Annotated in this window: 105 protein-coding genes (1 of these 105 cut by a window edge); 54 read left to right on the top strand and 51 right to left on the bottom strand. The window is 63.4% G+C overall.

Annotated elements, in window-relative coordinates:
• Positions 1-78: 78 nt before the first annotated feature.
• The 6 genes from recC (at position 79) to APH34_RS00030 (ending at position 11711) form a co-directional block, all read left to right on the top strand.
• Positions 79-3555, top strand: coding sequence for an exodeoxyribonuclease V subunit gamma (gene recC / locus APH34_RS00005; RefSeq protein ID WP_054899123.1), 3477 nt, complete (start codon positions 79-81; stop codon positions 3553-3555).
• Positions 3552-7223, top strand: coding sequence for an exodeoxyribonuclease V subunit beta (gene recB, locus APH34_RS00010; RefSeq protein WP_054899124.1), 3672 nt, complete (start codon positions 3552-3554; stop codon positions 7221-7223). Before recC ends, recB begins: the two co-directional genes overlap by 4 nt.
• Positions 7220-9295 (top strand): exodeoxyribonuclease V subunit alpha, encoded by a 2076-nt coding sequence (gene recD, locus APH34_RS00015; protein ID WP_054899125.1) that lies wholly within the window; start codon positions 7220-7222, stop codon positions 9293-9295. Before recB ends, recD begins: the two co-directional genes overlap by 4 nt.
• An 86-nt stretch (positions 9296-9381) precedes the next feature.
• The gene (locus APH34_RS00020) at positions 9382-9948 is read left to right on the top strand and encodes a YfiR family protein (protein WP_054899126.1); all 567 of its coding nucleotides are present in this window, start codon (positions 9382-9384) and stop codon (positions 9946-9948) included.
• Positions 9945-11216 carry a diguanylate cyclase domain-containing protein gene (locus tag APH34_RS00025; protein WP_054899127.1) on the top strand — a complete coding sequence of 424 codons (1272 nt, stop codon included), beginning with the start codon at positions 9945-9947 and terminating at the stop codon, positions 11214-11216. Before APH34_RS00020 ends, APH34_RS00025 begins: the two co-directional genes overlap by 4 nt.
• A gap of 3 nt (positions 11217-11219) precedes the next feature.
• Complete coding sequence (locus APH34_RS00030) at positions 11220-11711, top strand: OmpA family protein (RefSeq protein ID WP_054899128.1); 492 nt, start codon at positions 11220-11222, stop codon at positions 11709-11711.
• Between the two features lie 41 nt (positions 11712-11752).
• On the opposite strand, the gene APH34_RS00035 is transcribed toward APH34_RS00030, so the two are convergent.
• The gene (locus APH34_RS00035; protein ID WP_054899129.1) at positions 11753-12703 is read right to left on the bottom strand and encodes a LysR family transcriptional regulator; all 951 of its coding nucleotides are present in this window, start codon (positions 12701-12703) and stop codon (positions 11753-11755) included.
• 132 nt (positions 12704-12835) lie between these two features.
• On the opposite strand from APH34_RS00035, the gene APH34_RS00040 reads away from it, so the two are divergent.
• Together APH34_RS00040 and mmsB are read left to right on the top strand one after the other, a co-directional pair.
• A complete protein-coding gene (locus tag APH34_RS00040; RefSeq protein WP_054899130.1) occupies positions 12836-14362 on the top strand; it encodes a CoA-acylating methylmalonate-semialdehyde dehydrogenase in 1527 nt (508 codons plus the stop codon).
• Between the two features lie 10 nt (positions 14363-14372).
• On the top strand, positions 14373-15260 hold the full coding sequence (gene mmsB, locus APH34_RS00045; protein ID WP_054899131.1) for a 3-hydroxyisobutyrate dehydrogenase: 888 nt from the start codon (positions 14373-14375) through the stop codon (positions 15258-15260).
• A 186-nt stretch (positions 15261-15446) separates the two neighbouring features.
• On the opposite strand, the gene APH34_RS00050 is transcribed toward mmsB, so the two are convergent.
• Entirely contained in the window at positions 15447-15791 is a 345-nt protein-coding gene (locus APH34_RS00050; protein ID WP_003258412.1) for a cupin domain-containing protein, read from the bottom strand.
• 180 nt (positions 15792-15971) lie between these two features.
• Positions 15972-16856, bottom strand: coding sequence for a LysR family transcriptional regulator (locus APH34_RS00055; protein ID WP_054899132.1), 885 nt, complete (start codon positions 16854-16856; stop codon positions 15972-15974).
• Between the two features lie 77 nt (positions 16857-16933).
• Here APH34_RS00055 and APH34_RS00060 point away from each other — a divergent pair, with 77 nt between their 5' ends.
• Entirely contained in the window at positions 16934-17698 is a 765-nt protein-coding gene (locus APH34_RS00060; RefSeq protein WP_054899133.1) for a sulfite exporter TauE/SafE family protein, read from the top strand.
• Here APH34_RS00060 and APH34_RS00065 read toward each other — a convergent pair.
• Entirely contained in the window at positions 17688-18002 is a 315-nt protein-coding gene (locus tag APH34_RS00065; protein ID WP_054899134.1) for a putative quinol monooxygenase, read from the bottom strand. The genes APH34_RS00060 and APH34_RS00065 overlap by 11 nt on opposite strands.
• A gap of 162 nt (positions 18003-18164) precedes the next feature.
• On the opposite strand from APH34_RS00065, the gene APH34_RS00070 reads away from it, so the two are divergent.
• The 3 genes from APH34_RS00070 to ggt all read left to right on the top strand — a co-directional run bounded on the left by APH34_RS00070 (position 18165) and on the right by ggt (position 21528).
• Positions 18165-18755 carry an NAD(P)H-dependent oxidoreductase gene (locus APH34_RS00070; protein WP_054899135.1) on the top strand — a complete coding sequence of 197 codons (591 nt, stop codon included), beginning with the start codon at positions 18165-18167 and terminating at the stop codon, positions 18753-18755.
• Positions 18756-18846: 91 nt separating this feature from the next.
• Positions 18847-19743, top strand: a complete 897-nt coding sequence (locus APH34_RS00075; RefSeq protein WP_054899136.1) for a LysR family transcriptional regulator — start codon at positions 18847-18849, stop codon at positions 19741-19743.
• 117 nt (positions 19744-19860) lie between these two features.
• Positions 19861-21528 (top strand): gamma-glutamyltransferase, encoded by a 1668-nt coding sequence (gene ggt / locus APH34_RS00080; RefSeq protein ID WP_054899137.1) that lies wholly within the window; start codon positions 19861-19863, stop codon positions 21526-21528.
• A gap of 236 nt (positions 21529-21764) precedes the next feature.
• On the opposite strand, the gene APH34_RS00085 is transcribed toward ggt, so the two are convergent.
• Both APH34_RS00085 and APH34_RS00090 read right to left on the bottom strand, forming a co-directional pair.
• Entirely contained in the window at positions 21765-23684 is a 1920-nt protein-coding gene (locus APH34_RS00085; RefSeq protein ID WP_054899138.1) for a methyl-accepting chemotaxis protein, read from the bottom strand.
• Between the two features lie 192 nt (positions 23685-23876).
• A complete protein-coding gene (locus tag APH34_RS00090; protein ID WP_054899139.1) occupies positions 23877-24761 on the bottom strand; it encodes a neutral zinc metallopeptidase in 885 nt (294 codons plus the stop codon).
• Positions 24762-24949: 188 nt separating this feature from the next.
• On the opposite strand from APH34_RS00090, the gene pcaH reads away from it, so the two are divergent.
• Together pcaH and pcaG are read left to right on the top strand one after the other, a co-directional pair.
• A complete protein-coding gene (gene pcaH / locus APH34_RS00095) occupies positions 24950-25669 on the top strand; it encodes a protocatechuate 3,4-dioxygenase subunit beta (protein ID WP_054899140.1) in 720 nt (239 codons plus the stop codon).
• 11 nt (positions 25670-25680) lie between these two features.
• Positions 25681-26286 (top strand): protocatechuate 3,4-dioxygenase subunit alpha, encoded by a 606-nt coding sequence (gene pcaG, locus APH34_RS00100; protein ID WP_054899141.1) that lies wholly within the window; start codon positions 25681-25683, stop codon positions 26284-26286.
• Between the two features lie 113 nt (positions 26287-26399).
• Here pcaG and trmA read toward each other — a convergent pair whose 3' ends face one another.
• The 3 genes from trmA to APH34_RS00115 all read right to left on the bottom strand — a co-directional run bounded on the left by trmA (position 26400) and on the right by APH34_RS00115 (position 30216).
• The gene (gene trmA / locus APH34_RS00105) at positions 26400-27485 is read right to left on the bottom strand and encodes a tRNA (uridine(54)-C5)-methyltransferase TrmA (RefSeq protein ID WP_054899142.1); all 1086 of its coding nucleotides are present in this window, start codon (positions 27483-27485) and stop codon (positions 26400-26402) included.
• Complete coding sequence (locus tag APH34_RS00110; protein ID WP_054899143.1) at positions 27482-28777, bottom strand: NCS2 family permease; 1296 nt, start codon at positions 28775-28777, stop codon at positions 27482-27484. Before APH34_RS00110 ends, trmA begins: the two co-directional genes overlap by 4 nt.
• Before the next feature lie 218 nt (positions 28778-28995).
• Entirely contained in the window at positions 28996-30216 is a 1221-nt protein-coding gene (locus APH34_RS00115) for an MFS transporter (protein WP_054899144.1), read from the bottom strand.
• A 343-nt stretch (positions 30217-30559) separates the two neighbouring features.
• Between APH34_RS00115 and APH34_RS00120 the strand changes: the two genes are divergently transcribed.
• Genes APH34_RS00120 through APH34_RS00130 form a run of 3 tightly spaced genes read left to right on the top strand, consistent with a single transcriptional unit; the run spans position 30560 to position 33172 of the window.
• Entirely contained in the window at positions 30560-31996 is a 1437-nt protein-coding gene (locus APH34_RS00120; protein WP_054899145.1) for a cytochrome ubiquinol oxidase subunit I, read from the top strand.
• Positions 31997-31999: 3 nt separating this feature from the next.
• The gene (gene cydB / locus APH34_RS00125; RefSeq protein ID WP_054899146.1) at positions 32000-33007 is read left to right on the top strand and encodes a cytochrome d ubiquinol oxidase subunit II; all 1008 of its coding nucleotides are present in this window, start codon (positions 32000-32002) and stop codon (positions 33005-33007) included.
• A 9-nt stretch (positions 33008-33016) separates the two neighbouring features.
• Positions 33017-33172 (top strand): DUF2474 domain-containing protein, encoded by a 156-nt coding sequence (locus APH34_RS00130; RefSeq protein ID WP_054899147.1) that lies wholly within the window; start codon positions 33017-33019, stop codon positions 33170-33172.
• A 73-nt stretch (positions 33173-33245) separates the two neighbouring features.
• On the opposite strand, the gene APH34_RS00135 is transcribed toward APH34_RS00130, so the two are convergent.
• Positions 33246-34370, bottom strand: a complete 1125-nt coding sequence (locus tag APH34_RS00135) for a methyltransferase (RefSeq protein WP_054899148.1) — start codon at positions 34368-34370, stop codon at positions 33246-33248.
• Between the two features lie 93 nt (positions 34371-34463).
• Positions 34464-35177 carry an autoinducer binding domain-containing protein gene (locus tag APH34_RS00140; protein ID WP_054899149.1) on the bottom strand — a complete coding sequence of 238 codons (714 nt, stop codon included), beginning with the start codon at positions 35175-35177 and terminating at the stop codon, positions 34464-34466.
• Positions 35178-35379: 202 nt separating this feature from the next.
• Between APH34_RS00140 and APH34_RS00145 the strand changes: the two genes are divergently transcribed.
• Positions 35380-36156 (top strand): ferredoxin--NADP reductase, encoded by a 777-nt coding sequence (locus tag APH34_RS00145; RefSeq protein ID WP_054899150.1) that lies wholly within the window; start codon positions 35380-35382, stop codon positions 36154-36156.
• 68 nt (positions 36157-36224) lie between these two features.
• On the opposite strand, the gene mscL is transcribed toward APH34_RS00145, so the two are convergent.
• Positions 36225-36644 carry a large-conductance mechanosensitive channel protein MscL gene (mscL, locus tag APH34_RS00150; RefSeq protein WP_054899151.1) on the bottom strand — a complete coding sequence of 140 codons (420 nt, stop codon included), beginning with the start codon at positions 36642-36644 and terminating at the stop codon, positions 36225-36227.
• A gap of 179 nt (positions 36645-36823) precedes the next feature.
• On the opposite strand from mscL, the gene radA reads away from it, so the two are divergent.
• Positions 36824-38191, top strand: a complete 1368-nt coding sequence (gene radA, locus APH34_RS00155) for a DNA repair protein RadA (protein WP_054899152.1) — start codon at positions 36824-36826, stop codon at positions 38189-38191.
• Positions 38192-38287: 96 nt separating this feature from the next.
• On the opposite strand, the gene APH34_RS00160 is transcribed toward radA, so the two are convergent.
• Both APH34_RS00160 and APH34_RS00165 read right to left on the bottom strand, forming a co-directional pair.
• Complete coding sequence (locus APH34_RS00160) at positions 38288-39805, bottom strand: nucleobase:cation symporter-2 family protein (RefSeq protein ID WP_054899153.1); 1518 nt, start codon at positions 39803-39805, stop codon at positions 38288-38290.
• A 263-nt stretch (positions 39806-40068) separates the two neighbouring features.
• Positions 40069-40431 (bottom strand): PilZ domain-containing protein, encoded by a 363-nt coding sequence (locus APH34_RS00165; protein WP_054899154.1) that lies wholly within the window; start codon positions 40429-40431, stop codon positions 40069-40071.
• A 162-nt stretch (positions 40432-40593) separates the two neighbouring features.
• Here APH34_RS00165 and APH34_RS00170 point away from each other — a divergent pair, with 162 nt between their 5' ends.
• From APH34_RS00170 to yjiA, 3 genes are all read left to right on the top strand, one after another.
• Positions 40594-42660 carry a carbon starvation CstA family protein gene (locus APH34_RS00170; RefSeq protein ID WP_054899155.1) on the top strand — a complete coding sequence of 689 codons (2067 nt, stop codon included), beginning with the start codon at positions 40594-40596 and terminating at the stop codon, positions 42658-42660.
• Between the two features lie 13 nt (positions 42661-42673).
• Positions 42674-42871, top strand: a complete 198-nt coding sequence (locus APH34_RS00175) for a YbdD/YjiX family protein (protein WP_008094130.1) — start codon at positions 42674-42676, stop codon at positions 42869-42871.
• A gap of 143 nt (positions 42872-43014) precedes the next feature.
• Positions 43015-43992, top strand: a complete 978-nt coding sequence (gene yjiA / locus APH34_RS00180; protein ID WP_054899156.1) for a GTPase — start codon at positions 43015-43017, stop codon at positions 43990-43992.
• On the opposite strand, the gene APH34_RS00185 is transcribed toward yjiA, so the two are convergent.
• The gene (locus APH34_RS00185) at positions 43952-45439 is read right to left on the bottom strand and encodes a methylenetetrahydrofolate reductase C-terminal domain-containing protein (protein WP_054899157.1); all 1488 of its coding nucleotides are present in this window, start codon (positions 45437-45439) and stop codon (positions 43952-43954) included. The two genes, yjiA and APH34_RS00185, sit on opposite strands and share 41 nt — an antisense overlap.
• A 169-nt stretch (positions 45440-45608) precedes the next feature.
• The gene (locus APH34_RS00190; RefSeq protein WP_054899158.1) at positions 45609-46787 is read right to left on the bottom strand and encodes an acetyl-CoA C-acetyltransferase; all 1179 of its coding nucleotides are present in this window, start codon (positions 46785-46787) and stop codon (positions 45609-45611) included.
• Positions 46788-47098: 311 nt separating this feature from the next.
• Between APH34_RS00190 and fabV the strand changes: the two genes are divergently transcribed.
• Both fabV and APH34_RS00200 read left to right on the top strand, forming a co-directional pair.
• Positions 47099-48310: an enoyl-ACP reductase FabV gene (fabV, locus tag APH34_RS00195; RefSeq protein ID WP_054899159.1), complete on the top strand. Its 1212-nt coding sequence runs from the start codon at positions 47099-47101 to the stop codon at positions 48308-48310.
• A gap of 156 nt (positions 48311-48466) precedes the next feature.
• Positions 48467-49375 (top strand): alpha/beta fold hydrolase, encoded by a 909-nt coding sequence (locus APH34_RS00200; RefSeq protein ID WP_054899160.1) that lies wholly within the window; start codon positions 48467-48469, stop codon positions 49373-49375.
• A 27-nt stretch (positions 49376-49402) separates the two neighbouring features.
• Here the strand turns inward: APH34_RS00200 and APH34_RS00205 are convergent, their stop codons facing one another.
• The 5 genes from APH34_RS00205 to APH34_RS00225 all read right to left on the bottom strand — a co-directional run bounded on the left by APH34_RS00205 (position 49403) and on the right by APH34_RS00225 (position 52103).
• Complete coding sequence (locus tag APH34_RS00205) at positions 49403-49744, bottom strand: HopJ type III effector protein (RefSeq protein WP_054899161.1); 342 nt, start codon at positions 49742-49744, stop codon at positions 49403-49405.
• Positions 49737-50033, bottom strand: coding sequence for a DUF1244 domain-containing protein (locus tag APH34_RS00210; RefSeq protein WP_054899162.1), 297 nt, complete (start codon positions 50031-50033; stop codon positions 49737-49739). The genes APH34_RS00205 and APH34_RS00210 overlap by 8 nt, the downstream gene beginning before the upstream one ends.
• Positions 50034-50043: 10 nt before the next feature.
• On the bottom strand, positions 50044-50736 hold the full coding sequence (gene folM / locus APH34_RS00215; protein ID WP_054899163.1) for a dihydromonapterin reductase: 693 nt from the start codon (positions 50734-50736) through the stop codon (positions 50044-50046).
• Positions 50737-50813: 77 nt separating this feature from the next.
• Positions 50814-51374 carry a hypothetical protein gene (locus APH34_RS00220; RefSeq protein WP_054899164.1) on the bottom strand — a complete coding sequence of 187 codons (561 nt, stop codon included), beginning with the start codon at positions 51372-51374 and terminating at the stop codon, positions 50814-50816.
• 117 nt (positions 51375-51491) lie between these two features.
• The gene (locus tag APH34_RS00225; protein WP_054899165.1) at positions 51492-52103 is read right to left on the bottom strand and encodes a PilZ domain-containing protein; all 612 of its coding nucleotides are present in this window, start codon (positions 52101-52103) and stop codon (positions 51492-51494) included.
• A gap of 213 nt (positions 52104-52316) precedes the next feature.
• Here APH34_RS00225 and APH34_RS00230 point away from each other — a divergent pair, with 213 nt between their 5' ends.
• A complete protein-coding gene (locus APH34_RS00230; RefSeq protein ID WP_054899166.1) occupies positions 52317-52772 on the top strand; it encodes a flavodoxin in 456 nt (151 codons plus the stop codon).
• Between the two features lie 63 nt (positions 52773-52835).
• On the opposite strand, the gene APH34_RS00235 is transcribed toward APH34_RS00230, so the two are convergent.
• On the bottom strand, positions 52836-53726 hold the full coding sequence (locus tag APH34_RS00235) for a LysR family transcriptional regulator (RefSeq protein ID WP_054899167.1): 891 nt from the start codon (positions 53724-53726) through the stop codon (positions 52836-52838).
• Between the two features lie 96 nt (positions 53727-53822).
• On the opposite strand from APH34_RS00235, the gene APH34_RS00240 reads away from it, so the two are divergent.
• The 4 genes from APH34_RS00240 (at position 53823) to APH34_RS00255 (ending at position 56998) form a co-directional block, all read left to right on the top strand.
• Complete coding sequence (locus APH34_RS00240) at positions 53823-54209, top strand: CidA/LrgA family protein (protein WP_054899168.1); 387 nt, start codon at positions 53823-53825, stop codon at positions 54207-54209.
• Positions 54199-54885 carry an LrgB family protein gene (locus tag APH34_RS00245; protein WP_054899169.1) on the top strand — a complete coding sequence of 229 codons (687 nt, stop codon included), beginning with the start codon at positions 54199-54201 and terminating at the stop codon, positions 54883-54885. The genes APH34_RS00240 and APH34_RS00245 overlap by 11 nt, the downstream gene beginning before the upstream one ends.
• A 176-nt stretch (positions 54886-55061) precedes the next feature.
• Positions 55062-55967, top strand: a complete 906-nt coding sequence (locus APH34_RS00250; RefSeq protein WP_054899170.1) for an alpha/beta fold hydrolase — start codon at positions 55062-55064, stop codon at positions 55965-55967.
• A 116-nt stretch (positions 55968-56083) separates the two neighbouring features.
• Positions 56084-56998: an SDR family oxidoreductase gene (locus tag APH34_RS00255; protein ID WP_054899505.1), complete on the top strand. Its 915-nt coding sequence runs from the start codon at positions 56084-56086 to the stop codon at positions 56996-56998.
• A 272-nt stretch (positions 56999-57270) separates the two neighbouring features.
• Here the strand turns inward: APH34_RS00255 and APH34_RS00260 are convergent, their stop codons facing one another.
• Complete coding sequence (locus APH34_RS00260) at positions 57271-58053, bottom strand: IclR family transcriptional regulator (protein WP_054899171.1); 783 nt, start codon at positions 58051-58053, stop codon at positions 57271-57273.
• A 113-nt stretch (positions 58054-58166) separates the two neighbouring features.
• On the opposite strand from APH34_RS00260, the gene hmgA reads away from it, so the two are divergent.
• From hmgA to maiA, 3 genes are read left to right on the top strand one after another with little or no spacing between them, the layout of a single operon-like run.
• Positions 58167-59468, top strand: a complete 1302-nt coding sequence (gene hmgA / locus APH34_RS00265; protein WP_054899172.1) for a homogentisate 1,2-dioxygenase — start codon at positions 58167-58169, stop codon at positions 59466-59468.
• Positions 59469-59471: 3 nt separating this feature from the next.
• The gene (gene fahA, locus APH34_RS00270) at positions 59472-60764 is read left to right on the top strand and encodes a fumarylacetoacetase (RefSeq protein WP_054899173.1); all 1293 of its coding nucleotides are present in this window, start codon (positions 59472-59474) and stop codon (positions 60762-60764) included.
• 12 nt (positions 60765-60776) lie between these two features.
• On the top strand, positions 60777-61409 hold the full coding sequence (gene maiA, locus APH34_RS00275; RefSeq protein WP_054899174.1) for a maleylacetoacetate isomerase: 633 nt from the start codon (positions 60777-60779) through the stop codon (positions 61407-61409).
• Here the strand turns inward: maiA and APH34_RS00280 are convergent.
• On the bottom strand, positions 61403-62209 hold the full coding sequence (locus APH34_RS00280; RefSeq protein WP_054899175.1) for a SirB1 family protein: 807 nt from the start codon (positions 62207-62209) through the stop codon (positions 61403-61405). The two genes, maiA and APH34_RS00280, sit on opposite strands and share 7 nt — an antisense overlap.
• 123 nt (positions 62210-62332) lie before the next feature.
• Here APH34_RS00280 and APH34_RS00285 point away from each other — a divergent pair, with 123 nt between their 5' ends.
• Complete coding sequence (locus APH34_RS00285) at positions 62333-63352, top strand: Glu/Leu/Phe/Val dehydrogenase dimerization domain-containing protein (RefSeq protein WP_054899176.1); 1020 nt, start codon at positions 62333-62335, stop codon at positions 63350-63352.
• Here the strand turns inward: APH34_RS00285 and APH34_RS00290 are convergent.
• A complete protein-coding gene (locus APH34_RS00290; protein WP_054899177.1) occupies positions 63341-63604 on the bottom strand; it encodes a YebG family protein in 264 nt (87 codons plus the stop codon). The two genes, APH34_RS00285 and APH34_RS00290, sit on opposite strands and share 12 nt — an antisense overlap.
• A 227-nt stretch (positions 63605-63831) precedes the next feature.
• On the opposite strand from APH34_RS00290, the gene APH34_RS00295 reads away from it, so the two are divergent.
• Positions 63832-64302 carry a phosphate-starvation-inducible protein PsiE gene (locus APH34_RS00295; protein ID WP_054899178.1) on the top strand — a complete coding sequence of 157 codons (471 nt, stop codon included), beginning with the start codon at positions 63832-63834 and terminating at the stop codon, positions 64300-64302.
• 3 nt (positions 64303-64305) lie between these two features.
• On the opposite strand, the gene APH34_RS00300 is transcribed toward APH34_RS00295, so the two are convergent.
• Positions 64306-64596, bottom strand: coding sequence for a DUF3509 domain-containing protein (locus APH34_RS00300; protein ID WP_054899179.1), 291 nt, complete (start codon positions 64594-64596; stop codon positions 64306-64308).
• A gap of 177 nt (positions 64597-64773) precedes the next feature.
• Between APH34_RS00300 and APH34_RS00305 the strand changes: the two genes are divergently transcribed.
• Positions 64774-66729, top strand: a complete 1956-nt coding sequence (locus APH34_RS00305; RefSeq protein WP_223849184.1) for a pilus assembly protein TadG-related protein — start codon at positions 64774-64776, stop codon at positions 66727-66729.
• Here APH34_RS00305 and APH34_RS00310 read toward each other — a convergent pair.
• A complete protein-coding gene (locus tag APH34_RS00310) occupies positions 66714-69317 on the bottom strand; it encodes an ATP-binding protein (RefSeq protein ID WP_371263283.1) in 2604 nt (867 codons plus the stop codon). The two genes, APH34_RS00305 and APH34_RS00310, sit on opposite strands and share 16 nt — an antisense overlap.
• A 38-nt stretch (positions 69318-69355) precedes the next feature.
• Positions 69356-69799 (bottom strand): TadE/TadG family type IV pilus assembly protein, encoded by a 444-nt coding sequence (locus APH34_RS00315; protein WP_054899181.1) that lies wholly within the window; start codon positions 69797-69799, stop codon positions 69356-69358.
• A 75-nt stretch (positions 69800-69874) separates the two neighbouring features.
• Between APH34_RS00315 and APH34_RS00320 the strand changes: the two genes are divergently transcribed.
• The gene (locus APH34_RS00320) at positions 69875-70300 is read left to right on the top strand and encodes a prepilin peptidase (protein ID WP_054899507.1); all 426 of its coding nucleotides are present in this window, start codon (positions 69875-69877) and stop codon (positions 70298-70300) included.
• Positions 70301-70307: 7 nt separating this feature from the next.
• Here APH34_RS00320 and APH34_RS00325 read toward each other — a convergent pair whose 3' ends face one another.
• The 8 genes from APH34_RS00325 to cpaB are packed head-to-tail and all read right to left on the bottom strand — an operon-like array spanning position 70308 to position 77740.
• Positions 70308-70568: a DUF3613 domain-containing protein gene (locus tag APH34_RS00325; RefSeq protein WP_054899182.1), complete on the bottom strand. Its 261-nt coding sequence runs from the start codon at positions 70566-70568 to the stop codon at positions 70308-70310.
• A gap of 15 nt (positions 70569-70583) precedes the next feature.
• Entirely contained in the window at positions 70584-71285 is a 702-nt protein-coding gene (locus tag APH34_RS00330; protein WP_054899183.1) for a tetratricopeptide repeat protein, read from the bottom strand.
• Positions 71286-71295: 10 nt separating this feature from the next.
• Positions 71296-72183, bottom strand: coding sequence for a type II secretion system F family protein (locus APH34_RS00335; RefSeq protein WP_054899184.1), 888 nt, complete (start codon positions 72181-72183; stop codon positions 71296-71298).
• A gap of 1 nt (position 72184) precedes the next feature.
• Positions 72185-73066 carry a type II secretion system F family protein gene (locus APH34_RS00340; protein WP_054899185.1) on the bottom strand — a complete coding sequence of 294 codons (882 nt, stop codon included), beginning with the start codon at positions 73064-73066 and terminating at the stop codon, positions 72185-72187.
• Complete coding sequence (locus APH34_RS00345; RefSeq protein WP_054899186.1) at positions 73063-74319, bottom strand: CpaF family protein; 1257 nt, start codon at positions 74317-74319, stop codon at positions 73063-73065. Before APH34_RS00345 ends, APH34_RS00340 begins: the two co-directional genes overlap by 4 nt.
• Positions 74316-75506 (bottom strand): pilus assembly protein, encoded by a 1191-nt coding sequence (locus tag APH34_RS00350; protein WP_054899187.1) that lies wholly within the window; start codon positions 75504-75506, stop codon positions 74316-74318. Before APH34_RS00350 ends, APH34_RS00345 begins: the two co-directional genes overlap by 4 nt.
• Positions 75503-76777: a type II and III secretion system protein family protein gene (locus tag APH34_RS00355; RefSeq protein ID WP_082422698.1), complete on the bottom strand. Its 1275-nt coding sequence runs from the start codon at positions 76775-76777 to the stop codon at positions 75503-75505. The genes APH34_RS00350 and APH34_RS00355 overlap by 4 nt, the downstream gene beginning before the upstream one ends.
• An 18-nt stretch (positions 76778-76795) precedes the next feature.
• Positions 76796-77740, bottom strand: a complete 945-nt coding sequence (gene cpaB / locus APH34_RS00360; RefSeq protein ID WP_054899188.1) for a Flp pilus assembly protein CpaB — start codon at positions 77738-77740, stop codon at positions 76796-76798.
• Between the two features lie 294 nt (positions 77741-78034).
• Between cpaB and APH34_RS00365 the strand changes: the two genes are divergently transcribed.
• Positions 78035-78211 carry a Flp family type IVb pilin gene (locus tag APH34_RS00365; RefSeq protein WP_054899189.1) on the top strand — a complete coding sequence of 59 codons (177 nt, stop codon included), beginning with the start codon at positions 78035-78037 and terminating at the stop codon, positions 78209-78211.
• Between the two features lie 54 nt (positions 78212-78265).
• Positions 78266-78673: a response regulator gene (locus APH34_RS00370; protein ID WP_054899190.1), complete on the top strand. Its 408-nt coding sequence runs from the start codon at positions 78266-78268 to the stop codon at positions 78671-78673.
• Positions 78674-78739: 66 nt separating this feature from the next.
• On the opposite strand, the gene APH34_RS00375 is transcribed toward APH34_RS00370, so the two are convergent.
• From APH34_RS00375 to APH34_RS00390, 4 genes are all read right to left on the bottom strand, one after another.
• Positions 78740-79087 (bottom strand): HPF/RaiA family ribosome-associated protein, encoded by a 348-nt coding sequence (locus tag APH34_RS00375; RefSeq protein WP_054899191.1) that lies wholly within the window; start codon positions 79085-79087, stop codon positions 78740-78742.
• Between the two features lie 178 nt (positions 79088-79265).
• Positions 79266-81593, bottom strand: a complete 2328-nt coding sequence (gene fecA / locus APH34_RS00380) for a TonB-dependent Fe(3+) dicitrate receptor FecA (protein ID WP_054899192.1) — start codon at positions 81591-81593, stop codon at positions 79266-79268.
• 107 nt (positions 81594-81700) lie between these two features.
• Positions 81701-82630 (bottom strand): FecR domain-containing protein, encoded by a 930-nt coding sequence (locus APH34_RS00385; RefSeq protein WP_054899193.1) that lies wholly within the window; start codon positions 82628-82630, stop codon positions 81701-81703.
• Positions 82627-83172: a sigma-70 family RNA polymerase sigma factor gene (locus tag APH34_RS00390; RefSeq protein WP_177337006.1), complete on the bottom strand. Its 546-nt coding sequence runs from the start codon at positions 83170-83172 to the stop codon at positions 82627-82629. The genes APH34_RS00385 and APH34_RS00390 overlap by 4 nt, the downstream gene beginning before the upstream one ends.
• A 103-nt stretch (positions 83173-83275) precedes the next feature.
• On the opposite strand from APH34_RS00390, the gene APH34_RS00395 reads away from it, so the two are divergent.
• The 6 genes from APH34_RS00395 to APH34_RS00420 all read left to right on the top strand — a co-directional run bounded on the left by APH34_RS00395 (position 83276) and on the right by APH34_RS00420 (position 89541).
• On the top strand, positions 83276-83581 hold the full coding sequence (locus tag APH34_RS00395; protein WP_054899195.1) for a DUF3649 domain-containing protein: 306 nt from the start codon (positions 83276-83278) through the stop codon (positions 83579-83581).
• Positions 83578-85152, top strand: coding sequence for a PepSY domain-containing protein (locus APH34_RS00400; protein WP_054899196.1), 1575 nt, complete (start codon positions 83578-83580; stop codon positions 85150-85152). Before APH34_RS00395 ends, APH34_RS00400 begins: the two co-directional genes overlap by 4 nt.
• Complete coding sequence (locus APH34_RS00405; protein WP_054899197.1) at positions 85152-85478, top strand: DUF3325 domain-containing protein; 327 nt, start codon at positions 85152-85154, stop codon at positions 85476-85478. Before APH34_RS00400 ends, APH34_RS00405 begins: the two co-directional genes overlap by 1 nt.
• 4 nt (positions 85479-85482) lie before the next feature.
• Positions 85483-86031: an RNA polymerase sigma factor gene (locus APH34_RS00410; protein ID WP_156358049.1), complete on the top strand. Its 549-nt coding sequence runs from the start codon at positions 85483-85485 to the stop codon at positions 86029-86031.
• On the top strand, positions 86028-87002 hold the full coding sequence (locus APH34_RS00415) for a FecR domain-containing protein (RefSeq protein ID WP_054899198.1): 975 nt from the start codon (positions 86028-86030) through the stop codon (positions 87000-87002). Before APH34_RS00410 ends, APH34_RS00415 begins: the two co-directional genes overlap by 4 nt.
• A 148-nt stretch (positions 87003-87150) precedes the next feature.
• A complete protein-coding gene (locus APH34_RS00420) occupies positions 87151-89541 on the top strand; it encodes a TonB-dependent receptor (RefSeq protein ID WP_054899199.1) in 2391 nt (796 codons plus the stop codon).
• 26 nt (positions 89542-89567) lie between these two features.
• Here the strand turns inward: APH34_RS00420 and APH34_RS00425 are convergent, their stop codons facing one another.
• Entirely contained in the window at positions 89568-90443 is an 876-nt protein-coding gene (locus tag APH34_RS00425) for a helix-turn-helix domain-containing protein (protein ID WP_054899200.1), read from the bottom strand.
• Positions 90444-90648: 205 nt separating this feature from the next.
• Here APH34_RS00425 and APH34_RS00430 point away from each other — a divergent pair, with 205 nt between their 5' ends.
• Positions 90649-91545 carry a DMT family transporter gene (locus APH34_RS00430; protein ID WP_054899201.1) on the top strand — a complete coding sequence of 299 codons (897 nt, stop codon included), beginning with the start codon at positions 90649-90651 and terminating at the stop codon, positions 91543-91545.
• 89 nt (positions 91546-91634) lie between these two features.
• Here the strand turns inward: APH34_RS00430 and APH34_RS00435 are convergent, their stop codons facing one another.
• Together APH34_RS00435 and APH34_RS00440 are read right to left on the bottom strand one after the other, a co-directional pair.
• The gene (locus tag APH34_RS00435) at positions 91635-92612 is read right to left on the bottom strand and encodes a D-glycerate dehydrogenase (protein ID WP_054899202.1); all 978 of its coding nucleotides are present in this window, start codon (positions 92610-92612) and stop codon (positions 91635-91637) included.
• Between the two features lie 100 nt (positions 92613-92712).
• Entirely contained in the window at positions 92713-93660 is a 948-nt protein-coding gene (locus APH34_RS00440; protein WP_054899203.1) for a LysR family transcriptional regulator, read from the bottom strand.
• A 191-nt stretch (positions 93661-93851) separates the two neighbouring features.
• On the opposite strand from APH34_RS00440, the gene APH34_RS00445 reads away from it, so the two are divergent.
• From APH34_RS00445 to APH34_RS00460, 4 genes are read left to right on the top strand one after another with little or no spacing between them, the layout of a single operon-like run.
• Positions 93852-95381 (top strand): efflux transporter outer membrane subunit, encoded by a 1530-nt coding sequence (locus tag APH34_RS00445; RefSeq protein WP_054899204.1) that lies wholly within the window; start codon positions 93852-93854, stop codon positions 95379-95381.
• A complete protein-coding gene (locus APH34_RS00450) occupies positions 95378-97555 on the top strand; it encodes an FUSC family protein (RefSeq protein WP_054899205.1) in 2178 nt (725 codons plus the stop codon). Before APH34_RS00445 ends, APH34_RS00450 begins: the two co-directional genes overlap by 4 nt.
• On the top strand, positions 97545-97745 hold the full coding sequence (locus tag APH34_RS00455; protein WP_008097766.1) for a DUF1656 domain-containing protein: 201 nt from the start codon (positions 97545-97547) through the stop codon (positions 97743-97745). The genes APH34_RS00450 and APH34_RS00455 overlap by 11 nt, the downstream gene beginning before the upstream one ends.
• 10 nt (positions 97746-97755) lie before the next feature.
• Positions 97756-98616, top strand: coding sequence for an HlyD family secretion protein (locus tag APH34_RS00460; RefSeq protein WP_054899206.1), 861 nt, complete (start codon positions 97756-97758; stop codon positions 98614-98616).
• Positions 98617-98657: 41 nt separating this feature from the next.
• On the opposite strand, the gene APH34_RS00465 is transcribed toward APH34_RS00460, so the two are convergent.
• Positions 98658-99107, bottom strand: a complete 450-nt coding sequence (locus APH34_RS00465) for a universal stress protein (RefSeq protein ID WP_054899207.1) — start codon at positions 99105-99107, stop codon at positions 98658-98660.
• Between the two features lie 208 nt (positions 99108-99315).
• Between APH34_RS00465 and APH34_RS00470 the strand changes: the two genes are divergently transcribed.
• From APH34_RS00470 to APH34_RS00490, 5 genes are all read left to right on the top strand, one after another.
• The gene (locus APH34_RS00470; RefSeq protein ID WP_054899208.1) at positions 99316-100221 is read left to right on the top strand and encodes a LysR family transcriptional regulator; all 906 of its coding nucleotides are present in this window, start codon (positions 99316-99318) and stop codon (positions 100219-100221) included.
• A gap of 134 nt (positions 100222-100355) precedes the next feature.
• Complete coding sequence (locus APH34_RS00475; RefSeq protein WP_054899209.1) at positions 100356-101897, top strand: MFS transporter; 1542 nt, start codon at positions 100356-100358, stop codon at positions 101895-101897.
• A 28-nt stretch (positions 101898-101925) separates the two neighbouring features.
• Positions 101926-102987: an HlyD family secretion protein gene (locus APH34_RS00480; RefSeq protein WP_054899210.1), complete on the top strand. Its 1062-nt coding sequence runs from the start codon at positions 101926-101928 to the stop codon at positions 102985-102987.
• Positions 102984-104438 (top strand): efflux transporter outer membrane subunit, encoded by a 1455-nt coding sequence (locus tag APH34_RS00485; protein WP_054899211.1) that lies wholly within the window; start codon positions 102984-102986, stop codon positions 104436-104438. Before APH34_RS00480 ends, APH34_RS00485 begins: the two co-directional genes overlap by 4 nt.
• A gap of 13 nt (positions 104439-104451) precedes the next feature.
• Complete coding sequence (locus APH34_RS00490; protein WP_054899212.1) at positions 104452-105246, top strand: SDR family NAD(P)-dependent oxidoreductase; 795 nt, start codon at positions 104452-104454, stop codon at positions 105244-105246.
• Between the two features lie 67 nt (positions 105247-105313).
• Here the strand turns inward: APH34_RS00490 and APH34_RS00495 are convergent, their stop codons facing one another.
• The 7 genes from APH34_RS00495 to APH34_RS00525 all read right to left on the bottom strand — a co-directional run.
• Entirely contained in the window at positions 105314-106138 is an 825-nt protein-coding gene (locus APH34_RS00495) for an SDR family oxidoreductase (protein ID WP_054899213.1), read from the bottom strand.
• Between the two features lie 63 nt (positions 106139-106201).
• A complete protein-coding gene (locus APH34_RS00500; protein ID WP_054899214.1) occupies positions 106202-106666 on the bottom strand; it encodes a hypothetical protein in 465 nt (154 codons plus the stop codon).
• 118 nt (positions 106667-106784) lie between these two features.
• Complete coding sequence (locus APH34_RS00505; RefSeq protein ID WP_054899215.1) at positions 106785-108239, bottom strand: mannose-1-phosphate guanylyltransferase/mannose-6-phosphate isomerase; 1455 nt, start codon at positions 108237-108239, stop codon at positions 106785-106787.
• A 37-nt stretch (positions 108240-108276) separates the two neighbouring features.
• Positions 108277-108924, bottom strand: a complete 648-nt coding sequence (locus APH34_RS00510) for an alginate O-acetyltransferase AlgF (protein WP_054899216.1) — start codon at positions 108922-108924, stop codon at positions 108277-108279.
• A gap of 20 nt (positions 108925-108944) precedes the next feature.
• Positions 108945-110102: an alginate O-acetyltransferase gene (locus APH34_RS00515; RefSeq protein ID WP_054899510.1), complete on the bottom strand. Its 1158-nt coding sequence runs from the start codon at positions 110100-110102 to the stop codon at positions 108945-108947.
• 11 nt (positions 110103-110113) lie between these two features.
• Positions 110114-111571, bottom strand: a complete 1458-nt coding sequence (locus APH34_RS00520) for an MBOAT family protein (protein WP_054899217.1) — start codon at positions 111569-111571, stop codon at positions 110114-110116.
• A gap of 117 nt (positions 111572-111688) precedes the next feature.
• Positions 111689-112633, bottom strand: the 3' portion of a protein-coding gene (locus APH34_RS00525) for a mannuronate-specific alginate lyase (RefSeq protein WP_054899218.1). 159 nt of this gene lie beyond the right edge of the window; 945 of the gene's 1104 nt are visible here — the last part of the coding sequence; its start codon lies beyond the right edge, outside the window — the gene reads right to left on this strand; the stop codon is at positions 111689-111691.

The following is a 112633-nucleotide window of genomic DNA, read 5'->3' on the forward strand; positions in this document are numbered from 1 at the left end:
CTGGCTTTGGCAAACGGCGGTCTCGGCAGCCAGCCGTGATATCGTTCCCCTCAGCTCAGCGCGTCCAGAGAACTTTCAATGGCCTACACCACCTCACTCCATCCCGGTTTCATGATCGTCCACGGCAACCGCTTGGACGACTTGCGTAGCCTGGTGGTGAGTTGGATGCGGCGCTATCCGCTGGCACCGTTGGAAAACGAAATCGCGCTGGTGCAGAGCAACGGCATTGCCCAGTGGTTGAAGTTGGCCCTGGCCGAAGACCCCCTCGAAGATGACCAAGGCGGCTGCGGTATCGCTGCCGCCATCGAGGTGCAATTGCCCGGTAGCTTCATGTGGCAGCTGTACCGGCGGGTGCTAGGCCGGGACGAAATCCCCGAGGTATCCCTGCTCGACAAGGCTCCCCTGACCTGGCGCCTCATGCGCTTGCTGCCGGCGCTGATCGAGCGTCCTCACTTTGAACCACTGCGGCGCTTCCTCACCGATGACGGTGACCTGCGCAAACGCTACCAATTGGCAGAGCGCCTGGCCGACCTGTTCGACCAGTACCAGGTCTATCGGGCCGACTGGCTCAAGGATTGGGCCGCCGGTGAACATATCCTCAATACCGCTCGTGGCGAACGCAAACCCCTGGCTCCAGGTAATCGCTGGCAAGCTGAGTTGTGGCGAGCCTTGCTCGAAGATGTCGGCGAACAAGGCATGGCCCAGAGCCGGGCAGGGGTGCACCAGCGCTTCCTCGAACGTATCAACAGCCTGGAGCAGGCGCCCCCGGGCCTGCCTGCTCGAGTGATCGTATTCGGTATATCTTCCTTGCCCGCCCAAGCGCTGGAGGCACTGGCCGGGCTTGCGCGTTTCAGCCAGGTGCTACTGTGCGTGCACAACCCTTGCCGGCATCACTGGGCCGACATCGTTGCCGACAAGGATTTGCTGCGGCACCAGTACAAACGCCAACAGCGCAAGCAAGGCATGCCTGTGCAACTGGACGACGAGTCGTTGCATCAACATGCACATCCCTTGCTGGCCGCCTGGGGCAAGCAAGGCCGCGACTACATCAACCTGCTCGACAGCTATGACGACCCCGGCAGTTACCAAGGCGTCTTCAGCGAAGGGCGGATTGACCTGTTCAGTGCCGGCCAGCCCACCACCCTGCTCAGCCAACTGCAGGACGATATCCTCGAACTCCGCCCGCTCGCCGAAACCCGTGCGCTGTGGCCCGCTATCGATGTGGCCAAGGATCGCTCCGTGCGTTTCCAGATTGCCCACAGCCCGCAACGCGAGGTAGAAATCCTCCACGATCAGTTGCTCGCCCGGTTCAGCGCCGACCCGACATTGCGTCCGCGCGACGTCATCGTGATGCTGCCGGCCATCGACACCTACGCCCCTCACATCCGTGCCGTGTTCGGCCAGTTGCAGCGCAACGATCCGCGCTACATTCCGTTCACCCTGACCGACCAAGGCCAGCGCGGGCGCGACCCGCTGCTGATTGCCCTGGAGCACCTGCTCAAACTGCCAGACAGCCGCTTTGCGGTCAGTGAGGTGCTCGATCTGCTCGACGTCCCGGCCGTCCGTGCGCGCTTTGCAATCCGCGAGAGCGATCTGCCGACGCTGCACCGCTGGATCGAAGGCGCTGGTATCCGCTGGGGCCTGAATGCCGATCAGCGCGCCACCCTCGGATTGCCCGAAGGCTTGGAGCAGAACAGCTGGCGGTTTGGCCTGCGGCGCATGCTGCTCGGTTATGCCGTGGGTGCAGGTGAGGGGTGTGATGGTATTGAGCCCTATGACGAAATTGGGGGCCTGGACGCCGCGCTGATCGGCCCACTGGTGGCGTTGCTCGATGCTCTAGAGGTGGCGAACCAGGCGTTGTCCCAGCCGGCGACCGCTGCCCAGTGGGGTGAGCGCCTGAACGCGCTGTTGCAGGTGTTCTTCCTCGCTGAGGATGAGCACGACGAGTTTCTGCTGATGCAACTGCAAGATCTTCGCGACAGCTGGCTGGAAGTGTGCGAGACCGTTGGCCTGCAAGACCTGTTGCCACTCACGGTAATTCGCGAGGCCTGGCTGTCGGGCCTTGACCAGGGCAAATTGTCCCAACGTTTTCTTGCCGGCTCGGTGAACTTCTGCACGCTCATGCCGATGCGCGCCATTCCATTCCGGGTGGTGTGTCTGCTGGGCATGAACGATGGCGATTATCCACGTGCCCAACAGCCGCTGGATTTCGACCTGATGGCAAGTGACTACCGCCCTGGCGATCGCTCGCGTCGCGAAGATGACCGTTACCTGTTGCTCGAGGCGCTGCTCTCTGCACGTGACCAGCTGTATGTCAGTTGGGTTGGCCGGAGCATTCGCGATAACAGTGAACGCCCGGCGTCCGTGCTCATTGGCCAGCTGCGCGATCACCTGGCCGCCGGTTGGCGTCTGGCCGGTGCAGATGAAGATCAGCAACCGGGTGAGCAGTTACTGCATGCGTTGACGCAAGAGCACCCGCTGCAGCCCTTCAGCCCACGTTATTTCCAGAAGGGGAGCGCGCTGTTCAGCTATGCCCACGAATGGCAGTTACTGCACCAGCATGACCATGAGGGCGTGCAGCCGGAAGCAGGCTTGCCTCCCTATAGCAGCGACGAGGCCCTGACCCTGACGCAGCTGCAGGATTTTTTGCGTCACCCCGTGCGGCACTTCTTTAGCCAGCGCTTGAAAGTATTTTTCGAGGCACTGGAAGCGCCAACGCCAGATGAGGAACCCTTCGTCCTTGATGCGTTGCAACGCTACAGTGCTAGCGAAAGCCTGCTGGGCGCCGCCTTGGCCGACCCGGAAAACGCCGAGCGTGCGTTGCACGCCCAGGCGCGCCGGCTGCAGGCCTGTGGCATGTTGCCCCTGGCTGGCTTCGGTGAGCTTCTGCAAGCCGAGCTGATCCAGCCACTGCCCGACTTGCTGCAGCGCCATCGGCAGTTGTTGCAGCGCTGGCCCACGGTAGTCGACGGTGCCCTGCCAATCCATTTCGAGCACGGCAGCCAGCGTCTGGAAGGCTGGCTCGGCCGCGTTTATCAGGCGGAGGATCAAAGCCTGCTGAGTATCACCACGGTGCCAAACACCATCAGTGCCGGGCGCAACAACCTCAAGTGGCACCGTCTGATCACCAGCTGGGTCATGCACCTTGCCGCCTGCGCCGCGGGTTATCCGCTGCACAGCGCACTGTTGGCCAGCGACATCACCCTGTTGCTTGGGCCACTGCCCCAGGGCCAGGCCGCCGAGCAGCTCGGCCACCTGTTGGTGGCGCGCCAGGCAGCGATGAACGCGCCACTGCCTGTTGCGGCCAAGACAGCCTTTGCCTGGCTGGGCCAGGATGACCCCGACAAGGCACTGGCCGCCGCCATTCGCGCCTATGAAGGTGATGGCCGCAGCCATTTCGGCGAACGCAGCGAGAGCCTGGCCCTGGCCCGTCAGTTCCGTGACTTCGCGGCCCTCAGCGCCGACGAAACCTTTGAAGGCTGGTGCGAAACCCTGTACCGGCCGTTATACAGCGCAGCCTGGCAGACCCTGGGCAATCCGGAGAGTGGCGCATGACCCAGGTCCGTCCCCTGGCACTGAGTTTTCCGTTGCATGGCAGCCAACTGATCGAAGCCAGTGCAGGCACCGGCAAGACCTTCACCATCTCCGCACTCTACTTGCGCCTGATCCTGGGCCACGGTGCTGAGCGGGGCTTCGGTCGCGAATTGCTGCCACCGCAGATTCTCGTGGTGACTTTCACCGATGCCGCCACCAAGGAACTGCGCGAACGTATTCGCGCCCGCCTGGCCGAGGCCGCGCGTTTCTTTCGCGGCGAACTGCAGCAAGCGGACCCGTTGCTGCACCAGCTACGCGACGATTATCCGCAAACGCAGTGGCCACGCTGCGCCAACCGCCTGGAAGTCGCCGTGCAGTGGATGGACGAAGCGGCCGTGTCGACCATCCACGGCTGGTGCCAGCGCATGCTCCGCGAGCACGCTTTCGACAGCGGCAGCCTGTTCACCCAAAGCCTGGAAACCGACCACAGCGACCTGCTTGCCCAGGTCATGCGCGACTACTGGCGGCGCTTCTGTTATGGCATGCGCGGCGATGCCCTGGCCTGGGTGCGTACCCATTGGGGCAGCCCCGACGCGCTGTTGCCGCGGCTTCGGCCACTGTTTGGCCGCGTACGCCCCCAGCAGGAGGAACAGACGCCGCAAGCGCTGATCGATGCCGCCCTGCAACAGCGCGTCGAACAGTTGTGCCAGCTGAAAGCGCCTTGGCTGCAGTGGGCTGACGAGTTACAGCAACTCTGCCGTGATGCAGTGGCCGCCAAGCAGGCCGATGGGCGCAAGCTGCAGGCACGCTTCTTCGAACCTTGGTTCGACAAGCTACGGGCCTGGGCAAGCGATGAGCAGGTGGTGGAGCTCGACTTGGGCACGGGCTTCACGCGCCTGACCCCAGCTGGCATGGCCGAAGCTTGGAAGGTTGGCGAGCCACCTGCACACCCGGCCCTTCAGGCCATGCAGGAGCTGCCACAACAGCTGCAAGCCCTGGCCAGCCCGGATGCATCTGTGCTCGAGCACGCTGCTGCCTGGGTTGCTGCACGATTCGAGGTGGAAAAGCGACGACGTGCCGAGATGGGCTTCGACGATATGCTGCTACGCCTGCAGCATGCCCTGGGCAGCGAAGCAGGCGAGCGCCTGGCCAGCCTGATTCGCGAACAGTTCCCGGTCGCGCTGATCGACGAGTTTCAAGACACCGATCCCGTCCAGTACGGCATTTTCGAGCGGATCTACCGCATCAGCGAAAACTCCCCGGAAACCGGCCTGTTCATGATCGGCGACCCCAAACAGGCGATCTACGCCTTCCGGGGCGCTGACATCTACACCTACCTGTCGGCCCGACGTGCCACCGCTGGCCGCCTGCACAGCCTCGACACCAACTACCGGTCCAGCCAGGCGATGGTGGCCGCAGTCAACCGCGTGTTCCTGCAGGCCGAGACACGGGAGCAAGGACGGGGGGCATTTCTGTTCCGTGAAGCGGACGACAACCCCTTGCCGTTTATCGAGGTCCGCGCCAAGGGCCGCAGTGAACGGCTGCTGATCGACGGCCAGGCCACTGCAGCCCTGCAATGCTGGCAACTGGAAAGCGACGAACCCATCTCCAGCACCCTGTACCGGCAGCACCTGGCAGCCAGTTGCGCCAGCCACATCGTCGCACTGCTCAATGGCGGCCAACGAGGCGTCAGCGGGTTCTGCGATGAGCAAGGCAAGCTGCGGCCCTGCCTGCCCTCGGACATTGCCATCCTGGTACGGGACGGCCACGAGGCGCAGCTGGTACGCGCCGAACTGGCGGCCCGCGACGTGCGCAGCGTTTATCTGTCCGACAAGGACTCGGTGTTCGCGGCCCAGGAGGCCCATGACCTGCTGGCCTGGCTCAAGGCCTGCGCCGAACCTGACTCTGAACGACTGCTCAAGGCCGCCCTGGCCAGCCTTACACTGAACCTGTCGCTGGCCGAACTGAACCAGCTGAACCAGGACGAGCGGGTGTGGGAAGGCTGGGTGATGCGTTTTCGCGGTTACCGTGACACCTGGCAGCGCCAAGGTGTGTTGCCGATGTTGCGGCACCTGCTGCACGACTTCCAGCTGCCGCGCAGCCTTATCGCGCGCAGCGATGGCGAACGGGTACTGACCAACCTGCTGCACCTGGCCGAACTGCTGCAGCAGGCGGCGGGGGAGCTGGACGGCGAACAGGCGTTGATCCGTCACCTGGCCGAGCACCTGGCCAGCTCGGCCCAGGCCGGCGAAGAGCAGATCCTGCGCCTGGAAAGCGATGAGCAATTGGTCAAGGTGGTGACCATCCACAAGTCCAAGGGCCTTGAGTATCCGTTGGTCTACCTGCCGTTCATCTGCACCAGCAAACCGGTGGACGGCAGCCGACTGCCGCTGGCCTGGCACGACAGCCAAGGCCATGTGCAACTTACCCTGACCCCCGACCAGGCGCAGATAGCCCTGGCGGACGACGAGCGCCTGGCCGAAGACCTGCGCCTGCTCTATGTCGCACTCACGCGTGCCCAGTACGCCTGTTGGCTGGGTGTTGCCGATCTCAAGCGCGGCAACCAGAAAAACTCGCAGTTGCACCGTTCGTCCCTTGGATACCTGCTGGGGGGCGGCGCGCCACTGCAACGTACTGTGCAGCTCGGGCAGTGGTTGCAAAGCCTGCTGGCCGGCTGCCCGCACATTGCTTGCTCCGGCTTGCCGGAGGCCGACGAGCAGCGCTACGCGCCGCCCCATGCCACGCGTGAACTGCTACCGGCACGCAAGCCTCGGCGTGCAGCGGCCGAACACTGGTGGATCGCGTCCTACAGTGCTTTGCGGGTCGGTGAGCTGACCCTGAGCGCTGACAGCTCCCAAGCTCAACAACTGCTCGACGACGAAGTTGTCGAAGCCCAGCTGGTGCGTGAAGCACCTGCCGACGGTGGCGATATCCATCGCTTCCCGCGGGGGCCGAACCCCGGCACGTTCCTCCACGGTCTGCTCGAATGGGCCGGTCGCGAAGGCTTCGCCGAAGTGGCCGGCAACCCCATCCTGATCGAACGCACTGTGGGCCAGCGCTGCAACCGCCGGGATTGGACTGGCTGGATTCCGACCCTCAGTCAATGGCTGCACCAGTTGCTCAATGAGCCCTTGGTGGCCAACGACACCAGCGTGACCCTGGCGCACTTGCAGCACTACCAGATCGAAATGGAGTTCTGGTTCGCCAGCCATCAGGTAGACGCCGAGCAACTCGATCGACTGGTGGCGCGCCATACCCATACCGGTGCCGCCCGCCCAGCCGCCCAGCCGACCCTGCTCAACGGCATGTTCAAAGGTTTCATTGACCTGGCATTCGAACTGGACGGCCGGTACTACGTGGCCGACTACAAGTCCAATTGGCTTGGCCCGGATACCCAGGCCTATGACGCACTGGCCATGGAAAAGGCGATCCTCGAGCACCGCTACGACTTGCAGTACGTGCTGTACCTGCTGGCCTTGCATCGCCAGTTGCGCGCCCGCCTGCCGGATTACGATTACGACCGCGATGTCGGCGGTGCGCTGTTCATCTTCCTGCGCGGCGCCAGTAGCCGTGGCCATGGGGTGTACTTTGCCAAGCCCCCGCGTGCCCTGATCGAGGCACTCGACGCGCTGTTCCGAGGGGTTCACGAGCCCGAACAGCAGGACCTGTTTGCCGGAGTTGCGCCATGAGCCGAACCCTTGACGACCTCTTGCCCACCCCGCTGCACGCCGAGCATCTGCTCACGCTTGCCCCCCAGCGCAGCAGCGGTGACCTGCTGCAGTTGCTCGACCGCTGGGTCGAGCGAGGCTGGTTGCGCGCCCTGGACCGAGCGTTCGTGTCCTTTCTCGAAGAGCGCGCGCCTGGCAGCGACCCGTTGTTGCTGCTGGCTGCAGCCTTGGCCAGCCATCAACTTGGCCATGGGCATGTCTGCCTGGACCTGCAGCAGACCCTCGCCGAGCCGGACTTTGCCCTGTCGTTGCCCCCCGAAGGCGATGCGCTCACCGGCCCCTTGCTGTTGCCCTCGCAACTGCTCGCCGACCTCGACCTGCGCACCTGGCACCAACGCATTGCTGCCAGCCCGCTGGTAGCTGCTGGCAATACGCCTGGCCAGCAGTCGCGCCCCTTGGTCATCAGCGGCGAGCGTCTGTACCTGCGCCGCTACTGGAGTTACGAGCGGCAGATTGACGAAACCCTGCGCCAACGGCTCAGCCAGCACGACGCTTCGCCGCCGGACCTGCCGGCACGCCTGGCGCAGTTGTTCGACGACGGGGTGCTGGCGGGCCAGGTCGATTGGCAGAAGCTTGCCTGCGCCCTGGCTACCCGTGCGGGCTTTAGCATCATCACGGGCGGCCCTGGTACCGGCAAGACCACGACTGTGGTGCGCTTGCTGGCCTTGTTGCAGGCGCCCGCGGTGGAGCAGGGCAGGCCCTTGCGCATTCGCCTGGCCGCACCCACCGGCAAGGCTGCCGCGCGCCTCACTGAATCCATCGGCCAACAGGTCGAACGCTTGCAGGTCAGCGACCCAGTGCGTGGGCAGATCCCCACCGATGTCAGCACTGTGCACCGGCTGCTCGGTAGCCGACCTGGCTCGCGGCATTTTCGTCACCACGCCGGCAACCCGTTGCCACTGGACGTGCTGGTGGTCGACGAGGCCTCGATGATCGACCTCGAGATGATGGCCAACCTGCTTGATGCCCTGCCGCCGAAGGCCCGCCTGATTCTGCTCGGCGACAAGGACCAGCTGGCCTCGGTCGAGGCCGGCGCGGTGCTGGGCGACCTGTGCCGGGATGCCGAAGAAGGGTGCTATACGCCTGCGACCCAGGCCTGGCTCGAGCACATCGGCGGCCAGTCGTTGGCGGGCAGTGGCCTCAAGGCAGGCGATGCGCTGCGCAACCCGCTGGCTCAGCAAGTCGTGATGTTGCGCTTCTCGCGGCGGTTTGGCGAAGGCAGCGGCATTGGCCAGCTCGCTCGGCTGGTCAACCGCCAGCAGGTTCAGGCGGCACGTGACCTGTTGAGCATGCCGCCGGCCGACGTATTCGGCCTGGCCCTGCGCAACGAGCATGACCGGGCGTTCGACCGCCTGATCCTCGACGGCCTGAACCTTGGCAGCGAAGGCCCGCAGGGCTACCGCAGTTACCTGCGCGCCATCGGCCGCCACCGCCCGTCCCGCGACACGGCCTTTGACGACCCCCGTTGGGAACAATGGGCTGGCAAGGTGCTGCACAGTTTCGAGGATTTCCAGCTGCTGTGCGCGGTGCGCAAGGGGGCTTGGGGTGTCGAGGGCCTGAATGAGCGCGTGGCGCGGGTGTTGCACAATGCCGGGCTGATCGATACCCAGCAGCCCTGGTACGAAGGGCGCCCGGTGTTGGTGACACGTAACGACTACGGTCTCGGGCTGATGAACGGTGACATCGGCATCGCCCTACGCCTGCCGGATGAGCAGGGTGAGCCGCTGCTGCGTGTGGCCTTCCCGCGCAATGACGGGAGCGGCGGGGTACGTTTCGTGCTGCCCAGCCGCCTCAACGAAGTGGAAACAGTGTTCGCGATGACCGTGCACAAGTCCCAGGGCTCGGAATTCAGCCACACCGCCCTGGTATTGCCAGACGCACTCAACCCGGTGTTGACCAAGGAACTGGTGTACACCGGCATTACCCGGGCTAAGCACTGCTTCAGCCTGATCGAACCACGCCAAGGGATTTTCGAGGAGGCCGTGGCACGCAAGGTGCGGCGGATTTCCGGGTTGATGCTCGAGCAGGTCTGACGCTGGCGCACCCACCGGCATCGTTGCAGAGGCGGCCTTGTGCTATCGTTGCGGCCAGTTCAAGCAGGATTTGAGAGACAGTTCACATGACAGGGGCCGGGGGGCGGTTGACAGGATGTGCGCTTTCGCTGTTGCTGGCTGCCCTGCTGCTATTGGCCGGCCCCGCCCGTGCGGAGGGGTCGGCGACCTCGATGCAGGCCCCGCAGCGGGCCAAGGCGGTGACTCAGGTGGTGCTTGGGATCCTGAGTTATGCGCGCTGGCCGGACCAGCCCGTGCCGTTGCGCCTGTGCCTGGTCGGCCCTACCGAATACGCCGACGACCTGATCAAAGGCAACGTGCAGAACTCCGGCCAGCCGCTGCAGGTGCGGCGCCTGCTTGCTGATGATCCGCAGCTCGCCCAGGCGTGTGATGCCGTGTACATCGGCAAGCTCGACCCTGGCCAGCGCGATCGCCTGTTCCAGGCCGTCAGCGGTCTGCCGGTGTTGAGCATCAGTGAAGCTGACGACCCGTGTACGGTAGGCAGCCTGTTCTGCCTGCGGGTCAGCGACCAACAGGTGGCATTCGAGGTCAACCTCGACTCCGTGGCGCGCTCCGGTGTGCGCATCCACCCCAGCGTGCTGCAATTGTCGCGGCGCCGGGCGGTGCAGCCATGAGCGCTGTCAACAAGCATGGCATTCGCCCGACCCTGCGCTCGGTGCTGGGGCGCGGTCACCTCAGCGTAGCCCTGCTGGCCGTCGGCCTGGTCGGTATCTCGCTGACCGTGCTGGGGGTAGTGGCATTACGCGCCTACGCCAACCACAACCTGCACCTGATCGCCCGGTCGATCAACTACACCGTCGAAGCAGCCGTTGTGTTCGGTGACAGCGCCGCGGCCAATGAGTCTTTGCAATTGATTGCCAGTACCGAAGAAGTCGCCGACGCCAAGGTCTTCAACAATGACGGCGAGCAGCTTGCACATTGGCAACGTAGCGATGACGGCATGCTTGGGCACCTGGAAGCGCGTGTGGCAACGGCGTTGCTGGATGAGCCGATCAACTTGCCGGTCATGCACCAGCAACAGAAAGTCGGGCACATCGAGCTGATCGGCCAAGGCCGCAGCCTGTTGCTGTTCCTGCTCAGTGGCCTGGGGGGCATCCTGTTCTGCACGGTCCTCAGCGCCATTGTCGCCCTCTACTTTTCAAGGCGGCTGTTGGGCAATATTGTCCGTCCCCTGCGCAGCCTGGCCAGCGTCGACCACGCCGCGCGCCGGGAGCGCAGCTTCGATCGACGTGTACCGCAAGCGCCAATTGCCGAGTTGAACGAGCTGGGTAATGACTTCAATGCCTTGCTCGATGAGCTGGAGGTCTGGCACAGCCACCTGCAGAACGAGAATGCCGCCCTGGCGCACCAGGCCAGCCACGACAGCCTCACCGGCCTGCCCAACCGTGCGTTCTTCGAAGGCCGCTTGAACCGCAGCCTGCGCAACGCCGCCCGGCAGCAGGAGCACCTGGCGCTGCTGTTTCTCGACAGCGACCATTTCAAGCAGATCAATGACAGCCTTGGCCATGCCATCGGTGACGAGGTGCTGATCAACGTTGCCGCCCGCGTGCGGGCGCAACTGCGTGAGCACGACCTCGTTGCGCGCCTGGGCGGTGACGAGTTTGCCGTGCTGCTGACACCGCTTCAGTCGCGCGACGATGCTGTACGCATCGCCGAAAAAATCGTTACCAGCATGAAATTGCCCATGCAGCTCGACAGCGGTGGCAGCGTCACCACATCGCTGAGCGTGGGTATTGCCTATTACCCCGATGACGGCGGCGACCCCGCCAGTCTTCTCAATGCCGCTGACGCGGCGATGTACCAGGCCAAGCGCAAGCACCGTGGCCGATGGCAAGCGGCGCAGACGGAACGGTCCGCCGCTGAAATCAAGAACAGGAGTTGAACCGTGATACAGCGTTTGCGTTTTCCCTTGGTAGCCGTGCTGCTGGCATTACTGGTGCTGAGCGGATGCCAGTCCACACCCCCCAAGGGGCTGACAGCCGAACAGATTGCCGTGCTCAAGCGTGAAGGCTTTGCCCCCACCGAGGACGGTTGGGCGTTCGACTTGTCGGGCAAAGTATTGTTCGGCAGTGACTTGGACAGCCTCAACGGCCAGAGCCAGGCGATTGTCGAGCGTATCGGCAGGGCATTGCTGAGTGTCGGTATCCAAGGTGTACGTGTCGATGGGCATGCTGACGCGTCGGGCAAGGCAGCGTACAACCAGCAACTGTCCGAGCGCCGGGCGCAGAGCGTGGCCAGGTCACTGGTCGGTATCGGCATGCCGGCACAGAACATCCACACCCGCGGGTTGGGCAGCACTCAGCCGGTGGCAGACAACCGCACCCCTGCTGGAAGAACCGAGAATCGACGCGTGTCGATCGTGGTGGCTTCTTACTGATAACCCCCGGCCTACCGGCGATGGGCTGCAAAGCAGCCCCGTCACGTCTGGGCAAAGTGCATCTCGCGGGTTTCCCCCATCAACAACGGCGCATTCGCCTCGGTCACCCCGCGGATGTAATCCCACAACAAGGTAATCCGCTTCAGCTTGCGCAGGTCTTCCCGGCAGTACATCCAGAACTGCCGCGTCACCTCGATCTCCTCTGGCAGCACCGTCACCAACCTTGGGTCCTGCGCTGCCAGAAAACACGGCAAGATCGCCAACCCACGCCCTTGCAAGGCAGCGGTGTACTGGGCAATCACACTGGTGCTGCGCAGGTGCGCGCTGGCATTGGGAATCAGGTTGGCCAGGTACAGCAGCTCGGAACTGAACGCCAGGTCATCCACGTAACTGATGAACGGGTGGCCTACCAGGTCGCTCACTTGGCGAATCGGTGCGTGGCATTGCAGGTAATCCTGGGTCGCGTATAAGCGCAAGCGGTAGTCACACAGCTTGCAACACACATAAGGCCCATGCTCTGGTCGTTCCAGGGCGATGACGATATCGGCCTCACGCTTGGACAGGCTGATGAAGTGCGGCAGCGGCAGGATGTCCACCGAGATCGCCGGATACGCATCGACGAAATGGCTCAGCTGCGGGGTGACGAAGAAGCTGCCAAACCCCTCGGTGCAGCCCATGCGCACATGCCCCGACAGCGCCACCCCTGAGCCGGACACCTGCTCGCAGGCCATGTGCAGAGTGCTTTCGATCGACTCCGCGTAACCCAGCAAGCGCTGCCCCTCGGCGGTCAGCACAAAGCCATTGGTGCGCGATTTCTCGAACAGCAAGGTGCCCAACGCACCTTCCAGCGAACTGATGCGCCGCGACACCGTCGTGTAATCGACGCTCAGGCGTTTCGCCGCGCTGCTGGCCTTGCGGGTGCGCGCCACTTCCAGGAAGAACTTCAGGTCGTCCCAGTTCAGCGAGCTGAGGGAGGTCAGGTCTTTTTGCATGTTGATCCGGTTTTTTTGTGCGTTCTTGTTGGATGTTTGCACATCTATACTCGAAAAAAGCCCCACGACGCCACCTCGCGTTTGCACGGCGCTGGCGATCTCGTCCTGACAATAATTCCAAGGAGAACGCAGATGAACGCACCACAATCCCCCGACCAGACCAAGGTCGAGCAGGTCAAACTGCTGATCGATGGCCAGTGGGTCGAGTCGAAAACCACGCAATGGCGCGACATCGTCAACCCTGCTACTCAGCAGGTGCTGGCGCGTGTGCCGTTCGCCACTGTCGAAGAAGTGAATGACGCCGTGGACGCTGCCCAGCGCGCCTTCAAGACCTGGCGCGACACCCCGATCGGCGCCCGCATGCGCATCATGCTCAAGCTGCAGGCGTTGATCCGCGAACACACCAAGCGCATCGCCCAGACCCTCAGTGCCGAGCAGGGCAAAACCATCGCCGATGCCGAAGGCGACATCTTCCGCGGCCTGGAAGTGGTCGAACATGCGGCCTCCATCGGCACCCTGCAGATGGGCGAGTTTGCCGAGAACGTGGCCGGTGGTGTCGACACCTACACCCTGCGCCAACCTATCGGCGTATGCGCCGGAATCACCCCGTTCAACTTCCCGGCGATGATCCCGCTGTGGATGTTCCCGATGGCCATCGTCTGCGGCAATACCTTCGTCCTCAAGCCGTCCGAACAGGACCCGCTGTCGACCATGATGCTGGTTGAGCTGGCGCTGGAAGCTGGGGTGCCGGCTGGGGTACTCAACGTGGTGCATGGCGGCAAGCAAGTGGTGGACACGATCTGCACCCACCCGGACATCAAGGCGATTTCCTTCGTCGGCTCCACCGAAGTCGGCACCCACGTTTACAACCTGGGCAGCCAGCACGGCAAACGCGTGCAGTCGATGATGGGCGCGAAAAACCACGCAGTGGTACTGCCCGACGCCAACCGCACGCAAACTATCAATGCCCTGGTCGGGGCCGCATTCGGCGCTGCGGGGCAGCGTTGCATGGCGACCTCCGTGGCCGTGCTGGTGGGCAAGGCGCGTGAATGGCTGCCAGATATCAAGGCAGCGGCGAGCAAGCTCAAGGTCAACGCCGGCAGTGAGCCTGGCACCGATGTCGGCCCGGTGGTTTCCAAGCGTGCCAAGGAGCGCGTGCTGGGTTTGATCGAAAGCGGTATCAAAGAAGGCGCCACGCTTGAACTCGACGGCCGCGACGTGAAGGTGCCTGGCTACGAGCACGGCAACTTTGTCGGCCCGACCTTGTTCTCCGGTGTGAAGACCGACATGCAGATCTACACCCAGGAAATCTTCGGGCCGGTCCTGGTGACCCTGGAAGTCGATACCCTCGACGAGGCCATCGCCCTGGTCAACGCCAACCCGTTCGGCAACGGTACCGGCCTGTTCACCCAGAGCGGCGCAGCAGCACGCAAGTTCCAGAGCGAGATCGACATCGGCCAGGTCGGTATCAACATTCCGATCCCGGTACCGGTGCCGTTCTTCAGCTTCACCGGCTCCCGTGGCTCCAAGCTCGGCGACCTTGGCCCGTACGGCAAGCAAGTGGTGCAGTTCTACACTCAGACCAAGACCGTCACCGCCCGCTGGTTCGATGACGACAGCGTCAATGACGGTGTGAACACCACCATCAGCCTGCGCTAAGGAGACTGCCATGCAAATTGCATTCATCGGCCTGGGCAACATGGGCGCACCCATGGCCCGTAACCTGATCAAGGCCGGGCACCAGTTGAACCTGTTCGACCTGAACAAGACCGTGTTGGCCGAACTTGCCGAGCTGGGTGGGCAGATCAGCGCCTCGCCCAAGGAGGCGGCGGCCAGCAGCGAGCTGGTGATCACCATGCTGCCGGCGGCCGCCCATGTGCGCAGCGTGTACCTGAACGAGGACGGTGTGCTGGCGGGCGTGCGCCCGGGCACACCGACCGTGGACTGCAGCACCATCGACCCGCAGACCGCCCGCGAGGTGTCCAAGGCTGCAGCGGCCAAGGGCGTTGATCTCGGTGACGCGCCGGTGTCTGGTGGCACCGGCGGAGCGGCGGCGGGCACCCTGACCTTCATGGTGGGGGCCAGCGCCGAGTTGTTTGCCACCCTCAAGCCGGTACTGGAGCAGATGGGCCGCAATATCGTGCACTGCGGTGAGGTCGGCACTGGCCAGATCGCCAAGATCTGCAACAACCTGCTCTTGGGTATTTCGATGATCGGCGTGTCCGAAGCCATGGCGCTGGGCAATGCACTGGGCATCGACACCAAAGTGCTGGCCGGCATCATCAACAGCTCGACCGGGCGTTGCTGGAGCTCCGATACCTACAACCCGTGGCCGGGCATCATTGAAACCGCGCCGTCTTCGCGCGGATACACCGGTGGCTTTGGTGCAGAGCTGATGCTCAAGGACCTGGGGCTGGCCACCGAGGCTGCGCGCCAGGCGCATCAGCCGGTGATCATGGGGGCCGTGGCCCAGCAGCTGTACCAGGCCATGAGCCTGCGGGGCGAGGGTGGCAAGGACTTCTCGGCAATCGTCGAGGGTTACCGCAAGAAAGATTGACGAGCAAGGTGGGCTTCATCGCGGGCCGGGCGGCCTTCCCTCTGTAACTGCGCACCAGAGGGACGGGCGCTTGCCTCGCGATTTTTTTTGCCTCTACCGATGCTGCACATCCTTCAGGCACTGCAATGTACCTGCGGGAGCCGGCTTGCCGGCGAGGGTGCCAGCAAGGCCAACGAACCTGCTGGATCAGGCAAACACAAAGTATTTACGCACCGTCTCGACCACTTCCCAGGTCCCTTTCATCCCCGGTTCGATCACGAACACATCACCCGCCTTCAGGTGCTTCGGCTCTTCACCTTCCGGGGTAATGATGCAGTAGCCGTCGAGGAAGTGGCAGAACTCCCACTTCTCGTAATTGACCTCGAACTTGCCCGGCGTGCAGATCCAGGTGCCCATGATCTTGCTGCCGTCGGCCGACAGGTAAGCGTTGAGGTTGACGGTGTGCGGGTCGCCGCCAATGCGCTTCCACTTGGTGGCGTCCACGACCGGCGTCGGGCAGGTTTCGCGCAGGACGGTGATGAAATCGGACATGGCACAACTCCTGATGACTGGCTGAGTGACTCGCCACCATAGGGGGATTGGCTGAGCCGCAGTTGCCTGGGGTCGACGTTCAGGTGCCTGGTCGCGCTATGCGGTGAAGAAATGACGCGGCGACGGGTAGAGGCCTCAAACGTGTGCCGCTTGTGCGGGCCTCTTCGCGGGCTTACCCATTCAGGCGTTTACCAATCGCTCGACCAACCCGGCCGCATACCCAGGCAGCACCGTGAAATCCCGCGCGCATAACAGCAACCGGCGATTGGCCCACTCCTCGCGCAGCGCGACCCAATGCATCGGCAGCAGGTCTTCCCAGCGCTTCACCGCTGCCAGCGGCACTACGCCCACCCCGGCGCCCCCGGCGACCATACGGATCACCCCGTCAAAGCCCTCCGCGCGGACCCGCACGCGCATGCGCCGGCCCTCGTGCAGGGCCTGCTCCTCCAGATACAGCGCCAGGGCGCTGTTCGCCCCCAACCCCACATGGCCATGGGCAAGGCTGTCGACAAAACTGGGCGCTGACGCCGAGCTGAGAGGGTGGTCCAGCGGCATGACCAACACCAGCGGGTCGTCGCGAAACGGCAGCGTCTGCAGGTGCGTGCTGGGGGCTGCAGTGGAGATGATGCCCAGGTCGGCCATGCCCTGGGTGATCGAATGCACGATCCGCAGGCTCGGCAGTTCCTGGACATCGACACTGACGCCGGGGTTGTCGGCGAGGTACCCGGCCAGCAGCTCCGGCAAGTATTCGGCCAGCGCCGCCGTATTGCACAACAGGCGCACCTGGCCCTGTTGGCCCTGGGCATATTGGGCGAGATCGAACTGCAGGCGTTCGACCTGCTGGCCGATCAGCCTGGCATGCTGGAGCAATGCCTGCCCGGCAGGTGTCGGTTGCACGCCACGGCGATTGCGCTCCAGCAAAGGCGTGCCCAAGGAGGCCTCCATGGCGCGGATTCGCGCACTGGCAGCCGGTAGCGACAGGTGGCTGTGGCGGGCGCCGGCGGTGATATTGCCGCACTCCAGGGTGTGCTGGAAAAGCGTAAGGTCTATCAGGTCGAAATGCATCAGCCTCTGTCCTGGCGATAGTCTGGGTAAGGAGATGGCAGATTTTCAGCCGGTCGCTGGCGCGCCATCATACCGGCATGGATACCTTACTTGCTTTCTATCAGAATATTGGCCCAGCGCTTTCGCTGCTGGTGGTTGTCACCTTCATCCTGGCCGGCACGGTCAAAGGTGTGATTGGCCTTGGCCTGCCTACCGTCGCCATGGGGTTGCTTGGCCTGGCTATGCCTCCGGCGCAGGCTGCAGCCTTGCTTATCGTGCCGTCAACCCTCACCAACCTCTGGCAACTGGCCGCTGGCGGGCATCTGCTGGCGCTCTTGCGGCGTCTTGGGCCGACGCTGGCAGCAATCTTCGTTGGCACATTGGTTGGCAGTGCCTGGCTTGGAATCAACAGCGGCCTATGGGCGGCGCATGCATTGGGTGCGGCGTTGCTGGTGTATGCGGCCTATGGGCTGCTCGGACCGGGGTTGCGGCTGGCGCCAGGGCGGGAAGGGTGGCTGGGGCCGCTGTGCGGGCTGCTGACCGGGCTGGTCACAGCCGTCACGGGCGTGTTCGTGATGCCCGCAGTGCCTTACCTGCAGAGCCTGGGCCTGAGCCGCGATGAACTGATCCAGGCGCTGGGCCTGTCGTTCACCGTCTCGACCGTGGCGTTGGCCCTGGGCCTGGCCGGGCAGGATGCCCTAGGGAGCCAGGCACTGGGGGCTTCATTGCTGATGCTGGTGCCAGCGCTGCTGGGCATGCTGGCGGGCCAGTGGTTGCGCCAGCGCATCAGTGCTGCCCTGTTCAAGCGCTGCTTCTTCATCGGTATGGCCGTACTCGGCGGCCATCTGCTGATCAACGGCTAGCAGAGGATGCGCTGAGCATCTCGATAGCCTGGATATCGAAGTCACGCTCCAGGTAGTCCATGCGCTTTTCGAAGAACTCGACCATGTGTGGCAAGGCCGAATGCACGTCCAGGGCTGCCTTGCTGGCCCACACCTCGAAGAACACGAACAGGCTGGGGTCTGCCTTGTCGCGCAGCATGTGGTATTCGATACAGCCTGGTTCCTGGCGACTCGGTTCGACGTAGGCACGGAACAGGGTTTCGAAAGCCTCCGCCATTTCCGGACGGGTCTTGGCCTTGAGGATAAAAGCGTGCTGCTCGCTCATGGGTCGCTACTCGGTGATGGATGATGAAACGATTCTAAGGCAATAATTACCTGAGCATTCGTGACTATGGATCAATTGTATTTTGACCCATGGCTGCTGTTTCCCGTGCCAGCGGGCCTCTAATCTGCCGGTCATTCCATTTGACTCGACCCCGAGGTCAGCATGAAAAAGATTCTTCTGCTCAATGGCGGTAAACAGTTCGCCCACTCCGATGGCCGCCTCAATCAGACCCTGCACGACGCCGCCCTTGCGCATTTGGATCGCGCCGGTTTCGATGTGCAGCAAACCTTCATCGACGGTGGCTATGACGTCCAGGCCGAGGTCGAGAAATACCTCTGGGCCGATGTGGTGATCTACCAGATGCCAGGCTGGTGGATGGGCGCGCCCTGGACCGTCAAAAAGTACATCGACGAAGTCTTCACCGCCGGCCACGGCAGCCTCTACGCCAACGACGGCCGTACCCGTTCGGATGCCTCGCAGAAATACGGCAGCGGTGGCCTGGTGCAGGGCAAGCAGTACATGCTGTCGCTGACCTGGAATGCCCCACAACAGGCCTTCGACGACCCGAGCGATTTCTTCGAGGGCAAAGGCGTGGATGCGGTCTACTTCCCGTTCCACAAGGCCAACCAGTTCCTCGGCATGGCCGGCCTGCCGACCTTCCTTGCGGTGGATGTGATGAAACGCCCGGATGTGCCGGCGGCGCTGGCGGCGTATGAAGCGCATTTGAATCAGGTCTTCGGCAAGGCTCAGTAAGCGCCGTTGCCAGGGGCTGGATGGCGGCCCCCTTGCGCGGGCTTCGCGCAACAGCTATCAATCTGGGCATCTTCCCTCCAAGGCCTTCTGTGTGAAAACCCGATCCGAAGAACTGCAGGTATTCGTTGCCGTGATCGATTGCGGCTCGATCTCTGCTGCCGCCGAGCAGATGGGCCAGACGCCGTCGGCGGTCAGCCGCACCTTGTCACGCCTGGAGGCCAAGCTCGGCACCACCTTGGTCAACCGCACCACTCGGCGCATGGACTTGACCGAAGAAGGCCGCTTCTTCCTCGAACGCTCACGCCGGGTGTTGGAGCAGATGGACGACATGGAAGAGCGCCTGTCGATGAACCGCCAGACCCCATCCGGGCGCCTGCGCATCAATGCCGCGGCGCCTTTCATGCTGCATGCCATCCTGCCCTGGATCGGTGAGTTCCGCCGGCAGTACCCCGGCATCGAGTTGGAGCTCAACACCGATGACCTGATCATCGACCTGCTGGAGCAAAGCACCGATGTGGCGATCCGTATCGGTGAACTGGCTGACTCCAGCCTGCATGCCCGTTCACTCGGCTGCAGCCCGGTCCAGGTCCTGGCCAGCCCCGCCTATCTGGAGCGCCATGGCACGCCGCAGCAGGTTGAAGACCTGAACAACCATTGCCTGCTCGGTTTCAGCCAGCCTGAGTCACTCAACCAGTGGCCACTGCGCCACGCCCAGGGTGACCGTTGGCCGATCCGCCCGGCGCTGATTGCCTCTAGCGGCGAAACCCTGCGCCAACTGGCATTGGCCGGGGAGGGCATCGTCAGCCTCTCGCACTTCATGACCCACGAAGACATCCGCGCCGGCCGCCTGAACGTGCTGTTGAGCGATGCCAACAACGGTTACCGCCAGCCGATCCACGCTGTTTATTACCGCAACACGCAATTGGCCCTGCGTATCCAGTGTTTCCTCGATTTCATCCAGCGCAAGCTGGCGATGTACGCCTGCTGAGTTGCCTGAACGCGACAAATCCTGCCCACGGGCGGCGAAACTTCCTCCGTGTGATTGCACAGTCGACGCGCTTCGGCCTTACTGAGTGATCAACAAAAACAACACCAAGGAAGTGTCATGCGTATTGTCCTGTTTCAGCCCTTGGCGCTCGGGGCCGTAATCCTGAGCTGTTCTTCGGCTTATGCGGTAACGCTGGAAGGTGGTGCGGTGGCCGCGCCCGATCAATATGGCGCACAGGTAGCCGCTGACATTCTGAAGAAAGGCGGCAACGCCGTGGACGCGGCAGTGGCAACCGCCTTTACGCTGGCGGTGACCTACCCGGAAGCCGGCAACATTGGTGGCGGCGGTTTCATGACCCTGTTCGTCGACGGCAAACCCTACTTCCTCGACTACCGTGAAGTCGCGCCCAAAGCGGCAACCCGTACCATGTACCTGGATGACAAGGGCGAGGTCATCGAGAACCTCAGCCTGGTGGGTGTTCGCGCCGCAGGCGTGCCCGGCACCGTGATGGGGCTGTGGGAAGCGCACCAGAAGTTTGGCAAGTTGCCCTGGAGCGAGTTGCTGACCCCGGCCATCGGCTATGCGAAAAACGGTTTCAAAGTGGCCGAGAAGCAGTACCAGTACCGCAACGATGCCCAAGGCATGTTCAAGACCGCGACCAACTTCAACGACTATTTCGGCAACATGAAAGTGGGCGAGGCATTCAAGCAGCCAGAACTGGCGCAGACCCTTGAGCGCATTGCCGATAAAGGGGTGAGCGAGTTCTACCAGGGCAAGACCGCTGAGCTGCTGGTAGCCCAGATGCAGGCTGACAAGGGCCTGATCACCCAGCAAGACCTTCGGGACTACAAGGCCGTATGGCGTGAACCGATGGCCCTGAGCTGGCGCGGCAATGTGGTGTACACCGCGCCACCGCCAAGCTCCGGTGGCGTGGCCCTGGCCCAGCTACTGGGCATCAAGGAAGAGCGTGCGGCGGACTTCAAGGGGGTGGCGCACAACTCGGCGCAATACATCCACCTGCTGGCTGAAATCGAGAAGCGTGTGTTCGCCGACCGCGCCGACTACCTCGGTGACCCTGCCTTTACCAAGGTGCCGGTTGACCAACTGATTGCCAAGGACTACCTGGCCAAGCGGGCAAGCCAGGTCAACCCGAACGCCATCTCTGACACCGACAAGGTCAAGCCGGGGCTGGAGCCGCACCAGACCACTCACTTCTCGATCGTCGACAAGCAAGGCAATGCGGTGAGCAACACTTACACCCTCAACCTCGACTACGGCAGCGGGGTGGTGGTCAAGGGCGCCGGCTTCCTGCTCAACGACGAGATGGACGACTTCAGTGCCAAGCCTGGCGCCGCCAACGCCTTTGGCGTGGTCGGCGGTGACGCCAATGCCATCGAGCCAGGCAAGCGCATGCTGTCGTCCATGAGCCCGAGCCTGATGACCCGCGATGGCAAGGTGGTGCTGGTGATCGGTACCCCGGGCGGGTCGCGGATCTTCACCTCGATCTTCCAGGTGATGAACAACCTGTACGACTACGGTATGCCGCTGGATAAGGCCGTGGCGGCGCAGCGTGTGCATCATCAGTTGCTGCCCAAGGACACCGTCTATTTCGACAGCTATGCACCGCTCACCGGGGCGGTGGCGGATGACCTGAAGAAGATGGGCTATGTGCTGGAGGATCAGGGTTGGGAGATGGGCGATATCCAGGCCATCCGGGTGGACGGGGCGAAGCTGGAAACGGCTTCTGATCCGCGCGGGCGCGGAGTGGGGGTGGTCGTTAAGTAGCCTGTTTTCAGCTTTTTGGCTTTGTCGCCGGCATGCCGGCTCCCAGAAGTACCCCGCACGCCCAGGGGGCAGTGGGGTACCTTTGGGAGCAACTTGCTCAACCGTCTATACGTTGACGCACTTGCTGTGGAATCGGTGTGCCGGGGCCGACCACCGCGTTGCCTGCTTCGCGGGGCAAGCCCGCTCCCACATCGAGCTTGTGTGGCGCGAGATCGGGCGCTAACAGCATGTGGAATTCACACCCGGAACTGGCTGACCAACGTCTGCAAGTGCCCGCCCAGGCGCGCCAGTTCGACACTCGAAGCTGCCGTTTCATCACTGGCCGTCGCCGTCTGCTCGGACACATCTCGCACATTCAGAATGCTGCGGCTGATCTCTTCAGCCACCGCACTCTGCTGTTCGGCCGCTGCGGCAATCTGCTGGTTCATCGACTGGATACTCGACACCGTGCCAGTGATGTTCTCCAGCGAAGCCCCGGCCTTGCGTGCCAGTTCCACACTGCTGTCGGTCAGCGTGCGGCTACCCTGCATGGCGTTGGCCACCTGCTGAGTACCGTGCTGAAGGCTGGCAACCAGCTCTTCGATTTCCTCGGTGGACTTTTGCGTACGCTGGGCCAGGCCACGGACTTCGTCGGCGACCACGGCAAATCCACGGCCCGCCTCACCGGCACGGGCCGCCTCGATCGCGGCGTTGAGCGCCAGCAGGTTGGTCTGATCGGCCACCGACTTGATCACATCCATCACGCTGCCGATCTTCTGGCTCTCCTGCTGTAACAGGCTCATGGCTTCGGTTGAGCGGTGCACTTCTTCTGCCAGGCGCTCTATCTGGCTGATTGCTTCGCCAACCACGCGATCACCTGCGCGCGCCTCTTCGTCGGCACCGGTCGCCGCATGCGAAGCCTGTTCGGCGTTACGCGCCACTTCCTGAACGGTCGCGGCCATTTCGTGCATGGCCGTGGCGACCTGGTCGGTTTCGACCTTCTGGCTGTTGGCACCGGCACTGGTTTGCTCGGTTACCGCCGACAGCTCTTCGGCAGCGCTGGCGATTTGAGTGACGCCGTCGCGGATGCCGCTGATCAGCTCGCGCAGGGTCGTGCCCATACGGGCGATGCCTTGCTGCAGCACGCCGATTTCATCGCGGCGGGTCACGCGCATGTCGTGGGTGAGGTCACCACTGGCGATCTGCTCCACCGCGTGCAGGGTCTCGCGCAGTGGCCGGGTGATTTGCCGGGTGATGATGACCGCCGCCAGTACCCCGGCCAGCAGCGCCAGCAGCGTGGCGATGATCTGCAGATTACGGGCCTGGCTGCTTTCGGCGTTGCGACGCTCCAGCTGGATGTCGTACAGCGCATCGCTGCGCTTGACGATGTCGCTGCCCTGCACGGTCATTTCCGCACGGGCGACGGTGATATCGGCGATTGCATCGCGGAACTGACGCACGGCCTGGAGGTAGGCCTGTACCGACTGCTCAAATTGCTCCACGCGTGTGGTTTCGGCCGGCAACTGGCGCTTGAGGTTGTCGATTTCGACCAACGCCGCTTCGAGCTGGCGCAATGCCGCTTGTTCGTTGGCGGCCGAGTTGTCGGCGATGTAGCCACGCACGTCGATGCGCACCAACAGCAGCTGTTGGCGCACTTTACTGATCAGCTGGTATTGCGCCAGGCGCACGCTGTCCGGCTCGGGGCGGCCCATGACATCCTGGCTGAGGCTTTCCATGGCCTCGTCAGCCTTGCCTGCCGACGCACTCATCACGCCAAGGGCGGCCCGTGAGCTCTGATAGCCGGCACGCATCTTGTTAAGCGAAACCCGGTAGTCGCTGAGGGTTTGTCCCAGCGCGTTCAGCAGCTTGACGTTCTCTGGGCTCTTGAAGGTGCCGGCCAGGTACTCCTGCTGTTTGCTGAAAATGTCGAGCTTGGCCTGCGTGTTGGCGGCTGCGGCATCGTCGCCGTCGGCGATCATGTACTGCAGGCGCGCCACACGCAGGTCGGTCAGGTCTTTGTTGAGCTGACCGATGTCGCCCATCCAGTTGCTGCGGGCGATAAGGCTGCCCAGGCTAGTCCAGCCGGTCAGGGCCAGCAGGGCGGTAAGGATCAGCACCAGGCCGAAGCCCAGGCCGAGTTTGAGGTTTACGCTGATATTGGCGAACCAGCTGTTCATGCACGCTCTCCAGAAATGATTTCGCTTACTTGATCTTCGATCGCGAAGCGTTGTTATTCTGGATGCCCGCTGAATCGTGCAGGGGTTATCGGCAAGCAGGGGTGAAGCTGAAACGCTTTTTCAGCAATTTTTCGCCCTGTAAAAACGTTTGCTTTTTGCGGGTTCCGCCGCTTGCCGAACTTGCAGGTACCCTTACAAGCTGCGTGCACTGAAGGTGTCGCAACTGTTCACTTCACCTTTGGCGAACCCTGCCTTGAACCAACGTACCCGCTGCGCCGAGGTGCCATGGGTGAAGGAGTCAGGCACCACGCGCCCCTGGCCCTGCTGCTGCAGGCGGTCATCACCAATGGCATTGGCCGCATTCAACGCTTCCTCGACATCCCCCGGCTCAAGCCAGTTGAGGCGTTGCTGCGCCTGATAGGCCCACACACCGGCCAGGCAGTCGGCTTGCAGTTCCTGGCGCACCAACAGGCCATTGTCACCCTCCAGGCGTTGGCCGTTGCGGCGGGCCGCGTCGACCTTGGCCGAGACGCCGAGCAACGTCTGCACGTGGTGGCCGATTTCGTGGGCGATCACGTAGGCCTGGGCGAAATCACCGGCGGCGGCGAAACGGGTTTCCATTTCACGGAAGAACGACATGTCCAGGTAAACCCGCTGGTCCGCCGGGCAGTAGAACGGGCCGACCGCCGCCGAAGCGAAGCCGCAAGCGGAATTGACCTGGCCACTGAACAGCACCAGCTTGGGGTCGCGGTACTGCTTGCCAGCCTGGGAGAACAAGGCCTTCCACGTGTCTTCGGTATCGCCCAGGATCGAGGCGACGAACTGCGCCTGCTCGTCGTTGGCTGCGGGTGCCTTGTTGCCTGCACCACTGGGGGCCTGTTGCTGTTGCTCCATCTGGCCGGCGAGCTGGCCAAGTATCTGCAGCGGATCCTGGCCGGTGAGCCAGCCGATGCCGACGATGAGCAAAATGGCGCCGAGCCCGAGCCCTTTACCGCCACCAAAGCGCATACCGCCGCCGCCACCTTCGCCACGGGCATCGACTACGTTGTCGCTGCGCCGGCCTTTTCGCCATTCCATGAAATGCTCTCCAGGGCGTGAAACATGAAGACAAAGATTAGATCACCACGGGCAAACGTACTAATACATAACCATTTGGTTATGTATAGAGCGGCTGATTTCAATATTCATCCCCCGCGACCTATCTGAAACTGCAAGTCCGCCTGCCACGCACAGGCGTTCTGATAATTCCAAGAGAGGAAAACGGCATGCCCGCCCAGGACAACAGCCGCTTCGTGATCCGTGATCGCAATTGGCACCCCAAGGCGCTGACCCCCGACTACAAGACGTCCATTGCCCGCTCGCCGCGCCAGGCACTGGTCAGCATCCCGCAGTCGATCAGCGAAACCACCGGCCCCGACTTTTCCCACCTGGGCTTCGGTGCCCATGACCATGACCTGCTGCTTAATTTCAACAACGGTGGCCTGCCGATCGGTGAACGCATCATCGTTGCCGGTCGTGTGGTCGATCAATACGGTAAACCGGTGCCCAACACCCTGGTTGAAATGTGGCAGGCCAATGCCGGTGGCCGCTACCGGCACAAGAACGACCGCTACCTGGCACCGCTTGACCCGAATTTTGGCGGTGTCGGCCGCTGCCTGACCGACCGCGACGGCTACTACAGCTTCCGTACCATCAAGCCCGGCCCGTACCCTTGGCGCAATGGCCCCAACGACTGGCGCCCGGCACATATCCACTTCGCCATCAGCGGCCCGTCGATCGCCACCAAGCTGATTACCCAGCTGTATTTCGAGGGTGATCCGCTGATCCCGATGTGCCCGATCGTTAAGTCGATCGCCAACCCTGAAGCGGTGCAGCAGCTGATCGCCAAGCTCGACATGGGCAGCGCCAACCCCATGGACTGCTTGGCTTATCGCTTCGACATCGTGCTGCGCGGCCAGCGCAAGACACACTTCGAGAACTGCTGAGGACCCTCGCCATGCCAATCGAACTGCTGCCCGAAACGCCTTCGCAGACTGCTGGCCCCTACGTGCACATCGGCCTGGCCTTGGAAGCGGCCGGCAACCCGACCCGAGATCAGGAAATCTGGAACCGCCTGGCCAAGCCGGACGCACCAGGCGAGCACATTGTGTTGATCGGCCACGTGTATGACGGCAACGGCCACCTGGTGCGCGATTCATTCCTTGAGATCTGGCAGGCCGACGCGGATGGCCACTACCAGGACGCCTACAACCTGGAAAACGCCTTCAACAGCTTCGGCCGCACCGCCACCACCTTCGATGCCGGTGAATGGACCGTGCATACGGTCAAACCCGGCGTGGTGAAGAACGCTGCCGGTGTGCCCATGGCGCCGCACATCAACCTCAGCTTGTTTGCACGCGGCATCAACATCCACCTGCACACGCGTCTGTATTTCGATGACGAGGCACAGGCCAACGCCCAGTGCCCAGTGCTCAACCTGATCGAGCAGCCGCAGCGCCGTGAGACCTTGATTGCCAAGCGATGTGAAGTGGATGGGAAGACGGCGTATCGCTTCGATATCCGCATCCAGGGGGAAGGGGAGACGGTGTTCTTCGACTTCTGAGTCAATTGAGGCCGCTTCCACAGGTCACCAGCGTTCTCAACAACGCTGGCGCATCCTGTGGGAGGGCCTTTCCCGGCGAATGGGCTGCACGGCAGCCCCCCGCAACCCGAAGATCAGCGCCGAACCAGCAATACCCCACTCTCCATGTGGTGGGTATAGGGGAACTGGTCGAATAACGCGCAACGCTCGATTCGATGGGTATCCTGCAATTGCTCGATATTCGCCGCCAGTGTTTCCGGGTTGCACGAGATATACAGAATCCGCTCAAAGCGCCGTGTCAGCTCGCAGGTGTCAGGGTCCATGCCTGCACGCGGCGGGTCGACGAATACGGTACCGAACGCGTAGCTTTTCAGGTCGATGCCTTCCAGCCGGCGGAACGGGCGCACGTCGTTCAGCGCCTGGGTCAGCTCTTCGGCCGACAGGCGCACCAACCGCACGTTATCCACAGCGTTTTCGTCAAGGTTGCTCAGCGCGGCATTGACCGACGTCTTGCTGATTTCCGTGGCCAGCACCTGGCGTACGCGGGTAGCCAGTGGCAAGGTGAAGTTGCCGTTACCGCAGTACAGCTCCAGCAGGTCGTCATCACGCTCACCGATGGCGTCGAACGCCCAGCTGAGCATCTTCTGGTTGACCGCGCCATTGGGTTGGGTGAAGGCGCCTTCCGGCTGGCGGTAGCTGAATACGCGGCCAGCCACGTCGAGTTTTTCCACCGCGTAATCGCGCCCGATCACCAGGCGCTTGCCTTTGGATCGGCCGATCAGGCTTACCCCCAATTCCTCGGCCAGCTGCCGCGCTACCACTTCCCATGCCTCGTCCAGCGGGCGGTGGTAGCACATCGTGACCATCGCGTCGCCGGCCAGGGTGGTGAGAAACTCTACCTGGAACAGACGATTGCTCAGCGCCTCGCTGGCTTGCCAGGCCGCCTTCAGGCGGGGCATCAGTGCATTGATGCGCTCGCTGGCGATGGGAAAGTCCTCGATCAGGATGGCCTTATGCTTCTCACCCGGGGCGAACATCGCATAGTGGCGCTGGCCGTCTTCACGCCACAGGCGGAACTCGGCACGCAGGCGGTAGTGCTCGCGCGGCGAGTCGAAAACGGCCGGCTCCGGCGCACCAAAGGGGGCCAGCAGCTCGCGCAGGCGGGCAACCTTGGCCTGCAGTTGCGCGTCATAGGTGGAGGGGTCGAAAACAGCACTCATGCGTTGAACCAGCCCAGCTTGATGACGAACAGGATGGAAAGGATCACCAAGGCCGGGTTCAGGTCGCGGTGGCGGCCGGAGATCAGCTTGACGGCAGTCCAGGCAATGAAGCCGAACGCAATGCCGTTGGCAATCGAATAGGTCAGCGGCATGGCCAGGGCGGTCACCACCACGGGTGCGGCCTCAGTTACATCATCCCAGTTTATTTCCGCCAGGCCCGAGGCCATCAGTACCGCGACGAACAGCAGCGCCGGGGCGGTGGCGAAGGCTGGCACGCTACCGGCCAGCGGGGCGAAGAACAACGCCAGCAGGAACAACACGGCGACCACGATGGCCGTCAAGCCGGTACGGCCACCGGCACTCACGCCTGCGGCAGACTCGATGTAGCTGGTTGTGGTCGAGGTGCCCAGCAGCGAGCCGGCCATGGCGGCGGTGCTGTCGGCGATCAGGGCGCGGCCCATCTTTGGCATGTGGCCGTCCTTGCCCATCAGCCCGGCGCGTTTGGCCACGCCGATCAGGGTGCCCGAGTTGTCGAACAGGTCGACGAACAGGAAGGCGAAGATCACGCTCACCAGGCCCACATCGAGGGCACCGGCGATGTCCAGCTGGAGGAAAGTCGGTGCCAGCGACGGCGGCATGGAGACGATGCCGCCGAATGGCGTCACGCCCATCACGATCGAGGCGACCGTGACCGCCAGAATGCCGATCAGCACCGCACCGCGCACCTTCAGCGATTCGAGCCCGACGATCAGGAAGAAGCCCAGCGTGGCCAGGATCGGTGCGGGCTGCTTGAGGTCGCCCAAGCCCACCAGGGTGGCCGGGTTATCGACGACGATGCCGGCGTTGTGCAGGGCGATGAACGCCAGGAACAAGCCGATGCCCGCCGCGATGGCCGAGCGAAGCGGCAGCGGGATGCTGTTCACAATCCATTCGCGGATGCGGAAAATCGACAGCAGGAAGAACATCACGGCCGAGAGGAACACCGCACCCAGTGCGACCTGCCAGGTGTGGCCCATGTGCAGGACCACCGTGTAGGTGAAGAACGCGTTCAGGCCCATGCCCGGCGCCAGGGCAATCGGGTAGTTGGCGATCAGGCCCATGGTCGCTGAGCCGATGGCCGCAGCCAGGCAGGTGGCGACGAAGATCGCCCCTTTGTCCATGCCGGTCTCGCCGAGGATGCTCGGGTTGACGAACAGGATGTAGGCCATGGCCAGGAAGGTAGTGACGCCCGCGAGTATCTCGGTGCGCACGTTGGTGTTGTGTGCTCTTAGTTGAAACAGCCTTTCCAGCATGCCCGCTCCCCAAGGCGCCCCCGGCGCCGTGAATGTATCGACCCCATCAGCAAAGCACAGACCGTACCGGTTGCCGTGGTTTTGTGTGGGGAGGAAAAAAGCCGCGCATCATACCAGCATGGCTGGCGGGGGCCTATGGCCGTTGGGGAATGGACGTTGAGTGCGTCCATCCGGCCCCATCCGCGGCTTTTCGGCGACAGGGCCCTCGAGTCGGCACGTTACCCGTTGTGCAAGCGGTCCCGCTTGGCCAGCGTAGGGAACAGTTTTATCCACACCCCCGTCACCACCAATGTGCCCACACCGCCGAGCACCACGGCTGGCACTGTGCCAAACCAGTGCGCTGTGACCCCGGATTCGAACTCGCCGAGCTGATTCGAGGCACCGATGAACAGGCCGTTCACCGCGCTCACCCGGCCACGCATCTCGTCCGGCGTTTCCAGTTGCACGAAGGCGCCGCGGATCACCATGCTGATCATGTCCGCCGCGCCCAGCACCACCAGCACCGCCAGCGAGAACCAGAACGAAGTTGACAGGCCGAAGGCGATGGTCGCTACGCCGAAGACGCCGACCGCGGTGAACATGGTACGGCCGACTTTGCGCTGTACCGGGAAGCGTGCCAGCCACACCGACATCAGCAATGCCCCCACTGCCGGTGCCGAACGCAGCAGGCCCAGGCCCCAGGGGCCGGTGAGCAGGATGTCCTTGGCGAACACCGGCAGCAGCGCAGTGGCACCGCCCAACAGCACGGCGAACAGATCGAGCGAAATTGCTCCGAGGATATCGGGTCGGCTGCGGATGAAACGGATTCCGGCCAGCAGCGACTCCAGGTTGGCGCGCCCGCGCTGGGGAACCTGCTGGCGCGAATCCAGGCTCAGCATCAGCAGGCAGGCAATGGCGTACAGAGCCACCGTAGGGCCATACACCCAGATACTGCCGAAAGCATACAGAAAGCCGCCCACGGCGGGCGCGACGATGGTCGCTGCCTGGGTAGCCGAGGCCGAGGCCGCCACTGCCCGTGGAAACAGCCCGGCGGGGACCACGTTGGGCAACAGCGCCTGGGTGGCGGGCATCTCGAACGAGCGGGTAGCGCCCAACAGGAAAGCCAGGGCGAAGATCAGCTCGCGGCTGACGTTGTCGGTGGCGCTGCCCAGCGCCAGCACCAGGGCGATCAGGCCCTGCAGCGTCTGGCACAGGGCCGCGACCTTGCGCCGGTCATAGCGGTCGGCTACATGCCCGGTGTGCAGCATGAACAGTACCCGTGGCGCAAACTCGACCAGGCCGACCAGGCCCAGGTCAAGCACGTTGCCGGTGAGTTGGTAGAGGTGCCAGCCAATGGCCACGGTCAGCATCTGAAAGCCGCTGGCGGTGAAAACACGGGCCAGCCAGAAGGCCATGAAAGGGCGGTGGTGACGCAACAACTGCGGTGTGGAATCGGACATCGGAAGCTGTGGCCTCGGCGCAGTAGAGGGGCCGGAAGATTATCATCTGTTTGTAACAAGCAGTTACTGTTTGCCCTGTTCGGCACTTTTTCGCGCGTTATTGAAGAGGGTGAGACAACGGGTCACGCGGCATTCAACCACACGGCCCGGCAGGCCATTCACGACTATGCTTCCTAGCATTCGTTGATCTGGATCAATCGTTCCAGACGCAACGAATAGGCCTTTGGGCCCAATTCCCTGCGATTGCACAGAACAATTCCAACGCAGCGCACTCGATTAACGTGGGGGCAGCAGGCGTGACGGCCATGGGCCCAAACGCCGGATTATCTGAAGAGGAAGCACTATGTTCGGTTTAGAGGCCCTAGATCTCGCCCGAATCCAGTTTGCGTTTACCGTGTCCTTTCACATTTTGTTCCCGGCCATCACCATTGGCCTGGCGAGCTACCTGGCCGTCCTCGAAGGCCTTTGGCTGAGGAGCCACAACCAGGTCTACCGTGACCTTTACCACTTCTGGTCGAAGATCTTCGCCGTCAACTTCGGCATGGGTGTGGTTTCCGGCCTGGTCATGGCCTATCAGTTCGGCACCAACTGGAGCCGTTTTTCCGACTTCGCCGGTGCGGTCACAGGCCCCTTGCTCACCTACGAGGTGCTGACCGCCTTCTTCCTCGAGGCGGGGTTCCTGGGGGTCATGCTGTTTGGCTGGAACCGCGTGGGCCGTGGCCTGCACTTCTTCGCCACGGTAATGGTGGCCATTGGCACCTTGGTGTCGACCTTCTGGATCCTGGCGTCCAACAGCTGGATGCAAACCCCGCAAGGCCACGAAATCATCGACGGCCGCGTGGTGCCGGTGGATTGGCTGGCAGTGATCTTCAACCCGTCGTTCCCCTACCGGTTGATGCACATGGCCACCGCCGCGTTCGTCGCCACGGCGTTCTTCGTCGGGGCCTCGGCGGCATGGCACCTGCTGCGTGGGCGTGACAACCCGGCAGTGCGCAAGATGCTCTCGATGGCCATGTGGATGGCTTTGGTGGTTGCCCCGATCCAGGCTGTAATCGGCGACTTCCACGGCCTCAATACGCTCAAGCACCAGCCGGTGAAAATCGCCGCTATCGAAGGCCATTGGGAAAACGTCCCTGGCGAACCTACCCCGTTGATCCTGTTCGGCCTCCCCGACATGAAGGCCGAGACCACCCGCTTCAAGGTTGAGATCCCGGCGCTCGGCAGCCTGATTCTCACCCACAGCCTGGACAAGCAGGTGCCGGCAATGAAGGAGTTCCCGCCCGAGGACCGGCCCAACTCGACCATTGTCTTCTGGTCGTTCCGGGTCATGGTCGGGCTTGGGTTCCTGATGATCTTCGTCGGCCTGTGGAGCCTGTGGCTGCGCAAGCGCGGCACGCTCTACAGCTCACGGCCGTTCCTGTACCTGACCCTGTGGATGGGGCCGTCCGGCCTGATTGCCATCCTGGCAGGCTGGTTCACCACCGAGATCGGCCGCCAGCCGTGGGTGGTCTATGGCCTGATGCGCACTTCGGAGGGGGTTTCCAACCATAGCTACACCCAGCTCGGCTTCACCTTGGTGGCGTTCGTGGTGGTGTACTTCGCCCTGTTTGGCACCGGCCTGGGCTACATGATGCGCCTGGTGCGCAAAGGGCCGAAGACGGGTGAGGGCGATGAGCATACACCGGGTGGCCCCGGCCAGAAACGCACACCGGCACGTCCGCTGTCTGCCGCCGATGATGGCCGTGAGGCCACCACTGCCAGCCTGAGCAAGGAGAACTGAGTCATGGGCATCGACCTTCCGCTGATCTGGGCCGTGATCATTATCTTCGGCGTCATGATGTACGTGGTGATGGATGGTTTCGACCTGGGAATCGGCATGCTCTTCCCCTTCGTCAAGGGCGAGCAGGACCGTGATGTGATGATGAACACCGTCGCCCCCGTATGGGACGGTAACGAAACCTGGCTGATCCTCGGCGGTGCCGGCCTGTTCGGGGCCTTCCCGTTGGCCTATTCGGTGGTACTCGAGGCGCTGTACCTGCCGTTGATTCTGATGCTGATCGGCTTGATCTTTCGCGGCGTGGCCTTCGAGTTCCGCTTCAAGGCCAAGGCCGACAAGCGCCATATCTGGGACAAGGCATTCATCTGGGGGTCGCTGGTCGCGACGTTTTTCCAGGGCGTTGCACTGGGCGCGTTCATCGAAGGCTTCAAGGTGGTCGACCGCCACTTCGTTGGTGGCACGCTCGACTGGCTGACCCCGTTCAGCCTGTTCAGTGGCCTGGGGTTGATCGTTGCCTATACCCTGCTGGGTTGTACTTGGTTGATCATGAAGACCGAGGGGCCGCTGCAACAGCAGATGCATGACCTGGCCAAGCCGCTGGCGCTAGTACTGCTGGTGGTGATCGGCATAGTCAGCCTGTGGACGCCGATCGCCTATCCGCAGATCGCCGACCGCTGGTTCAGCATGCCCAACCTGATCTGGTTCATGCCAGTGCCGCTGCTGGTGCTGGTGACCTTCTACGGGTTGCTCAAGGCCGTGGCCCGCAATGCCCATTACACCCCGTTCCTGCTCACCTTGGTGTTGATCTTCCTCGGCTATAGCGGCCTGGGCATCAGCCTGTGGCCAAACATCATCCCGCCGTCGATCTCGATCTGGGAGGCGGCCGCACCGCCGCAGAGCCAAGGCTTCATGCTGGTGGGCACATTGTTCATCCTGCCGTTCATCCTTGGGTATACCTTCTGGAGTTACTACGTATTCCGCGGCAAGGTGACCCACGAAGACGGCTATCACTAGGAGGGGCGCATGATGACTGGCAAACATGGCCTTGAAGAGAAAAAGCCATTCTGGCAGCGGTTGGGCTGGCTGCTGCTGATCTGGGCGATGAGCGTGGCGGCACTGGGTGTGGCTGCCTGGGTGATGCGCCTGTTCATGGGCGCGGCCGGGCTCACTACCCATTGACCGAGGCGCTGCAAGGCCGCCGCTGAAGGTAGGCGGCCTTGTGGGGTGAAGGGCCGCAGCGCGGCCCCGACCTCTACTTGCGGGCTTTGAGAATGACGAACTTTGGCGTCGCCGCCACCTGTTCGACGCCCCGGAACAGCCTTGCCAGCTTGCTGTGGTAACCCAGGTGACGGTTGCCGACGATGTACAGCGCGCCGCCCACCACCAGCGCCTCACGCGCTTGCTGGAACATGCGCCAGGCGAGGAAGTCGCCGACCACTTGCTGTTGGTGGAACGGCGGGTTGCACAGCACTACATCCAGCGACTGCTTTTCTACCCCCGCCAGGCCATCACCCGCCAAAACGCTTACCGCACGGTCGCCCAATGCGGCCTGCCAGTTTTCCTGCGCCGACTGCACCGCCATGTACGATTCGTCCACCAGCATGTAATGAGCATCGGGGTTGGCCAGCGCACTGGCGATGGCCAGCACGCCATTGCCACACCCCAGGTCGGCAACACGTGCGTTGCCCAGGTTTCGGGGCAGGTGCGGGAGAAACGCGCGGGTGCCGATGTCCAGGCCTTCGCGGCAGAACACGTTGGCATGGTTGAGCAGTTCCAGTGGCGGTGAGTCCAGCAGGTAGCGGGTGGGGTAGGGCGAACGTGCGGCAGGGCGCTGTTCGACGGTGGCTGTCAGCAGCCGCGCCTTTTTTTGCGCCAGCGACGCCTGCACCGGGCCGATGTATTTCTCCAGCAGATCACCGGCGGCCCGCGGCAGGTGCTTGATCATTGCTGCAGCGATGACCTGAGCGCCAGGGGCCAGGTGGCATTGCAGGCGGATCAGTTGTTCTTCAAGCAGTGCCAAGGTCTTGGGAACCCGCACCAGGACCCGATCGAAGGTGCCTTGCCACTGCTCGCTGGCGGGCACGAAAGGTACGCTGTCGAAGGCCATGCCGTTGCGCGCGAGGTTTTTTTCGAGGGCCAGGTGAGCCAGGTAAGAGTCACCACTGCTGCATACCGAAAGGTGGCCGACCAGGCTGGCGGCCAAGGCACCAAAGCTGTCGTTGAGCACCAGAACTCGGCTTGCTTTGGCCAACTGCTGCGCATGCAACTGTTCGAGCAGGTACTCATCGGCGGCATCGAAGGCTTGCAGCGGGTCGTTGGCCTGGTCCGGTTGGCGGATCAGGTCGAGTTCGGCGTAAGGGGTGGTCAACAGGGGCATGGCGTCTGGCTCGGGTACGGATCTGCCCACAGCGGATCGCCATGAGCTTTGGTACGCGATTCTACAGCGCTTTGCCGAAGGTCGCAGGCATGGCTATTGATCGATCAGGCCACGCATCATGGCAATGGCGATGGCGCCCGCTTTGTTGGAGGCGTTGGTCTTGGTGATGACACTGCGGATGTGGAAGTTCACGGTGCTTTGCGAGAGGGACAAGATGCAGGCCACATCGGCGGCTGTCTTGCCGGCGGCTGACCATCGAAGGACCTCGAGTTCCCGCTCGCTCATCTTCGGGTGGGGCAGGCTGAGTTTGGCCAGGTGGTACTGACAAACGATGTCGTGCAGCGTGTGGCACAACCACTGTACCCGACCGGCCTTTTCGTAGAGCTCGGCGATGCTTACCTCGCCTGCGGGCCTTGCGACACTGACCTGGCTTTCGTTGTGCTGAAGATCGTGCAGCGACTGTGTCCAGCCGTGGCGCAAGCCATGCAGGCACGCTTGTTCGCGATATTGCGGGGCTTCGCGGTACAGCTCGTCGGTCCACAGCACCGGCGTGGTCGAGCTGTGGCTTCTGGTTGCGGCGAGGTCCTGTTTGTAGAACTCATCGCGCTGATAGCGTTCGATCCAGGCTTTCGAATAATTACTGTAGAGGTAGAGCTTGGGGGCTTGAGCGGCGAGCTGGATACGAATCTTCAGTCCCAGGAATTCCATACCTAGATCCTGCACCAAGTGTACTGCGAGGTCGAAGGCTCTCTGGGGTGTTCGCTCGCTGGTCAAGCTGTGCAGGTATTCGTGATTCCAATGAGGCATATATCACCTTCCCTCGGGCCCGGATCCAATCTGTACGGGATGAGTTTAGAAAAGACTGAGTGCAGAGTTGGGTCTTTTCGTTATAGATGCCATGATTTTTTATGATATATGCGCGATCATGTTGCGTTATCCCCACACACCAGCGGTTTTTATCCACGCCACTTTGCGCGACACTGGGCGCATGCAATTTATGGAGCCCGTCATGACCGCCAGTGCCGAAAAATTTACCCGCCAGACCCTGCTCGACGTCCAGCCACTCACGCCGAACCTGTTCAGCCTGCGGGTTACCCGTGACGCCGGGTTTCGCTTTCGGGCCGGCCAGTTCGCCCGGCTTGGTGTGACCAAGGCCGATGGCAGTGTGGTGTGGCGTGCCTATTCGATGGTCAGTGCGCCACATGACGAGTTTCTCGACTTCTTTTCCATCGTGGTACCGGGCGGGGAGTTCACCAGCGAGCTGAGCCGTCTGGGCGAGGGCGATACCCTGCTGATCGACCGCCAGGCATTTGGGTTCCTGACCCTCGATCGTTTCGTCGGTGGGCGCGACCTCTGGCTGTTGGCGACCGGTACTGGCATAGCCCCTTTCATGTCGATCCTGCAGGACTTCGAGGCCTGGGAGCGTTTTGACAGCATCAAGCTGGTGTACTCGGTCCGCGAGGCGAAGGAGCTGGCGTATCTGGATGATATCGCCGGGCTGGAGCAGCGTGACTACCTGGCCGAGTTCGCAGGCAAGTTGCAGTTCATACCGGTGGTCACGCGTGAGCAGCACCCAGGTGCCCTGAATGCACGCATTACCACGTTGATCGAAAATGGCGAACTGGAGAAGGCCGCAGGGTTGGAACTGTCGCCTGAGCATTCTCGAATCATGCTCTGTGGCAACCCTGAGATGATCGATGAGACCCGCAAGGTGCTCAAGGCCCGTGACCTGCAACTGAGCCTGAGCAAGCGGCCCGGGCAGGTGGCGGTGGAAAACTACTGGTAGCCGCACGCTGCAAGCTGTAAGCAGGCGCCGTGTTCGGCTTTGCTTGCAGCTTGCAGCGGCGCATGCCGTCAGGGCAGGCGATTCTGGTGTTGCGTCTTGAGCAGGTCGCGAATCTCGGTAAGCAGGGTTTCTTCAGGGGTGGGTACGGGTGGAGCGCTAGGTGCCACCGCCTCCTCACGCTTCAGGCGGTTGATCGCCTTCACGCCCATGAAGATGGCGAAGGCCACGATCAGGAAGTCGATCACGGTCTGGATGAACTTGCCGTAGGCCAGTACCACGGCCGGGACGTCCCCTTCGGCCGCTTTCAACGTGATGGCCAGGTCGCTGAAATCCACACCACCGATCAGCAGCCCCAATGGCGGCATGACCACGTCACCGACGAAAGAAGAGACGATCTTGCCGAATGCGGCGCCGATAATGATACCGACTGCCATGTCGACGACATTTCCCTTGACCGCGAAGGCCTTGAACTCACTGATCATTCCCATGTTTCGATTCCTTTGTAACAAATGGTGAGGTTAACGCAGTGTAAGCCACTAAAACGCTTCATGCGTTGTGTTCAGGGCTACTGACTGCGGTTAGAACGAATAGTTTTGTCGCATCCCGAGGCGTTCGAGACACGTCTGGCTCGGCTATCATGGCAGTTTTTTTCCAGGAGACCCTGCCCATGGCCAAGGCCAAGCGCTTGTATGGCTGCACCGAGTGTGGCGCGACCTTCCCCAAATGGGCTGGCCAGTGTGGTGAATGCGGGGCCTGGAACACCCTGGTCGAAACCATGATCGAAAGCGGTGGCGCAGCGGCGCCCAGCGGGCGTGCCGGCTGGACCGGGCAACAGGCGCAGATCAAGACCCTTGCTGAAGTCAGTGTCGAAGAGATTCCACGGTTCACCACCAGCAGCACCGAACTCGATCGTGTTCTGGGCGGCGGCCTGGTCGACGGCTCGGTCGTGCTGATTGGTGGCGACCCCGGCATCGGCAAGTCGACCATCCTGCTGCAGACCTTGTGCAACATTGCGGTGGGCATGCCGGCGTTGTACGTCACGGGGGAGGAGTCACAGCAGCAGGTGGCCATGCGCTCCCGGCGCCTGGGCTTGCCCCAGGACCAGCTTAAGGTGATGACAGAAACCTGTATCGAAACCATCATCGCCACGGCGCGGCAGGAAAAACCGCGGGTCATGGTCATCGACTCGATCCAGACCATCTTTACCGAGCAGTTGCAGTCCGCGCCCGGCGGTGTAGCCCAGGTGCGCGAAAGCACGGCGTTGCTGGTGCGTTATGCCAAGCAGAGCGGCACAGCGATCTTCCTCGTCGGCCACGTCACCAAGGAGGGGTCGCTGGCCGGGCCACGTGTGCTGGAGCACATGGTCGACACCGTGTTGTATTTCGAGGGCGAGTCCGATGGCCGTCTGCGCCTGCTGCGTGCGGTAAAAAACCGCTTTGGTGCGGTCAACGAGCTGGGTGTGTTCGGGATGACCGACCGTGGCCTGAAAGAGGTGTCCAACCCATCGGCGATCTTCCTCAACCGCACCCAGGAAGAAGTGCCCGGCAGTGTGGTCATGGCCACCTGGGAAGGCACTCGGCCGATGCTGGTGGAGGTACAGGCGCTGGTCGATGACAGCCACCTGGCCAACCCGCGGCGGGTCACCCTGGGCCTGGATCAGAATCGCCTGGCCATGCTTTTGGCGGTGCTGCACCGCCATGGTGGGATTCCCACCCACGACCAGGACGTGTTCCTCAACGTGGTCGGTGGCGTGAAAGTGCTCGAGACCGCCTCGGACCTGGCCTTGCTGGCGGCAGTGATGTCCAGTTTGCGTAACCGGCCGCTGGCCCACGGGCTGTTGGTGTTTGGTGAGATTGGCCTGTCCGGGGAGGTGCGGCCAGTGCCCAGTGGCCAGGAGCGCCTCAAGGAGGCGGCCAAGCATGGCTTCAAGCGGGCCATCGTGCCCAAGGGCAATGCGCCGAAGGAGCCGCCGGTGGGGTTGCAGGTGATCGCGGTGACCCGGCTGGAGCAGGCCCTGGATGCTCTGTTCGAGTAAGGGTTGCCTCTACCGGCCCTCTCGCCGGTGCAGGTAAACAAAAAAGGGAGCCGACGATGCGCATCGGCTCCCTCCACGTCACGCCTCAGTCAGCAGTCAATGCTCGGCAACCGGCGTACGCCTGGGCGCCGCATTACCCTGTTCGTCCAGTTCCAGCACGGGCACCTCAACGCCATCGGCATCGAACAGCTTGCCATCCTTGAAGTAGTCCCCATCCCTCAGTGCTGAGATGTCCGAATACTGGATCGTGCGCTCGTAGGCTGCGGCGAACACCGACTGCTGATCCGAGTTGCCAGCAGTGAAGTGGTTGAAGATCAGGTTCAGCAGGATGGCCATGATCGCCGAGGAGCTGATGCCTGAGTGAAAGATGGTTTCGAACCAGTTCGGGAAGTGGTGGTAGAAGTTCGGTGCGGCAATCGGGATCATGCCAAAGCCCAGCGAGGCGGCAACGATGATCAGGTTGACGTTGTTCTTGTAGTTGACCTTTGACAGCGTGCGGATACCGCTGGCGGCCACGGTGCCGAACAGGACGATGCCCGCCCCACCCAGCACCGGCGTAGGCACTGCGGCAATCACTCGACCCATGACCGGCAACAGGCCGAGCACCACCAGGATCACGCCACCGGTGGCCACCACATAGCGGCTCTTGACGCCGGTCACGGCCACCAGGCCGACGTTCTGGGCGAAGGCGCTTTGGGTGAAGGAGCCGAAGATCGGCGCCAGGATGCTCGATGCCATGTCGGCGCGCAGGCCGTTGCCCAGGCGCTTGGAGTCGACCTTGGTTTCGATGATTTCACCCACGGCAAGAATGTCGGCGGACGTTTCTACCAGGGTCACCATGATCACGATGCACATCGACAGAATGGCCGCGATGTGGAAGGTCGGCATACCGAAGTGGAACGGCGTGGGGAAGGCCAGCATCGGGCCTTCGGCAACCTTGCTGAAGTCGGTCATGGCCAGCGCCCAGGCGATCAGCGTACCGAACACCATGGCCAGCAGAATCGACAGCCGTGAAATGGTCGCGCTGCCCAGTTTGCTCAGCAGCAGCACGATGGCGAAGGTCAGCGCCGCCAGGCCGATGTTGGCCACGCTGCCGAATTCTGGCGAAGCACTGTTGCCGCCCATCACCCAGCGTGCGGCCACCGGCATCAAGGTCAGGCCAATGGTGGTGATGACGATGCCGGTTACCAACGGTGGGAAGAACCTGGTGATGCGCGAGAACACCGGCGTGATCAAAAAACCAGTCAGCGAGGCCGCCATCACCGCACCCAGCACACCTGGCAAGCCACCGCCGCCTTCACTGCTGAGGATCGCCCCCATGGTCGCCACGCCTGCGAACGACACGCCTTGTACCAGCGGCAACTGACAACCGAAGAAAGGCAGGCCGAGGGTTTGCAGCAGCGTTGCCAGGCCACCGGCAAACAGCGACGCGGCGATCAGCATACCGATTTCGGCACCGTTCAGGCCCGCGGCCTGCCCCAGAATCAGGGGTACCGCGACGATCCCTCCATACATGGTCAGCACATGCTGCAGACCATAAGCCAGGTTGGCGCCAAGGCCGAGATTTTCGTCCTCGGGGCGCTTGGCGGGAGACGTGCTAGGGGACGTAGTCATTGAGCAGGCTCTCTGTTTATTGTTGTGCCGCTACTGTAGACACTTCCGACAAATGATTGCCACAACAATTGTATACAATATTTTGATCGGAGCGCGAACAAGCAGGCTTGTGGCGTGTGCAAGAACACAATGCAGATCGCGTACCAAGTCGACAGAGGCTGTGTTAGAGGGGTGTGTACAAAGTCTGGCTACCCAGCCACAAAGCTGTCTGGGTAGACAGGAAACGAAAGGTGGGAAAACTATTAGCTAGCTAAGAGATCCCATTATTCGATGAGTTCGCGCAACTCGCGCATCATTTCGGTGCTGTCGGCCACGTTCAATTCCACAAGACGGTGCAAATGGCTCATCGATTCGATATCGATGTAGAGGCAGACGAACCCCAACCGCGTGGGTTCTTCATGGCGCAGTTCGACCTGCATCTGCACCCGCACAGCGTGATCCAGGTGAATGATGGCGTCGAAATCCTGGGTCAGGTCTGCACCCCAGGGCTCCGGACGCTCGATCAACAGGCCTTTGAGCGACAGGTCGAGCAGGTTGACCGGCCAGCGGCGGTCGCCCTGGCGCAGTTCGGTGGGGGCGTCGAAGGCTATGCGTTGGAAACGTCGGCGTTCGTCATGATCGCTCATGGGCGGATCCTCGAGTGACATCCTGACTATAGTTAGGGTGTGTGCATCAGGTACCGCGATCTAGCCGCAGAGGCTCTAGACCAAAGCAAGTGTGGCAATGCGCCTTGACTGGCCCTAGACTCGATGGGCGGTCTTTTCCAATCCACCAGCTGGAAGTAAACCATGAACAACAATAATAGCCTGCTACGCCACATTCCGTGGCTGGCGCTGGCAGTCATAGGAGCCTGCGCGCTGGGTGTGGTTGCCCTGCGTCGCGGCGAGGCGATCAATGCCTTGTGGATCGTGGTCGCGTCGGTCGCCATCTACCTGGTCGCCTATCGCTACTACAGCCTGTTCATCGCCACCAAGGTGATGCAACTCGACCCCCGCCGAGCCACCCCCGCGGTGCTCAACAACGACGGTCTGGACTACGTCCCGACCAACAAGCACATTCTTTTCGGTCACCACTTCGCCGCCATCGCGGGCGCCGGCCCATTGGTCGGGCCTGTGCTCGCTGCGCAAATGGGCTACCTGCCCGGCACGCTCTGGCTGATCGCCGGTGTGGTGCTGGCGGGTGCGGTACAGGACTTCATGGTCCTGTTCCTGTCCACACGCCGTAACGGTCGCTCGCTGGGCGACATGGTGCGCGAGGAAATGGGCCGTATTCCTGGCACCATCGCCTTGTTCGGCTGCTTCCTGATCATGATCATCATCCTGGCGGTGCTGGCGCTGATCGTGGTCAAGGCCCTGGCCGAAAGCCCATGGGGTATGTTCACCGTGATGGCGACCATCCCGATCGCGATGTTCATGGGCATCTACATGCGCTATATCCGCCCGGGCCGCATCGGCGAGATCTCGATCGTGGGTGTGGTGCTGTTGCTGGGGTCTATCTGGCTGGGGGGCCAGATAGCCGCTGATCCGGTCTGGGGCCCGGCGTTCACCTTCACCGGCGTGCAGATCACCTGGATGCTCGTGGGTTATGGCTTTGTCGCTGCGGTGCTGCCGGTCTGGCTGGTCCTTGCGCCGCGTGACTACCTGTCGACCTTCCTCAAGATCGGCACCATCGTCGGCCTGGCCATCGGCATCCTGATCATCGCGCCAGAGCTGAAAATGCCCGCGCTGACCCAGTTCACCGATGGCACCGGGCCGGTCTGGAAGGGCACCCTGTTCCCGTTCCTGTTCATCACCATCGCCTGTGGCGCGGTGTCCGGCTTCCACGCGCTGATCTCCTCGGGGACCACGCCGAAGCTGCTGGACAACGAAACCAACGCCCGTTACATCGGCTACGGCGGCATGCTGATGGAATCGTTCGTCGCCATCATGGCCATGGTCGCTGCCTCGGTGATCGAACCGGGCGTGTACTTCGCCATGAACAGCCCGGCCGCAGTGGTGGGCGCCGACGTCGCGTCGGTGGCGCAAACGGTCAGCAGTTGGGGCTTCTTGATCACGCCCGAGCAGCTTGAAGCCGTGGCTCGCGATATCGGTGAGCACACCATTCTGGCGCGTGCCGGTGGTGCGCCGACCTTGGCGGTCGGTATTGCCCAGATCTTGCACCAGGTGCTGCCGGGTGAGAACACCATGGCGTTCTGGTACCACTTCGCGATCCTGTTCGAGGCGCTGTTCATCCTCACCGCAGTGGATGCCGGTACCCGTGCCGGCCGCTTCATGCTCCAGGATCTGCTGGGCAGCTTCGTACCGGCGCTCAAACGTACCGAGTCGTGGACGGCCAACCTGATTGGCACCGCAGGCTGCGTAGCGCTGTGGGGTTACCTGCTGTACCAGGGCGTGATCGACCCGCTGGGTGGCATCAACACCCTGTGGCCGCTGTTCGGCATCTCCAACCAGATGTTGGCCGGTATCGCCCTGATGCTGGGCACCGTGGTGCTGATCAAGATGAAGCGTCAACGCTACGTCTGGGTCACCCTGCTGCCGGCTGTGTGGCTGTTGATCTGCACCACCACCGCAGGCCTGATCAAACTGTTCGACCCGAACCCGGCGGTTGGCTTCCTGGCCCTGGCCAAGAAATACAGCACCGCGTTGGACGCCGGACAGGTACTGGCCCCGGCCAAGGACATCGGGCAGATGCAGCACGTGATCTTCAACGCCTACACCAACGCCGGCCTGACCGTGCTGTTCCTGGTGGTGGTGTTCAGTGTGCTGTTCTTCGCCGTCAAGGTCGGCTATGCCGCCCTCGGCCGCAAGGAACGCACCGACAAGGAAACCCCGTTCCAGGCCCTGCCTGACGCTTGAGAGGAATGCTGCGATGTTCAACGACCTGGGTCGACTGGGTAAGTACCTGGGGCAGGCAGCCCGCCTGATGGTCGGCATGCCCGACTACGACAACTATGTCGAGCACATGCAGACCAAGCACCCGGACAAGCCGGTGATGAGCTACGAGGCGTTCTTCCGCGAGCGCCAGGAAGCCCGTTACGGTGGCAAGTCCGGGCCTAAGTGCTGTTGAACCCTTAGCTTCAGGTTGTCCCGGCCTCATCGCCGGCACGCCGGCTGCCACCGATGCTCCCCAGGCCTTGAGGCCAGGGGGGCCTGTGGCAGCCGGCGTGTCGGCGATGAGGCCACCGTTTTTCCGCCCAGGAGAATTTCTGCGTGCACACCCCTATCCCTGTAACCGTCCTGACCGGCTTTCTCGGTGCCGGCAAGACGACCCTGCTCAAGTACATGCTCAAGGCCGAGCACGGCCTGAAAATTGCCGTGATCGAGAACGAGTTCAGTGAGGCGGGTATCGACAGCCAACTGCTGGGCGACGAGCCGGTGCAGGTCATGACCCTGGCCAACGGTTGTGTCTGCTGCAGTATCCATGGCGACCTGACCCGCGCCCTTTACCTGCTGCTCGAGCGCCTGGACGCTGGCGAGATCGCGTTCGACCGCCTGGTGATCGAATGCACCGGCCTGGCCGACCCCGCGCCGGTGGCGCAGACCTTCTTCATTGAAGAAGACCTGCGTGACCGCTACATCCTCGATGGCATCATCACCCTGGTCGATGCGGCTCACGCCGAGCTGCACCTGACCCAGACTATCGCCCAGGCCCAGGTAGGCTTTGCCGATCGCCTGCTGCTGAGCAAGACCGACCTGGTCGAGCCAGCCGCCGTGGCAGCGCTGCGCGAGCGCCTGGGGCGCATCAATGGCCGTGCAGCCATCGGCGTGGTCGAGCAGGGCCGTATCGACCTGGCCGAGCTGCTCGATGTGCGTGGTTTCAATCTCAACCCCGACCTGGGCGCCAACCTTAGGCCGGGCCTGCGCCCAGTGCTCAAGCCCGCCACGCCGGATCGTATTTCCACCTTGGTATTGCGCACCGAGGCCCCGCTGGACATCGACCGCCTCAGCGACTTCATGAATGCGCTGCTGGAAACCCACGGCAAGCAACTCTTGCGCTACAAGGGGGTGCTGAACATTGCCGGTGAAGACCGCCGTCTGGTGTTCCAGGGCGTGCTCAAGCTCTACGGCTTTGACTGGGATGCCGAATGGGCCGAGGGCGAAACGCGCGAAAGCGTGATGGTATTCATCGCCGATGATCTGCCCGAAGCTAAGATTCGGGCTGGGTTCGAGGCGCTGGCTGCGGGCTGAGCCGGTTCGGCGCCTGAGCCTCGAACCATTGCGGCCATGAACTGCGGTGGCGGCTTTGCTCCTCGATGCAAGGGATCAGCCGCTCGCTGAGCACCGTGGTTTGCTGCACGGCCTTGGCGGTGCGGTACTTGACGCTGTGGATGCATTCGCGGTCGCCGAACTCGCAGCGGTTGAGCTCGGTGCCGCCACAGGGGCCATTGGCCAGGCCTTTCGGGCAGGTTTCCGGGCAGATGTAGAGCGTGTCTTCCAGGCGGCAGCGGCCGCAGGTATCACAGCCCAGCAGCGGGCGTTTTACGCTGCGTTCCAGGCCATGTAGCAGGCGGGCGCCCCGCGCCGTGGCCCACAATGGTCGGCGCACGGCCCAGCCGAACGCCTGGCTCAGCCAGTTGCCGCGGCTGAACAGCAGGCCATGAAACCCGTGCAGCAGGTGATAGCGCAGTTTCTCCCTGCTGCTTGCACGGACGGTGGACTCACCCTGGCGCCAGGCCGCCTGCGGTGGATGAAAGCTTACCGCAGGCAGGCCCGGCATCTGCCAGCTTTCAGCCCAGGCGGGTGCCCACTGCTGCATTGAATGGATACGTGCCTGCCAATACTCAAGGCGCGCTTCCAGGTCCAGCAGTTGGTTGAGCGCGTGAACCCCCGACAGGTGCACCCCGGCATACCCCATCAACCGCACACCCATGATCTGCAGAGCCAGGCGGTCGACGCTGCGTGCCTGGGCGTAGGCCTTCGATACCGCCGTTTCGGCTTCGAGCATATCCCGCATCGACGGTGTCACGGTGACGCCGGCGACGTGATCAAGCATTGCCGCACGGCCATGGGTCAGGCTCATCAGGCATGCCAGCATCGGTTTCGGCGTGGCCTGGCGGCTCATCCAGTGCATGGCTTCCTGGTGCTTGTTGGCATCGAAACCCAATTGCAGGGTCAGGAAGTCAGCGCCTGCGGCGAGTTTTTTCTCGGCCTTGAAGTATTGCGCGCCGCCTTCTTCCTCACGGTATTTGAAAGGGTTGAGTGCGGCCCCGAGCAACCAGTGCGGGCACGCCTGGCGGGCGATTTGCAGGGCAGCGACCGACTCCAGGTAGCGTACCGGGCGTTGGCCGGGTTGGTGGCCGGGTAGACGGTCGCCGGTCAATAGCAAGAGCTGATCGAGGCCGGCGGCATCCATGCGTTGCAGCTGGGCAAGTAGGTGGTGGCGTTCGCGGTCCTTGCCAGAGAAGTGCGGCAGGGCAGGGAAGGGGCTGCTGAAACTGGAGAGCGCGTCCAACGGCGAAAGGTCCAGCGGGCTGCTGACGCGGTCCCCGACGGCCAGGGACATCGGCCAGCCGCACAGGTGCCCGCGGGCCATGATTGCTTCCATGGCGGCGAAGCGTTGCGCCGAGGGCTTGGGTACGAATTCCATGACGCAGACGAAGGTTTTGTCGCGTAGCGCCGATTTCAGCAGGCTCATGGCTGTGGGTTACCTGGGTTGTTCAGGGTGCCATTGTGCGGCAGGCCGTGGGTGGGGTCATGTCCGAGGGCGCAGCTTGCTGCTCTGAATGAGACACCTCGCAGGTTCTGCCCCGGCCCTGTCGCGGCTTGCCGACGACAGGGCCGATACTGGCCAGGTCAGGCCTGAATCAGCGCTCGATCGCCAATGCCACGCCCTGACCGCCGCCAATGCACAGCGTGGCCAGGCCTTTCTTGGCATCGCGCTTGATCATCTCGTGCAGCAGGGTCACCAGCACCCGGCACCCCGAAGCGCCAATGGGGTGGCCCAGGGCAATCGCCCCGCCGTTGACGTTGACCCGCTCAGCATCCCATTCCAGCGCCTTGCCAACCGCCAGGGCCTGTGCGGCGAACGCCTCGTTGGCCTCGATCAGGTCCAGGTCGGCCAGTTGCCAGCCGGCCTTGGCCAGGCAACGTTCGGTGGCCGATACGGGGCCAATGCCCATGATCGCCGGGTCGACGCCCGCGCTGGCATACGCTGCAATTTTCGCCAGCACCGGCAGCCCCAGGGCCTGGGCTTTGTTTGCGCTCATCAACAGCACGGCCGCCGCACCATCGCCCAGGCTGGAGGCGTTGCCTGCGGTGACGCTGCCATCTTTCTTGAACGCAGGACGCAGTTTGGCCAGGGAGTCGGCGGTGGTGTCCGGGCGTGGCTGCTCATCACGGTCGAAGACCTTGGGGTCACCTTTCTTTTGCGCCAGTACGATTGGCGTGATTTCGTCCTTGAAGCGTCCGGCTTCGATTGCGGCAACGGCCTTGCGTTGCGATTCGGCGGCAAAAGCATCCTGCTGCTCGCGGGTGAGCGCATACTTCTCCACCAGGTTTTCTGCCGTGATACCCATGTGGTAGTCATTGAAAGCATCCCACAGGCCGTCGGTGATCATGCTGTCGATCAGTTGCCCGTGGCCCATGCGTTGGCCGGTGCGTGCCGAAGGCATCACGTATGGGGCCAGGCTCATGTTCTCCTGGCCGCCGGCGATCACCACGTCGGCGTCGCCGCAGCGGATCGCCTGGGCTGCCAGGTGCAGGGCCTTCAGGCCCGAACCGCACACTTTGTTCAAGGTCAGCGCAGGCACGGTGTAGGGCAGGCCGGCCTTGATCGCGGCCTGGCGGGCGGGGTTCTGTCCGGCGCCTGCGGTAAGGACTTGGCCGAGAATCACCTCATCGACCTGGGACGGGTCCAGTCCGGTCTGCTCCAGCAACTGCTTGATCACCGCAGCGCCGAGGTCAACGGCGGGCACGGTGGCCAGGGCGCCTTGAAAGCTGCCAATCGCGGTGCGGGTTGCGGCGACGATGACCACATCGTTCATCTTGTTGTTCTCCGTGCAGGGTGGGCGCCGGATGGGCGCAGTGTTACCAGCATCGGCGGCTTCGGCTCATTTGTTAAGTTTGTTTTTCTTAGGGATTGATGTGGAAAGCAAATGAATAGGGGGCCGTCCCGGCGGGATCGGTGCGTCGACCGGCCCCGGCGGCAAACAGCGAAACCGGCCATGGCCGTTTTGCATCCCTCCAATCACCCCGTAATATGTGTCGGATAACCTGTGGGGGTAGTCTCACCCTCTGATCAATTGGAATCGCCCAAGGCGGCGCTTCCCGGCATAAACCTGACGAGGTACAGACATTGGCCATCATTCATCCTAAGGTTCGCGGTTTCATCTGCACCACGACTCACCCGAAGGGCTGCGAGCTCAACGTCCGTGACCAGATCGAAGCCACCCGCAAGCTGGGCGTGCGCGAGGATGGCCCCAAGAAGGTCCTGGTCATTGGCGCATCCAGCGGCTACGGCCTGGCTGCACGCATCACTGCGGCGTTCGGCTTCAAGGCCGACACCCTGGGTGTTTTCTTCGAAAAACCAGGCACTGAAACCAAGGCCGGTACTGCCGGCTGGTACAACGCTGCAGCGTTCGACAAGTTCGCCAAGGCCGAAGGCCTGTACAGCAAATCGATCAATGGTGACGCCTTCTCCGACGAAGCCCGCGCCAAGGTCATCGAGCTGATCAAGAACGAAATGGGCGGCAAGGTCGACCTGGTCATCTATTCGCTGGCCTCGCCCGTGCGCAAGCTGCCGCAGACCGGTGAGCTGATCCGCTCTGCGCTCAAGCCGATCGGCGAGCCGTACAAGTCGACCGCCATCGACACCAACAAGGACACCATCATCGAGGCCAGCATCGAGCCGGCCACCGAGCAGGAAATCGCCGACACCGTCACCGTCATGGGGGGCCAGGACTGGCAGCTGTGGATCGACGCCCTGGCTGGCGCCGATGTGCTGGCCGAAGGCGCGCGCACCGTGGCATTCAGCTACATCGGTAGCGACATCACCTGGCCGATCTACTGGCACGGTGCCCTGGGCCGGGCCAAGCAGGACCTGGACGAAACCGCGTTGCGCCTGAACCAGAAACTGGCCAGTGACGTGAAAGGCGGCGCCAACGTGGCGGTGCTCAAGTCGGTGGTGACCCAGGCCAGTTCGGCCATCCCGGTCATGCCGCTGTACCTGTCCATGGTCTTCAAGATCATGCAGGAGAAGGGCGTTCACGAAGGCACCCAGGACCAGCTCGACCGCATGTTCCGTGAGCGTATGTTCCGTGCCGATGGCCAGCCTGCCGAGGTCGACGAGAAAGGCCGCCTGCGCCTGGACGACTGGGAGCTGCGTGACGACGTGCAAGGCGCCTGCAAGGCCCTGTGGCCAGCCGTGACCACCGAGAACCTGTTCGAGCTGACCGACTACGCCGGTTACAAGAAGCAGTTCCTCAACCTGTTCGGCTTCGAGCGCGCTGATGTCAACTACGACGAAGACGTAGCGACCGATGTGAAGTTCGACTGCATCGAGCTGTAAGGTGCACCTGGGCTTGCCCCTTCGCGGGGCAAGCCCACGCCCATACAGGAAGTAGGCGCTGCCAAAACCTGTCGAAGCGGACCTGCCCCGCGAAGCGGCCGGTACAGACCAAAGTTTTTTTGCTAGCGTTGGCGCACAACAACAGGAAAGCGCGCCATGAGCAGCCTCACCCAGCCCGCCACACCTCTGCGCCACACCACAGTCGACGGCTACAGCCTCGGCGGCTTCTACTGGCGTCATGCCCAGGCCAACCCCCAACGCCCGCTGGTGATCATCAACGCCGCCACGTCCGTGCGCTGCCGTTATTACTCGCGCTTTGCCGACTACCTGTTCGCCCAGGGCTGCGACGTACTGACCTATGACTACCGTGGCATCGGCGAATCGCGGCCGCCTGAACTGCGCGGTTTCCAGGCCTCCTGGAGCGACTGGGGCCAGCTGGATTTCGAAGCCATGCTGGCCTACGCCGTCCAGGCGTTTCCTGGGCAGCCCGTGGATGTCGTTGGCCACAGCTTCGGCGGTTGCGCCGTGGGGCTGGCGCCTTCTGCTGGGCAGGTCAGACGGGTGGTGATGGTCGGTGCGCAGTTTGCCTACTGGCGCGACTACGCCGCCGATCAGCGTTGGCGGCTGTTCGGTAAATGGCACGTGGTGATGCCGTTGCTGACCCGGGTATTCGGTTACTTCCCGGGCAAGCGCCTGGGCTGGATGGAAGACACCCCTGCCGGTGTCGTGCATGACTGGACTACCCGTACCCCGCGCTATGAGCATCGACCCAGCGGGCGCAGGTTGCAGAGGGTGCCCTTTGCACAGGTGCGGGCAGCGACGCTGGCAATCAGCCTCACCGATGACCCGTTTGGCACCGTAGCGGCGACAGAGCGATTGCTAGGGTATCTGCAAGGTGCCGAGCGGCTGCATCTGCGGATTGCGCCTGTGGATATCTCGGTCGATGACATTGGCCATTTCGCGTTTTTCCATGACCGGTTCCGCGACAGCCTGTGGCCGATTGCACTGCAGTGGTTGCAGCGAGGCGAGGTGCCAAAGCCGTGGGAAACACGGCTCATCAGGTGAGTGGGCCGCTCAGCGGCCCACTGGCGTTCAGGCCAGGCGTTGCAGCGGCTGGCCGGCGAACTGGACCCCGGCCAGGCCGTGCTGGATCAACGCACGGATATTGCCGTGGTCCGTGCCCTCAGGCGTGGCCACCACATCGCGGTAGTGCTCACCGAAGGCCAGCAAGGCCTCCTGGTCGCTCAGGCCTTCCAGCAGAGCCAGGCCCAGGGTCTTGCACGAGCCTTCGTTCTGCCCGGCGGCGTTTTCCACGCCTCCGTTGCGAAAGGCCTGGGGCTGGTAGCTGTAGTGGGCAGTGATGAACGCCAGGGTGTCGGCAAACGCGTGTTCGCCGCTGGCCAGGCTGGCGCGCAGGGTGTTCAGATCAGTCACGAGGTTTTCCTTTTTCAAACGCCGCTTGCTGGTCGGCGCTGGCTTCTTTCTGGTATTGGGCTTTCCACTCGGCGTAGGGCATGCCGTACACCGCCTCGCGGGCGTCATCCAGGCTGATGTCGACCTGGCGCTCGTCGGCGGCAGCCTTGTACCACTTGGACAGGCAGTTGCGGCAGAAGCCGGAGAGGTTCATCAGGTCGATGTTCTGCACATCGGTGCGCTGTTGCAGGTGATCGACCAGGCGCCGGAAGGCGGCGGCTTCGAGTTCGAGCTGTTGTTGCTCAGTCATGGGCGTTCTCTCAGGTCATGCGGTTCTTCAGGTGGCGGCCACCGTTGATGACCACCTGGCTACCGGTACTGTACTGGCTGGCGAGCAGGTACTTCACGGTCTCGATCAGTGGCGCGGCGCCGGGTTCGAATTCCAGCAGGGCCTTTTTGAGGGTCTGCTGACGGTACGCTTCGTCACCCCCTTCCTTGAGGATCAACAAGCCAGGCAGGATACCGTTGACGTGTACCTTGGGCGCATATTTCTCGGCGAACGACAGCACCATGTTCTGCAGGGCGGCCTTGGTCGCGGCATAGCCGATATGGCTCTTGCTGCCCCGCGAGGAGGTTTCATCGCAGATATGGATGATGTCGGCCTTGCCGACCTTGGCCAGCAGGTCGCCCAGGGCCAGGTTGAGGTGGTAAGGCGCCTCCACGTGCAGGCGGAACATGGTGTCGAGGTTATCGAGGCCGTCGTCGAGCCACAGCGAGGCGTTGTGGATGATTGCGCGCAGCCCGTCGTAGTGCTGCTGGAGGTAGTCGATCAAGGCCTGGCGGTCGGCTGCCAGGCACAAGTCGGCCTGAAACTGCACGATATTGGGGTGAGCAGGCTGCGGCTGAAGGCTGCGGCTGGCACTGACCACGGTATGGCCGGCCTGTGCCAGTTCAAGGGCCAGGGCCAGGCCGACGCGCTGGCTGGCTCCGGTAACGAGAATTGGGCTATTCATGTGCGGGCGGTCAACTTGTCTGTCCTGTCGTTGCCGCCCAGCATACCCGAACTGTTTCGCAGTTGTATGGCCTGGCCTCAGCGGCTGCGCAGGGCGGCGCCGGTACGCGGCGAGGGGTGCAGCCAGTTGGCCAGCAGGCGGGTGGAGAGGGGGATGAACAGGTAGACCATGACCGGCGTCAGGGCCAGGGTGCTGAGCATTACGCGCGGTATCAGTTCCAGCGGCGCCAACCAGTGGCCGAACACGGCATTGAACAGCAGCGACACAGGGAAAAAAGCTAGCCAGATGGCCACGGCTTGCTTCCAGCGCGGCGGTTTTTGCACTCTATTGGTGCCAAACCAGTCGTCAATGCCGCTGACGCGCCTCTCTTTGGGGCGTTCGAACAGGCCGTTGCCGCGCTGCAGCCAGGCGCGCCGCGAGGCGGAATGCTCCCATGCGTGCAGGGTGGGTTCGTCGCTGAAACGGAAGATGATCTGGAATTCATCGCCATCGTGGGGTGGCGCGAGGATGCCCGAGCCCAGGTAGCCGGGGAAGTCGGTGGCCAGCTGCTCGCCTTCGTGAAGCCAGGCCAGCAAGTCCTGGAAGCGGCCATGGGCGGCGCGCCGCGACACCATCAAGGTGACGGGTGGGGTAGACATCGTGTATCTCCTGACGGCGGGGCTGGCGGGTAGCTGGCCCCTGGTTTGCGTGGCCCGGGGTGGTGGGCGACGCAAGTGCACATGCAAGAATCGGGCGCGTTTGGCCCAGCGCTGGGTCTACGGCTGCGCGTGCAGCTCTGGATGGGCCTGGCGATGGGCCCGTAGGATGTATTGGCGCAAGCGCTCGATTTCATCGGCCGGGCTGCGGCTGAGGTCGTAGGCGGCCAGGTCTGGGCCGATGCGTCGGCGAAGCCTGCCGTGCAGTTCGATCGGCGCAATGCCGCCCGGCGCAAAGCGCAGGTCAAAACGCGCAGGGGCCTCCGACGGGCCGCGTATTTCCACCAACGCGCCTTTGAAGGAAATATCGCGGACCAACAGGCCACTGGCGTGACCTTGTGCGTTCAGCAGTGCGCTTGGCTGGTCCATCGACAGGCGCCAGGCGCGCTGCGCGGGGCCGTCTTCGTAGATTTCCGGTGAGCCGATCTGCAGGTGTACGGCGTGGAATTCGTCCTCTACCAACTGCAGCGGGAAGCTGATCTGCTGGTTGTTGAACTGTGCCTGCAAGGTGACCTGCTTGCTGGCCACCAGGCGGGTAAGCAGGGACTGAATATCGGGGTCGCCATTGACCAGCAGGCTGGACGTGGGATCAGCCAGGTTCAGTTGCGGGGAATGCTGCATGTTCTGGATGAATTCCAGCTCATCCTGGGTCAGGAGCGCATCGGCTTGCATGATCGAACTCGGAGGTAGCGATTTCTTCAACGGGATGGACCGTGCCTGGGGCGCTTGGTTCAGGTGCGCTTGTTGGAATTCCGACGAGCGTGCAGTTGCGCGTTGATCATGTTCGGTCGTGGAGCGAAAAGCGGACGTTGGTATAGGCGGCCTTTTGCCAGCGCCGAATGCTAGTATCCTACGTTTTCAGTCAGTTTCGGAATCCTCTTCCTGATGAAAGTCGCCATTATTTCCGGCTCGGTGTACGGCACCGCCGAAGAAGTCGCCCGCCATGCCGAAGCGCTGCTCAAGGCCGCAGGCTTGCAAGCCTGGCACGCTGCCCGTGCCACCCAGCAGGACCTCGAAGGTTTCGCCCCTGATGCCTTGCTCGCGGTGACGTCGACCACTGGCATGGGCGAGCTGCCGGACAACCTCATGCCGCTGTACAGCGCCCTGCGTGACACGCTGCCCGCTGCCTGGCGTGGCCTGCCAGGTGCGGTGATTGCCTTGGGCGACTCCAGCTATGGCGATACCTACTGTGGCGGTGGCGAGCAGATGCGCGAGCTGTTTGCCGAACTGGGTGTGCGTGAGGTGCAACCGATGCTGCAGCTCGATGCCAGCGAAACCGTGACCCCAGAGGCCGACGCCGAGCCGTGGTTGGCAGCGTTTGCCCAGGCCCTCAAGGCCTGAGGCATCCTGAACCCTGCGCCTTGTGCAAGCGGGTTCACCCGCGAAGAGGCCGGCATGAGCGGCTCATTGCTGGCCGGCCGGCCCCGTCCGCACCAATTCCAGCCAGGCTTGGGCGGCGCGTGATAAATAGGCCCCGCGCCGCCAGATGAAGGCAATGTCCCACCGCAGGTAATCTGGCGCGCTCAAGGGCAGACGCACCACCCCGGGGCGTTCCAGTGCCCTGGCTACCACCTGTGGCAATAGCACCACGCCCTGGCCTGCCGCCACCAAGGCGACCAGAAAGTCCGCTTGGCCACTGCGGCCACCTTCCTTCGGGGTGAAACCCTGCTGCTGGCACGCCTTGAGCAACCGGTCATTGAGCACGAAGCTGCGTTGGTAAAGCAGAAAGGGGGTGGCGGCCAACTCGCCCAGAGCCACCTGCTGCTTGCCTGCCAGCTCATGCCCGGTGGGCAACATGGCGTCCAGAGGCTCATTGCAGAACGGCTGGTATTCGAACGCCGGGTCACTGGGCGTGAGGCTGCCGCCCAGCTCCAGTTCGCCGCTGTGCACAGCCTGCTCGACGCTGCGGCTGCCCCCCTCGAGCAACTGGATGGAAATGTTCGGGTGTCGCCGACGGTACTCGGCGAACAAACCGGCGAACAGGGCATCGCTACCCAGCATCGGCAAGCCCAGGCGCAGTTCACCACGCGCCATATGGCTGAGGTCGTCCAGTTCGCTGAGCAACGCTTGGCGCTGGCGCAGCAATGCTTCGCCCCGTTCCAGCACGATACGCCCCGCTGCGGTCAGGTGCAGGTGCGAAGCCTGGCGCTCGAGCAAGAGCTGGCCCACATCTTGCTCAAGCTGGGCGACCTGTTTGCTCACGGCAGACTGGCTGATGTGCAAGGTCTGCGCGGCCTGGGTGAAGCCCCCGCGGTGGACCACTTCGATGAAGCTGCGCAGCTGTTTGAATTCCATGTTCACAATTCCATTATGGAATGGAGGCAAGTCTAACAATTCGCTTCTGGCCTAGGCAGCCCGCTCTTAAAATGAAGGCCTGTTGAGGACACCCCCATGAAACCCGCGTTATTGAAAAAGCCCTTGCGCCTGCTCGTGGAGCTGGCGGTCTTGCTTGCATTGTTCTTGTTCGGCGGCCAGTTGGCCGACTGGCTCGGCTGGCCGATCCCCGGCGGCGTCATGGGCCTGGCGCTGCTGTTGCTGCTGTTCGCCTGCGGGGTGATCAAACCGGCTACGTTGCAATTGGGCGCCGGCTGGCTCATGGCCGAGATGCTGCTGTTCTTCATCCCGGCCCTGATGAGTCTGCTCGATTACGGCAGCCTGGTGCGCGACGAAGGCTGGCGCATCCTGTTGGTGATTGCCGTGAGCACACTGATGGTCATGGTGGTGACCGCCCTGACCGTGGAGCTGGTGTGCCGCTGGAGGCTGCGCCATGAGCCTTGAACCCATGCCCCTGTTCTGGCTGGCGCTGACGCTGTTGGCGTACCTGGGCAGCCGCTGGCTGTACCGGCGTACCGGGCGTTACCTGATGTCGCCGTTGATCCTGGTTCCCGCACTGTTGTTGGCAGTGGCAGTACCGTTGCACACCGCCTATGCCGAATACGCCCGCAACACACATTGGCTGATGAGCGTGCTGGGCCCGGTCACCGTGGCGTTCGCGGTACCGATCTGGCAACAGCGCGCAATGCTGGCCCGGCACTGGCCGGCACTGTTGGTCGGGATGGTGGCCGGCAGTGCGGCCTCCATCGCCAGCTCCTGGGGGCTGGCTCATCTGCTGGCGCTGGATAACGCGATCAGCCTGTCGCTGGTGCCTCGTTCGATCACCACGCCGTTCGCCATGCCGCTGGCCCATGACTTGGGCGGGGTACCGGAGCTGACGGCAGTGTTCGTGATGTTCACCGGTGTGCTGGGCGCCATGTTCGGGGGTGTGCTGCTGCGCTGGTTACCGTTGCGTACACCGCTGGCGCGCGGCGCGCTGTTCGGCGTTGGCGCGCATGGCGCGGGGGTCAGCCGTGCCCAGGAAGTGGGGCGCGAAGAAGGCTCGGTTGCCGGTCTGGTCATGGTCCTCACCGGCCTGCTCAACCTGTTCGCCGCCCCCCTGCTGACGCTGGTACTGTGACCGTTCGTGCCACTGACTCGCTCGGTCATCAAGCTGGCTGGCAACGCAAGTTTCACCGGTTTGGGTGCTGACTAGACTCAGCCTCGACATAGAGAGCACATGTAAGTGCCGAGGTGACATGCAATGACCGCAGCCTTGCCCTATACCCTCAACCGTTATTCACCGGGACGATTCTGATGCCTTTGGCCGAGATACCATTGTGCGTCTGGCGTACCCGGGCTCAGAGTTTTTCATTCCGGGGCCAGAGCATCCGCTACTGGACCGCAGGGCAAGGAGAGCCCCTGCTGCTGTTGCATGGATTCCCCACTGCCAGTTGGGATTGGCACTACCTGTGGGCGCCGCTGGCCCAGCGTTTCCGGGTCATCGCCTGCGACATGCTGGGCTTTGGTGATTCGGCCAAGCCGCTCAACCACGCTTACAACCTGATGGAGCAAGCCGACCTGCAACAGGCGTTGCTTGCCCACCTCAAGGTCGACCAGCCCGTGCACCTGCTGTCGCACGACTACGGCGGCAGCGTGGCGCAGGAGTTGCTGTGCCGGCACCACGAAGACCGTGCATCGCTCGCCAGTTGTGTGTTCCTCAACAGTGGCTTGTTCCCCGAAAGTTGCCATGTGTTGCTAATCCAGAAACTGCTGCTCAGCCGCCTGGGGTGGCTGGTGGCGCGCTCGTTCGGGCGCGACGACCTGGTGCGCAATGTCACCCACGTCTACGGGCCCTGCACCCATCCCAGTGAAAGCGCGCTGGATGACTGCTGGAGCCTGATCGCTGCCAATGGCGGCACCCGCATCCTGCACAAGCTGGTCGGTTTCGTGACTGAGCGCAGGATGCACCGCGAGCGTTGGGTAGGCGCCCTGCAACGCGAAGGCGTGCCCCTGCGCTTCATCAATGGGACCGTCGACCCGCTGTCTGGTGCGCGCATGGTAGAGCGCTATCGGCAGTTGGTGCCCAACCCGGATACCGTGCAACTGCAAGGCATTGGCCATTACCCGCATACCGAAGCGCCGGTACAGGTACTGCGTCATTACCTGGCCTTTCGCGAACACTTGCTGAGTTACCTGCCGCAGAAAGTCGCCTGGTCCTGACCTGGCTGGCATCTTCCTGGTTTATTGCCTGGCATTCAGCCTGGGCGAGCTTGATTGTCCGCTGGCAGGGGCTGGCGGACACTCGAGCGTGTCCAACCTGAGCGGGAGCCATGAGCATGAGCGAGCCGGTACGTCTGCAAGACCGTGTGGTGATTGTCACAGGGGCCGGTGGCGGCCTGGGGCGCGCCCATGCGCTGCTGTTTGCCGCCCGGGGCGCCAAGGTGGTGGTCAATGACCTCGGAGGGTCGACCCACGGCGAAGGTGCCAGCGCTTCGGCAGCCGATCGGGTGGTGGCCCAGATTCGTGCCGCTGGGGGGGCGGCAGTGGCCAGCCATGATTCGGTCAGCGACGGCGCGCGCATCGTCGAACAGGCCATGGACAGTTTTGGCCGGGTCGATGTGTTGGTGAACAACGCCGGCATCCTGCGCGACAAGACATTCCACAAGATGGACGACAGCGACTGGGACCAGGTGTATCAGGTCCACGTCGAAGGTGCGTACAAGGTGACCCGTGCAGCCTGGCCGCATTTGCGCGAGCAGAACTGGGGCAGGGTGATCTTCACGGCCTCGACATCGGGCATCTATGGCAACTTCGGCCAGGCCAACTACGGCATGGCCAAGCTGGGGTTGTACGGTTTGACCCGTACCTTGGCCATCGAAGGGCGCAGGCATGGTGTGCTGGTCAATGCCATTGCGCCAACGGGTGGTACGCGCATGACCGAGGGGCTGATTCCGCCACAGGTGTTCGAGCGTCTCAAGCCTGAACTGGTCAGCCCCTTGGTGGTGTACCTGGGCAGCGAGCAGTGCCAGGACAGCGGTCAATTGTTCGAGGTGGGTGGGGGCTGGATAGGCAAGGTGCGTTGGGAGCGCAGCCTCGGGGTGGGCTTCGACCCCCGTGAAGGGGTTACCCCGGAGCAGGTGGCCGACAGCTGGGCGCAGATCGGTGATTTTGCCGAGGCAGTGCATCCGCAAGACAGCTTGCAGGCGCTGCAGCAAATGATGGCGAACTTGCAGAGGTACCCGCTGGGGTGATTTTTCGTGGTCTGTGTTGGCCGGCTTGCGGGCCATACCGATACCAGAATGGTTCACCCATAAAAAAAGCCGCTGCAAACGCAGCGGCCAATCGAGACGTTAGATCAAGGAGCTTCAAAATCTACGTCGGTGAACCTCGCGGGCCTGAAAGGCGGGGGGTAGAGCCCTTCATGCCGGCCAGTGAGTTAAGAATAAGGGCTTGATCCGGTAGGAAAAATAGCCCCAACTGACATTCACCTTTACGTTTCAGGCAACAGTGCCGGGTTCACTCATCAGGCTGTCGGCGAATAGCCCATGCGCCAGCTGGTGTCCTTCGCTGCTGCCAGCAAGCGCCGCGCCGCAGGGCCATGCTCATCGGCGTGGAAGATCGACGTCGGCCCTACAACGGTCATCACTGCCGCGATCTGCCCCATGGCATTGAACACCGGCGCTGATAGCGCATCCACGCCCGGCATCAGCAGCCCGTGCACATGGTGCAGCCCACGCTCGCGGATCCCGGCAAGCAATACCTCGTAGTCGCTGGCGCTGTGCTGCAGCGCGGCCAGTTCACGGTCGCGCAGGTCCACGGTCTCGCGCTCAGGCAAGTAGGCGGCGAATACCAGCCCGGTGGAGGAACTGAGCAGCGGCAGCACCGAGCCGATCTGCGTCACTACCGTGACGGCACGGACCGCAGGCTCGATGCTCACCACGGTTGCGCCCTGGTTACCCCACACGGCGATAAAGCAGCTTTCATTGAGTTCATCGCGCAGCTGCGACAGCGGCAGCGCTGCCACTTTCAGCACGTCGATGCTACCCAGCGCTGCCAGCCCCACCCGCAATGCTTCACGGCCAAGCCCGTAATGGTTGGTGGCGGCATCCTGCTCGGCAAAGCCACTGGCGATCAGCGCCTGCAGGTAACGGTGCACCTTGCTTGCCGGCATCTGCACGTGTTCTGCCAGGCGCGACAGCGGGGTGGACGGGGACAGCTCGGCAAGGGCCTTGAGAATGTCGGTGCCGACTTCCGCCGAGCGGACCTTCTGTTTGCCGTTGTCGGTGGGGGAGCTGGCTTTGGCCATGGTTGGGCAACTTCCGAATGTGCAGGTCGCGCCTTTATAGCTTGACGCCTTGCAGGGAGCAAATTACGTTATTCGTAATCAGATTACGATAAAAACAAAATCCGGAGGCTTCGATGAACCGCGACCCGTCCCCCGACCTTCACTACCTGAGCGGTTTCGGCAACGAATTCGCCAGTGAAGCATTGCCCGGCGCGCTGCCTGTCGGGCAGAACTCACCGCAGAAGGCCCCTTACGGGCTGTACGCCGAGCTACTGTCGGGTACGGCGTTCACCATGGCCCGCAGCGAACTGCGCCGTACCTGGTTGTATCGCATCCGCCCCTCGGCCTTGCACCCGCGATTCGAGCGCCTGGCCCGTCAGCCGCTGACGGGGCCGCTGGGTGAGATCACCCCTAATCGCCTGCGCTGGAGCCCCCAACCGATCCCCAGCGAGCCAACCGATTTCATCGAGGGTTGGCGGCCGATGGTGGCTAACTCGGCGGCGCAAAAGCCAGCGGGGGTCAGCATCTACATCTACTGCGCCAATCGCTCCATGGACCGGGTGTTTTTCAATGCCGACGGCGAGTTGCTGCTGGTGCCGGAGCAGGGCCGCCTGCGCATCGCCAGCGAACTGGGCGTGATGGAGGTCGAGCCGCTGGAGATTGCCGTGATACCCCGTGGCATGAAGTTTCGCGTCGAACTGCCCGAGGGCCACGCTCGCGGCTATATCGCCGAAAACCACGGCGCGCCACTGCGCCTGCCCGACCTGGGGCCGATCGGCAGCAACGGCCTGGCCAACCCGCGTGACTTCCTCACGCCCGTTGCGCACTACGAAGAGGCTGAAGGGCCGGTGCAACTGGTGCAGAAGTTCCTCGGCGAGCACTGGGCCTGCGAGCTGCAGCATTCGCCGTTGGACGTGGTTGCCTGGCACGGCAGCAACGTGCCCTACAAATACGACCTGCGCCGCTTCAATACCCTTGGTACGGTCAGCTTCGATCACCCCGACCCGTCGATTTTCACCGTGCTGACCTCGCCAACGAGCGTGCACGGCCTGGCCAACATGGACTTCGTGATTTTCCCACCGCGCTGGATGGTGGCCGAGAATACCTTCCGTCCGCCATGGTTCCACCGCAACCTGATGAACGAGTTCATGGGCCTGATCAGCGGTGCCTACGACGCCAAGGCCGAAGGTTTCCTGCCTGGCGGCGCGTCGTTGCACGGTGTGATGAGCGCCCACGGGCCTGATGCCGAGACGTGCGAAAAGGCCATCGCCGCCGAGTTGGCGCCGCACAAGATCGACAACACCATGGCGTTCATGTTCGAGACCAGCCAGGTGCTGCGCCCGAGCAGCGAAGCCCTCGAAAGCCCGCAATTGCAGGCCGATTACGACAGTTGCTGGGCCACGCTGCCGAGCACCTTCAACCCGAACCGGAGATAACCCATGAACCAGACCGCCATTACCCGTAGTTGGGTAGAGCATGCCAATGGGCACCGCGACTTCCCGCTGCAGAACCTGCCGCTGGGCATCTTCAGCCGTCCGGGTGAAGCGCTGCGTTGTGGTGTGGCCATCGGTGATGCCATTCTCGACCTGGAGGCCGTGTTGGCTGCAGGCCTGTTCGATGGCCAGGCCAAGGCCGCCGTGGAGGCCACCCGTGGCGGGGCGCTGAACGCCTTCTTCGCGCTGGGTCGCAAGGCCCGCGTGGCCCTGCGCGAGCGGTTACTGGCGCTGCTGGGTGAGCACAGCGAACACCAGGCCACGCTGGAGGCTGCGCTGTATCCGGCCAGTGACTGCCAGCTACACCTGCCCGCCAAGGTCGGTGATTACACCGACTTCTACGTGGGCATCGAACACGCCACCAACGTCGGCAAGCTGTTCCGCCCCGACAACCCCCTGCTCCCCAACTACAAGTATGTGCCGATCGGTTATCACGGCCGTGCTTCGACCTTACGTCCTTCAGGTACCGATGTTCGCCGTCCCAAGGGCCAGACGCTGCCTGCAGGTCACAGCGAACCCAGCTTCGGCCCGTGTGCGCGGCTGGACTACGAGCTTGAGTTGGGCATCTGGATCGGCCAGGGCAACGAGATGGGGCAGGCCATTGCCATTGGCGAAGCCGAGCAGCACCTGGCAGGCCTGTGTTTGCTCAACGACTGGTCGGCGCGGGACATCCAGGCCTGGGAGTACCAGCCATTGGGCCCGTTCCTGTCGAAGAGTTTCATCACCACGCTTTCGCCTTGGGTGGTGACCGCCGAGGCACTGGAGCCATTCCGCTGCGCGCAACCCGCGCGGCCGGCAGGTGACCCGCAGCCGTTGCCGTACCTGCTGGACGCGCGTGACCAGGCCACTGGCGCGTTCGATATCGAGCTGGAAGTGTTGCTGCTCACCGAACGCATGCGTGAGCAAGGCCTGCCGCCCCACCGCCTGGCCCTGAGCAATACCTTGAACATGTACTGGACCGTGGCGCAGTTGATCGCCCACCACAGCGTCAACGGCTGCCAGTTGCAGCCAGGCGACCTGTTCGGTAGTGGCACGCTGTCCGGCCCCACGCCTGACGCCTATGGCAGCCTGCTGGAAACCACTGTGGGCGGCAAACAGCCCGTGGAACTGGCCAGCGGCGAGGTGCGCACGTTCCTCGAGGACGGCGATGAGGTCATCCTGCGTGCCCGTTGCCAGCGAGAGGGGGTGGCGAGCATCGGCTTTGGTGAATGCCGCGGCAAGGTCGTCGCGGCCAACTGAGGGAGCAGCGCCATGGACCTGTACACCTACTACCGTTCCACCTCCTCATACCGGGTGCGTATCGCCTTGGCGCTCAAGGGCCTGGAATACCAGGCCCTGCCGGTCAACCTGCTCCAAGGGGAGCAGCGCGGCAGCGCTTACGTCGCGGTGAATCCGCAAGGCCGCGTGCCGGCCTTGCGCACCGATGGCGGTCAGCTACTGGTGCAGTCCCCGGCGATCATCGAATACCTGGAAGAGGTTTATCCACAGCCTGCGCTGTTGCCAGCGGGTGCCGAGGCGCGGGCCCAGGTCCGTGGCGTGGCGGCGATCATCGGTTGCGATGTTCATCCGCTGCACAACGTCAGTGTGCTCAACCAACTGCGTCAGCTGGGCCATGACGAGGGGCAGGTCAACCAGTGGATTGCCCATTGGGTCGGCCAGGGCCTGGCGGCCGTGGAACAATTGATCGGTGAACGCGGCTACTGCTTTGGCGACGCGCCTGGGCTGGCGGATGTCTACCTGATACCGCAGCTGTATGCCGCCGAGCGTTTCAACCTCGACCTGGGCGGTTACCCGCGTATTCGTCGGGTTGCGGCGCTTGCCGCCGAGCACCCGGCCTTTGCCAAGGCGCATCCGTCGTGCCAGGTGGATACGCCGGCTCAGTGAATCGAACGGTTGGCTGCCGGTAGCTTGCCGATGCGCTCGGAAAGCTTCAGGCGTTGCACCGGGTCGTCGCTCAACAGCAGGGCATGCTCCAGGTCGAAACGCTCGGCCTGCGGGCAATCGAGCTGTTGATACAGCGAGGCGCGCGTCATGTAGTCGCTGACCTGCACCGGGCCAAGTTGCATGACCCGTTCAGCGTCGATCAGGGCGGCGAGGTGGTTGTCATTGCTCATGTGCAACTGGCGCAGGTTACGGGACAGGCGTTGCAGCATCTGCGCAGGGCTTGCCGTACGCAGGTGCTCGGCGGTGAGCGGGACCTGGGGGCCGAACTGGCGGGCAAGCAGCTCGCGGCAGTCGTTGGGGTACAGACGCCGGCCGCCGCAAGGGTCGAGCAGGTGGTCGGCGCCGGGTACGCGCAACAGGAAGTGGCCAGGGAATGCCACCCCTTCCAACGGGATCGACAGGCGCTGGGCGAGTTCCAGGGTGAGGATGGCCAGCGCGAGCGGCTGGCCACGGCGGCGCTGCAGGACCTTGTCCAGCAGTGCCGCCTGTGGGCGCAAGGGGTGATATTCGTCCTGCTGAAACCCCAACGCATTCAACTGGCGCAGCAGCGGCTGGGCCAGTTCGCTCAAAGGCAGCATCGGCAGGCTGGCACTGATTTCAGCTTGCAGGTTGTGCAGTGTGGCAAAACTCGCTGCGGGCTCGACCTTTCGATCATGCTCGGCGGCTATCCACAGGGCGGCTTCCAGCAGGGCGACAGGCTCGCGTTCCAGGCAGGCCAGGCAGGCTTGGCGTGGGTTCATGGGGCTTCTCCACTTCGCTTGAGTATTAGCCCTGGCCCGGTGATTCGTCCAGTGGTCCGGTGATAGCTTGGTGCGTGAGGGGCTGCCTATACTGGTAGGAGCACCTCGTTGGGGAGCCCGTCGATGTTCGCGCTGATGCAAAGCACCCGTACCCAGTCGTTGCACCTGTTTGTCGACCCGCCAACTGGCCTGAAGGCGGTGGTGGCGATTCACAGCCAAACCCTGGGCCCGGCAATGGGGGGGTGCCGCTACCTGCCTTATGCCGATGACGAAAGTGCCATGGCGGACGCCATCCGCCTGGCTCAAGGCATGAGCTACAAGGCAGCACTGGCTGGGTTGCCGTTGGGTGGCGGCAAGGCCGTGATCATGCGTAACCCCCATGTGGAAAACCGCGCGGCCTTGTTCGAAGCGTTCGGCCGGTTCATCGATACCCTGCATGGGCGCTTCATCATCGCCGTGGACAGCGGAACCTCCACGCTGGACATGGACTGCATCGCACAAAGCACGCCCCACGTGACCAGTACCACTGCCTCGGGCGACCCATCGCCGCATGCGGCCATGGGCGTGTTCGCGGGCATCCGAGCCACGTCGCGGGCGCGCTTGGGCAGCGGCAATCTCGAAGGTTTGCGGGTGGCGGTGCAAGGGCTGGGGAATGTCGGCTACGCCTTGGCCGAGCAGTTGCACGCAGCTGGGGCTGAGTTGCTGGTGAGCGACCTGGACCCGGGGCGCGTGCGCCTGGCCGTAGAGCAGTTCAATGCCCACCCGGTTACCAACGACGCGCTGCTCAGTACACCCTGCGATATTTTTGCGCCTTGTGGCGTGGGCCCTGTGCTCAACGGGCAGACCGTGATGCAGCTGCGTTGCGCGGCGGTCGCTGGCGCTGCGAACAACCAGCTGACCACCTTGCAGGTGGCAGACCAGCTGGAGTCGCGCGGCATTCTTTACGCACCGGACTATGTGATCAATGCGGGCGGGTTGATCTACGTGGCGATGAAGCACCGGGGTGAAGAACTGGGGACCATCACTGCGCACCTGGCGCGCATACCGACCCGGCTGACCGAAGTGTTCGCCCATGCCCAGGCCGAGAAACGCTCGCCGGCACGTGTGGCGCAGATGCTGGCGGAGCGGTTGTTATACGGCTGAGGCGCCTTCGAGCAGTTCGGCCAATGCATCTGGCTGGCTTTTGAACGCGCGGGCAAACACATCGCGGTTCTTTGCCATGTAAATGCCAGCCTCTTCGACCTGCTGTTCGGTCAGCGAAGGTACCGCCTTGTGCAGCACCTCGGCCAGGCGCTCGGCCAGTTCGAGCATCTTGTCGTGACGATCTGCTTCGGCCTTATCCATGAACAAGCGCTCCGGGTCGCGGCTGCTGCGGTACACCACTTCGACGGCCATTCATCACCTCTGTGCCTTTTTTGCGGTTAAGTGAACAATTACTGTATCCATATACAGTAATGGCAATGACACCCCAGGCGCAACCCTTGCCGTAAAAAAGCCTGCCCACAGGTGCCTTGCGGCAATCGGCCGCCTTCCAACGCAGGGGCCTGGCCCTTTAACTGCATGGCACAAGTGTCACAGGCGTGACGCATCATCCTTCAGGGCGTATCGGGGAGTGGGACATCGTGAACATCAAATGGGCGGAAAAGCTGCGCAAAGGCCTGCATGGCTCAGCCGATTCGCTGGGCAATCTGTGCGTCGAAGCGTTTCATTACCTGGCGCTGTTCGGCATCGGCGCAATTACCGCCTATGCGGCGGTGATGACGTTCCTGGACATGCTTGGCAAGGGTGGGGTCAGCGTCGATGACATTCTGTTGCTGTTCATCTACCTGGAGCTGGGGGCGATGGTCGGGATCTACTTCAAGACCAACCATATGCCAATCCGCTTTCTGCTGTACGTGGCGATCACCGCGCTGACGCGCCTGCTGATCGGCGATGTCTCGCACCACAAGGCGCCGGACGAGGGGCTGTTGTACCTGTGCGGCGGCATCCTGTTGCTGGCGTTCTCCATCCTGGTGGTGCGCTACGCGTCGTATCGCTACCCTTCGACCAAGGTGCTGGACGCCAACGGCAAGGAAGTGGAGGAGGGCAAGTAGCCCTCAGTTGGCAATGAAGTGTCGCGGCTGATGGCGCGGGTCGCGGGTCAGGGCGGCAAGTACCTGCAAGGGGTTCTGCCCCCGTTCGATGGCCAGGCCCAGGCGGATGCTGTCGATCACCCGCTGCAGCCGCGCCGGGTCGTTGCGCTGGGCCTGGCTGATCAGCCGCTTGGCCACCACGCCCGCGTCGTCGGACAGGGTCAGCATGATGCTGCCGTCCAGGCGTTCGATGCTCAGGTTGATCCGGTATTCGGGGGCGAAGGCGGCGCTGATCTGCTCGAAGGGGTTGTGCATGGTCGGTATCTGCAGTGAAGGATTGCAGGGGTTGACTCAACCCCAGGCCGATTGGTTCAGGGCCGCTGATCGGCAGCAATGAAAATGATCACGCCTCAAGGCAAATGGCCATCACTGTAGCTACACTCCTGTCATCGCAGCGGCGATGCTTGGCCAAAGGCCTGCAAAGGAGTGCCCGTGGTTCGTTCTTCTGCTGCCCGGCAACGGGGCGCGATCGGCCTGATGGCCGTGACCACCTTGGCCATGGCCTTGCTGTTTCTGCTGGTGGCGGTCGACAGCGGCCGTCTTTACCTTGAGCAACGCAAGTTGCAACGCATCGCCGACATGGCTGCACTGGAAGCGGCAGGCCGGTATGCAGTGTGTACTGGCAATGGGCCGCAGGCCACGGCCATCGCCCGCAATGCCGCCACCCGTAATGGCCACGCGCCAGGCAACCCGCTGGTGGCCAGTTGCGGTTACCTGCAGACCGGGGCCCAGAGCCTACGCAGCTTTACCAACGACAATAGCCGCAGCGAAGCGATCAGGGTCGATGTCAGCAACACGGTCACCACCAGTTTCGCCGCCGGCATCTACACCTTGGCGCAAGGGGGCGGGGTGCCGCTGACCACCACCTTGCATGCCCACGCCGTGGCGTCCAAACCCTTGCCGCCACAGGCCATGCTGAGCATCCGCACGACCCTGGCCACCGTCGATTCGCGCCAGTCGGTGCTGCTCAATGCCTTGCTCAGTGCGCTGGGCGGCAGCGTGCAGCTCGACCTGGCGGGCTGGAAAGGCATCGCCGCCACCGACCTCAAGTTGCTCAGCTACCTCGACCAACTCGCCGTCGACCTGAAGCTGAAGGTCGGTGATTACCAGCAACTGCTCAAGGCCGATGCCACTGCCACGCAACTGTTGCAGGCGGCGGTCAAGGTGCTGCAGCAAAGCGGTGCCGCAGCCGATGTGGTGACCAACCTGGGCAAGATCGCATTGGGGGCTGGCAACAGCACATTGCTGCACCTGGGTGAGATTCTCGACATCCAGAACGGTACCGCCCAGGCTGGCCTGGATGCCAGCATCCAGTTGCTGCAACTGGTGCAGGGGGTAATACAGCTGGCGGCCAGCGAAAGCGCCGCCAATGTCGACCTGCCCATCAGCGTGCTCGGGCTGGTCAACGGCCGGGTCCGCCTGAAGGTGATCGAGCCGCAGCAGATCTCGTCGGTGGGGGACCCGCGGACCGATGAACTGCGGGTCCACACCGCCCAGGTGCGGGCGATGATTTCACTCGATCTACCATTGCTCAGCGGTATTTTCGGGCTGGTCAACGCGGTGCTCGACCTGGCCTCGCCACTGACCAATGTGCTTAATAACCTGCTCAGCCTCAACCTCGCTTCCACACTGGAGTCTGTTTTCTGCTTGCTAGGCGTGCCCTGCACCGTCAGCGATATCGTGCTGGTTCCCGACAAGCTACAACTGGATATCGGCCTGGAGGTCGCCGAAGCCACTACGCGTCTCAACCCGCAGGCGCCCGACACGTTCAGTTGTTCGCCCAAACGCCTTACGACCCGCGCGCAGAGCTCTGCAGCCAAGCTTGCGGTGGGGCGTTTCGACTCCCCCGATGCGTTCTTCACCAGCGGGACTACCGCAGTCAAGGCGCTGCCGTTGATTGATATCGGTACCAAACGCTGTACCAAGCTGTTGATCCTCGGGACGTGCGATCCGCGTGTGCCCTTTGCCGGTGGTGGCCTGGGTGTGCGAGTCGACAGCAAGCTGCTCGGCAGTGGTCCGGTGGAGCAGCCGCTGGTCTTCCAGGCCCCCGGGAGCATGCCACCCAACATCGGCCAGCCGTCGGCCTACATGAACATGCGCACAATCAACGACAACGTGGTCGGCAGCCTCAGTGACACATTGCTTGGCATCCAGCTACAGGCCTACAAACCCACCGGCAATAGCGGCCTCGGTCAGCTGCTGGTCCTGGCCGACAGTGTGCTCGGTACGGTCAGGGGCATTATCGACCCGTTGATCAAAGGGTTGCTCAGCCCGCTGATCGACCCGCTGCTGAACGTATTGTTGAAAGTGCTCGGCATCGACCTGGTCAATGCCGAGGTGGGCGCCAACCTCAGTTGTTCCGGTGGCCGCGCTCAGCTGATGCTGTAGACCGGCAGGACGACCTGGAAGCAGGCGCCATCACTGTTGTTCATCGCTTCCAGGCGGCCGCCCATGGCTTGGACGATACCGTGGCTAACCGAGAGCCCGAGCCCGGTGCCAACGCCTGCGGGCTTGGTGGTGAAGAAGGGTTCGAAGATGCGATCGAGCAGGCGCGGGTCGATCCCTCCGGCGTTGTCTTGCACCCGCAAGCACAGCCGCCCGTCTTCGATTCGCTGGGATACCTGGATCAGGGGGCGGTTAACCTGCCGTTCGAGCAGGGCGTCGCGGGCGTTGACCATCAGGTTGATCAGTACCTGCTCCAGCTGGTCCTCATGGCCAAGCACTTCCGGACAATCGTCGGGCTCCTCGATCTGCAACGCGACGCCCTTGCCGCGCAGGCCTTCAGCCAGCAGCGCCACCGCGCCGTCCACCGCAACCCAGGCGGCGAACGCCTGGCGTTCGACCTCGGAGCGCCGCCCGTAGGCGCGCATATGCTCGACCAGCCGGGCGGCGCGCTCAACCTGGGCGTCGATGCGCTGCAGCTTGCTGGTCAGGTACTCGATATCGGCCATGCCGCTTTCCAGGCGCTTCAGGGTATTGGCCACGGCCAAACGCATCACGTTCAGCGGCTGATTGATCTCATGCACCAGCCCAGTCGCCAACTCACCGAGCGTGGCCATCTTGGCCCCTTGCAGCAGTTGCTGCTGGCTGTGCCGTACCTGGGTGTTGTCGCGGCCCACCGCTTGCACTTCCAGCAGCTTGCCCTGGTCATCGAACAGCCCGCGGTCGGCCCACACCCACCAGGCATGCTGGCGCCCCGGGAGTTGCAGGCAGATCTCCGCGCTGCTCAACGGCTGGTCCGGGGTCAGCGCCGCAAGGCGCTGCAGGAACGCCAGGCGCTGGCTCTCAGACATCCATTGGCCCAGGTTCATCTCGGTCAGTTGCTGCGGCGTACACTCCAACTGTTCGGCAAGCGGCTGGTTGCCGAACAGCAGGGTCAGGTCCGGGCGGTAGCGGCAGATCATCGCCGGCGAGTCTTCCACCAGTACTCGATAGCGCTCTTCGCTCTGGCGCACGCGCTCGGCGGCTTCGGTCGCCTCGCTCACATCCAGCCACAAGCCGACGACTTCGACCGGCTGACCGAGGTCGTTGCGCAGCAGGCGAGCCTCATCCAGCACCCAGTGGTAGCCCCCCAGGTGATCACGCAGACGGTATCGGCTGCGTACATGGCCATCGCGCAGCAGGCTGCGTGTCCTTTCCAACCAGAGCGCGCGGTCCTCTGGATGGACCGCCTGGCCCGGCTGACGCGCCAGGTCACTGTCTTTTGGCCAGCCGAGCATCGGCGTCAGACTGGCGCTGAAAAACTCAGTGTGCAACGCGCCTTCGGCGTAGCGCTGGATATAGATCACGGCCGGGGAACTGGCGATCAGGTTCTCCAGGCGGGCACGGGCAGCGCCGGCTTGCAGCTCCTGGGCTTTCAGGGCGCTGATGTCGAGCAGAAAACCCTGTGCCTGGCTGCCCTGCAGTTGCCCGACCCAGTGCAGCCAGCGTGGGCCGGCCACGTTGTCAGGCGCCAGCAGGCGCAAGTTCAGGTTGAGTGCAACGCCATCGCACAGTTGCTCCAGCGCCATGTGCGCGGCCTCGCGGTCGGCTGGGTGCAGGCGGGCCAGCCACTGCTCGATGCTGGCCTCAGCGTCCAGGCCAAGGCTTGCAGCCAAGGCTGGGTCGAACCGCAGTGGCCCCTGCAAGGGCCACTCCCAGCGGCCGGCGCCCAGCTGCTGCTGCAAGGCGTCGAGGTCTTGGGTGCGCCGCTGCAACTGGTGTTGTCGAAGGCGTGTCAGCAAGGGCTCGGCCAAGGCTAGCAGCAGTGCCGTGGCCGGCTCAGGGGCAGGCACCGCAGGCGCACCGGCGCAGAGCAGCCAAGCCTGAACCTCATGCCCGTGGCTATAGGGCAGGACGAACATCGACAGGCCGGCGCCCTGCGCCTGCAACTGCATTGACTCAGCTGCCACCTGCTGGAAACTGGCGGGGAGCGCCTGCAACCAGGGGTGCAAGCGTTCGTCATTGGCCCAGGGCCAGGTGCTGTTGCTGCAGGCATGCGTGCGCCAGCCCGACCCGCTCGCCAGCATCAGCCGTACCGAGCCCGCCTGCCAGTGCGTAGCCAGGCGTTGTAGTTGTTCGCTGGTGGTCTGCGCCAGCCGCTCTGCGCTGCAGTCGCGCAGCGCCTGGCCTATGCCGGCGGCCAGCTGCCGCTGAGCCTGGCAGTGGTCCTGAGTGTCGCCAGCGCGCAGCAAGTCGCCGATGTCGAACAGCTGCAGCATCCAGCCGTCCGCCTGCCGTTGCAGCCAGCCTCGGGTATGCAGGGGGTGACCGAGCACGGTGCGAAAATCCAGGTCCAGCGGCTGCCCTTGCCAGTCGGCAGGCGTGCCTTCCAGCACCACCCAGCTGTGCCGCAGCAGGTAGTCGTGCACTTGGGTGGGGGGTTGGCCAGGCACGGCCAGCAGTGTCCGTAAAGGCCCGGACAGGCGCAGCACCTGCCCGTGGTCATTGAGCCATACCTGCAGACCGACGGGCTGAGGCATCTGGGGTATCGGCATGGCGGCATGGCTGCCCAGCCAGCGGTCGAACAGGCCGCTCACAGTTGCAGGCTCGCTTCGGCGCGTAACTCTGCGGGTAGGCGTGGCACTTCGCCAATTACGGGTATTACCAGCAGCGGCAGCACATTGGTGAGTTTTGCCCTTGGGTACGTGATGGTCACTTTCAGCAACCGGTTCGCGTCCAGGCTCACCTGCGCGTCACTGGCAGGCAGAAAGTTTAATGCCGCGGGCATCCAGGCCAACTGCTGGCGCAGCGCCTCACGTGCCACGGTCTGGACATCGGCAGCATAACTGGCACTGTTCGGGTCCAGGGCGACGCAGCGGCGCACTGCTTCGCTGCTGGCCTGGTTGAACGATTGCAGCATCAGCATCGGTAGGGTGTAGCTCACCAGGCCGTAAAACACCGCGAAAAAGATCATGAAGACGGCCACGAACTCGATCGCTGCCGCCCCTTTTTGCCGTCCTGCCGGGTTTGCTTGCATGATTGCGTCTACCCTGACCGAGAGTCCTGAGTTACAGCATAGAAGCGTTCGACGAACAGGGATGGCCAATTGCCAATATCCAGTGTTGCCTTGCTGCTTTGGCTTGCCGCATGTAGCGGACAAGATATCCGCGAACGGCAGATCTCCAACCTTCTGACCTTGGGTGTCGGCGCCTGTGCGTTGCTGTGGCTGGCCGCCACCGGGCGCAGCTGGATCGGTGCCCAGCCCGGTGATACCGGCTGGGCGTTGGCCATCGTCCTGCTGCTGACTCTCCCAGGTTACGTGCTCGGCCGCTTCGGCGCCGGCGATGTGAAGCTCCTCGGCGCGCTGGCCCTGGCCACCAGTCAGGATTACGTGCTTGGCACGTTCATCGGTGCCGCCGCCGCGCTGCTGCTGTGGATCGGGCTGCGGCGGCGCAGGGCAGGGCAGACGGCTGACAAGCAGCCGTTCGCGCCTTACGTGCTGGTGGGCTTTCTGTTGACCAGTGCGTGCCTGCAGTAAGCGCCGGTCAATTGTTCGACGACACCTTGGTCCAGCGGAAGAAATCCGGGATGGCGTATTTGTAGCTTTCCAACCAGCGCTGCATCGACAGGTCGCGCTCCCGTGCCGTCTGCACCTGCAACCGGTTCGAGGCCTGCTCGCCGCTGGCCTGCACCTGCAACAGCGCTTCGGTCGCTGTCTGCGTCGCCTGCTGCTCGCGGATGGGCGCTTCTGCTTGTGCCATAGCGGCGCTGGCGCAGCAGGCCAGCACTATCAGGTATTTGATCATGACTACCTCCATTCCTCAGTTGAGCACCACGTCTGCACCACTGGCCGAGGCAATCGGGCCACGGCCTGTGGCCTTGATCTGGCTCGCACGGGCCTGTGCTTCGGCAAACTGGCCAGGCTTGAGCCGCAGACGACCCACCAAGTCGGTCGCTTGTTGCCAGTTGCCCTGTAGCAGCGACAGGGTCACCAGGTTGACGGCCGGGAGCGGGTTGTCGTCTTTCAGTTCGATCGCGGTCAGGAACTCGAACCGCGCCTGATCAAAACGCCCCAGGCTCATCAACACCACACCCAGGTCGTTGCGCATACGCTCGTCGGTGGAGGCAAGGTGCACCGCGCGCTGCAGGTACTGCAACGCCTGTACGTCGTCGCCCCGGGCCGAGGCGAGCTGGCCCAGGCCGTGTTCACCCTCAGCCGCCAGGCAGCCACCGAGCAGGCTGCGGTACAACGGTTCTGCCTCGCTGCGCCCCAGCAGGCGCGAGACCCTGGCCTTGCGCAGGCGTACCTGGGCGAGGGTGTCCGGCAACTGTTCCAGGTGGGCGAGGCTGGCGTGCGGACGGCCTTCGTTGAACATCTCGTCCGCCAGGTTCAGCGCCAGTTGCTGGTCGGCATCAGGCTTGGTGCAGGTCGATGTGCCGAACAATTGGCCGAAGCCTTCTGTCGATTGGCCAGCGCAACCGCCAAGCAGCATCAGGCTGGTGAACAACAGGATTGCTTTCATCCTTCTCTCCTCAGGTGCCCAAGGCGCGCGCCAATGCGGAAAATCCAGGCCCGGCGAGCACGATGAGCAACGCCGGAAACAGAAACACCATCATCACCGCCGACATCTTTGCCGACATCTTCGATACCCGTTCCTGCATGTGCGTCAGGCGCCGGTCATCGAGCAGCTCCTTCAGGCCCTGCAGCGACTTCATCGCGCCGCTGCCCTGAATCAGTAACTGCTGGAGAATGACGCAGGTATCGATGAATTCGTCCACAGCCAGCATGCGCGCGGTCTTTTCCAGCTCCGGGCCGAGCGCCAAACCCGAGTCCACACGCTGCAGCACCTGGCGCAGTTCCTCACTGATCTGCGGTACCAGCGGGCGGCCCTCCTGGCTCAGCACGCGCAACGCCTGCTCCACGGCCAGGCCTGTTTCGAAGAGGATGCGCAGCAGTGGAATCATCAGGCTCACTTCCAACGCAATACGCTGCTGGCGGCGTTTGGCGACGGCTGCCAGCAGGCGCTTGGGCAACAGGTAACCGATGCCCAGGGCGCACAACGGCCACATCAGCCAGTGCACAACGCCACCGCCCAACACCCCCTGTTGAAACAGCAAGGTCAGCGCCACTGCCAGCAGTGGCAGCCCCAGTTGCACAGCAGCGAACAGCGCACGCTGGCGGCTGCGGCGCCAGCCGACACGGTCGAGCAGGGCCTGGGTTTCGCCGTCGAGCTGTTGCAGACGTTGCCCCAAGGGGCTGCTGCCCAGCCAGTGCAGCCAGTTCCCCAGCCGTTCCTCCTGATCCAACCGCCCCTGTAGCCGTCGCGCCACCAGGTGGCGGGCACGCAATTGGCGAACGGCCTGCAGGCCAAGCAACACGCCCGCAGCAAAAAGGCACAACGCACAGAGCAGTAACGCCATGTCAGAGGCTCCTCATCATTCGCCAGAGCACCAGGCAGCCGAGCACCTGCAGGGCAAACGCCAACAGCAGCATCATCTGGCCGCTGCTGTCTTGCCACATGGCCAGCAGGTAATGCGGGTTGGCCATCAGGAAATAGGCGACCATGCACAGCGGCAAGGCTCCGAGGATCACCGCAGTGATACGGGTTTCACCGGTCATGGCCTTGAGCTGGCGGGCGCCTTGCTCGCGCTCGCGGATCAGCTTGATCAGGTTTTCCATCAGTTCGCTGGTGTTGCCGCCGTAGCGCTGGTTGATACGCAAACCCATGGCGAACAGCCGCAGCTCATCGCGGTCGTACAGCTCGGCCAGTTCATTGACTGCTTCATCCAGCGGCACGCCTAACTGCACGTTGCGCCGCACCCGCGCCATGGTCGACTGCAGCGGTTCGCGGGCGCTGTTGATGCCCCCGAGCACAGCGTCATTGAGGGTGCGCCCGGCCTTGAGGCTGCGCACGCTGTAGTCCAGCAGCGCGGGCAACTGTTCGACCAGTTGGCGTACGCGCTGGCGGCACAACCAACCGAGTATGCAGTACCCCACCAGCGGCAGGCCCAGCAGCAGCATCAGGCCGGCGACCCAACCTGCACTGAGCAACGCCAACAGCACCAGGCTCAACCAGGCCAGCACCCAGCGCTGCGGGTGCCAGTCGCTTGCACCCAGGCCGGCACGTTGCAGTAGGGGGGCGAGCCAGTCACGCCGGGGAGTGCCACTGCGTACTAGCTCAAACGCGCGTCCCAGGCGCTGGAGAATGCGCTGTTCGCTGCGCTTGTACAGGCCACGGCGGAACAACAGCAACGCCATGCCCAGCAACAGCGGCGCCAATGCCAGCAACAGCGGGCCGATCACTGCACACCTTCATGGCGCAACTTGCTCCCCGCTGGGTTCGGTGCTTCCCGCAAGAACGCGTCGCCGCTGCGCCGGTCGAGGCGGAACAAGGTGTTGGTCACGTACACGTCGTCGCGCACACCCACCACTTCCAGCACTTCACTGACGCAACGCCGGCCGTCGGCCAGGCGGGTCAACTGGATCACCACGTCAAGTGCTGCGCAGATCATCTGCCGCAAGGTTTTTTCGGCAATCTGGCGCCCGCTCAGGCCAACCAGTGTTTCCAGGCGCAGCAACGCATCCTGAGCGGTGTTGGCGTGTACGGTGCTCATCGAGCCGTCGTGGCCGGTGTTCATTGCGGTCAGCACATCGAGCACTTCGGTCCCACGGATCTCGCCCAGAATGATGCGATCAGGGCGCATGCGCAGGGCGTTGCGGATCAGCTCGCTGGCCTTGATCTCGCCGTGCCCCTCGGCATTGGGTGGTCGGGTTTCCAGGCGCACCACGTGGGGGTGGTGCAATTGCAGTTCGGCAACGTCTTCAATGGTCACCAGGCGCTCGCGCGGGGCGATCATCTGGCTGAGGATATTGAGCAGGGTGGTCTTGCCGGTGCCCGTGCCACCGCTGACCAGAATGTTGCAGCGCCGACCCACGGCACGCTCGAGGAAGTCGAAGATGTGCTGGTCGATAGCACGGGTGGCGAGCAGGTCGGCACTCTTGAGCATGTCCTGGCGGAACTTACGGATCGACAGGCAGGGGCCATCCAGCGCCACAGGCGGGATGATGGCATTGACCCGGCTGCCATCGGGCAGGCGGGCATCGACCATTGGCGAGGATTCGTCCAGGCGTCGCCCGAGCGGGGCGAGGATGCGCTGCATCACCCGCTCGACGTGGTGGGCGTCGATAAAGCGCAGGTCGGTCTGTTGCAGCTGCCCGGCCCGCTCGACGAAGACCCGGTGCGGCCCGTTGACCAGGATTTCGGTGACGCTGGGGTCACGCAGCAGCACCTCCAGGGGGCCGAACCCGGTGAGCTCATCGACCAGTTCCTCGGCCAGACGCTCCATCTCGTAACGTGACAGCGCCAGGCGCAGGCGGGCAACGTAATCGCCTACCTGCTCCAGAACGAACTGGGTGAGGGCCGGACGGGTGCCTTCCAGCAGGTTGCGGCCGCTGTCTTCGATGGCATCGATGGCAAAACGGTGCAGGGCACGCTTGAGTGCATGGGGATCGGCCGAGGCATGGTGCTGGCCGCCAAAGGGTTGGTCGCTGTTCATTTGCTCCCCCACAGCCGACGCAGCCAGGGGAAGGCCGGTGGCGAAAGGCTTTCCGAGCGCTGTGCCAGGCGTTCACCCAGACCCCGCAGGGCCTGGGTCAGGTTTTCGCGCGGGGCCAGTTCGAACAGGCTCAGGCCCTGGTTCTTCACGTTCATCCGAACTTCGGGGCTGTACGGCATGATCTTCAGCAACGGCAAGCCATAACGCTTGGCCAGGCTGTCGGCATCCGGTGCGACCGTGGCCAGGTAGCGGTCCACCAGCAGGCTGGCGTGCTCCAGCTTGATGCCATGGTCACGCCACAGCTCCAGTACTTCGAGGTTGCGCCGGCAGGCAAGGATGTTCTGGTCGGTGTAGACGATGAGCTTGTCGCAGTGGCTGACGATGGTACGCAGGGCTTCGCTGTCGGCATGCCCGGTGAGGTTCACGACGATGTGCTGGAAGTGTTGGCGCAGTGCGCTCAGCAACATGTACAGCTCGGCCGCGCTGGTCTGCTGCAGCGGCTCGTCGTTCTCGGCATACGACAGCAGGCGCAGGCCTTTCTTGTCGCGGGTGAAGGCGCTGTCGATCAAGGTGGTGTCGAGGCGGCGCAGGTGCCGCAGGGCATCGCCGAAGTAGAACGACGCCTCTAGCCCGAGCAAGGCCAGGCTGTCACCCCGGGGCAAACCCAGGTCGAGCAGCAGGGTCCGTTGGCCGCTTTCCTGCACCACCCGCGCCAGGTGTGTGGTCAACAACGCCCCGTCGGCGCTGCTCTGCACGCCGTAGAGTACGGTCAGGCCGCCCAGGCTGGGGTTGCTGGTCACGGTGGGCATGCGTTTGCCCAAACGCCGCACCAGCCCGGCCACCTCGCTGGCGCGTGAGCCGTAGGCGACGAAATCACGGGCGCCGGCGCGCATGGCATGCAGCACCAACTGGTTGTCCATGCCATCGCCCAGGGCGACGATCGCCAGCATCGGCTTGGCCTCCAGTACGCCCTCGATTAGCGCGCACTGGCTGACCAACTGCTCGCGGTCCAGACCGATGAATACCAGGTTGCTGAAGGTCGCGTTGACCAGCGCCAGCAACTCATCGAGGCTGCCGCCACTGGCGCCGATCACCTGCCCCTGAGGGGCCAGCGCCGCCTGCAGCCATTGCATGTCTTCTTCGTTGCGAGTGATGGCCAGAAAGGTCTGGTTGAGGCTCTCGTTCATCGTGATAACCCGCTTTGGCCGTCGAAGTTGCCGTTTTCCATGAAGAACAGCTGCCCCCAGCTGGGGTCGTAGGTACGCAGGTGCTCGCCGGGGAGCTGCGGCAGGCGGGCATTGGCGGCTAGTGGCTGGACCAGGTGCGGGGTGACGATCATCAGCAACTCGGTTTCTTCACGCACCAGGGCCGACTGCCGGAAAAACGCCCCGAGGACCGGCAGGTTGCCAAGCCCGGGAAGTTTGTCCACGGATGAACGGGTGTTGTTGCTGACCAGGCCGCTGATGATGAAACTCTCGCCATCGGCCAGGGAGATACTGGTGTCGGTGCGCCTGACGCTCAGCCCCGGCACCCGAGTGCCGGCAATGTTCACCGCGTTGGTGTAGTCGAGCTCGCTCACTTCGGGCGCCACCTTGAGCGTGATGCGGTCACGGCTGATCACTGTGGGGGTCAGGGCCAGGCGCACACCGAACTCCTTGTACTCGATCGAGACGTTGTCACTGCCGGCGCTGGGCACTGGAATCGGGATTTCCCCACCGGCCAGGAAACTGGCCGTCAAGCCGCTGAGCACGGTAAGGCTGGGGCGCGCCAGGGTGTAAGCGAAGCCGCTGTTTTCAAGGGCGTTGATGGCCGCAATGAAGCGACTGCTGCCGCCGCCCCAGACGATGTTGAACACATTGTCGTCGAGGGGGATGGCGGGGCGTGTGATTGGCACCGCACCGGGTGTTATCGATGTCCCGGGCACGGTACCCGGGGAGCCGATCAGGCTGTTGTTGGAGCCGCTGAAGAACAGGCGCGCGCCGGCCTCCTTGTACTTGTTGCGGCGCACTTCGACGAAGCGGATATCGGCTTGCACCTGGCTGGGCAACTGCGCATCCAGCGACGGCGGCAGGCCACCTTCGGCCACGTCGACGCTGGCTCTGCCCTTGATGAACAGCATGGCCCGGTGCGGCGCCGGTGCACAGGCAGTCCACAACATGAGGGTGGTATTGCCCTGACCTACAGCAGTGATCAGCACCGCACGGTCGCCGCTGGCTTGCACGTCGGCGACCTTGGGGTCGCCGATGGCCGCGCGGCTGATCGACAAGGGCAGCCGCAGTTCCTGCTGCAGGCCCTGATCCATCTCGATCACCGTGGGCAACTGGGCAAGTGCGTCGCACCCTTTGCCTGCGGCACTGGCCTGGGCCAGTGCCGCCGCCAGGAACAGGCCAACGCACACCTGGGCGAACGGTCGCCAGGAATCACAACGCTTGGGGCCAAAACGCCTGGAACTACGCATCTCTGCATCCTTGCCTTGTCAGGGAGTCTTGTCGGCATCGGCGGCCTGCGCGCCGCGGATGATCTGCATGCCTGCTGCGACCTTGCCGGGTACCGCACTGGCCACCGGGGTCTGGGAAAGTTGGCTGAAGCGATAGAGTTCGCGGTTGCTGTTTTCCACTTGCACCCTGGCATTGGGCTCGGACCAGTAGCGGGCCAGGCGCTGTTCGTCGGCGCTGCGCACGGCCAGGCGCAAGGTGCCGACCTGTGCCGCCAGCATCAAGCGGCTGGCCAGGGCTTGCGGTACCGCCAGGACTACGGTGCGGGTGGCTGAAAAGTTGCCGGAGGGCGCCTGCTCGCGTCGGGCCTTCTGCTCTTCGGCGGTCTGTGCCGGGCGGCCATCATTGGCCAGGCCCATCTGCTCGCCGACACTGAGCACCCGCAGGGCCGGCAACACCACCTGGGCGGAAGACTGCGGGTTGCTGGCTTCCTCGCGCAGGTACACCAGCACGTCGACATAGTCACCGGGGTACAGTTGCCCAGCCGCGCCGACCACCTCGTCCACGCCCACCGCCACCGCGCGTTCGTGGGCGCGGATCATCCGTGCCAGCGGCCCGCCAGCCTGGAAGCTCGCTTCCTCCAGCCAGCTACCAGCGGCCAGGGGCCTGGCGCTGCTACGGCCGATTACCTGCTCGACCTGCTGCAAGGCCCCGGGTGGCACCACCTGCAGGCGCTCGACCAGCACATCGTCCTCGGTCACTGGCGTATTGGCTGGCAGCGCCTTGCGCAACACTACAACAGGCGAGCGCTGCGGCTCTGGTGGCTGGGGGGCGGTAGGGGGGCTCACCGCAACCGGCTGTTCGATGAGCGGCGCGGCCGGCTCAGGTTGTACAGCCGGGCGGCTCAGCGCAAACCCCCAATACCCTGCCAGCAGTGCAGCCAGCAGAAACAGGGCAGCCAACAGCAGGGTCAAGCGACTGCTCATTGCGGGCCTCCATGCACTGATCCAGTAGTGGCAAAAGGTCACTATTCGCTATTGCACGGTAGCGCAGTCATCGCCGTTCGCCATGAGGGCCGCGATTTTTTTTGAGGCCGAGGTGAAAAACCAATTAAAACAGTAGGTTAATAAAAACTGAGCTAATTAATACTTTCTAGTTATCACTTGTTAATTAATGCCTTTTTATATTTGCAGACGCCCGTAGCTTGGCAATTCTTTGATGGCAGATGGGTGTCACTTTGACACTATTCACGTCGGCGTCATCGCCGCAAGGAGCTGGTCATGTTGCTGAAACAGGTCATCCTTCACTGCAAGAACTTCGTGCGCCGCAAGGACGGTGCTTCCGGTATCGAATATGCCGTCATCGCCGCGATGGTGGCGGTGGTGCTGGCGGGCTTCGTGACCGGCATCTCCGGCAAGATCAGCGCGATGTTCACGACCATCCAGGGGATTTTGTGACCAACCCACTGTACGTTGAACAGCGCCATCGAACCCGGCGCACAGGAGTCAGGCATGCAGCACTCTTCCTCGCGTCAGCAAATACTGTTGGTGGACGACGAGGAAGAGGTCCTGCTGGAGCTGGCCGAACTGCTGGAAAACGCGGGGTTCTGGTGCCATACCGCCGTTTCGGTGAAGGCGGCCCTGCAGCAGCTCACCCGCTATCCGGACGTGGCGCTGGTCATCACTGACCTGTGCATGCCCGAAGAAAGCGGTATCGGCCTGGTCAAGCGCCTGCGTGATCATACGGCCCGCCAGCATCTGCCGGTGATCGTCATGTCGGGGCATGCAGGGATGGATGATGTCAGCGACCTGCTGCGTCTGCAGGTGCTGGATTTCTTCCGTAAACCCATCTACTACGCACGGTTGCTGGAGACGCTGGACAACCTGTTTCCTCAGCCACGGTTGCAGGTGGTCAAGTAGTGACCTGCCAGAACGGATACGAAAACGCCCGGCTCATGGCCGGGCGTTCTCGTTCATATGTGCAGATCAGGCGTCAGGGTCATTCAGTTCCAGTACCCCACGCTTGCTGCGCAGCTTGCCGTAGAAATGCTCCAGGGCGTTGTTCAGCTTGCTGGCAGCACCGTCGACCGCCTGGTCCAGCGAAGTGGCAGTGTGGGTCACGGAAATGGGTTGGTGACCTTTCGGGCGAGCCTCCATCTGGCAGCGTTTGTCATGCGGGCCGGGCTTGGCGCCGTTCTCGTCGCGCAGGTGCACCTCGATGCGGGTGAGGTCCTCCTCGTAACGTTCGAGTGTGGCTTGCAGTGTACTGCGCACCCACTCGTTGAGACGGATGTTGCCTTCGATATGGTTGCTGCTGTTGACCTGGATTTGCATGATTCAATCCTTATTCAGCTTGCTCGCATGGAGGCGTGCCTAGGCCATTGAGGCCCCTGGAATTTTTTCGCCTCTTGACTCTAAGGTCAGGCAACCGAGGCGTGAATTCAACCCCTTTGTGAAAATAAATGTTCTGTTGCAAATTCAGCCGGGGAACCTTAAAACGGCCCCCTCTGGATCAGAACGCGACCGATGTCTGCACATACAAGGTGCGTGGCTCACCCACATACTTACCTTTGTTGTTGTCATCGAACGAGCGCGTGTAGTACTCACGGTTGAAGAGGTTCTTGACCCCCACTGCCACCTTCAGGTTCGACAGTTGTGGCCCGAAGTCGTAGCCAGCTCGGGTGCTGATCAGCATGTAGCCAGGGATGCGGCCGGTACTGCCGTCTGCGCTCTCGGCGCGGGTATTGGCGTTGTCGGCATACTGGCTGCTCTGAAAGCTGCCATCCAGGTTCCATTGCCATGGCCCCTCGGTGTAACCCACGCCCAGGTCGCCTTTGTGACGCGACGAGAATGGCACCTGATTGCCTTTGTTCAGCCCGTCCTCGCGGATGGTCGCATCCACGAAGGCATAGCTGGCATGTACATCGAAGCCTGCCAGCGCCGGGTTGATGCTGTCCAAGGCGTAGCGAATGCTGGTCTCGATGCCTTGATGGCGGGTCTCGCCGCGGGCTATCACCGAGTCGTTGGTCTGGTTGCTCTCATACTGGTTGTCGAAGTTGATCAGAAACGCACCGATCTCGGCTTGCAGGTCGCCGTTGTCGTAGCGGGTGCCGACTTCCCAGGTACGTGCCTTCTCCGGTTTGACCTCGCCGCGGGTGACGCGGTTGGGCATCTGGCTGTATTGGACGCTGCCAAACGAGCCTTCGGTATTGGCATACAGGTTCCAGCGGTCGGTCAGGTGGTACATCACGTTCAACGCCGGCAGGGCAGTGTTGTAGCTGCCCTGGTAGCGCTGGCCGTTGAGTGAGTTGCTCTGAGCAGAGTCGATCATCTCGTAGCGCACACCCGGTGTGATGGTCCAACGGCCGATGTCGATGCGGTCATCCAGGTAGATGGCATGGGCCTCGGTGCTGCCACGGGTGTCGCGGTCGTTGCGGCTGGCGGTGGTAGGCAGGTTGCCATTGACCGGTTCGCGAAAGCGCAGTTCGTGGCCGGCTTCGTTGATGTAGCGGTAGCCGATACCCAGTTCATGCCAGCTCTGGCCCAGGGCGAGCCCTTGCGAAAAACGCGTTTCGATGCCGCGCACCCAGTATTCGCGTGGCGACAGGGAAATGAAGCTGCCCTGGTCCAGGTAGCCGCTGCGCAGGGTTTTGGTGAAGAAGCTGTTGACGCTGAACTGGCGGTCGTCCTGCTTGTAGTCGTAGCCGAAGTTGAACAGTGTACGGCGGCCCCAGAACTTGTCTTTCAGGCGCGTGGACTGGTACGGGTCGGCGTCGAAGTCCGCCTTGCTCAGGCCACCTGGCATGTCGGCTTCGCCCTCGTAGTACTGGGCCATGGCATGCAGGCTGTTGGCGGGGTCCAATTGCAGCTTGCCCTTGAGGATCAGGTCATCGATCTGGGTGTCGCTGTGCTCACGCCAGTCGCCGCCGCGCACCCCCGAGTACAACAGGGCACCGCCCAGGCCGTTGTCGTTGGTGCCACCGACCAACAGGTTGGCACTGTTCTTGAAGCCGTCATGGCTGGAGGAGGGGCTGATCTGATTTTGCATGGCAGCCTTGAACGTCGCCTCTTCAGGGATGGCGCGGGTGACGAAGTTGACGATGCCGCCGACGTTCTGCGGGCCATACCGCACTGCGCCGCCACCGCGGACCACGTCAACGGCATCCATGTTGCCCATGCTGATGGGGGCCAGCGACAACTGCGGTTGGCCATAGGGGGCAAAGGGTACCGGAATGCCGTCCATCAGCACGGTCGAGCGGGAAGCCAGGCGTGGGTTGAGGCCGCGAATGCCGAAGTTCAGTGCCAGGTCGTGGCTGCCGGTGCCGTTGTTGTCCGGGGCGTTTACGCCGGGCATGCGGTTGAGCACTTCACGCGCGGTGGTGGCGCCGCTGCGTTCGAACGCTTCGCGGCGCACCACGTCGCGAGCGCCTGGGTGCTCGAAGACATTGTCCTGCTGCGCCTCGCCCAGCCAGTCGCCTACCACGGTCGAAGCGCCGAGCTCGACCGCTGCTCCGGAACTGGCGGGCGCAACCGGTTGCAGGCTGAAGGCGTTGTCGGCCTCTTGCCGGGCCTGCAGGCCGCTGCCACGCAGCAGTGCATCCAGGCCGTTGGCGACGTCGTAATTGCCCTGCAGGCCTTGGCTGTCCAGGCCCTGGGTCAGTTGCGAGCCAAACGAGATCAATGCACCGCTTTCGCGGCCGAACTGGTTCAGGGCCTCTTCCAGGGAGCCGGCGGCGATGTGATAGGTGCGTGCTTGGGCAGCGAACAGGACGGGTGTGGCAACACCCAGGCTGGTGGCGAGCAGTACGGTCTGGACGAGTCGGGTGGGGCGCAGGGGCATCGGGAAAGGTCCTTTGAGAAGGGGGTCTGCCTTCTCTGTCACGCGAGGTTGGAAAAAGGGCTCAGCCGATTGAAAAAAATCTGGAGTGCCAACCGCCGCTGTAGCCCTCAACCCGTTCGCGATTCGACCGTGACCCAGTACCGGGTAAAGCGCCGCACGCGTACGGGCAAGGCCACCTCAAGCATCTGCAGAATCCGCTCACTGTCATCCAGCGGGTAGGAACCGGAAACCCGCAGGTCGGCCACCCGTTCGCTGCAGCCCAGTTGCCCCAGGCGATAACGCCCCAGCTCGGCCAGGAAGTCCGTCAGGCGCATCTGCGAAGCCACCAGCATGCCATCGACCCAGGCGCCGCTATTGCGGTCCAGCGGCGCAATGGCCCGCCAGCCCTGTGCGGTAAACCGCGCCCGCTGCCCAGCCAGCAGCGCCTGGCCGGCGAAACTGGCCGTGCCGCTGAACACCGAGACCAGGCTGAAACCGTCGAACGCCCGTACGTTGAATCGGCCACTGTCGAGCCGCAGCGCACCTTCGGCAGTGCTCAGCAACAAAGGGCGCGTATCGCGTGCCACATCCAGCGCCAGTTCCCCCTCCAGCAGGCGCACCAGGCGCTGGCGCCCATCGAAGTGCACGTCGGCGGCGCTGCGCGTATTGAGTTGCAACACGCTGCCGTCGTCCAGCGGCACCCGCCGACGTTGGCCGACCGGGCTGCGGTAGTCGGCCATCAGCTCAGGCAAGGGGTTGAACCCAGGCAGGGTCATCCCGGCGGCACTGGCCACCCCCACCATAAGCAGTGCCTTGAGGGCACGGCGCCGGGCAGGCGAGGAGGGCGCCTGCAGCGTTGCATGCACCACCGGCGAAGCGACGCCCCGCAAGCGTTGATTGACCTGCTGGATATGCGCCCAGGCCCGTTGATGTTCCTGGTCGGCCAGCAACCACTGCTGCAACGCCTGTTGCTGGGCCTGATCGAAATCCTCGCCCTGGGACTCGATCAGCCAGTGCACGGCCTGTTCGGCCACTTGGGAAGAAAACGAGGTGTTCACAGTGCGAAATAGCAGCGCAACGCTGCCTTGTTCAGGTAGCGCTTGACCGTGGCCAGGGAAATGCCCAGCTCGCGGGCGATTTCGGCCTGGCCGAGGCCGTCGACCTGGGCCAGCAGGAAGGTGCGCTTGACCAGCGGGGGCAGGTCATCGAGCAGACGGTCGAGCGCCAGGAGGGTTTCAAAGATGATTGCCTTCTGTTCTTCGCTCGGTGCCACGTTTTCAGGCACCTGAGCCAACGCTTCGAGGTAAGCGCGCTCTAGTTCCTGGCGGCGGAAATGATTGCACAGCACACGTTTGGCCACGGTGGCGAGAAACGCGCGTGGCTCCACCAACTGCGGTGCCTCGCGCGCCTGGAGCATGCGCACATAGGTGTCCTGGGCCAGGTCGGCGGCACTTTGCGGGCAGCCCAGGCGCCGTCGCAACCAGCTGGTCAGCCAGGCGTGATGGGCGTGGTAAAGGCCTTCGACCGTGGAAGAAAGGGCGCTGGGCACCGTGATACTCCGGCGCCCTGCAGCGCAACTGGTAGTAAGAATTGTTCGCATTGTAGTGATATAGCCAGGCGCTCGGCAACCGACCTTTTCAGTCTTTGCTTATGAGAATTTAAATCATTATTATTGATACCTCGAATTTTCCCGGACCCTCGCCATGAAGCGCACCGCCGCCGGAATTCCCGTCAGCTACCGTCTGGCCGTGGCTTCGCGCTGCCTGGCGGCGTTGTTGGGCGGCTATCTGCTGGCGTCCATGGCCAGCATCTGCATTGCGCTGCTGGTGCCGCTGTCGCAGGTCGACGCCACCCTGACCGGCCTGCTGTCATCTTTCGTTTTCTACCTGTTGGCCTTCATCTGGTGCTTCGCCTGCCGTAGCGCCTGGCGCGCCTGGTTGGGCGTCATCCTGCCAAGCCTGTTGCTGGGCATGGTCAACGGGCTCGCCTACTGGATGAGAAACCCATGAAGGAAGGCTTCCGCCAGGCCATGGCCTGGCTGCACACCTGGACTGGCCTGATTTTCGGCTGGTTACTGTTCGCCATCTTCCTCAGCGGTACGTTGTCGTACTTCAAGGATGAGATCAGTCACTGGGCACAGCCTGAAGTGCGCCGCCATGCGCTCGATCCACTTGCCAGCCTGGGCTTGGCCCAGCGCTACCTACAGGCAAACGCCGGGCACTCTCCAAGCTGGATGATCCGCCTGCCCAGTGAGCGTGAAGCGGCATTGAATGTGGGCTGGCGCGACCCCGAAGGCGGGCGCCGGGGCTTTGTCAGAAAGAGCCTGGACGCCCAGAGCGGCCAGCCGGTAGAGGCACGTGACAGCCGCGGCGGCGAGTTTTTCTACCGCTTCCACTTCGAGCTGCAGATGCCGTATCCGTGGGGGCGTTGGCTGTCGACGCTCTGCGCCTTCATCATGTTGCTCGGGCTGATCACGGGGATCATCACCCACAAAAAGATCTTCAAGGAGTTCTTCACCTTCCGCCCGGGCAAGGGCCAGCGTTCATGGCTGGATGGCCACAATGCCATTGGCGTGCTGGTGCTGCCGTTTCACCTGATGATCAGCTACAGCAGCCTGGTGCTGTTCATGTACCTGGTCATGCCGGCCGGTATCCTGGCGAGTTACGGCGGCAACAGCGATGGCTATTTCAACGACCTGTTCGGCCGCGACGAGGTGCCCCAGGTGGCCAATGTCGCCACCCCCCTGGTGCCGCTGGCAGGCCTGTATGCCAAGGTTCAGGCGCAGGTCCCCGGTGCCCGCATGGGCTTCATCCAGGTGCAGAACCCTGGCGATCGCAATGCCCGCGTCACCTTCACCCAATCGTCGGCCGATAACGTGGCCTACAAGCGCAGCGCCAGCTGGACATTCGACGGGGCAACCGGCGTGTTGCTGAGCCAGGGCGCACCGGAGAGCCCGGCCATGATGACCGCCTTCAGCCTTGCGGGCCTGCACATGGGCAACTACGCAGGTCCAGCGCTGCGCTGGCTGTACTTTGTGTTCGGTTTGGCCGCAACGGCGGTGATCGGCACGGGCCTGGTAATGTGGCTGGGCAAACGCCAGCTCAAACATGCCAAGAGCGAGCGCATCCCTGGCGAATTGCGGCTGGTAGAAGTGCTGAACATTGCCAGCATGAGCGGCCTGCTGCTTGCCGTGGCAGCATTCTTCTGGGCCAATCGCCTGCTGCCGGTGGGGCTGGCGGGCCGTGCCGATTGGGAAATCAACAGCTTCTTCGTGCTCTGGGCGCTGTCGCTGGTGCACGCGCTGCTGCGCCCGGGGCGCCGCGCCTGGGCTGAGCAATTGGGGCTGGGCGCGCTGGCGTTTACCCTGCTGCCGTTGCTCAACGCGCTGTCCACCGGGCAAGGGTTGGACCACTCCCTGGCGGTTGGCGACTGGGCCATGGCGGGCTTCGACCTCACGGCGCTGGCCACCGGCGTGTTCCTGGCCTGGGCCGCAGCGAAAATGCTGCGTGCCCCCAAGCCGGTTGCCAAACGCGCGCCCCGCACGGCCAAGGCAACGGCTCAAGCGGCGCAGGTGCATTGATGCTGAGCATTGCCCTGATCGGCTTCGCCGGGTTCGCCGGCTTGTGCCTGGCGATGGACAAGCACTTCAACGAGCTGCTTGGGCGCAAGCCCGGCCCCGGCCAGTTGCGTAGCCTGCGCAGTGCCGGTTGGCTGTTGTTGCTGGTGTCGTTGGTGCTCTCGGTACACCAGCGTGGCTGGGCCCATGGTCTGGTGGAATGGATCGCCGTGTTGATGGCCGGGGTGACCCTGTGGGTGTTTGTCTTGCCTTATCAGCCGCGGCTGCTGCTGGGGTTGGCTGCCATCAGCGTGGTGCTGGGCCCGCTGCTGGCCGTCGTGGCCGGGTGACGCTGTGATCGAGCCCGACAGCGAAAGCCCCCGCGCACGCTTCGTTGAGGTCTTTCTGGCCCAGCGTGCACGCATGGAGGCGTTGGTCAGCCGCCGGGTCGGCTGCCGGGCCACCGCATCGGACCTGGTCCAGGAGCTGTTCCTGCGTTTCTGGCGCCGCCCTGAGGTCAAGGTTGAAGCGCTGGATACTTACCTGTTGCGTTGTGCGGGCAACCTGGCCATCGACCACCTGCGCAGCGAAGGCAGCCGCGAACGTGTCGCTGAAGCATCGCTGCCGCTGGATGAGGCGTGTTCGGCCCAGGCGCCCGAGCAGGCCTTGGAGGTCGATCATGACCTGCAGTGCATCGAGGCAGCGCTGCGGGCCTTGCCCGAGCGTACCCGGCAGATCTTTCTGCTCAACCGCATTCATGGCTGCAAGTACGGCGAGATCGCCCAGGCCATGCAACTGTCCCAGAGCACGGTAGAAAAGCATATGATGCGCGCCCTTGAAGCGTGCAAGGCGAGTATTGCCGAGCCCGCGTCCATGCGCCGGCCTGGGAGCTACCGTCGATGAGCCATTCAGACATGACTACCGCCGACCCCTCGCAAGCGGCGTTGCACTGGCTGATCCGTATCAACGAGCAGCCCGAGGCGCAGCACAGCGCGGCGTTCAAGCGCTGGCTGCTGGCCGACCCGAAGCATCGCCAAGCCTATGCCCACGCCCAGGCGCTGTGGCAGACAAGTGCGGTGCCCGCAGCGCGCCTGGCCGAGCAAGAGCAGGCAGGCCTGCAGCGCTACCTCGATGCCATGGCCAAGGCGCCTGCCCCAAGGCGCTGGCGTCGCGCCCTGGCGCTGGCGGCGTGCCTGGCACTGGCGGTGAGCGTGGCGGGGGGCTGGCATCCGGGTTACTGGTTACAGGACCTGCGCGCCGATTTCAGCAGCACTGAAACAATTCGCCAGGTGACGCTGGCAGACCATTCGCAGGTGACCCTCGATGCGGGCAGTGCCATTGCGGTCGATTTTGAGCAGGGTGAACGCCGTGTGCGGCTGTTGCATGGTGCTGCGTTCTTCCAGGTCACACACACAGGTGAGCCGTTCGTGGTGGCAGCAGCGGGGGGGCAGGTGCGTGTGCTCGGTACCGAATTCGAAGTGCGTGACCACGCTGACGGCGCACAGGTCACTGTGCGCAGTGGGCGTGTGGCCGTCACCCCGGCCCAGGGGCAGGCTGCCCGTGAGCTGACGGCCAACCAGCAAGTGGCATATGGCGGTGGCCGCGTGGGTGAGACCCTGACCGTGGACAGTGACAGCCGCCTGGCCTGGCGCCAGGGCTGGGTCGATTACTACCAGGTGCCGTTGACCCAGGTGATCGAGGACTTGCGGCGGTATTACCCCGGGCGGATCGTGCTGCTTGACCGTGAGCTGGGGCAGCGCAAGGTCAGCGGCAGTTTCCCGGTTCAGGAGCCGTTGGTGGCGCTGGATTCCTTGGGCAAGGTGATGGGGTTTTCCAGGCAGACGTTGCTCGGGCGGCTGACCGTTGTCAGGTAGTTTGTGTGAGCAGGCCTTATCGCCGGCAACAGGGTCAGCCCTGGAAAAATTATTTTCAAAAGCGGGTGAGGTAATAGGGCATGGCATCCGTGTAATGAGTGGAAGTGCGATTCATTCGCAGTAATAACCCTCTCATAGGTCAGCGTCCATGAAGTTCACCCCGCGTTGCGTCCCTCTCTGGCTTGGCTTCTCCGCGCTTGCAGCCGTCACCGTTGCCCCTGGCGCGCTGGCCGCCGAACAGGTTCAACTGCACACCTTCGCCCAGCCCAGCCAGCCCCTGGCCCAGGCACTCAACGCCTTCAGCCGTGCCGCTGGGCAAAGCGTGGTGTACACCCTCGAACTGCCCGCTGTGCAGGCACCGGCCCTCAACGGCCGGTTCAGCGCTGAACAGGCCCTGCAGCAGTTGCTGGGCAACGCCGGCCTGACCTGGCGCCGCGTCGATGCCCGGACCCTGACGCTCGAGCCTGTGGATACTTCTGGCGCACTCAACCTGCAGGCCACCACGGTGAACTCGCAGATGGACACCTACAGCTACCAGCCCCCGGCCAATGCCTCGATCATGCGCGGCCAAGGCCCGACCCAGGACATCCCCCAGGCCATCAACGTGGTGCCAGCCCAGGTCCTCCGCGACCAGGCGCCGCGCAACCTCGATGACGCCCTGGCCAACGTCAGCGGCATCACCCAGGGCAACAACTTCGGCGGCACCTCCGACACCGTGATGAAACGGGGCTTTGGCGACAACCGCGACGGCTCGATCATGCGTGATGGCATGCCGGTCGTGCAGGGCCGCAGCCTCAACGCCAGCACCGAGCGGGTCGAGGTGCTCAAGGGGCCGGCCTCGCTGCTGTATGGCATCCAGGACCCGGGCGGGGTGATCAACGTGGTCAGCAAACGCCCGCAACTGCAGCAGTACAATGCCCTGACCGTACGGGGTTCTACCTATGGCAGTGGCAAGAACGGCAGTGGCGGGGGGTTTGACAGCACGGGTGCACTGGGCGACAGCAACTTCGCCTACCGCCTGATCGTCGACCACGAAGATGAGGACTACTGGCGCAATTTTGGCGTGCACCGTGAGTCACTAGTGGCGCCGTCGCTGGCCTGGCTGGGCGAAGATACCCAGGTAGTGCTGGCCTACGAGCACCGCGAGTTTCTCTCCCCCTTCGACCGCGGTACGGCCTTTGGCAGCAATGGCCACCCTTTGGACATTCCGGCCACGCGGCGCCTGGACGAGCCCTTCAATGACATGGAAGGGCGCTCCGACCTTTACCGGCTGGAGGTCGATCACCACTTGGCCGACGACTGGAAACTGCACTTCGGTTACAGCTTCAACCGCGAGACCTACGACGCCAGCCAGGTCCGCGTGACCGGCGTCAACGAAGCCAAGGGTACGTTGACGCGCAGCATCGATGGCACCCACAACGCGATGAGTCGCGACCAGTTCGCCACCCTGAGCCTGAGCGGCAACGTCGAACTGGCCGGGATGCAGCACGATCTGTTGTTCGGCCTGGATCACGAAGACCGCAAGATCTTCCGCGCCGACCTGATACGCCAGACCGCGAAGTCCACGTTCAGCTACCTGAACCCGGTCTACGGCCAGGAAGTGGAAGGCAGCACCGTGCGCGCCAGCGACAGCGACCAGACCGACAAGCTGCGCACCGACGCTGTGTTCCTGCAGGATGCGTTGCACCTGGACGACCACTGGATCCTGGTGGCCGGTGCGCGCTTCCAGCAGTACGACCAGTACGCAGGCCGCGGTCGCCCGTTCAAGGCCAACACCGACACCGGTGGCCAGGCCTGGGTGCCGCATGCCGGGCTGGTCTACAAGGTCGATGAGCAGTTGTCGTTCTATGGCAGTTACAGCGAGTCGTTCAAGCCCAACTCGAGCATTGCGCCGTTGACCGGTGGCTTGGTGCTGGACTCATCGATTGCACCTGAGGAAGGCAAGTCCTGGGAGCTCGGCGCCAAGCTCGACATGCCGGGCAGGCTCACCGGTACCTTGGCACTGTTCGACATCACCAAGCGCAATGTGCTGGTGGCCAACTTCGACAGCAGCAGTGGCGAGACCTTGTACAGCAACGCCGGTGAGGTCAATTCGCGCGGTGTCGAGCTCGACCTGACCGGCCAGCTCAGCGAGCGCTGGAGCCTGATCGGCAGTTATGCCTTCACCGATGCCAAGGTGACCAAGGACCCGGACCTGGAGGGCAACCGCCTGCAGAACGTGGCCAGGCACAGCGGCTCGCTGTCGGCCGTGTACGACTTCGGTAGCCTGTTCGGTGGTGATCGCCTGCGCGTGGGGGCCGGGGCCCGCTATGTAGGCGAGCGTTCGGGCAACGCGACCAATACCTTCGACCTGCCGAGCTATACCGTCGCCGACGCCTTTGCCACCTACGAGACCCAGTTCGAGGACCACAACGTGCGCCTGCAGTTGAACGTGAAGAACCTGTTCGACAAGGTCTACTACAGCTCGGCGGTGAACCAGTACTTCGTTGCCATCGGGGATGCGCGGCAGGTGAGCCTGTCGAGCACGTTCGAGTTCTGATGTGTCGGGGCCACAAAGTGGCCCGCTTAGCGGGTGAAGGCCGCCCGGTACTCGCCAGGGGTTGCGCCGAGCACCTGGCGAAAGCGGTTGCTGAAATGGCTGGCGCTGGCAAACCCGCACAGCAACGCAACCTCTCCCAACGCAAGCTGGCCCAGGCGCAGCAGTTGGCAAGCCCGGTGCACCCGTCGTGCCAGCAGGTACTGGTGTGGCGGCAAACCAAAGCTGCTGCGGAACATGCGCGCGAAGTGATATTCGGAGAGGTTGCAGCGCATGGCCAGCTCACCGAGGGTAATGGGCTGGTCGAGGTGCGCTTCGATGTATTCGACCAACTGTCGACGCAGGGCCGGCGCCAACCCCCCTTTGAGGCGCAAGCCCTGGCGCAGGCCAACTTGGCTGAGTACCGCGTGATCGACGATTTCGTGCGCCAGGCTGCTGGCCAGCAAGCGCTCGCCAGGCTCATCCCACGCCAGGCGGATCAGTTGGCGAAAACGCGCCGACTGCTGCGGGTCGTCAAGAAAGGTCGCCTCCTGCAACTGCAACTCCCGCGGTTCGCGGTCCAGTAGGCGCACGCAACCGAGGGCGAACTGCGCCTCGCTGATGTACAGGTGGGCCAGGCGGATCTCGCCGTTGACCACCCAGTTCGACTCATGACCGGCGGGCATGATGCACAGTTTGTCCGGTGCGCCCTTGGCGGCCGGGCGCTGCCGGCGGAAGGTACCGGTGCCGTCGGCGATGTAACACGACAGGGTGTGATGGCTCGGTGCCTGGTAGTCGCGGGCATCGTTGCGGTTGCTCCACAGCGCCGCAGCCAGGCCGTCGCCCAGGTGCGCGCTGAGCTCCAGCCGCGCATGGGGGGAGGCGTGCATGGCGTTGAACACGTGCAACTGGCTGAGTGGGGTCATGGGCGATTCCTCTGACGGCCATCGTACTGCGCTTGCCCAGTGGTGACAGCTACCTGGAAGGGAAAAGCGCAAGTTTGTGCAAGCGTGGTCCCGGGGCTTTGGCAAACACTGATGGCCCTGGCGAAGCACTGCGACGTCGATCGCTGGCAAGCCAGCTTCCACAGGTGCTGGGCACCAACGTTGAAAGACCCAAGGATCCCTCCCCATGAACCTGTCCCTGTACGTGCTTACCGTCCTGATCTGGGGCACCACCTGGATCGCCCTGAAACTGCAGCTGGGCGTGGTCGCCATCCCGGTGTCGATCGTCTACCGCTTCGCCCTGGCTGGCCTGATCCTGTTCGCCATCCTGCTGCTGACCCGCCGGCTGCAGCCGATGAACCGGCGTGGCCACCTGATCTGCCTGGCCCAGGGCCTGTGCCTGTTCTGCGTCAACTTCATGTGCTTCCTCACCGCCAGCCAATGGATCGCCAGCGGTCTGATCGCCGTGGTGTTTTCCACCGCCACGCTGTGGAATGCACTGAATGCACGGGTTTTCTTCGGCCAACGGATCGCCAGCAATGTGCTTGGCGGTGGTGCGCTAGGGTTGCTGGGCCTGGGCCTGCTGTTCTGGCCGGAGCTCTCGCACCATGCGGCCAGCCGCGAAACCCTCTACGGTCTGGGCCTGGCCCTGCTCGGCACGCTGTGCTTCTCGGCCGGTAACATGCTCTCCAGCATGCAACAGAAGGCCGGGCTCAAGCCGATGACTACCAACGCCTGGGGCATGGTGTATGGGGCGGTGATGCTGGCGGTGTATTGCCTGGTCAGCGGCATTCCCTTCGCCATGGAGTGGAGCACCCGCTACGTCGGATCATTGCTGTACCTGGTCGTACCGGGCTCGGTGATCGGCTTCACCGCCTACCTGACGCTGGTCGGGCGCATGGGCCCGGAGCGGGCCGCCTACTGCACGGTGCTGTTCCCGCTGGTGGCACTGAACGTCTCGGCGTTTGCCGAAGGCTACGAGTGGACGGCCCCGGCGTTGCTGGGCCTGGTGGCGGTGATGGCAGGGAACGTGCTGGTGTTTCGCAAGCCCAAGGTCAGGCCCGACATTGCACTGGCCCGCTGAAAGCGGCATGGATGAAAAAAGCTGGAGAGGCTGGGCGGTGCAGGCAAGCGTGGTAAGGGTTGCCTGCACCGGCCTCTCACCGTCAATGGCTATCGGCCCTTCCACACCTGCGGGTTGACCAGGTCGCGCGGCCGCTTACCCAGCAGCGCCGCACGCAGGTTGTCCATTGCCCGGTTGGCCATGGCCGCGCGGGTTTCGGCGGTGGCCGAGCCAATGTGCGGCAGGGTCAATGCATTGGGCAACTGGAACAGTGGCGACTCGCTCAGTGGCTCCTTTTCGTACACGTCCAGGCCGGCGCCACGGATCGTGCCGTTTTGCAGCGCGTCGATCAGCGCCGCCTCGTCGACCACCGGGCCACGGGCGATGTTGATCAGGAATGCGCTGGGCTTCATCAGCTTCAGTTCGCGTGCACCGATCAGCTTGCGGGTGGCGTCGGACAGCGGTACCACGATGCAGACGAAATCCGACTCGGCCAGCAGTTGCTCAAGGCTGCGATACTGCGCGCCCAGTTCCTGTTCCAGCGCCGTCTTGCGGCTGTTGCCGGCATACAGGATGGACATGTTGAAACCGAACCGGCCACGACGCGCGACGGCTGCGCCGATGTTGCCCAGGCCGACGATACCCAAGGTCTTGCCATGCACATCGCTGCCGAAGTGCGCCGGCCCGACGGTGGCTTGCCACTGCCCAGCCTTGGTCCACGCGTCCAGTTCAGCGGTACGGCGGGCGCAGCCCATGATCAGCGCGAAGCCCAGGTCGGCAGTGCTCTCGGTGAGTACGTCGGGGGTGTTGGTCAGGGCGATGCCGCGTTCGTTGAAGTAATCGACGTCGTAGTTGTCGTAGCCGACCGAGACGCTCGACACCACTTCCAGCCTCGCCGCGCCTTCAAGCTGGGCGCGGCCAAGCTTGCGGCCGACGCCGATCAGCCCATGGGCCTCGGGCAGCGCTTCGTTGAACTGGGCATTGATGTCGCCAAGCTTGGGGTTTGGCAGGATCACGTTGAAGTCTTGCTGCAGGCGTTCGGCCATGGCCGGGGTGATGCGGCTGAACGCCAGGACGGTCTTTTTCATCGGGCTACTTCCAACGGAAAAGCTACAAACTACAAGCTTCACGCCCCAAGAAAAAGCAGCGCATGCACCCATCTGCTGTTTCTTGACGCGTGAAGTGCGTTCAGTTGGCGATCAGCAACTCGTGGGTTTTCAGGTCCGCTTCATGGGCGGCGAGAATTTCCGGCAGCGAATTGCGCAGGTACTCGACCCAGGTCTTGATCTTGGCGTCCAGGTACTGGCGTGACGGGTAGATGGCATACAGGTTCAGCTCCTGCAGCCGGTATTCGGGCATCACCCGCACCAGGCTGCCGTCACGCAGGCCATCGATGGCCGAATAGATCGGCAGCACACCCATGCCCATGCTACTGCGAATGGCCGTTTTCATCGCATCGGCGGAGTTCACCTGGAAGGGCGAGCTGGTGATATTGACCAACTCCTGGCCCTCCGGGCCGTCGAACAGCCACTTCTCCAAGGGGATCACCGGGCTGACCATGCGCAGGCATGCGTGCTGCAACAGGTCGATGGGCTTGTGCGCGAAACCATGCTTGGCCACGTATTCCGGCGATGCACAGACAATGCTGTAGGTAATACCCAGGCGCTGCGAGACGAAGCCTGAGTCCGGCAGTTCGGTGGCCAGCACGATGGACACGTCGTAACCCTCGTCCAGCAGGTCAGGCACGCGGTTGGCCATGGTCAGGTCGAACGTCACGTCAGGGTGCGATTCGCGGTAGCGGGCAATGGCATCGACCACGAAATGCTGGCCTACGCCGGTCATCGAGTGCACTTTCAACTGCCCGGCTGGCCGTGCATGGGCGTCGCTGGCCTCGGCTTCGGCCTCCTCCACATAGGTGAGGATCTGTTCACAGCGCATCAGGTAACGCTTGCCCGCCTCGGTCAGGGCGATACGCCGGGTGGTACGGTTGAGCAGCCGGGTTTGCAGATGGGCTTCCAGGTTGGAGACCGCCCGCGACACGTTCGCGGTGGTCGTGTCCAGTTGCGCCGCAGCGGCAGTGAAACTGCCAAGTTGGGCTACGCAACTGAAAGCACGCATGTTTTGCAGGGTGTCCATGGGTCACTCTCGATGTAGAGGACAAAATTGTGTCATGAAGTAACGGTGTAAAGATGAAAATGTGCCTTCGACCAAAGGCTGATTATCGCTGTTTTGGTAACAAAGATTCGCAGGAATCCACGCTTATCGCCAGTGCGGCGGCCACCTAGAATTGCTCGGCCCCTCCACCTCTTCCTCGGGAAATCGCAGCTGTGCCGCGTCGCATCATCAGAACGCTCCAGGCGTTCAGTGCCTGTGCCCTTAGTCTCACCTTGAGCGGCTGTATCGGAACCTGGGGTATTGCCCCGCAAAGCAAGACACTGCAAGCCAATACCTTGACCACGGATGCGGCCATTCGCGACGCCGCCACCGACGCCCACTGGCCCGACCAGCAGTGGTGGCATGCCTATGGCGACCCGCAACTGGACCGCTGGATCACCTTGGCCGTGGCCGGTAGCCCGAGCCTGGCCATGGCGGCAGCCCGGGTACGCGAGGCCAAGGCCATGGCCGGTGTGGTCGAATCGGCGGAAAAGCTCCAGGCCAATGGCCAGGCGACGCTCAAACGCCATAACTGGCCCGAGGACCCGTTCTATGGCCCTGGCGCGCTGTCGGGTGCCAACACCTGGGACAACAACGCCGCCATCGGCTTCAGCTATGCCCTTGACCTCTGGGGGCGCGAACGCAACGCCAGCGAACAGGCCGTGGACCAGGCGCACATGAGCGTGGCCGAGGCACGCCAGGCGCAGCTTGAGTTGCAGAACAACGTAGTGCGCGCCTACATCCAGCTGAGCCTGCATTTTGCCCAGCGCGACATCGTCAAGGCCGAGCTTGAACAGCAGGAGCAGATCCTGGCCCTGGCCAAGCGCCGCCTCGACGCCGGCATCGGTACCCATTTCGAGGTGAGCCAGGCCCAAGCGCCGCTGCCCGAAACCCATCGCCAGCTCGACAGTCTCAACGAGGAGATTGCCCTGACCCGCAACCAGCTGGCGGCGCTGGCGGGCAAGGGGCCGGGGGAGGGCGCGCAGATCCAGCGCCCGACCTTGACCCTCGGTGCGCCCCTCAAGCTGCCGTCGGCGCTGCCGGCCGAGCTGGTCGGTCAGCGCCCCGACGTGGTCGCCAGCCGCTGGCAGGTGGCAGCCCAGGCCCGTGGTATCGATGTCGCCCATGCCGGGTTCTTCCCCAACGTCGACCTGGTCGGCAGCCTGGGCTTCATGGCTACCGGTGGCGGGCCACTGGAGTTCCTGACCGGGCGCAAGTTCAACTACAACGTAGGCCCGGCCATCAGCCTGCCGATTTTCGACGGTGGCCGCTTGCGCTCGCAGTTGGGCGTGGCCTCGGCGGGCTATGACGTGGCCGTGGCCCGTTACAACCAGACGGTGATTGGCGCGTTGAAGAACATTTCCGATCAGTTGATCCGCCGCGAATCGATGAAAGAACAGTCGCACTTCGCCGCCGAATCCGTGGCGGCGGCGCAGAAAACCTACGACATCGCCATGGTCGCCTTCCAGCGTGGCCTGACCGACTACCTCAACGTGCTCAATGCCCAGACCTTGCTGTTCCGCCAGCAGCAGGTGCAGCAGCAGGTGCAGGCTGCACGCCTGGTGGCCCATGCCGAGCTGGTGACTGCGTTGGGTGGGGGCCTGCAGGCTGGCAAGGACGTGCCTGAGGATGGGCGCCAGGATGCGCCGACAACGCCGGCGACCCTGGCCATTTTCGACCGCAAGGCGGACCACCCCGAATGAGTACATCGAGCCTGCCCCTGCGCTGGCTGCACAGCCTGGAATGGCGCCGGGGCTTCTTTGCCTGGGCGCGCACTGACGGGGTGACCTGGGTTTACATCTTCAAGGTGCTGGCCGCCGCGTTCATCACCTTGTGGCTGGCCATGCGCCTGGAACTGCCGCAGCCGCGCACGGCGATGATCACCGTGTTCATCGTCATGCAGCCGCAGAGCGGCCATGTGTTTGCCAAGAGTTTCTACCGGGTACTGGGTACTTTGGCCGGTTCGGCGATGATGGTCGCGCTGATTGCGATTTTTCCGCAGAACACCGAACTGTTCCTGCCCAGCCTGGCCTTGTGGGTGGGCTTGTGCTCGGCGGGTGCCATGCGCTACCGCACCTTCCGGGCCTACGGTTTCGTGCTGGCAGGCTACACCGCAGCGATGATCGGCCTGCCGGTGCTGGAGCACCCCGACCAGGCGTTCATGGCTGCCGTTTGGCGCGTACTGGAAATTGCCCTGGGCATTCTCGTCTCGACCTTCGTCAGCGCCGCGATCCTGCCGCAATCGGCCAGCGCGGCCATGCGCAACGCCCTGTACCAGCGCTTTGGCGTATTCGCCGGGGTGGTGGTCGAGGCGCTGCGCGGCGACAGCCAGCGCGACCGCTTCGAGACCAGCAACGTGCGCTTTGTCGCTGAGGCGGTGGGGCTGGAAAGCCTGCGCAACGTCACCGCGTTCGAAGACCCTCACATGCGCAGGCGCTCTGGCCGCCTGGTGCGCATGAACAGCGAGTTCATGGCCATCACCACGCGGTTCAACGCGCTGCACCGGTTGCTGGAGCGGCTGCGTGCCCGTGGCCCGCTGCAGATCGTCGGTGCCATCGAGCCTGGCCTGAACACCTTGGTCGAGCTGCTCCAGCCTTATGTAGGGCGGGCGCTGACCGACGCCGATGCGCTGCGCCTGACGCTGGAATTGGCGGCCTACAAAGAGGGCCTGCAAGCCCAGGTGCGCGGCCTGCGTGCCGAGTACCTGCAAACCAACCCCAGCGAGTCGGACCTGCTCGATTTCCACACCGCGTTCGAGCTGCTCTACCGCTTCGTCGACGAGATGTTCAGCTACGCCGAAACCCATGCCTCGTTGGCCGCACACCGGCACCAGCGCGAGCAATGGGATGAGCCCTATGTGGCGCAGACCAGCTGGCTGGTGTCACTGGCCGCTGGTGTGCGGGCCTCGGCGGTGCTGTTGCTGCTGGGCAGCTACTGGCTGCTCAGTGACTGGCCCAGCGGTGCCATGATGACCCTGATCGCAACGGTCACGGTGGGCCTTTCGGCGGCGTCACCGAACCCCAAGCGCATGTCGTTCCAGATGGCCTGCGGCACAGCCATCGGCGCGTTTGTCGGGTTTTTCGAAACCTTCTTCGTATTCCCCTGGATCGACGGTTTCCCGCTGCTGTGCATGGTGCTGGCGCCCGTGTTCGTGCTGGGCGCGTTTCTCTCGTCGCGCCCGGCCTATGCCGGTTACGGCATCGGCCTGCTGGTGTTCTTCGCGATTGGCTCGGTGCCGAACAACCTCACCGTGTATGACCCGTACACCTTCATCAACGACTACATCGGCATGGTCATCGGCATGTTCGTCTGCGCCGCAGCCGGGGCCATCATCCTGCCGCCCAATAGCCGCTGGTTGTGGAGCCGCCTTGAGCAGGAACTGCGCGAGCAGGTGCTGTTCGCCATCAGCGGGCGCCTGCGTGGCATCGGCACGGCCTTCGAAAGCCGCACCCGCGACCTGCTGCACCAAGCCTATGGCCTGGCGGCCGGCAAGCCGCAGGTGCAGAGCGAGCTGATGGGCTGGATGTTCACCGTGCTGGAGATCGGCCACGCGATCATCGAACTGCGCAAGGAACAGGCGCGCGCGCCGGTTCACCCGGCCTATGCCGAGTCGCAGCCGTGGCGTCAGGCCATCCGTGTCATGGGCCGGGCACTGGCGCGGCTGTTCCTGCAGCCCAACGCCAGCAACCACGAGCGCGCCCTGGTGGCGGTGGACCATGCCATCAGCCGCGTGCAGGCCACCGATGAGCCTTTCGCCCGCCATTTCGACACGTCGGTGCTGCGCCGTGCGCAGAGCTACCTGCACTTCATCCGTTCCTCCCTGCTCGACCCACAGTCGCCACTGGCACCGGCGAAAGGATTGCACCATGCCCCGTGAGATCGCCTTCCATGGCGTGTACATGCCCACCATGACCTTGATGTTCCTGTTCGCCCTGGGCCTGGCCTGGGGCCTGGACCGCTTCATCGCCAGCCATGATGGCTACCGCTTCTTCTGGCACCCGGCGCTGTTGCGCCTGTCCCTGTTCGTCTGCCTGTTCGGCGCCCTGGCGCTGTCGCTCTACTGGTGAGAATCCTTCGATGAAAAAGTTCTTCAGCCTGATCGCTACCCTGCTGGTGCTGACCGCTGCCGTGGTGATCGGTCGCCAGTTGTGGCTGCACTACATGACCACGCCGTGGACCCGCGATGGGCGCGTGCGCGCTGACATCATCAACGTTGCCGCCGATGTGCCCGGCTACGTGGTGGATGTGCCGGTCAAGGACAACCAGCGGGTGAAGAAAGGCGACCTGCTGATCCAGATCGACCCTGAGCATTATCAACTGGCGGTCGAGCAGGCCAAGGCGCTGGTCGCCTCGCGCAAAGCCACCTGGGAGATGCGCAAGGTCAACGCCAAGCGCCGCGCTGACATGGACAACCTGGTGATCTCCAAAGAAAACCGTGACGACGCCAGCAATATCGCCAACTCCGCCCTGGCCGATTATCAACAGGCCCAGGCCGAACTGGCAGCGGCCGAGCTGAACCTCAAGCGCACGCACATCGTCGCCACGGTCGATGGCTACGTGACCAACCTGAATATCCACAAGGGCGACTATGCGCGCACCGGCGAGGCCATCATGGCGGTGGTCGACGAGCATTCGTTCTGGGTGTACGGGTTCTTCGAAGAAACCAAATTGCCCCACGTGAAGGTTGGCGACCAGGCCGAGTTGCAAATGATGAGCGGCGAGCGCATCAAGGGCCATGTGGAGAGCATCGCCCGTGGCATCTACGACCGCGACAACCCGCAGAGCCGTGAACTGATCGCGGACGTGAACCCGACCTTCAACTGGGTGCGCCTCGCGCAGCGGGTGCCGGTACGGATTCACATCGACGAAGTGCCCGAAGGGTTTTTGCTGGCCGCGGGGACGACGTGTACGGTGGTGGTGAAACCGAGCGAGGAGTGATCTGCGCTACCCGCTACAACGGGGGGCATGGCGTGGGCCTTTCAAGCGGCTGGGCCCACCAACACCGGCACCTGCACGCGATCGATCACTTTCGCGCTGATCGAAGGGTCCAGCAACCGCCCCAGCCTCGACAGGTGCCGGTGGCCCATGATGATCAGTTCGCAGCGCAGCTCCAGCGCCTTGCCGACGATGGCTTCGACCGGCTGGTCGGCCACCATGCAGCCCTGGCTGGCGAAGCCGGCTTCGCGCAGTGTGCGTACTGCGTTGGCCACGGCGCCTTCGGCCAGTTGCTGTTCATCGCAGGCGGCGGGGTGTTCCTCCTGTTCCTCTTCGGTGTAGGCCGTCGGGTGATCGTGTACGGCGAAGGTCGCGTCGATGGCCAGCAGTACATGCAACTCGTGTTCGCCCGGCAGGCAGTAGCGGCGCGCCAGGGTGAGTAGGGCCGTTGAGGCAGGGGAGGCGTCGATGGCGATCAGGACAGGGCTGGGCATGCGGGATCCTTGGCAGAGGCTGGCTGAGGTGTCTGCAGGGTCGGCCTCTTCACGGGCTTACCCGCGAGAGGCCAGACCTGCCAATGCTTCATTTAAAGCCGAACACGGCCAATGAATAAATGCCCCGACACGCACGAGCGCATTGCGTCTGGTGCAATCATCCGACCTGTTAATATCGCCGTTCCCAACCTCGTTACGGAAAACGGCCATGCAACTCCCGGACATGAACCTGCTCGTCGCCCTCGACGTCCTGCTCGACGAGGGCAGCGTGGTCGGCGCAGCGCAGCGCATGAACCTGAGCCCGGCGGCAATGAGCCGTACCTTGGGCCGCATCCGCGAGGCACTGGGCGACCCCATCCTGGTCCGCGCCGGCCGCGGCCTGGTGCCGACGCCGCGGGCGCTGGCGCTGCGCGAGCAGGTGCACGGGCTGGTGGAGCAGGCCGGGCAGGTATTTCGCAGCCGTGACGACGTCGATCTGGTCAACCTCGATCGTGCTTTCAACATCCGCACCAACGACCTGTTCATCGCCCTGTACGGGGCCCAACTGCTGCGCATGATGCTGGCCCAGGCACCACACACGGTATTGCGCTTTGTACCAGAGGGCAGCGGCGACGATGATGCGGTGCTGCGCAATGGGCAAATCGACTTGATCATCAGTTCAGCCATTGAACTGGGCCCGGAAATCAAGGTTCAGAGCCTGTTCAATACCTACTTCGTGGGCCTGGCGCGTGACGGCCACCCCATCTTCGATGGCGAAATTACCCCTGAGCGCTTCGCCGCCTACCCGCAAATAAGCGTGTCACGCCGGGGCCGCGCCAATGGGCCTATCGATGTGGCGCTGGCCAATCACAAGGTGGAGCGGCGAGTGGCGCTGATCACGACCAGCTTTCATTCAGCGATGTTTTCGCTGCCGGACTCGGACCTGATCCTGCCGATACCCGCCAATATCCTCAATAGCGTGAACCGGCTGAAACTGCCCTTGCGGTCCTTCGAGATCCCTGTGCCATTGGAAAAGGTCAATGTCATGCAGGCGTGGCACCCGCGCTTCGATAACGACCCGGCCCATCGCTGGCTGCGGCAGACGCTGAAGGCTTGCGGCAGCATGGACCCTTGACACGCCTGGCGTTATCGCAACATCGGCCGATTGCGCCTGGCGCAATATAAAGCTGCCAACAAGTCAGTTTTCGTAAGCATTCGACCTTCTTAGACTTGCTCCAGTCGCAATTTTGTTGCTGGAGATGTCTGCCCATGAGTTCCCTGTCCGCCCCGTCTGTTGCAATGGCCGCCGCCCCGGCGCCGGCCGCGCCTGCGCAGACTGCGTTCGGCCTGCAGGTAGTAGTTGGGTTGTTCGGTGTTTTGCTGGCCGTGCTCTGTGCGGGCCTCAACGAGTCGGTGACCAAGATCTCCCTGGCCGATATCCGCGGGGCCATGGGCATCGGCGCCGACGAAGGTGCCTGGCTGCTGGCGGTGTACAGCGCCGCTTCGGTCTCGGCCATGGCCTTTGCGCCATGGCTGGCCACGACCTTCTCGCTGCGGCGCTTCACCATGAGCGCTGTTGGCCTGTTTGCCGTGCTCGGCCTGCTGCAACCGTTCGCTCCCAACCTGCACAGCTTGATGTTGCTGCGCATACTGCAGGGTTTCGCCTCTGGTGCCCTGCCGCCGATGCTCATGAGCGTGGCCCTGCGCTTCCTGCCGCCAGGTATCAAAGTCTATGGCCTGGCCTGCTACGCCCTGACCGCCACCTTCGGTCCCAACCTCGGCACGCCATTGGCGGGGCTGTGGACCGAATACGTTGGCTGGCAATGGGCGTTCTGGCAGATCATCCTGCCGTCGGCCCTGGCCATTGTCTGTGTCGGTTGGGGGTTGCCGCAGGACCCGCTGCGTTTGGAGCGTTTCAAGCAGTTCGACTGGCGTGGCGTGCTACTTGGCCTGCCCGCCATCAGTTGCATCGTGCTGGGCCTGTCGCTGGGCGACCGTTGGGGCTGGCTCGACTCGCCGCTGATCTGCTGGCTGCTCGGCGGTGGCCTGCTGTTGCTGGTGCTGTTCATGTACAACGAATGGTCCGAGCCGCTGCCGTTCTTCCAGTTGCGCATGCTGTCGCGGCGCAACCTGAGTTTTGCCCTGGTGACACTGGCCGGTGTACTGATCGTGCTCTCGGGCGTGGGCAGCATCCCGTCGGCCTACCTTGCGCAGATTCAGGGCTACCGCCCGGCGCAGACCAGCCCGTTGATGATGCTGGTGGCGATGCCGCAACTGATCGCCCTGCCGCTGACGGCGGCACTGTGCAACATCCGCGCGGTGGACTGCCGCTGGGTGCTGGGCATTGGCCTGGCGATGCTGGCGGTGTCCTGTGTCGGCAGCAGCCTGCTGACCAGTGAATGGATCCGCGGCGACTTCTACCCGTTCTACCTGCTGCAGGTGTTCGGCCAGCCCATGGCGGTGCTGCCGTTGCTGATGCTGTCCACCAATGGCATGACCCCGCAGGAAGGCCCCTTCGCCTCCAGTTGGTTCAACACGGTCAAGGGCCTGGCCGCAGTGATCGCCGGTGGCCTGCTGGACGCCCTTGGCACCGTACGCCGACATTTCCATTCCAACCACCTGGTGGACAGCCTGGGCAACGCCCCGCTGGTCGACGGCAACGCCGCTGGCCTGGCCAGGCGTATTCACGACCAGGCGCTGGTACTGACCTCGGCCGACCTGTATCTGGTCATGGCCTGCATCGCCGTGGCCCTGATCTGCCTGATTCCTTTCGTGCCTACCCGGGTCTATCCGCCGCGTGCGGTGGCCTGAACCCTGGATGAATTCGAGAACTACTGAAATGACCAACAATCGCAAAACCCTGTTCATTGGCTCGGTGATGGCCGTGGCCGTGTTGGCCGGAGTCATCGCGCCCTGGATATTTGGCAGCGACCACCGCCAGCGTACCAATGACGCTTATGTGATCGCCGACTACACCGTGGTCGCACCCAAAGTCGCCGGCTTCATCAAGGAGGTGCTGGTGGAAGACAACCAGCAGGTCACGGCTGGCCAGTTGCTGGCGACCATCGATGCCCGTGACTATCAGGCCGCGCTGGATGCCGCGCAGGCGCAGTTGCTGGTAGCCCAGGCGCAAAGCGCCGATGCCCGCGCCACGCTTGAACGCCAGGCCGCGCTGATTGCCCAGGCCGAAGCCGCAGTGAAAGCGGCCCAGGCCGAAGCGGCATTCGCCGACCATGAAGTCAACCGTTACAGCCGCCTGGCCGAGCAGGGGGCTGGCACCGTGCAGAACGCCCAGCAGGCGCGCAGCGGCGTCGATCAGGCCCGCGCACGCCTGGCCAATGCTCAGGCAGCGCTGCTGGCGGCGCGCAAGCAGGTGGACATTCTCACGGCCCAGGTGGCCAGCGCCGATGGCCAGCTCAAGCGTGCCGAAGCCGGCCTGGAAAAGGCCCAGCTCGACCTGTCTTACACCCGTATCACTGCGCCGGGGGACGGCATGGTGGGCGAACGCGCCCTGCGCGTCGGCGCCTACGTCACCCCCGGCGCCCGTCTGCTGTCGGTGGTGCCATTGCAACAGGCCTATGTGGTGGGCAATTTCCAGGAAACCCAGCTGACACACGTGCAACCAGGCCAGCCGGTGAGCATCAGCGTCGACACCTTTTCCGGCGAGAAACTGCAAGGCCATGTGGAAAGCATCGCCCCGGCCACCGGCGTGACCTTCGCCGCAGTCAAGCCAGACAACGCCACCGGCAACTTCACCAAGGTGGTGCAACGTATCCCTGTGAAGATCGTTTTCGATGACGGCCAGCCACTGCTCGCCCGCCTGCGGGTTGGCATGTCGGTGGAAGCAACCATCGACACCCGTGGCGACACGCTCGACGGCAAAGAGGTAAGCGCACGATGAAACCGGCATTACGCTTGAGCCCGTTGCTGCTGGCCATGTTGCTGACCGGCTGCACCATGGGCCCGGACTTCCTGCGCCCCGACAGCCAGGCACCGCGACAGTGGGCGCCGCTGCAAGGCGAGGCGGCGGCCAGCCAGCCCCAGGCCGAACCGCTGGAACTGCGCTGGTGGGAGTCCTTTCACGATGCCCAGCTCAGCGCTTTGATCCAGCGTGTTGTCGAACGCAATCTCGACTTGCAGATGGCCAGCGCGCGGCTGCTGCAAAGCCGTGCCTTGCGCAGCACTGTGGTTGCCGACGAAGTACCGTCGGTGGACGCAACCGCGGGTTACAGCCGTGCTCGTAACAGTGCCGAAGGCCTGAGCGACCCGTCCGGCAAGGCGGGTAAGGAGGCTTTCAACCTTTGGCAGGGCGATCTGGTGGCAGGTTGGGAGCTGGATCTGTGGGGCCGCGTGCGGCGCCAGGTCGAGGCTGCCGATGCCAGCGTCGAAGTGGCCGAGAACGACCGCCGTGGCGTGTTGCTGGCCTTGCTGTCGGAAACCGCCGGCAACTACATCCAGCTGCGTGCCGTGCAGCGCACCCTCGATGTGACCCAGGACAACCTCAGGGTCGCCCAGCACAGCCTGAAGCTGTCCCAGGATCGCCAGGCCGAAGGTGTTGCCACGCGCCTGGATGTGGCCCAGGCCAGCGCCCAGGTCGCTTCGATCGAGTCGCGCCTGCCAAGCCTGCAAGCGCGACGTGATGACCTGATCAACGCCCTCAGCCTGCTCGCCGCCGAACCGCCGCGTAGCCTGCAGGCTGAATTGCTCAAGGGCGGCGAGTTGCCCGCGCCGCAACAGACGTTTGCCATTGGTTTGCCGTCCGAACTGGCCGAGCGCCGCCCGGATATTCGCCAGGCCGAGGCCCGCCTGCATGCCGCCACCGCCAGCATTGGCGTGGCCCAGGCGGATTTCTACCCGAGCATCCGGCTGTCGGGCAGTGTCGGTTTCCAGGCCATGCAGCTGTCAGACTTCGGTGGCTGGGATTCGCGGCGGTTTGCCTTCGGGCCGCAGATGTCGCTGCCGATCTTCGAGGGCGGCCGGCTCAAAGGCACCCTGCAACTGCGCGAGGCGCAGCAGCAGGAAGCCGCGCTGAACTACCGCAAGGTGGTGCTGGGCGCCTGGCATGAAATTGACGATGTGCTACGCCTGTACAACGCCAGTCAGTTGCGCCGTGATTCCCTGGCCGAGGCAGTGCGGCAGAACCGCATCGCCCTGGAAACCGCCCAGCGTCAATATGTGGAAGGGGCGGTGGACTTTCTCAACGTGCTGACGGTGCAAGGGGCGCTGCTGGCCAGCGAGGAGCAGTGGATCGACAGCTCGGCCGCGGTGTCGCAGGCGCTGGTGGGGCTGTACAAGGCGCTGGGTGGTGGCTGGCAGGCGTTCGATGAGCAGCCGACGAATTCTCACAGTTAGAGAGGAAGCACAGATGCATATTTCCTTGAACGGCAAGCGCGCCATTGTCAGCGGTTCCACCGCCGGCATTGGCCTGGCCATCGCCATCGGCCTGGCCGAGGCGGGCGCCGAAGTGGTCCTCAATGGCCGCACTCAGGCACGTGTCGACGAAGCCTTCAAGGCCGTGCGCGAACGCTTGCCACAAGCACGCATCATCGGTATCGCTGCCGATCTCGGTAGCAAGGACGGTGCGCAAAAGCTGTTCGATCAGGTGCCGCATACCGACATCCTGGTGAACAACCTCGGCATCTTCGAACCCAAACCGTTCTTCGAGATCGAGGATGAAGACTGGCAGCGCTTCTTCGACGTCAACGTACTCAGTGCGGTGCGCCTTTCGCGCCACTATGCCCGGGGCATGGCCGAGCGCAAATGGGGGCGGGTGGTGTTCCTGTCCAGCGAGTCGGCGCTGCAGATTCCAACTGAAATGATCCATTACGGCATGACCAAAACTGCGCTGCTGGCGGTATCGCGCGGGTTGGCCGAAACCTTGGCTGGCACCGGGGTCACGGTGAACGCGGTATTGCCGGGGCCTACCCGTTCTGAAGGGGTGGGTGACTTCTTTGCCAGACTTGCGCAGGAGCAGGGTGTATCGACCGAAACGCTGGAAGCCAACTTCCTGGCCGAGCATCGGCCGACGTCGCTGATCAAGCGGCTGGCGACGGTGGAGGAGGTGGCCAACATGGTGGTGTACTTGGCGTCGGTGCAGGCCAGTGCAACTACGGGGGCTGCTTTGCGGGTTGATGGCGGGGTATTGCGTTCCATTGCGTGATTGCCGGATCCGGTATCGACCCCTTCGCGGCGTTGCCGCGAAGGGGTCGATACCGGCAGTCGAAAACTCAGAGGGGACGCAGTAGGCCAAAGCGCTTGCGCAACGCCCAATCCAGCAACCGCCGCGGCAGCAACCGGGCCATCAACGGCAAGGCTGTGCTGCCATTCCCCAACCGCAGCACCGCTGGCACTGACGGCTTGCTGACCGCCGCCAGCACCCCTTGGGCAAATACCGCCGCCGACGTCGGCTTGTCCTGTGAAGCCCGCGCCCGCGCCTGCACCTGCTCACGCAACGGCCACCATGGCGAGTCCGCCGCCAGCACCTGCTCGGCCTGGCGCTGGGCATTGCTGGCAAACTGCGAAGCAATCGCCCCCGGCTGAACTTGCATCACCTGCACACCGAAGGGCGCCAGTTCCAGGCGCAAGGCGTCGCTCAGGGCATGTACTGCGGCCTTCGAGGCGCAGTAGGCACCGGCGAATGGCGTGACCAGTACGCCGGAGACGCTGCCGATATTCACCACCAGGCCGCGTGAGCGGCGTAGCAGCGGGAACAGTGCGCGGGTAACGCCGACCACGGCGAAGACATTGGTTTCGAACTGTGGGCGCAGGGCGTCCACGCCGCCATCGAGCAACGGGCCCATGGCGCCGTAGCCTGCGTTGTTGATGAGGATGTCAAGGCGGCCCTGGTGCGTTTGCAGCTCCTCGGCCAGGCGTACCAGGGCCGCGCCGTCATTGACATCCAGCTGGCGGGCGATGAACCCGGCAGTGGCCAGGCGCTCGACGTCTTCGGCTTTGCGGGCAGTGGCCCAGACATCGTGGCCGGCATCGCGGAAGGCGTCGGCCAAAGCGCGGCCGATGCCGCTGGAACAACCGGTGATCAGGACGGTGGGCATGGGGGAGGGCCTTGGGTCTGAGTTAAAGGTGGTGTCTGTGCTGCCTCTTCACGGGGCACCGGATCAATTGGCGAAGGTGCCTTGCAGATGCTCGGCACGAAACTCCAGTGTCTGCGGCCGATACCCGGACCTCAGTGGCGGCAATGGCAGGCAATCCTGCCATTCAGCGCCAGGCTGCAGCTCACCGGGCCCACGATAGCGCGGTGCGCTGTAGGTGTTTTCGGCAAGGTTGACGGTATCGCCCGGCGCATAGGCGCCCACCCGCCAACGCAGTTCGGTCAGCGGCGCTTTGTTGCCATTTTTCATGCGCACGCGCAGGGCGCGGTCGGCCGGGCATTGCTCGGGGGCATAGGTCAGACGCAGGTCCAGACGCGCCAGTTGAGAGGCTTCGCGGCTGTCCTGCCAGATCACAAGCAGGGCTACCAGGGCCAGGCCACAGGCGGCCGCCAGGGAGATCGGCAGGGCTTTGGCCGGGTACCGTAGCAGCAGCACCAGCCAGGTGAGGATGAGCAGGGCTCCGATGATCATGGGGCGTGCAGACCTAGATTGGGCGGTCCGACCATCGTAGCAGGGAGGGCTGGCGCCCTCCAATTGCCGGCAAGCTGGCTTGCCGGCAATGGGCCGCAACGCGGCCCCAGGGCGCTGCTTACTGCGCGATGGTCTTCACCGAAACCCCTCGCTCCACCGGTGTGGAGGTGCGTCCATACACATCCTCGAAACGCTCGATATCATCTTCGCCCAGATAGCTGCCCGACTGCACCTCGATGATCTCCAGCGGGATCTTGCCTGGGTTGCGCAGGCGGTGGATCGAGGCGATCGGGATGTAGGTCGACTGGTTTTCGGTAAGCAGGAACACATTCTCGTCACAGGTCACCTCGGCCGTGCCCGACACCACGATCCAGTGCTCGGCGCGGTGATGGTGCATCTGCAGCGACAGGCTGGCGCCCGGCTTGACAGTGATGTGCTTGACCTGGAATCGGCCACCCATGTCCACCGAGTCGTACGAGCCCCACGGACGATACACTTCCAAGTGGTTCTGGGTTTCGCTGCGGCCTTGCGCGTCCAACGTCTTGACCATCTGCTTGACGCCCTGGACCTTGTCCTTGTGGGCAATCATCATCGCGTCCTTGGTTTCGACCACGACGATGTTCTCCAGGCCGATCACCGACACCAGCTTGCCATTGCCGTGGATCATGCAGTTGCGGCTGTCCTGTACCACCACATCGCCCTTGGTGACGTTGCCGTCGGCGTCCTTCTCGTGCACCTCCCACAGCGAAGACCAGCACCCCACGTCGCTCCAGCCAGCGGTCATCGGCACCACACAGGCGCGCTGGGTCTTCTCCATCACCGCATAGTCGATGGAATTGTCCGGGCAGCAGGCGAAGGTGGCTTCATCGATGCTCAGCACATCGCCGTCTTGCTGGCTGCGCTCCAAGGCCAGGACGCAGGTGTCGTAGATGTCGGTGTCGTGCTTTTTCAGCTCTTCGAGGAAGCGGCTTGCGCGGAACAGGAACATGCCGCTGTTCCAGAAGTAGCCACCGGCCCGGACGAACTCGGCGGCACGTTTTTCGTCAGGCTTCTCGACAAACTGCGCGACCCGGGCCACGCCTTCGGGCAGCAGGGCGTCCTGGCTGGAGCGAATGTAGCCATAGCCGGTTTCAGGCTTGGTTGCCGGTACGCCAAACAGCACCATCTCGCCTCGCTCGGCGGCAACGGTGGCCAAGGCCAAGGCGCGTTGCAGCGCCTTCTGGTCATCGATGACGTGGTCGGCCGGCAGCACCAGCATCAAATCGTCGCGGCCTTCGTTGACCAGCTTCATGGCGGTCATCGCCACGGCGGGGGCGGTGTTGCGGCCAAATGGCTCCATCAGGATGGCCTGGGTTTCGAGCTGCAGGGCCGCGAGCTGTTCCTGAACGATGAACTTGTGGTCTTTGTTGCAGACCACGATGGGCGCGTCCATGCCTTCGAACGCCAGGCGCTCGAGGGTTTGCTGGAACAGCGTGTGCTCGCCGGTCAGCGCCAGAAACTGCTTGGGGAACTGCTTGCGCGACAGCGGCCATAGACGCGAACCGCTACCACCAGAAAGAATTACCGGGATCATGTTGTTTCTCCAATAAGGTCGTTAACGAGGCAGGGGATCAGTGAGTGGACACAGGGCGGGTGACCCAGACCGGTGACAGGCTGTTGCCGCTGCCGGTGACGTACAGCACGGCGGCTTCGCCACGCTCCAGGGCGACAGGTTTGACGTCGCTGACCTTCTTGTCGCCTGCGTACAGGGCCAGGTTGACCTTGACCGGGTTGATCTCCCGTTCGCCACGGCCTTTGGCGGCTACCGGCGTGACCACTTCGGTCTTGCCGTCAGCGGTCTTCAGGGTCAGCGACTGATCGCTCAGGTTCTGCACGCGGACCAGGGCTTTCTGCTTGTTCTTGAACGGCGGCTCTTCGATCAACTGCGGGTTGCCGCTGCTGCTGTTGACCAGGGTGTAGTACTTGTCCGAGGCCAGCTTGACCGGCACGCTCTTGCCACCCACTTGGGCGGTGTAGTCACCACCTGGCAGGAAGCTGAAGTCGCTGCTGGCCTGGGCGCCGACCTGTTTGATCTGCGTGTTGCCGACGCTGGCAGCCGCCGGGCTGCCAGCTGCGTTGTACAGGCGCACGAAAGTCGAGCCTTTCGGTGCGGTCGGGCCGTACAGCGCGGCGTCGGCCCCGGCGAAGGCCTGCATCGAAGCCAGAGAAAGGCCGGCCGCGAGGGTGAGGGCTTTGGCAATGGAAGTCTTGGTAGTCATGTGCGTGTTCCTCTCTACGTTCAGTGGTCCGTCCGATTGGACGACAGGGCCAGGTTTTCTTCGGGTTTTCGGGAGTTTTTCAGTTGCGCGATCCAGTGCGGATCGAAGCTGCTGAGGTCGTTTTTCATTGGCAGATAACGCTCGGGGAATTCCCACACCACCACCTGGGGTGCGGCGTTCTTGAAAGCATCGCTTTGCAGGTACTTGAGCATCGGCAGCAACGGGCCGTGGCCGTCTTCGGCGTAGTTGGCGACATCGCTGCGCAGCGCCTGCTGCAAAGCACCGAGGAAGTTCCAGTGCGGGTTGGCGCTGTAGCTGGTGCCGACCAGGGCGACTGGGATCTGGCTGTCGGCGAACAGCGCGTCGCCGGCATCGCCGTTGGCCTCGGCTGGGTGTGTGGTGCGCTGTTGCAGATTGTCCGGAGTCGGCAACAGGTTGCTGAACAGCGGGTCGAGTGGCAGGAAGTTGGTCAGGTCGCCTTTGTACGGCGCTGTGTTGCCCGCTTCAGTGATGAAGGTCTGCGGGTCGCCATTAAGCAGGCTTTGGCGGCTGACCGCCTCGGCCAACGCTTGCGCGGCGACTTCAGCACCCATCGGCGTCCAGTGGGTGTCGGTGCGCAGGAATACCTGGCCACGTGCCTTGGCCTGTTCCAGCGATGCCATCAGGTCAGGGGCGAACACGTTGGCCTGACGCGCCTGGGCGTGGAACTGGTTGTACAGGTCATCGTGCAAACTGGCGGGCCGTTCCTTGCCGATGTACTCGGCGTAGACCCGCGCCTTGGCCGGGATGATCGCCAGTACCAGCTGACTACCGTGCTTTTGCAGGGTGTCGCGCACGCCACGGATCAGCGCCAGGTTCTCCTGCATCAGTTGGTCGGCGCCGGCAGCAGGTTTGAATTCTTCATCACTGAACAGCCACTGGTCGCGGCCAAGCACCACGCCCGGACGGCCTTCGTTGAACAGCTTGAAGTCCAGGGCAGCCCAGAGGTTGGTGCCCAGGCGTTTGATCGGGAACTGGTCGTCGTAATGGGTTTCGGCGGCCTTGGCCAGCTTGCCGTTGAGCAGGGTCATCTGCTCGGTACGCTGGAAGCTTTGCAGACCGCCAGTGGACCAGACGCCCATGCCTACCAGCAGGCCGAGAAACGACAGGGAGTAAGTGATGCGTAATGTCCGGGTCATGGTCATCAACCTCAGAACTGGAAGTAGAGGAACGGCGAGTAGCTCTGCGCCGAAAGCTTGAGAATCGAAGCCACGAACAGCAGCAGGATCAGGGCGCGGGTCATGACCCGAGCCCAGTCCAGGCCTATCGAGCCGTCGCTGTTGACCTGCACCGGGGTGGCTGTGGGCGTGGGTTTGGCGTTGCGGTAGAAGTCACGCAGGCCAAAAAACGCCAGGGTGAGGTAGGCGATGACCAGGGTGGCGACCTGCAGCCCGGTCAGCTGGGCGCGGTTGAGTTCGGAAAGTTGCCACTGGCCAAAGCTGAACATGGCGCCATACATGCGGCCGGCCACGGTCAGGTTCTCGGCGCGGAAGATTACCCAGCCAACCACCACCAGCAGGAAGGTGAAGGCCCATTTGACCGGGTTGAAGCGTTGCGGGTTGGTGTCGATGCCTAGCGCCCGCTCGATGGCCAGCCACACGCCGTGCCAGGCGCCCCAGAGAATGTAGGTGAAGTTGGCGCCGTGCCACAGCCCGCCCAGCAGCATGGTCAGGAACAGGTTGCGGTAGGTGTTGAAGGTACCTTTGCGGTTGCCGCCCAGGGTGATGTACAGGTAGTCGCGCAGCCAGGTCGACAGGCTGATGTGCCAGCGGCGCCAGAACTCGGTGATCGACTGGCTGATATAGGGCTGCTTGAAGTTCTCCATGAAGCGAAAGCCCATCATCAGGCCCAGGCCGATGGCCATGTCGCTGTAGCCGGAGAAGTCGAAGTACAGCTGTGCGGTGTAGGCCAGGGCGCCTAGCCACGCGTCACCGGTGGTGGGGTGTTGCAGGGCGAAGCAATGGTCGGCGACCACCGCCAGGGTGTCGGCGATGAACACTTTCTTGATGAAGCCCTGCATGAACCGGGTGCAGCCTTCGGAGAACTTGTCCAGGGTGTGGGTACGGTTGTTGAACTGGTCGACCAGGTCCTTGAAGCGCAGCACGGGGCCGGCGATCAGGTGCGGGAAAATCGCCACGAACGCTGCAAAGTCGATCAGGTTGCGCGTTGCTGGGGTATCGCCGCGGTACACGTCGATGATGTAGCTGATCGATTCGAAGATGTAGAACGAGATACCGATCGGCAGCAACACGTGGGTGAGGATGAACGGCTCCAGGCCAAACGAGGTGATGATCGCGTTGAGGCTGTCGATGCCGAAGTTGGCGTACTTGAAATAACCAAGGATCGCCAGGTCCACGCCTACGCCCAGCAGCAGCCAGCGCTGGGCTGGCTTGGTACGAACCCCGGCGGCACCGACTTTGAGGCCGATCCAGTAGTTCCACAGGGTGACGCCGGCGAACAGGGCGAGAAAGTCCACGCGCCACCAGGCGTAGAAAATGTAGCTGGCGATCAGCAGCAGCAGGTTGCGATAGCGTTGCCCGCTCAGGTAGTACAGGCCGAGAAAGATCGGCAAGAACAGGAACAGGAACACGTTGGACGAGAAGACCATCCCGGTTCTCCTAAATGGTTCACAGCATCCAGGGCAAAACGCCCCCCAGACCCCCCAGTCCAAGAACCGGAAGGCACCTCGTATTCCTGTGGGAGCCGGCTCCCACAGGGTTTGGCGTTATTTCTTCGAAGCCGCGCTCGGGTCATAGACCCGGGTCAGGTTGCCGCCCAGCCGGAAGCTGTCGAATGGCTGCATCCCATGCTTGCGCTCGAGCGTGTCGCCGACGCACTGGTACAGCGCGCACCACGGCTCGAGCCAGGCGTACTTGCTGTCGACCTTGAGGTCCTTCATGTCTTGTTTTTCACCCGCGCGGGCAGCGAACAGGCGGGGGTCGCGGGCGCCGGCCAGCACGCCTTCACCCAGGCGCTGCAGGGCGAAGTTGTTTTCGCTGCGCAGGTCCACACCATTGGCCTTGGCGAAGCTGGCGATCATCGCCAACGGCGGCAGGGCATAGTTGTGGTAGGCCAGGGCGCGTTGCTTGCGTTTGACTTCGTTGGGCAAAAAACCTTGGTCATCGACCTGATTGGCGCCGACCTTGTATTCCTTCACCGCCCAGTCGAACAGGTCGCGGCGGTCGGTGGCCACGGCGGTGGCCATCACCGACCAGGCTGCCCAATAGCTGTGGTTGTTGATCTTCGCCAACGGTAGGTTGCTCCAGTCGCGCACGGTCTGTTCGGCGAGGTGGGCGAACCATTTTTCGATCAACTGCGCTTCATCCCGGTGCGCAGCCAGCGGCTGCGAGTTGGAGAACTTCAGGCGTAGCCAGGAGCCGCTCATGCTACCCAGGGCCCATTTGCGCATGGATTTGCCGGTGTGGTTGTAGTTGGTAGACATCAAGGCATCGGCCCGCGCCCAGGTTCCGAGCCAGGTCAGGGTACAGTCGAGCTGGGCCGGGCGGCCGTCGCGCATGTACTGGTTGACCATCTTGGCCACGCCACGCTCAAGGGTCGTGATGTCTTTGGTGGAGTCGCGGAAGGCCTGTTCCGAGTCGAGGTTCAGGGTTGCCCGTGCCTTGTCCGAGCCTTCGTACTTGCTGCGAAATTGCAGTGCTCCGGTGTAGGG

The organism is Pseudomonas sp. NBRC 111131 (assembly GCF_001320525.1).
Classification (GTDB): Bacteria; Pseudomonadota; Gammaproteobacteria; order Pseudomonadales; family Pseudomonadaceae; genus Aquipseudomonas; species Aquipseudomonas ceruminis.

Excerpts from the sequence above, each read along its gene's own strand:
- recC (WP_054899123.1), top strand. The coding sequence starts at position 79 with ATGGCCTACACCACCTCACTCCATCCCGGTTTCATGATCGTCCACGGC.
- recB (WP_054899124.1), top strand. The coding sequence starts at position 3,552 with ATGACCCAGGTCCGTCCCCTGGCACTGAGTTTTCCGTTGCATGGCAGC.
- recD (WP_054899125.1), top strand. The coding sequence starts at position 7,220 with ATGAGCCGAACCCTTGACGACCTCTTGCCCACCCCGCTGCACGCCGAG.
- APH34_RS00020 (WP_054899126.1), top strand. The coding sequence starts at position 9,382 with ATGACAGGGGCCGGGGGGCGGTTGACAGGATGTGCGCTTTCGCTGTTG.
- APH34_RS00025 (WP_054899127.1), top strand. The coding sequence starts at position 9,945 with ATGAGCGCTGTCAACAAGCATGGCATTCGCCCGACCCTGCGCTCGGTG.
- APH34_RS00035 (WP_054899129.1), bottom strand. The coding sequence starts at position 12,703 with ATGCAAAAAGACCTGACCTCCCTCAGCTCGCTGAACTGGGACGACCTG.
- APH34_RS00040 (WP_054899130.1), top strand. The coding sequence starts at position 12,836 with ATGAACGCACCACAATCCCCCGACCAGACCAAGGTCGAGCAGGTCAAA.
- mmsB (WP_054899131.1), top strand. The coding sequence starts at position 14,373 with ATGCAAATTGCATTCATCGGCCTGGGCAACATGGGCGCACCCATGGCC.
- APH34_RS00050 (WP_003258412.1), bottom strand. The coding sequence starts at position 15,791 with ATGTCCGATTTCATCACCGTCCTGCGCGAAACCTGCCCGACGCCGGTC.
- APH34_RS00055 (WP_054899132.1), bottom strand. The coding sequence starts at position 16,856 with ATGCATTTCGACCTGATAGACCTTACGCTTTTCCAGCACACCCTGGAG.
- APH34_RS00060 (WP_054899133.1), top strand. The coding sequence starts at position 16,934 with ATGGATACCTTACTTGCTTTCTATCAGAATATTGGCCCAGCGCTTTCG.
- APH34_RS00065 (WP_054899134.1), bottom strand. The coding sequence starts at position 18,002 with ATGAGCGAGCAGCACGCTTTTATCCTCAAGGCCAAGACCCGTCCGGAA.
- APH34_RS00070 (WP_054899135.1), top strand. The coding sequence starts at position 18,165 with ATGAAAAAGATTCTTCTGCTCAATGGCGGTAAACAGTTCGCCCACTCC.
- ggt (WP_054899137.1), top strand. The coding sequence starts at position 19,861 with ATGCGTATTGTCCTGTTTCAGCCCTTGGCGCTCGGGGCCGTAATCCTG.
- APH34_RS00085 (WP_054899138.1), bottom strand. The coding sequence starts at position 23,684 with ATGAACAGCTGGTTCGCCAATATCAGCGTAAACCTCAAACTCGGCCTG.
- APH34_RS00090 (WP_054899139.1), bottom strand. The coding sequence starts at position 24,761 with ATGGAATGGCGAAAAGGCCGGCGCAGCGACAACGTAGTCGATGCCCGT.
- pcaH (WP_054899140.1), top strand. The coding sequence starts at position 24,950 with ATGCCCGCCCAGGACAACAGCCGCTTCGTGATCCGTGATCGCAATTGG.
- pcaG (WP_054899141.1), top strand. The coding sequence starts at position 25,681 with ATGCCAATCGAACTGCTGCCCGAAACGCCTTCGCAGACTGCTGGCCCC.
- trmA (WP_054899142.1), bottom strand. The coding sequence starts at position 27,485 with ATGAGTGCTGTTTTCGACCCCTCCACCTATGACGCGCAACTGCAGGCC.
- APH34_RS00110 (WP_054899143.1), bottom strand. The coding sequence starts at position 28,777 with ATGCTGGAAAGGCTGTTTCAACTAAGAGCACACAACACCAACGTGCGC.
- APH34_RS00115 (WP_054899144.1), bottom strand. The coding sequence starts at position 30,216 with ATGTCCGATTCCACACCGCAGTTGTTGCGTCACCACCGCCCTTTCATG.
- APH34_RS00120 (WP_054899145.1), top strand. The coding sequence starts at position 30,560 with ATGTTCGGTTTAGAGGCCCTAGATCTCGCCCGAATCCAGTTTGCGTTT.
- cydB (WP_054899146.1), top strand. The coding sequence starts at position 32,000 with ATGGGCATCGACCTTCCGCTGATCTGGGCCGTGATCATTATCTTCGGC.
- APH34_RS00130 (WP_054899147.1), top strand. The coding sequence starts at position 33,017 with ATGATGACTGGCAAACATGGCCTTGAAGAGAAAAAGCCATTCTGGCAG.
- APH34_RS00135 (WP_054899148.1), bottom strand. The coding sequence starts at position 34,370 with ATGCCCCTGTTGACCACCCCTTACGCCGAACTCGACCTGATCCGCCAA.
- APH34_RS00140 (WP_054899149.1), bottom strand. The coding sequence starts at position 35,177 with ATGCCTCATTGGAATCACGAATACCTGCACAGCTTGACCAGCGAGCGA.
- APH34_RS00145 (WP_054899150.1), top strand. The coding sequence starts at position 35,380 with ATGACCGCCAGTGCCGAAAAATTTACCCGCCAGACCCTGCTCGACGTC.
- mscL (WP_054899151.1), bottom strand. The coding sequence starts at position 36,644 with ATGGGAATGATCAGTGAGTTCAAGGCCTTCGCGGTCAAGGGAAATGTC.
- radA (WP_054899152.1), top strand. The coding sequence starts at position 36,824 with ATGGCCAAGGCCAAGCGCTTGTATGGCTGCACCGAGTGTGGCGCGACC.
- APH34_RS00160 (WP_054899153.1), bottom strand. The coding sequence starts at position 39,805 with ATGACTACGTCCCCTAGCACGTCTCCCGCCAAGCGCCCCGAGGACGAA.
- APH34_RS00165 (WP_054899154.1), bottom strand. The coding sequence starts at position 40,431 with ATGAGCGATCATGACGAACGCCGACGTTTCCAACGCATAGCCTTCGAC.
- APH34_RS00170 (WP_054899155.1), top strand. The coding sequence starts at position 40,594 with ATGAACAACAATAATAGCCTGCTACGCCACATTCCGTGGCTGGCGCTG.
- APH34_RS00175 (WP_008094130.1), top strand. The coding sequence starts at position 42,674 with ATGTTCAACGACCTGGGTCGACTGGGTAAGTACCTGGGGCAGGCAGCC.
- APH34_RS00185 (WP_054899157.1), bottom strand. The coding sequence starts at position 45,439 with ATGAGCCTGCTGAAATCGGCGCTACGCGACAAAACCTTCGTCTGCGTC.
- APH34_RS00190 (WP_054899158.1), bottom strand. The coding sequence starts at position 46,787 with ATGAACGATGTGGTCATCGTCGCCGCAACCCGCACCGCGATTGGCAGC.
- APH34_RS00200 (WP_054899160.1), top strand. The coding sequence starts at position 48,467 with ATGAGCAGCCTCACCCAGCCCGCCACACCTCTGCGCCACACCACAGTC.
- APH34_RS00210 (WP_054899162.1), bottom strand. The coding sequence starts at position 50,033 with ATGACTGAGCAACAACAGCTCGAACTCGAAGCCGCCGCCTTCCGGCGC.
- folM (WP_054899163.1), bottom strand. The coding sequence starts at position 50,736 with ATGAATAGCCCAATTCTCGTTACCGGAGCCAGCCAGCGCGTCGGCCTG.
- APH34_RS00220 (WP_054899164.1), bottom strand. The coding sequence starts at position 51,374 with ATGTCTACCCCACCCGTCACCTTGATGGTGTCGCGGCGCGCCGCCCAT.
- APH34_RS00225 (WP_054899165.1), bottom strand. The coding sequence starts at position 52,103 with ATGCAAGCCGATGCGCTCCTGACCCAGGATGAGCTGGAATTCATCCAG.
- APH34_RS00230 (WP_054899166.1), top strand. The coding sequence starts at position 52,317 with ATGAAAGTCGCCATTATTTCCGGCTCGGTGTACGGCACCGCCGAAGAA.
- APH34_RS00235 (WP_054899167.1), bottom strand. The coding sequence starts at position 53,726 with ATGGAATTCAAACAGCTGCGCAGCTTCATCGAAGTGGTCCACCGCGGG.
- APH34_RS00240 (WP_054899168.1), top strand. The coding sequence starts at position 53,823 with ATGAAACCCGCGTTATTGAAAAAGCCCTTGCGCCTGCTCGTGGAGCTG.
- APH34_RS00245 (WP_054899169.1), top strand. The coding sequence starts at position 54,199 with ATGAGCCTTGAACCCATGCCCCTGTTCTGGCTGGCGCTGACGCTGTTG.
- APH34_RS00250 (WP_054899170.1), top strand. The coding sequence starts at position 55,062 with ATGCCTTTGGCCGAGATACCATTGTGCGTCTGGCGTACCCGGGCTCAG.
- APH34_RS00255 (WP_054899505.1), top strand. The coding sequence starts at position 56,084 with ATGAGCGAGCCGGTACGTCTGCAAGACCGTGTGGTGATTGTCACAGGG.
- APH34_RS00260 (WP_054899171.1), bottom strand. The coding sequence starts at position 58,053 with ATGGCCAAAGCCAGCTCCCCCACCGACAACGGCAAACAGAAGGTCCGC.
- hmgA (WP_054899172.1), top strand. The coding sequence starts at position 58,167 with ATGAACCGCGACCCGTCCCCCGACCTTCACTACCTGAGCGGTTTCGGC.
- fahA (WP_054899173.1), top strand. The coding sequence starts at position 59,472 with ATGAACCAGACCGCCATTACCCGTAGTTGGGTAGAGCATGCCAATGGG.
- maiA (WP_054899174.1), top strand. The coding sequence starts at position 60,777 with ATGGACCTGTACACCTACTACCGTTCCACCTCCTCATACCGGGTGCGT.
- APH34_RS00280 (WP_054899175.1), bottom strand. The coding sequence starts at position 62,209 with ATGAACCCACGCCAAGCCTGCCTGGCCTGCCTGGAACGCGAGCCTGTC.
- APH34_RS00285 (WP_054899176.1), top strand. The coding sequence starts at position 62,333 with ATGTTCGCGCTGATGCAAAGCACCCGTACCCAGTCGTTGCACCTGTTT.
- APH34_RS00290 (WP_054899177.1), bottom strand. The coding sequence starts at position 63,604 with ATGGCCGTCGAAGTGGTGTACCGCAGCAGCCGCGACCCGGAGCGCTTG.
- APH34_RS00300 (WP_054899179.1), bottom strand. The coding sequence starts at position 64,596 with ATGCACAACCCCTTCGAGCAGATCAGCGCCGCCTTCGCCCCCGAATAC.
- APH34_RS00310 (WP_371263283.1), bottom strand. The coding sequence starts at position 69,317 with ATGCCGATACCCCAGATGCCTCAGCCCGTCGGTCTGCAGGTATGGCTC.
- APH34_RS00315 (WP_054899181.1), bottom strand. The coding sequence starts at position 69,799 with ATGCAAGCAAACCCGGCAGGACGGCAAAAAGGGGCGGCAGCGATCGAG.
- APH34_RS00325 (WP_054899182.1), bottom strand. The coding sequence starts at position 70,568 with ATGATCAAATACCTGATAGTGCTGGCCTGCTGCGCCAGCGCCGCTATG.
- APH34_RS00330 (WP_054899183.1), bottom strand. The coding sequence starts at position 71,285 with ATGAAAGCAATCCTGTTGTTCACCAGCCTGATGCTGCTTGGCGGTTGC.
- APH34_RS00335 (WP_054899184.1), bottom strand. The coding sequence starts at position 72,183 with ATGGCGTTACTGCTCTGTGCGTTGTGCCTTTTTGCTGCGGGCGTGTTG.
- APH34_RS00345 (WP_054899186.1), bottom strand. The coding sequence starts at position 74,319 with ATGAACAGCGACCAACCCTTTGGCGGCCAGCACCATGCCTCGGCCGAT.
- APH34_RS00350 (WP_054899187.1), bottom strand. The coding sequence starts at position 75,506 with ATGAACGAGAGCCTCAACCAGACCTTTCTGGCCATCACTCGCAACGAA.
- APH34_RS00355 (WP_082422698.1), bottom strand. The coding sequence starts at position 76,777 with ATGCGTAGTTCCAGGCGTTTTGGCCCCAAGCGTTGTGATTCCTGGCGA.
- cpaB (WP_054899188.1), bottom strand. The coding sequence starts at position 77,740 with ATGAGCAGTCGCTTGACCCTGCTGTTGGCTGCCCTGTTTCTGCTGGCT.
- APH34_RS00365 (WP_054899189.1), top strand. The coding sequence starts at position 78,035 with ATGTTGCTGAAACAGGTCATCCTTCACTGCAAGAACTTCGTGCGCCGC.
- APH34_RS00370 (WP_054899190.1), top strand. The coding sequence starts at position 78,266 with ATGCAGCACTCTTCCTCGCGTCAGCAAATACTGTTGGTGGACGACGAG.
- APH34_RS00375 (WP_054899191.1), bottom strand. The coding sequence starts at position 79,087 with ATGCAAATCCAGGTCAACAGCAGCAACCATATCGAAGGCAACATCCGT.
- fecA (WP_054899192.1), bottom strand. The coding sequence starts at position 81,593 with ATGCCCCTGCGCCCCACCCGACTCGTCCAGACCGTACTGCTCGCCACC.
- APH34_RS00390 (WP_177337006.1), bottom strand. The coding sequence starts at position 83,172 with ATGCGAACAATTCTTACTACCAGTTGCGCTGCAGGGCGCCGGAGTATC.
- APH34_RS00395 (WP_054899195.1), top strand. The coding sequence starts at position 83,276 with ATGAAGCGCACCGCCGCCGGAATTCCCGTCAGCTACCGTCTGGCCGTG.
- APH34_RS00400 (WP_054899196.1), top strand. The coding sequence starts at position 83,578 with ATGAAGGAAGGCTTCCGCCAGGCCATGGCCTGGCTGCACACCTGGACT.
- APH34_RS00405 (WP_054899197.1), top strand. The coding sequence starts at position 85,152 with ATGCTGAGCATTGCCCTGATCGGCTTCGCCGGGTTCGCCGGCTTGTGC.
- APH34_RS00415 (WP_054899198.1), top strand. The coding sequence starts at position 86,028 with ATGAGCCATTCAGACATGACTACCGCCGACCCCTCGCAAGCGGCGTTG.
- APH34_RS00420 (WP_054899199.1), top strand. The coding sequence starts at position 87,151 with ATGAAGTTCACCCCGCGTTGCGTCCCTCTCTGGCTTGGCTTCTCCGCG.
- APH34_RS00425 (WP_054899200.1), bottom strand. The coding sequence starts at position 90,443 with ATGACCCCACTCAGCCAGTTGCACGTGTTCAACGCCATGCACGCCTCC.
- APH34_RS00430 (WP_054899201.1), top strand. The coding sequence starts at position 90,649 with ATGAACCTGTCCCTGTACGTGCTTACCGTCCTGATCTGGGGCACCACC.
- APH34_RS00435 (WP_054899202.1), bottom strand. The coding sequence starts at position 92,612 with ATGAAAAAGACCGTCCTGGCGTTCAGCCGCATCACCCCGGCCATGGCC.
- APH34_RS00440 (WP_054899203.1), bottom strand. The coding sequence starts at position 93,660 with ATGGACACCCTGCAAAACATGCGTGCTTTCAGTTGCGTAGCCCAACTT.
- APH34_RS00450 (WP_054899205.1), top strand. The coding sequence starts at position 95,378 with ATGAGTACATCGAGCCTGCCCCTGCGCTGGCTGCACAGCCTGGAATGG.
- APH34_RS00455 (WP_008097766.1), top strand. The coding sequence starts at position 97,545 with ATGCCCCGTGAGATCGCCTTCCATGGCGTGTACATGCCCACCATGACC.
- APH34_RS00460 (WP_054899206.1), top strand. The coding sequence starts at position 97,756 with ATGAAAAAGTTCTTCAGCCTGATCGCTACCCTGCTGGTGCTGACCGCT.
- APH34_RS00465 (WP_054899207.1), bottom strand. The coding sequence starts at position 99,107 with ATGCCCAGCCCTGTCCTGATCGCCATCGACGCCTCCCCTGCCTCAACG.
- APH34_RS00470 (WP_054899208.1), top strand. The coding sequence starts at position 99,316 with ATGCAACTCCCGGACATGAACCTGCTCGTCGCCCTCGACGTCCTGCTC.
- APH34_RS00475 (WP_054899209.1), top strand. The coding sequence starts at position 100,356 with ATGAGTTCCCTGTCCGCCCCGTCTGTTGCAATGGCCGCCGCCCCGGCG.
- APH34_RS00480 (WP_054899210.1), top strand. The coding sequence starts at position 101,926 with ATGACCAACAATCGCAAAACCCTGTTCATTGGCTCGGTGATGGCCGTG.
- APH34_RS00485 (WP_054899211.1), top strand. The coding sequence starts at position 102,984 with ATGAAACCGGCATTACGCTTGAGCCCGTTGCTGCTGGCCATGTTGCTG.
- APH34_RS00490 (WP_054899212.1), top strand. The coding sequence starts at position 104,452 with ATGCATATTTCCTTGAACGGCAAGCGCGCCATTGTCAGCGGTTCCACC.
- APH34_RS00495 (WP_054899213.1), bottom strand. The coding sequence starts at position 106,138 with ATGCCCACCGTCCTGATCACCGGTTGTTCCAGCGGCATCGGCCGCGCT.
- APH34_RS00500 (WP_054899214.1), bottom strand. The coding sequence starts at position 106,666 with ATGATCATCGGAGCCCTGCTCATCCTCACCTGGCTGGTGCTGCTGCTA.
- APH34_RS00505 (WP_054899215.1), bottom strand. The coding sequence starts at position 108,239 with ATGATCCCGGTAATTCTTTCTGGTGGTAGCGGTTCGCGTCTATGGCCG.
- APH34_RS00510 (WP_054899216.1), bottom strand. The coding sequence starts at position 108,924 with ATGACTACCAAGACTTCCATTGCCAAAGCCCTCACCCTCGCGGCCGGC.
- APH34_RS00515 (WP_054899510.1), bottom strand. The coding sequence starts at position 110,102 with ATGACCCGGACATTACGCATCACTTACTCCCTGTCGTTTCTCGGCCTG.
- APH34_RS00520 (WP_054899217.1), bottom strand. The coding sequence starts at position 111,571 with ATGGTCTTCTCGTCCAACGTGTTCCTGTTCCTGTTCTTGCCGATCTTT.